Source organism: Roseovarius sp. EC-HK134 (assembly GCF_902498815.1).
Lineage (GTDB): Bacteria > Pseudomonadota > Alphaproteobacteria > Rhodobacterales > Rhodobacteraceae > Roseovarius > Roseovarius mucosus_A.
The window spans coordinates 371,185-485,198 of the sequence record NZ_LR701544.1 but is presented as its reverse complement, the minus strand read 5'-3'; the positions used below and the strand labels follow the sequence as shown (position 1 = coordinate 485,198).

The 114,014-nt window shown below is 60.2% G+C and carries 111 protein-coding genes, 1 other RNA gene and 2 pseudogenes (2 of these 114 only partly in view); 45 read left to right on the top strand and 69 right to left on the bottom strand.

Annotation, left to right across the window (positions count from 1 at the left end):
- The 4 genes in view from GC127_RS06295 to GC127_RS06280 are tightly spaced (at most 5 nt apart) and all read right to left on the bottom strand, a layout consistent with a single transcriptional unit that may run on beyond the window.
- Positions 1–416, bottom strand: partial view of a MaoC family dehydratase gene (locus GC127_RS06295; protein WP_151977123.1) — the beginning only. It extends 616 nt beyond the left edge of the window; only the first 416 of its 1,032 coding nucleotides appear in the window; it begins with the start codon at positions 414–416; its stop codon lies beyond the left edge, outside the window.
- A gap of 2 nt (positions 417–418) precedes the next feature.
- Positions 419–622, bottom strand: coding sequence for a DUF1737 domain-containing protein (locus GC127_RS06290; RefSeq protein WP_008279493.1), 204 nt, complete (start codon positions 620–622; stop codon positions 419–421).
- A 3-nt stretch (positions 623–625) separates the two neighbouring features.
- A complete protein-coding gene (locus GC127_RS06285; protein ID WP_008279492.1) occupies positions 626–1,171 on the bottom strand; it encodes an NnrU family protein in 546 nt (181 codons plus the stop codon).
- A gap of 5 nt (positions 1,172–1,176) precedes the next feature.
- Positions 1,177–2,037: a CoA ester lyase gene (locus GC127_RS06280; RefSeq protein WP_008279491.1), complete on the bottom strand. Its 861-nt coding sequence runs from the start codon at positions 2,035–2,037 to the stop codon at positions 1,177–1,179.
- A 210-nt stretch (positions 2,038–2,247) separates the two neighbouring features.
- Here GC127_RS06280 and GC127_RS06275 point away from each other — a divergent pair, with 210 nt between their 5' ends.
- Positions 2,248–2,553 carry a hypothetical protein gene (locus GC127_RS06275; protein WP_081507490.1) on the top strand — a complete coding sequence of 102 codons (306 nt, stop codon included), beginning with the start codon at positions 2,248–2,250 and terminating at the stop codon, positions 2,551–2,553.
- On the opposite strand, the gene GC127_RS06270 is transcribed toward GC127_RS06275, so the two are convergent.
- Entirely contained in the window at positions 2,550–3,296 is a 747-nt protein-coding gene (locus GC127_RS06270; protein WP_008279488.1) for a sulfite exporter TauE/SafE family protein, read from the bottom strand. The two genes, GC127_RS06275 and GC127_RS06270, sit on opposite strands and share 4 nt — an antisense overlap.
- Before the next feature lie 157 nt (positions 3,297–3,453).
- On the opposite strand from GC127_RS06270, the gene mdh reads away from it, so the two are divergent.
- The 5 genes and pseudogenes from mdh to GC127_RS06245 all read left to right on the top strand — a co-directional run.
- A complete protein-coding gene (gene mdh / locus GC127_RS06265) occupies positions 3,454–4,416 on the top strand; it encodes a malate dehydrogenase (RefSeq protein ID WP_008279487.1) in 963 nt (320 codons plus the stop codon).
- A gap of 225 nt (positions 4,417–4,641) precedes the next feature.
- Entirely contained in the window at positions 4,642–5,835 is a 1,194-nt protein-coding gene (gene sucC / locus GC127_RS06260; protein WP_081507492.1) for an ADP-forming succinate--CoA ligase subunit beta, read from the top strand.
- 128 nt (positions 5,836–5,963) lie between these two features.
- Positions 5,964–6,845: a succinate--CoA ligase subunit alpha gene (gene sucD / locus GC127_RS06255; protein WP_008279485.1), complete on the top strand. Its 882-nt coding sequence runs from the start codon at positions 5,964–5,966 to the stop codon at positions 6,843–6,845.
- Between the two features lie 98 nt (positions 6,846–6,943).
- Positions 6,944–9,904 (top strand): 2-oxoglutarate dehydrogenase E1 component, encoded by a 2,961-nt coding sequence (locus tag GC127_RS06250; protein ID WP_008279484.1) that lies wholly within the window; start codon positions 6,944–6,946, stop codon positions 9,902–9,904.
- A 3-nt stretch (positions 9,905–9,907) separates the two neighbouring features.
- A pseudogene (locus GC127_RS06245) lies at positions 9,908–10,690 on the top strand (biotin/lipoyl-containing protein); the annotation flags it as partial.
- Here GC127_RS06245 and GC127_RS06240 read toward each other — a convergent pair.
- Positions 10,690–10,815 (bottom strand): annotated as a pseudogene (locus GC127_RS06240) (S-(hydroxymethyl)glutathione dehydrogenase); the annotation flags it as partial. The pseudogenes GC127_RS06245 and GC127_RS06240 overlap by 1 nt on opposite strands.
- 250 nt (positions 10,816–11,065) lie before the next feature.
- Here GC127_RS06240 and GC127_RS06235 point away from each other — a divergent pair.
- The gene (locus GC127_RS06235; protein WP_151977062.1) at positions 11,066–11,560 is read left to right on the top strand and encodes a hypothetical protein; all 495 of its coding nucleotides are present in this window, start codon (positions 11,066–11,068) and stop codon (positions 11,558–11,560) included.
- Between the two features lie 6 nt (positions 11,561–11,566).
- On the opposite strand, the gene GC127_RS06230 is transcribed toward GC127_RS06235, so the two are convergent.
- Positions 11,567–12,598, bottom strand: a complete 1,032-nt coding sequence (locus GC127_RS06230; RefSeq protein WP_151977061.1) for a quinoprotein relay system zinc metallohydrolase 2 — start codon at positions 12,596–12,598, stop codon at positions 11,567–11,569.
- Between the two features lie 99 nt (positions 12,599–12,697).
- Between GC127_RS06230 and GC127_RS06225 the strand changes: the two genes are divergently transcribed.
- A complete protein-coding gene (locus tag GC127_RS06225) occupies positions 12,698–13,510 on the top strand; it encodes a quinoprotein dehydrogenase-associated SoxYZ-like carrier (protein ID WP_254700017.1) in 813 nt (270 codons plus the stop codon).
- A gap of 6 nt (positions 13,511–13,516) precedes the next feature.
- Here the strand turns inward: GC127_RS06225 and GC127_RS06220 are convergent, their stop codons facing one another.
- From GC127_RS06220 to GC127_RS06210, 3 genes are read right to left on the bottom strand one after another with little or no spacing between them, the layout of a single operon-like run.
- On the bottom strand, positions 13,517–13,864 hold the full coding sequence (locus tag GC127_RS06220) for a hypothetical protein (RefSeq protein ID WP_008281628.1): 348 nt from the start codon (positions 13,862–13,864) through the stop codon (positions 13,517–13,519).
- Complete coding sequence (locus GC127_RS06215) at positions 13,861–14,514, bottom strand: hypothetical protein (RefSeq protein ID WP_232279217.1); 654 nt, start codon at positions 14,512–14,514, stop codon at positions 13,861–13,863. Before GC127_RS06215 ends, GC127_RS06220 begins: the two co-directional genes overlap by 4 nt.
- Positions 14,511–14,714, bottom strand: coding sequence for a hypothetical protein (locus GC127_RS06210; protein ID WP_008281626.1), 204 nt, complete (start codon positions 14,712–14,714; stop codon positions 14,511–14,513). Before GC127_RS06210 ends, GC127_RS06215 begins: the two co-directional genes overlap by 4 nt.
- A gap of 202 nt (positions 14,715–14,916) precedes the next feature.
- Here GC127_RS06210 and pqqA point away from each other — a divergent pair, with 202 nt between their 5' ends.
- From pqqA to pqqE, 5 genes are read left to right on the top strand one after another with little or no spacing between them, the layout of a single operon-like run.
- Positions 14,917–15,012 carry a pyrroloquinoline quinone precursor peptide PqqA gene (gene pqqA, locus GC127_RS06205; protein WP_037298014.1) on the top strand — a complete coding sequence of 32 codons (96 nt, stop codon included), beginning with the start codon at positions 14,917–14,919 and terminating at the stop codon, positions 15,010–15,012.
- Between the two features lie 31 nt (positions 15,013–15,043).
- A complete protein-coding gene (gene pqqB / locus GC127_RS06200) occupies positions 15,044–15,937 on the top strand; it encodes a pyrroloquinoline quinone biosynthesis protein PqqB (protein ID WP_151977057.1) in 894 nt (297 codons plus the stop codon).
- The gene (gene pqqC / locus GC127_RS06195) at positions 15,934–16,683 is read left to right on the top strand and encodes a pyrroloquinoline-quinone synthase PqqC (protein WP_008281624.1); all 750 of its coding nucleotides are present in this window, start codon (positions 15,934–15,936) and stop codon (positions 16,681–16,683) included. The genes pqqB and pqqC overlap by 4 nt, the downstream gene beginning before the upstream one ends.
- Positions 16,680–16,952, top strand: a complete 273-nt coding sequence (gene pqqD, locus GC127_RS06190) for a pyrroloquinoline quinone biosynthesis peptide chaperone PqqD (protein ID WP_151977055.1) — start codon at positions 16,680–16,682, stop codon at positions 16,950–16,952. The genes pqqC and pqqD overlap by 4 nt, the downstream gene beginning before the upstream one ends.
- 1 nt (position 16,953) lies before the next feature.
- On the top strand, positions 16,954–18,045 hold the full coding sequence (gene pqqE, locus GC127_RS06185; protein WP_151977053.1) for a pyrroloquinoline quinone biosynthesis protein PqqE: 1,092 nt from the start codon (positions 16,954–16,956) through the stop codon (positions 18,043–18,045).
- A 9-nt stretch (positions 18,046–18,054) separates the two neighbouring features.
- Here pqqE and GC127_RS06180 read toward each other — a convergent pair whose 3' ends face one another.
- The 10 genes from GC127_RS06180 to GC127_RS06135 all read right to left on the bottom strand — a co-directional run bounded on the left by GC127_RS06180 (position 18,055) and on the right by GC127_RS06135 (position 25,408).
- Positions 18,055–18,822 (bottom strand): FCD domain-containing protein, encoded by a 768-nt coding sequence (locus tag GC127_RS06180; protein ID WP_081506901.1) that lies wholly within the window; start codon positions 18,820–18,822, stop codon positions 18,055–18,057.
- A gap of 102 nt (positions 18,823–18,924) precedes the next feature.
- Positions 18,925–19,290 (bottom strand): Lin0512 family protein, encoded by a 366-nt coding sequence (locus GC127_RS06175; protein ID WP_151977051.1) that lies wholly within the window; start codon positions 19,288–19,290, stop codon positions 18,925–18,927.
- A complete protein-coding gene (locus GC127_RS06170) occupies positions 19,287–19,634 on the bottom strand; it encodes a Lin0512 family protein (protein WP_008281619.1) in 348 nt (115 codons plus the stop codon). Before GC127_RS06170 ends, GC127_RS06175 begins: the two co-directional genes overlap by 4 nt.
- A gap of 3 nt (positions 19,635–19,637) precedes the next feature.
- Positions 19,638–20,246, bottom strand: a complete 609-nt coding sequence (gene cobO, locus GC127_RS06165) for a cob(I)yrinic acid a,c-diamide adenosyltransferase (protein WP_008281618.1) — start codon at positions 20,244–20,246, stop codon at positions 19,638–19,640.
- Positions 20,247–20,326: 80 nt separating this feature from the next.
- Positions 20,327–21,265, bottom strand: coding sequence for a glycosyltransferase family 2 protein (locus GC127_RS06160; RefSeq protein WP_151977049.1), 939 nt, complete (start codon positions 21,263–21,265; stop codon positions 20,327–20,329).
- Positions 21,266–21,268: 3 nt separating this feature from the next.
- The gene (rfbA, locus tag GC127_RS06155) at positions 21,269–22,162 is read right to left on the bottom strand and encodes a glucose-1-phosphate thymidylyltransferase RfbA (RefSeq protein WP_081506904.1); all 894 of its coding nucleotides are present in this window, start codon (positions 22,160–22,162) and stop codon (positions 21,269–21,271) included.
- The gene (rfbD, locus tag GC127_RS06150; protein WP_151977047.1) at positions 22,159–23,004 is read right to left on the bottom strand and encodes a dTDP-4-dehydrorhamnose reductase; all 846 of its coding nucleotides are present in this window, start codon (positions 23,002–23,004) and stop codon (positions 22,159–22,161) included. The genes rfbA and rfbD overlap by 4 nt, the downstream gene beginning before the upstream one ends.
- A 24-nt stretch (positions 23,005–23,028) precedes the next feature.
- Positions 23,029–24,078, bottom strand: a complete 1,050-nt coding sequence (gene rfbB / locus GC127_RS06145; RefSeq protein ID WP_151977045.1) for a dTDP-glucose 4,6-dehydratase — start codon at positions 24,076–24,078, stop codon at positions 23,029–23,031.
- Positions 24,075–24,644: a dTDP-4-dehydrorhamnose 3,5-epimerase gene (gene rfbC / locus GC127_RS06140; protein WP_151977043.1), complete on the bottom strand. Its 570-nt coding sequence runs from the start codon at positions 24,642–24,644 to the stop codon at positions 24,075–24,077. Before rfbC ends, rfbB begins: the two co-directional genes overlap by 4 nt.
- Before the next feature lie 116 nt (positions 24,645–24,760).
- Positions 24,761–25,408, bottom strand: coding sequence for a TetR family transcriptional regulator C-terminal domain-containing protein (locus GC127_RS06135; RefSeq protein WP_151977041.1), 648 nt, complete (start codon positions 25,406–25,408; stop codon positions 24,761–24,763).
- A gap of 146 nt (positions 25,409–25,554) precedes the next feature.
- Here GC127_RS06135 and GC127_RS06130 point away from each other — a divergent pair, with 146 nt between their 5' ends.
- The 7 genes from GC127_RS06130 to GC127_RS06100 all read left to right on the top strand — a co-directional run bounded on the left by GC127_RS06130 (position 25,555) and on the right by GC127_RS06100 (position 33,705).
- A complete protein-coding gene (locus GC127_RS06130; RefSeq protein WP_151977039.1) occupies positions 25,555–26,805 on the top strand; it encodes a Zn-dependent hydrolase in 1,251 nt (416 codons plus the stop codon).
- A gap of 79 nt (positions 26,806–26,884) precedes the next feature.
- Positions 26,885–28,348, top strand: a complete 1,464-nt coding sequence (hydA, locus tag GC127_RS06125) for a dihydropyrimidinase (RefSeq protein ID WP_151977037.1) — start codon at positions 26,885–26,887, stop codon at positions 28,346–28,348.
- 95 nt (positions 28,349–28,443) lie between these two features.
- Positions 28,444–29,229 (top strand): ABC transporter ATP-binding protein, encoded by a 786-nt coding sequence (locus tag GC127_RS06120; protein ID WP_008281608.1) that lies wholly within the window; start codon positions 28,444–28,446, stop codon positions 29,227–29,229.
- A gap of 48 nt (positions 29,230–29,277) precedes the next feature.
- A complete protein-coding gene (locus GC127_RS06115) occupies positions 29,278–30,153 on the top strand; it encodes an ABC transporter permease (protein ID WP_081506912.1) in 876 nt (291 codons plus the stop codon).
- Complete coding sequence (locus tag GC127_RS06110) at positions 30,153–30,998, top strand: ABC transporter permease (protein WP_151977035.1); 846 nt, start codon at positions 30,153–30,155, stop codon at positions 30,996–30,998. Before GC127_RS06115 ends, GC127_RS06110 begins: the two co-directional genes overlap by 1 nt.
- Before the next feature lie 31 nt (positions 30,999–31,029).
- Entirely contained in the window at positions 31,030–32,022 is a 993-nt protein-coding gene (locus GC127_RS06105) for an ABC transporter substrate-binding protein (protein ID WP_037298008.1), read from the top strand.
- Between the two features lie 225 nt (positions 32,023–32,247).
- Complete coding sequence (locus GC127_RS06100; protein WP_037298006.1) at positions 32,248–33,705, top strand: D-alanyl-D-alanine carboxypeptidase family protein; 1,458 nt, start codon at positions 32,248–32,250, stop codon at positions 33,703–33,705.
- A 65-nt stretch (positions 33,706–33,770) separates the two neighbouring features.
- On the opposite strand, the gene ccoS is transcribed toward GC127_RS06100, so the two are convergent.
- The 5 genes from ccoS to GC127_RS06075 form a co-directional block, all read right to left on the bottom strand.
- Entirely contained in the window at positions 33,771–33,929 is a 159-nt protein-coding gene (gene ccoS, locus GC127_RS06095; RefSeq protein ID WP_008281603.1) for a cbb3-type cytochrome oxidase assembly protein CcoS, read from the bottom strand.
- 3 nt (positions 33,930–33,932) lie between these two features.
- The gene (locus tag GC127_RS06090) at positions 33,933–36,116 is read right to left on the bottom strand and encodes a heavy metal translocating P-type ATPase (RefSeq protein WP_151977033.1); all 2,184 of its coding nucleotides are present in this window, start codon (positions 36,114–36,116) and stop codon (positions 33,933–33,935) included.
- A 3-nt stretch (positions 36,117–36,119) separates the two neighbouring features.
- Positions 36,120–36,575, bottom strand: coding sequence for a FixH family protein (locus GC127_RS06085; RefSeq protein WP_198133595.1), 456 nt, complete (start codon positions 36,573–36,575; stop codon positions 36,120–36,122).
- On the bottom strand, positions 36,575–38,011 hold the full coding sequence (gene ccoG, locus GC127_RS06080; protein ID WP_081508571.1) for a cytochrome c oxidase accessory protein CcoG: 1,437 nt from the start codon (positions 38,009–38,011) through the stop codon (positions 36,575–36,577). The genes GC127_RS06085 and ccoG overlap by 1 nt, the downstream gene beginning before the upstream one ends.
- Before the next feature lie 96 nt (positions 38,012–38,107).
- A complete protein-coding gene (locus GC127_RS06075) occupies positions 38,108–38,995 on the bottom strand; it encodes a LysR family transcriptional regulator (RefSeq protein ID WP_151979652.1) in 888 nt (295 codons plus the stop codon).
- 101 nt (positions 38,996–39,096) lie between these two features.
- Here GC127_RS06075 and GC127_RS22760 point away from each other — a divergent pair, with 101 nt between their 5' ends.
- Positions 39,097–39,252 (top strand): hypothetical protein, encoded by a 156-nt coding sequence (locus tag GC127_RS22760; protein ID WP_157132409.1) that lies wholly within the window; start codon positions 39,097–39,099, stop codon positions 39,250–39,252.
- A gap of 163 nt (positions 39,253–39,415) precedes the next feature.
- On the opposite strand, the gene ccoP is transcribed toward GC127_RS22760, so the two are convergent.
- Genes ccoP through ccoN form a run of 4 tightly spaced genes read right to left on the bottom strand, consistent with a single transcriptional unit; the run spans position 39,416 to position 42,843 of the window.
- Positions 39,416–40,288: a cytochrome-c oxidase, cbb3-type subunit III gene (ccoP, locus tag GC127_RS06070; protein ID WP_008281596.1), complete on the bottom strand. Its 873-nt coding sequence runs from the start codon at positions 40,286–40,288 to the stop codon at positions 39,416–39,418.
- Positions 40,289–40,291: 3 nt separating this feature from the next.
- Positions 40,292–40,486 (bottom strand): CcoQ/FixQ family Cbb3-type cytochrome c oxidase assembly chaperone, encoded by a 195-nt coding sequence (locus GC127_RS06065; RefSeq protein WP_008281595.1) that lies wholly within the window; start codon positions 40,484–40,486, stop codon positions 40,292–40,294.
- A gap of 12 nt (positions 40,487–40,498) precedes the next feature.
- Positions 40,499–41,224 (bottom strand): cytochrome-c oxidase, cbb3-type subunit II, encoded by a 726-nt coding sequence (gene ccoO / locus GC127_RS06060; protein ID WP_008281594.1) that lies wholly within the window; start codon positions 41,222–41,224, stop codon positions 40,499–40,501.
- Between the two features lie 14 nt (positions 41,225–41,238).
- Positions 41,239–42,843 (bottom strand): cytochrome-c oxidase, cbb3-type subunit I, encoded by a 1,605-nt coding sequence (ccoN, locus tag GC127_RS06055; protein WP_008281593.1) that lies wholly within the window; start codon positions 42,841–42,843, stop codon positions 41,239–41,241.
- A gap of 202 nt (positions 42,844–43,045) precedes the next feature.
- On the opposite strand from ccoN, the gene GC127_RS06050 reads away from it, so the two are divergent.
- Positions 43,046–43,885: a universal stress protein gene (locus tag GC127_RS06050; RefSeq protein ID WP_151977031.1), complete on the top strand. Its 840-nt coding sequence runs from the start codon at positions 43,046–43,048 to the stop codon at positions 43,883–43,885.
- Between the two features lie 91 nt (positions 43,886–43,976).
- Here GC127_RS06050 and fnrL read toward each other — a convergent pair whose 3' ends face one another.
- Positions 43,977–44,723 carry a transcriptional regulator FnrL gene (fnrL, locus tag GC127_RS06045; RefSeq protein WP_008281590.1) on the bottom strand — a complete coding sequence of 249 codons (747 nt, stop codon included), beginning with the start codon at positions 44,721–44,723 and terminating at the stop codon, positions 43,977–43,979.
- An 83-nt stretch (positions 44,724–44,806) separates the two neighbouring features.
- On the opposite strand from fnrL, the gene hemN reads away from it, so the two are divergent.
- On the top strand, positions 44,807–46,162 hold the full coding sequence (hemN, locus tag GC127_RS06040) for an oxygen-independent coproporphyrinogen III oxidase (RefSeq protein WP_151977029.1): 1,356 nt from the start codon (positions 44,807–44,809) through the stop codon (positions 46,160–46,162).
- A 5-nt stretch (positions 46,163–46,167) separates the two neighbouring features.
- On the opposite strand, the gene GC127_RS06035 is transcribed toward hemN, so the two are convergent.
- The 5 genes from GC127_RS06035 to GC127_RS06015 form a co-directional block, all read right to left on the bottom strand.
- The gene (locus tag GC127_RS06035) at positions 46,168–47,757 is read right to left on the bottom strand and encodes an ABC transporter ATP-binding protein (RefSeq protein ID WP_254700229.1); all 1,590 of its coding nucleotides are present in this window, start codon (positions 47,755–47,757) and stop codon (positions 46,168–46,170) included.
- Between the two features lie 2 nt (positions 47,758–47,759).
- The gene (locus GC127_RS06030; protein ID WP_081508572.1) at positions 47,760–48,866 is read right to left on the bottom strand and encodes an ABC transporter permease; all 1,107 of its coding nucleotides are present in this window, start codon (positions 48,864–48,866) and stop codon (positions 47,760–47,762) included.
- Positions 48,867–48,873: 7 nt separating this feature from the next.
- A complete protein-coding gene (locus tag GC127_RS06025; protein ID WP_008281586.1) occupies positions 48,874–49,968 on the bottom strand; it encodes a microcin C ABC transporter permease YejB in 1,095 nt (364 codons plus the stop codon).
- An 18-nt stretch (positions 49,969–49,986) separates the two neighbouring features.
- Positions 49,987–51,942 carry an extracellular solute-binding protein gene (locus GC127_RS06020; protein ID WP_151977025.1) on the bottom strand — a complete coding sequence of 652 codons (1,956 nt, stop codon included), beginning with the start codon at positions 51,940–51,942 and terminating at the stop codon, positions 49,987–49,989.
- 137 nt (positions 51,943–52,079) lie between these two features.
- Entirely contained in the window at positions 52,080–53,255 is a 1,176-nt protein-coding gene (locus GC127_RS06015; protein WP_151977023.1) for a cytochrome c family protein, read from the bottom strand.
- 119 nt (positions 53,256–53,374) lie between these two features.
- On the opposite strand from GC127_RS06015, the gene GC127_RS06010 reads away from it, so the two are divergent.
- Positions 53,375–54,217, top strand: coding sequence for a prephenate dehydratase (locus GC127_RS06010; RefSeq protein ID WP_151977021.1), 843 nt, complete (start codon positions 53,375–53,377; stop codon positions 54,215–54,217).
- 15 nt (positions 54,218–54,232) lie between these two features.
- On the opposite strand, the gene GC127_RS06005 is transcribed toward GC127_RS06010, so the two are convergent.
- Complete coding sequence (locus GC127_RS06005; RefSeq protein ID WP_008281582.1) at positions 54,233–54,700, bottom strand: SRPBCC family protein; 468 nt, start codon at positions 54,698–54,700, stop codon at positions 54,233–54,235.
- 54 nt (positions 54,701–54,754) lie between these two features.
- A complete protein-coding gene (gene nudC / locus GC127_RS06000) occupies positions 54,755–55,726 on the bottom strand; it encodes an NAD(+) diphosphatase (RefSeq protein WP_151977019.1) in 972 nt (323 codons plus the stop codon).
- A gap of 231 nt (positions 55,727–55,957) precedes the next feature.
- Here nudC and GC127_RS05995 point away from each other — a divergent pair, with 231 nt between their 5' ends.
- Positions 55,958–57,904 carry a bifunctional 2',3'-cyclic-nucleotide 2'-phosphodiesterase/3'-nucleotidase gene (locus GC127_RS05995; RefSeq protein ID WP_151977017.1) on the top strand — a complete coding sequence of 649 codons (1,947 nt, stop codon included), beginning with the start codon at positions 55,958–55,960 and terminating at the stop codon, positions 57,902–57,904.
- Positions 57,902–58,000: signal recognition particle sRNA small type (gene ffs / locus GC127_RS05990), an RNA gene on the top strand. Before GC127_RS05995 ends, ffs begins: the two co-directional genes overlap by 3 nt.
- Before the next feature lie 611 nt (positions 58,001–58,611).
- On the opposite strand, the gene GC127_RS05985 is transcribed toward ffs, so the two are convergent.
- The 10 genes from GC127_RS05985 to GC127_RS05940 form a co-directional block, all read right to left on the bottom strand.
- The gene (locus GC127_RS05985) at positions 58,612–59,211 is read right to left on the bottom strand and encodes an ANTAR domain-containing response regulator (RefSeq protein ID WP_037298000.1); all 600 of its coding nucleotides are present in this window, start codon (positions 59,209–59,211) and stop codon (positions 58,612–58,614) included.
- Entirely contained in the window at positions 59,204–60,373 is a 1,170-nt protein-coding gene (locus tag GC127_RS05980) for a transporter substrate-binding domain-containing protein (protein WP_151977015.1), read from the bottom strand. Before GC127_RS05980 ends, GC127_RS05985 begins: the two co-directional genes overlap by 8 nt.
- 16 nt (positions 60,374–60,389) lie before the next feature.
- On the bottom strand, positions 60,390–61,517 hold the full coding sequence (locus GC127_RS05975; protein WP_151977013.1) for an AAA family ATPase: 1,128 nt from the start codon (positions 61,515–61,517) through the stop codon (positions 60,390–60,392).
- Between the two features lie 73 nt (positions 61,518–61,590).
- Entirely contained in the window at positions 61,591–62,634 is a 1,044-nt protein-coding gene (locus GC127_RS05970; RefSeq protein WP_008281575.1) for an aliphatic amidase, read from the bottom strand.
- 45 nt (positions 62,635–62,679) lie between these two features.
- The gene (gene urtE, locus GC127_RS05965; RefSeq protein WP_008281574.1) at positions 62,680–63,381 is read right to left on the bottom strand and encodes an urea ABC transporter ATP-binding subunit UrtE; all 702 of its coding nucleotides are present in this window, start codon (positions 63,379–63,381) and stop codon (positions 62,680–62,682) included.
- A 2-nt stretch (positions 63,382–63,383) separates the two neighbouring features.
- Entirely contained in the window at positions 63,384–64,112 is a 729-nt protein-coding gene (locus tag GC127_RS05960) for an ABC transporter ATP-binding protein (protein ID WP_037297998.1), read from the bottom strand.
- 2 nt (positions 64,113–64,114) lie between these two features.
- Positions 64,115–65,227, bottom strand: coding sequence for an urea ABC transporter permease subunit UrtC (gene urtC / locus GC127_RS05955; RefSeq protein ID WP_081506921.1), 1,113 nt, complete (start codon positions 65,225–65,227; stop codon positions 64,115–64,117).
- 10 nt (positions 65,228–65,237) lie between these two features.
- Entirely contained in the window at positions 65,238–66,107 is an 870-nt protein-coding gene (gene urtB / locus GC127_RS05950; protein ID WP_008281571.1) for an urea ABC transporter permease subunit UrtB, read from the bottom strand.
- An 85-nt stretch (positions 66,108–66,192) separates the two neighbouring features.
- Positions 66,193–67,428, bottom strand: a complete 1,236-nt coding sequence (locus tag GC127_RS05945) for a transporter substrate-binding domain-containing protein (protein WP_037297995.1) — start codon at positions 67,426–67,428, stop codon at positions 66,193–66,195.
- A gap of 657 nt (positions 67,429–68,085) precedes the next feature.
- Positions 68,086–69,033, bottom strand: a complete 948-nt coding sequence (locus GC127_RS05940; protein WP_037298130.1) for a DMT family transporter — start codon at positions 69,031–69,033, stop codon at positions 68,086–68,088.
- A 156-nt stretch (positions 69,034–69,189) separates the two neighbouring features.
- Here GC127_RS05940 and GC127_RS05935 point away from each other — a divergent pair, with 156 nt between their 5' ends.
- Entirely contained in the window at positions 69,190–70,332 is a 1,143-nt protein-coding gene (locus tag GC127_RS05935) for an HPP family protein (RefSeq protein ID WP_151977011.1), read from the top strand.
- 224 nt (positions 70,333–70,556) lie between these two features.
- On the opposite strand, the gene GC127_RS05930 is transcribed toward GC127_RS05935, so the two are convergent.
- From GC127_RS05930 to GC127_RS05900, 7 genes are all read right to left on the bottom strand, one after another.
- Positions 70,557–71,126, bottom strand: coding sequence for a hypothetical protein (locus GC127_RS05930; RefSeq protein ID WP_112303073.1), 570 nt, complete (start codon positions 71,124–71,126; stop codon positions 70,557–70,559).
- 8 nt (positions 71,127–71,134) lie between these two features.
- Positions 71,135–71,437 (bottom strand): SH3 domain-containing protein, encoded by a 303-nt coding sequence (locus tag GC127_RS05925; protein WP_008281565.1) that lies wholly within the window; start codon positions 71,435–71,437, stop codon positions 71,135–71,137.
- Positions 71,438–71,524: 87 nt separating this feature from the next.
- Positions 71,525–72,295, bottom strand: a complete 771-nt coding sequence (locus GC127_RS05920) for an SDR family NAD(P)-dependent oxidoreductase (protein WP_008281564.1) — start codon at positions 72,293–72,295, stop codon at positions 71,525–71,527.
- A 4-nt stretch (positions 72,296–72,299) separates the two neighbouring features.
- Entirely contained in the window at positions 72,300–73,106 is an 807-nt protein-coding gene (locus GC127_RS05915; RefSeq protein ID WP_151977009.1) for an ABC transporter permease, read from the bottom strand.
- A gap of 7 nt (positions 73,107–73,113) precedes the next feature.
- Complete coding sequence (locus tag GC127_RS05910) at positions 73,114–73,965, bottom strand: ABC transporter permease (RefSeq protein ID WP_037298124.1); 852 nt, start codon at positions 73,963–73,965, stop codon at positions 73,114–73,116.
- A gap of 23 nt (positions 73,966–73,988) precedes the next feature.
- Positions 73,989–75,143 carry a PotD/PotF family extracellular solute-binding protein gene (locus GC127_RS05905; protein WP_050775777.1) on the bottom strand — a complete coding sequence of 385 codons (1,155 nt, stop codon included), beginning with the start codon at positions 75,141–75,143 and terminating at the stop codon, positions 73,989–73,991.
- Positions 75,144–75,184: 41 nt separating this feature from the next.
- Positions 75,185–76,369, bottom strand: coding sequence for an ABC transporter ATP-binding protein (locus GC127_RS05900; RefSeq protein ID WP_008281560.1), 1,185 nt, complete (start codon positions 76,367–76,369; stop codon positions 75,185–75,187).
- 98 nt (positions 76,370–76,467) lie between these two features.
- On the opposite strand from GC127_RS05900, the gene GC127_RS05895 reads away from it, so the two are divergent.
- From GC127_RS05895 to GC127_RS05855, 9 genes are all read left to right on the top strand, one after another.
- On the top strand, positions 76,468–77,271 hold the full coding sequence (locus GC127_RS05895; RefSeq protein ID WP_085976978.1) for a helix-turn-helix transcriptional regulator: 804 nt from the start codon (positions 76,468–76,470) through the stop codon (positions 77,269–77,271).
- Between the two features lie 109 nt (positions 77,272–77,380).
- On the top strand, positions 77,381–78,481 hold the full coding sequence (locus tag GC127_RS05890) for a mandelate racemase/muconate lactonizing enzyme family protein (protein ID WP_151977007.1): 1,101 nt from the start codon (positions 77,381–77,383) through the stop codon (positions 78,479–78,481).
- Positions 78,482–78,562: 81 nt separating this feature from the next.
- On the top strand, positions 78,563–80,041 hold the full coding sequence (locus tag GC127_RS05885; RefSeq protein ID WP_151977005.1) for a PLP-dependent aminotransferase family protein: 1,479 nt from the start codon (positions 78,563–78,565) through the stop codon (positions 80,039–80,041).
- 179 nt (positions 80,042–80,220) lie between these two features.
- Positions 80,221–81,486: an FAD-binding oxidoreductase gene (locus GC127_RS05880; RefSeq protein ID WP_151979651.1), complete on the top strand. Its 1,266-nt coding sequence runs from the start codon at positions 80,221–80,223 to the stop codon at positions 81,484–81,486.
- A gap of 89 nt (positions 81,487–81,575) precedes the next feature.
- The gene (locus GC127_RS05875; protein WP_081506931.1) at positions 81,576–82,616 is read left to right on the top strand and encodes a polyamine ABC transporter substrate-binding protein; all 1,041 of its coding nucleotides are present in this window, start codon (positions 81,576–81,578) and stop codon (positions 82,614–82,616) included.
- Between the two features lie 74 nt (positions 82,617–82,690).
- Positions 82,691–83,779, top strand: coding sequence for an ABC transporter ATP-binding protein (locus tag GC127_RS05870; RefSeq protein WP_151977003.1), 1,089 nt, complete (start codon positions 82,691–82,693; stop codon positions 83,777–83,779).
- The gene (locus GC127_RS05865; protein ID WP_008281553.1) at positions 83,776–84,666 is read left to right on the top strand and encodes an ABC transporter permease; all 891 of its coding nucleotides are present in this window, start codon (positions 83,776–83,778) and stop codon (positions 84,664–84,666) included. Before GC127_RS05870 ends, GC127_RS05865 begins: the two co-directional genes overlap by 4 nt.
- On the top strand, positions 84,666–85,487 hold the full coding sequence (locus GC127_RS05860; protein ID WP_008281552.1) for an ABC transporter permease: 822 nt from the start codon (positions 84,666–84,668) through the stop codon (positions 85,485–85,487). The genes GC127_RS05865 and GC127_RS05860 overlap by 1 nt, the downstream gene beginning before the upstream one ends.
- A gap of 49 nt (positions 85,488–85,536) precedes the next feature.
- On the top strand, positions 85,537–85,902 hold the full coding sequence (locus GC127_RS05855) for a cupin domain-containing protein (RefSeq protein WP_151977002.1): 366 nt from the start codon (positions 85,537–85,539) through the stop codon (positions 85,900–85,902).
- A 73-nt stretch (positions 85,903–85,975) separates the two neighbouring features.
- Here GC127_RS05855 and cynS read toward each other — a convergent pair whose 3' ends face one another.
- From cynS to GC127_RS05835, 4 genes are read right to left on the bottom strand one after another with little or no spacing between them, the layout of a single operon-like run.
- Positions 85,976–86,458, bottom strand: a complete 483-nt coding sequence (gene cynS / locus GC127_RS05850) for a cyanase (protein ID WP_008281549.1) — start codon at positions 86,456–86,458, stop codon at positions 85,976–85,978.
- 27 nt (positions 86,459–86,485) lie between these two features.
- A complete protein-coding gene (locus GC127_RS05845) occupies positions 86,486–87,388 on the bottom strand; it encodes an ABC transporter ATP-binding protein (protein WP_151977000.1) in 903 nt (300 codons plus the stop codon).
- Positions 87,389–87,399: 11 nt separating this feature from the next.
- Positions 87,400–88,233, bottom strand: a complete 834-nt coding sequence (gene ntrB / locus GC127_RS05840; RefSeq protein WP_151976998.1) for a nitrate ABC transporter permease — start codon at positions 88,231–88,233, stop codon at positions 87,400–87,402.
- A gap of 3 nt (positions 88,234–88,236) precedes the next feature.
- Positions 88,237–89,613, bottom strand: coding sequence for a CmpA/NrtA family ABC transporter substrate-binding protein (locus GC127_RS05835; protein WP_151976996.1), 1,377 nt, complete (start codon positions 89,611–89,613; stop codon positions 88,237–88,239).
- 142 nt (positions 89,614–89,755) lie between these two features.
- Here GC127_RS05835 and GC127_RS05830 point away from each other — a divergent pair, with 142 nt between their 5' ends.
- Positions 89,756–91,675 carry a sigma-54-dependent Fis family transcriptional regulator gene (locus GC127_RS05830; RefSeq protein WP_254700015.1) on the top strand — a complete coding sequence of 640 codons (1,920 nt, stop codon included), beginning with the start codon at positions 89,756–89,758 and terminating at the stop codon, positions 91,673–91,675.
- A gap of 302 nt (positions 91,676–91,977) precedes the next feature.
- Here GC127_RS05830 and GC127_RS05825 read toward each other — a convergent pair whose 3' ends face one another.
- From GC127_RS05825 to GC127_RS05805, 5 genes are all read right to left on the bottom strand, one after another.
- Positions 91,978–93,048 carry a DUF1513 domain-containing protein gene (locus GC127_RS05825; protein WP_151976994.1) on the bottom strand — a complete coding sequence of 357 codons (1,071 nt, stop codon included), beginning with the start codon at positions 93,046–93,048 and terminating at the stop codon, positions 91,978–91,980.
- Between the two features lie 4 nt (positions 93,049–93,052).
- Positions 93,053–94,051, bottom strand: coding sequence for an imelysin family protein (locus tag GC127_RS05820; RefSeq protein ID WP_151976992.1), 999 nt, complete (start codon positions 94,049–94,051; stop codon positions 93,053–93,055).
- Positions 94,048–95,523 carry a di-heme oxidoredictase family protein gene (locus tag GC127_RS05815; protein WP_151976990.1) on the bottom strand — a complete coding sequence of 492 codons (1,476 nt, stop codon included), beginning with the start codon at positions 95,521–95,523 and terminating at the stop codon, positions 94,048–94,050. The genes GC127_RS05820 and GC127_RS05815 overlap by 4 nt, the downstream gene beginning before the upstream one ends.
- A gap of 90 nt (positions 95,524–95,613) precedes the next feature.
- Positions 95,614–96,639 carry a hypothetical protein gene (locus GC127_RS05810; RefSeq protein WP_151976988.1) on the bottom strand — a complete coding sequence of 342 codons (1,026 nt, stop codon included), beginning with the start codon at positions 96,637–96,639 and terminating at the stop codon, positions 95,614–95,616.
- A 120-nt stretch (positions 96,640–96,759) separates the two neighbouring features.
- Entirely contained in the window at positions 96,760–98,022 is a 1,263-nt protein-coding gene (locus tag GC127_RS05805) for an imelysin family protein (protein WP_151976986.1), read from the bottom strand.
- Positions 98,023–98,945: 923 nt separating this feature from the next.
- Between GC127_RS05805 and GC127_RS05795 the strand changes: the two genes are divergently transcribed.
- The 3 genes from GC127_RS05795 to GC127_RS05785 are packed head-to-tail and all read left to right on the top strand — an operon-like array spanning position 98,946 to position 101,805.
- Positions 98,946–99,974, top strand: a complete 1,029-nt coding sequence (locus tag GC127_RS05795) for an iron ABC transporter substrate-binding protein (RefSeq protein ID WP_151976984.1) — start codon at positions 98,946–98,948, stop codon at positions 99,972–99,974.
- Positions 99,947–100,981 (top strand): iron ABC transporter permease, encoded by a 1,035-nt coding sequence (locus GC127_RS05790; protein ID WP_151976982.1) that lies wholly within the window; start codon positions 99,947–99,949, stop codon positions 100,979–100,981. Before GC127_RS05795 ends, GC127_RS05790 begins: the two co-directional genes overlap by 28 nt.
- Complete coding sequence (locus GC127_RS05785; RefSeq protein WP_151976980.1) at positions 100,981–101,805, top strand: ABC transporter ATP-binding protein; 825 nt, start codon at positions 100,981–100,983, stop codon at positions 101,803–101,805. The genes GC127_RS05790 and GC127_RS05785 overlap by 1 nt, the downstream gene beginning before the upstream one ends.
- Before the next feature lie 138 nt (positions 101,806–101,943).
- On the opposite strand, the gene GC127_RS05780 is transcribed toward GC127_RS05785, so the two are convergent.
- The 4 genes from GC127_RS05780 to GC127_RS05765 form a co-directional block, all read right to left on the bottom strand.
- Positions 101,944–103,326, bottom strand: coding sequence for an inorganic phosphate transporter (locus tag GC127_RS05780; protein WP_237183584.1), 1,383 nt, complete (start codon positions 103,324–103,326; stop codon positions 101,944–101,946).
- Positions 103,327–103,517: 191 nt separating this feature from the next.
- On the bottom strand, positions 103,518–103,976 hold the full coding sequence (locus tag GC127_RS05775) for an NUDIX hydrolase (protein ID WP_151976978.1): 459 nt from the start codon (positions 103,974–103,976) through the stop codon (positions 103,518–103,520).
- Positions 103,977–104,120: 144 nt separating this feature from the next.
- On the bottom strand, positions 104,121–104,954 hold the full coding sequence (locus tag GC127_RS05770; protein ID WP_151976976.1) for a GNAT family N-acetyltransferase: 834 nt from the start codon (positions 104,952–104,954) through the stop codon (positions 104,121–104,123).
- Positions 104,951–105,637, bottom strand: coding sequence for a GntR family transcriptional regulator (locus GC127_RS05765; protein ID WP_008281529.1), 687 nt, complete (start codon positions 105,635–105,637; stop codon positions 104,951–104,953). Before GC127_RS05765 ends, GC127_RS05770 begins: the two co-directional genes overlap by 4 nt.
- A 252-nt stretch (positions 105,638–105,889) precedes the next feature.
- Here GC127_RS05765 and GC127_RS05760 point away from each other — a divergent pair, with 252 nt between their 5' ends.
- The 5 genes from GC127_RS05760 (at position 105,890) to GC127_RS05740 (ending at position 110,631) form a co-directional block, all read left to right on the top strand.
- On the top strand, positions 105,890–106,864 hold the full coding sequence (locus tag GC127_RS05760) for an ABC transporter ATP-binding protein (RefSeq protein ID WP_037298111.1): 975 nt from the start codon (positions 105,890–105,892) through the stop codon (positions 106,862–106,864).
- Between the two features lie 49 nt (positions 106,865–106,913).
- Positions 106,914–108,185 carry a PotD/PotF family extracellular solute-binding protein gene (locus GC127_RS05755; protein ID WP_151976974.1) on the top strand — a complete coding sequence of 424 codons (1,272 nt, stop codon included), beginning with the start codon at positions 106,914–106,916 and terminating at the stop codon, positions 108,183–108,185.
- Positions 108,186–108,285: 100 nt separating this feature from the next.
- The gene (locus GC127_RS05750) at positions 108,286–109,140 is read left to right on the top strand and encodes an ABC transporter permease (RefSeq protein WP_151976972.1); all 855 of its coding nucleotides are present in this window, start codon (positions 108,286–108,288) and stop codon (positions 109,138–109,140) included.
- A gap of 1 nt (position 109,141) precedes the next feature.
- A complete protein-coding gene (locus GC127_RS05745; protein WP_112303072.1) occupies positions 109,142–109,978 on the top strand; it encodes an ABC transporter permease in 837 nt (278 codons plus the stop codon).
- The gene (locus GC127_RS05740) at positions 109,975–110,631 is read left to right on the top strand and encodes an aspartate/glutamate racemase family protein (protein WP_151976970.1); all 657 of its coding nucleotides are present in this window, start codon (positions 109,975–109,977) and stop codon (positions 110,629–110,631) included. The genes GC127_RS05745 and GC127_RS05740 overlap by 4 nt, the downstream gene beginning before the upstream one ends.
- A 153-nt stretch (positions 110,632–110,784) precedes the next feature.
- Here GC127_RS05740 and GC127_RS05735 read toward each other — a convergent pair whose 3' ends face one another.
- Complete coding sequence (locus GC127_RS05735) at positions 110,785–111,441, bottom strand: hypothetical protein (RefSeq protein WP_151976968.1); 657 nt, start codon at positions 111,439–111,441, stop codon at positions 110,785–110,787.
- A 61-nt stretch (positions 111,442–111,502) separates the two neighbouring features.
- Positions 111,503–114,014, bottom strand: partial view of an RHS repeat-associated core domain-containing protein gene (locus GC127_RS05730; RefSeq protein WP_254700013.1) — the 3' portion only. It continues 3,929 nt past the right edge of the window; 2,512 of the gene's 6,441 nt are visible here — the last part of the coding sequence; its start codon lies beyond the right edge, outside the window; it ends in the stop codon at positions 111,503–111,505.

Here is a 114,014-nt window from a genome sequence, read left to right as displayed (position 1 = left end):
ATCACCGGCAGGTCGTGTTGGTTAAAGCCGGTGGTGCGCACATAGACGACCCCGGTCTTGCCCGAGGAATTCTGCTTGAGCCCGATCACCTCGGATTGCGCGCGCAGCGTATCGCCAGAATAGACGGGGCGCAGCCAGCGTGCCTCGGCATAGCCGAGATTGGCCACGGCATTGAGCGAGATGTCGGGCACCGATTTGCCGAACACGATATGAAACGCCGCCAGATCATCAATGGGGCTGGCAGGCAGGCCGCAGACCTGGGCGAATTCATCCGAGGAATAGATCGCATGGCGCGCCGGATAGAGCGCGTGATAGAGCGCGCGCTCGCCCCCCGATACGGTGCGTGGCACCGCATGGCGGATCACCTGCCCGATGGTGTAATCCTCGAAAAACCGGCCCGGATTGGTCTTGGCCATGCTCACTGTTCCCCCAGCTTCATGTCGGGCGTATAAGTGCCGTCCTTGTCCTTGACCACGGCCTGCCCGCAGCGCATCACGCCATTGGCCGCGTCAAAAGCATAGGTGGGATCGCCGTAAAGCGCCCATCCCTTGTTGAGCGCAGCCGTCACCTTGTGACAGAACTCCGACGTGTCATCGGCGCTGAGAAAACGATAGAGTTTCATGGATTACCCCGGAAACGGCCAGACGCCCAGCCAGTTGTGAATAGCGGTCATGACGAGGAACAGCACGATCGTAATGACCACGAGAATGATGTCGCGCTTTGCCTCGCCCGGTTTGGGGCGGTTCCACGTCTCGGATTTGTTGATCACCACCACCTCAAGCACCGCCCAGAGCAGCAGGCCGCCAAAGAGGATGAGCGAAGCCAGATCGCCATTGACCAAGAGATGCGCCACCGCCCAAACCTTGACCGCTGTCAGTTGCGGATGCCGCATGGCCCCGCGCAGCCGCCCTTTGGTGGCGCTCATGCCATAGAGAAACACCGCGCCCAGCATCATCAGGTTGTTGATATGCACGGTCCAGCTGGGTGGATACCAGACGTTGATAAAATCTGCTTGCCGATAGCCGATCACCATCAGCACCAGACCGGCAAGGATGCCGAGGGCGGCAACGCCCTTGCCTGCGTTCCCCATCCTTGCGCGCAGATCGGGGGCCACCCGTTTGAAGAGATGCGCCGCGATCCAAAGGATCAGCCCGAGGATGAGGTAAAACATGGGGGTTACTCCGCTGCCATTTCCCGTATCGCCTGTGCTTTGGCCAGGATGCGCTGCGCGGACACAACGTGCAAATTCTCGACGATCTGCCCGTCTACCACGGCAATCCCCTGACCCGAGGCGCGGCTTTCTTCATAGGCTGCGATCTGACGTCCCGCCAGTTCAATTTCGGAATTGGTGGGGGCAAAGGCGGTATTGGCGATTTCAAGCTGCGCGGGATGGATCAGCGTCTTGCCGTCAAAGCCGAGGTCGCGCCCCTGTTCACATTCGAACTTGAGCCCGTCCCCATCGCGAAAGCGGTTATAGACCCCGTCCACCGCCACGATCCGTGCCGCGCGCGCCGCCATCACGATCATTTGAAGCGAGGCCCAGAGCGGCATGCGGTCGGCGCGCACCCGGCAGCCCAGATCCTTGATCAGGTCATTGGTGCCCGCCACCAGCCCGGTTACCTGCCGGTGGGCCGCGATTTCGCGGGCGTTGAACACGCTCACGGGGGTTTCCATCATGGTCCAGACGGGCAGGTCGGTGCCGATCACATCCGACAGGTTGTCAATGTCCGAGGGAGTATTGACCTTGGGCAAGAGGATCGCATCGGCCCCGGCATCGCGCAGGGCGCGGGCATCCTCTAGCCCCCATTCGGTGGTCAGCGCGTTGATCCGCACGATCTTGTAGCGATAGCCATAGCCGCCTTGGCGCAGGGCCTCGACCAATGTGGCGCGTGCGGCTGCCTTGGCATCGGGGGCGACCGCATCTTCAAGGTCAAAGATGATCGCGTCCGTGGGCAGATCCCGCGCCTTTTCCAGCCCGCGCTCTTTCGAGCCGGGGATGTATAGCACCGAACGGTAGGGATGCATGCTGCTGTCCATGGGTCTGCCCTTTGATGGATTCTGACTGCGGTAATAATCTTGCGCAGGAATGGCATTTTTTGGCGGAAATGTTCAAGCGCTTTTTCGCCGCGATGCAGCGATGCCGCCGCAACAGGGGGCGGATGGGGCCGTTAACCCCCTGTTCATCTTTGGTTCGGCATGATCGGCCCTGCAACGGTCGGGGGACCAACCCAAGAGAAAGGGTGACGGATGATCAAGACAGTGATGGCCGGTCTGAGCGCTGTAGCGCTGGCACATGCCCCGGCACAGGCGCAATCGGGCCAGTGCGCGCCGCGCGACAGGGTGGTCGAGCGTCTGGCCGATGCCTATGGCGAAACGCGGCATTCCATGGGGCTTGGGGCCAATAACATGGTGGTCGAGGTTTTTGCCTCAGACACCTCTGGCAGTTGGACGATCACGGTGACAGGCAGCGATGGCATCACCTGCCTTGTGGCCAGCGGGCAGGCGTTCGAGGCCACGGCCGACACCGCGGCCAAACCGGGCAAAGGGGCCTAGAATACGCCATCCCAGATCAGCTTGGCCCCGGTGATCGTGAGCAACACATAGGTCACCGCGAAAAACGCGCGTTCCGGCATGATCCGGTGCGCGCGCACGCCGATCCACGCCCCCAAAAGGGCAAAGGGGGCCAAGATCAGGTCGATCATCAGCGTTTCCCGCGTGAAAAGCCCCAGCATGCCATAGGGCACCGCTTTGACGATGTTGAAGACAAAGAACATCAAGACCGTGGTCGCCTGATAGCGCGTCTTGTCCAGCCCGCGCGACAGCAGATACACCGCCGCAGGCGGCCCGCCTGCATGGCTGACAAAGCTGGTGAACCCGGCCACCAGCCCCGCCAAAACCCCGCTCCACCCCGGCAAAGGGGCCTGCCCCCGGCGCATCACCCGCGCCTTTAGAACCGTCTGCCAAAGCACAAAGATCAGCGCGATCCCCCCGATCAAAAGGCGCAAGAGATCGGCATCGGCGCTGCGATAGAACAGCATCCCAAGCCCGATCCCCGGCACCCCGCCAAGGATCAGCATGGTCACCTCAAGCCGTCCCCATTGCCGCCAATAGGGGCGCAGGGTGGCCACATCGATCAGCATCAGGACTGGCAGCATGATGCCCAAAGCCATCGCCGGCGGAACAAAGAGCGCCAGAATCGCCGCCCCCGCAAAGGATGCGCCAGAGCCGAAACCGCCCTTGGACACCCCCGCCAACAGCGCCGCGAACACCCCGATTGCCACCACCTCGACGTTCATCGCTTCGGCTCCTAACCTATGTCTCTGTCTGTACTTTCACGGTATACGACCGCATCCCGCTGTCACGCCGAAAATCCGCCGCAGTGCAGCACCCTTGCAAGCGCGCAGATTTCGGACTACGCCCAAGCGCAACTTTTCAACCGATGGAGACTATCCAATGGCCAGACCCAAGATTGCGCTGATCGGCGCCGGACAGATCGGCGGCACCCTCGCCCATCTCGCCGCGCTCAAGGAACTGGGCGATATCGTCCTGTTCGACATCGCCGAAGGCACCCCCGAGGGCAAAGCGCTCGACATCGCGGAATCCGGCCCCTCTGAAGGGTTCGACGCGACGCTCAAAGGCACGCAATCCTATGCTGATATCGCGGGTGCCGATGTCTGCATCGTGACCGCCGGTGTGCCGCGCAAGCCGGGCATGAGCCGCGATGACCTGTTGGGGATCAACCTCAAGGTCATGAAATCCGTGGGCGAGGGCATTGCCGCCAACGCGCCTGACGCCTTTGTGATCTGCATCACCAACCCGCTTGATGCGATGGTCTGGGCACTTCAGAAATTCTCTGGCCTGCCCGCCAACAAGGTCTGTGGCATGGCCGGTGTGCTGGATAGCGCCCGCTTCCGCCATTTCCTCAGCGTGGAATTCAACGTCTCGATGAAGGATGTCACCGCCTTTGTTCTGGGCGGTCATGGCGACACGATGGTGCCCTCGGTGCGCTATTCTACCGTTGCTGGCATTCCCCTGCCGGACCTGATCGAGATGGGCTGGACCACCCAAGAGAAGCTGGATGCCATCGTGCAGCGCACCCGTGACGGCGGCGCGGAAATCGTGGGTCTCTTGAAAACCGGGTCTGCCTTTTACGCGCCCGCGACCTCTGCGATTGAGATGGCCGAGGCCTATCTCAAGGACCAAAAGCGCGTGCTGCCCTGTGCGGCCTATTGCGATGGCGAATTCGGCCTCAAGGACATGTATGTCGGCGTGCCGACCGTGATCGGCGCGGGCGGGATCGAGCGGATCGTCAACATCAAGCTCACCAAGGACGAGCAGGATATGTTCGACAAATCCGTCGATGCGGTCAAAGGTCTGGTCAAGGCCTGCAAGGAAATCGACCCCTCGCTGGTGTGATCGCCTGCTTTTAACGCTTCTGGATCAGGGCCGACATACGTTCGGCCCTGATTCTTTCTGGCACGGCACTATGGCCAATTTCTGATTTGTGATCACACGATTTAGCCGTGTGATCACAAAATGACGATTTTCACGTCAAAACCTGTCATTCCGCAAAAAACGATTTATAAAAGCGCGGAATATATGCCACACCCTGTCCCAATCGCAGCAAAACGGGACAGTTTGATGAATATCCATGAGTATCAGGCGAAAGCCCTGCTTCGCTCTTACGGCGCCCCGGTGTCGGATGGCCGTGTGGTTCTGCGCGCCGAAGAGGCCAAGACCGCCGCAGGTGCGCTCGATGGCCCGATCTGGGTGGTCAAGGCGCAGATTCACGCTGGTGGCCGTGGCAAGGGCAAGTTCAAAGAGGCAGGTGCCGGTGAGGCCGGTGGTGTGCGTCTGGCCCGTTCCGTGGAAGACGCCGCCGAAGAGGCCAAGCGCATGCTGGGCCGCACTCTTGTAACCAAACAGACCGGCCCGGCGGGCAAGCAAGTGAACCGCATCTATATCGAGGATGGTTCCGGTATTCAGACAGAGATGTATCTGGCCCTCTTGGTGGATCGTCAGACCAGCCGCGTGTCTTTTGTCTGCTCGACCGAGGGCGGCATGGATATCGAGGAAGTCGCCGAAAAGACGCCTGAGAAAATCCTGTCCTTCAGCGTTGATCCCGCGACCGGCTATCAGCCGTTTCATGGTCGCCGCATCGCGTTCAACCTTGGCCTCACCGGCGGTCAGGTCAAGCAATGCGTCAACCTCATGGGTATTCTCTACAAGCTCTTCCTCGACAAGGACATGGAGATGCTCGAGATCAACCCGCTGATCGTGTCGGACAAGGGCGATTTGAAATGCCTCGACGCCAAGATGGGATTTGATTCCAACGCCATTTACCGGCACGCGGACATCGCCGAGTTGCGCGACACGACCGAGGAAGACCCCAAGGAACTGGAAGCGTCGAAATACGACCTCAACTACATCGCGCTCGATGGCGAGATTGGCTGCATGGTCAATGGCGCGGGTCTGGCGATGGCGACGATGGATATCATCAAGCTTTATGGCGCCGAGCCCGCCAATTTCCTCGACGTGGGCGGCGGGGCGACCAAGGAAAAGGTCACCGAAGCCTTCAAGATCATCACCTCTGATCCGCAGGTCAAAGGCATCCTCGTCAACATCTTTGGCGGCATCATGCGCTGCGATGTGATCGCCGAGGGCGTGGTGGCTGCGGTCAAAGAGGTGGGGCTGAAAGTGCCGCTCGTCGTCCGTCTCGAAGGCACGAATGTCGAAAAGGGCAAGGAGATCATCAACACCTCCGGCCTCGACGTCATCGCCGCCGATGATCTGAAGGACGGCGCGCAGAAGATCGTTAAGGCCGTCAAGGGGTGAGCGCCGGTCCGGGGCCTTGGCCCCGGCAAACGCTCCGGTGGAGCGTTTGAGGCGCGAACGGGCGGAGCCCCGGATCATCCGACCATACCATAACGCGGCCCCGCCGCAGAACTCAGGAGCCAAACAAAATGGCAGTCCTCGTCGACAAACATACCCGCGTGATCTGTCAGGGCCTTACCGGCTCGCAGGGCACATTCCACTCTGAACAGGCCATCGCTTATGGCACCCAGATGGTCGGCGGCGTGACCCCCGGCAAGGGCGGCACGACGCATCTCGACCTGCCCGTGTTCAACTCAGTACATGAGGCCAAGCATGTGACAGAGGCCAATGCGAGCGTCATCTACGTGCCGCCGCCCTTCGCCGCCGATAGTATCCTCGAGGCGATTGATGCCGAGATGGAGCTCATTGTCTGCATTACCGAAGGCATCCCGGTTTTGGACATGATGCGCGTCAAGCGCGCGCTCGAAGGGTCGAAATCGCGCCTCATCGGCCCGAACTGCCCCGGCATCATCACGCCCGACGCCTGCAAGATCGGCATCATGCCCGGCCACATCCACCGGCGCGGCAGCGTGGGCGTGGTCAGCCGCTCGGGCACGCTGACCTATGAGGCGGTCAAGCAGACTTCGGATGTGGGCCTTGGCCAGTCGACTTGCGTCGGCATCGGCGGCGACCCGATCAAGGGCACCGAACATATCGACGTGCTGGAATGGTTCCTGGCCGATGACGAAACGCAGTCGATCATCATGATCGGCGAAATCGGCGGTAGCGCGGAAGAAGAGGCGGCGCAGTTCCTGAAAGACGAAGCCAAACGCGGGCGTAAAAAACCTGTCGCGGGCTTTATCGCCGGGCGCACCGCCCCGCCGGGCCGCCGCATGGGCCACGCCGGCGCCATCGTCGCGGGCGGCAAAGGCGACGCCGAGAGCAAGATCGAAGCCATGAAATCCGCCGGCATCACCGTCGCCGAAAGCCCCGCTGGCCTCGGCGAGGCCGTGCTCAAGGCGATTGGGTAAAGGCCCGTTCGCGCGCGCCCCGGGCCTGACCCGGGGCCGCCGCGCGGCTGGGTGGCTCCGGGTCAGGCCCGGAGCATGTTGCGAAAAGGACATCTGAAATGACCGACCAATCCCCCAACGACCTCTTTCATGCCTCCTCCTTCATGCAGGGGCATAATGCCGAGTATCTCGAGCAGCTTTATGCGCGCTATGCCAATGACCCGAACGCGGTCGATGCAGCGTGGAAAAGCTTTTTCGACGCGCTGGGCGATGGTGATGACGATGTAAAGGCCGAGGCCGCTGGCCCCTCTTGGGCGCGGGCCGATTGGCCCCCCATGCCGTCGGATGACCTGACCGCAGCCCTTACGGGCGAATGGCCTGCCGAGCCCGAGTTGAAGGATGCGGGCAAGAAGATCGCCGCCAAGGCCGCTGAGACGGGTGTGAACGTCAGCGACGAAGACGTGAAACGCGCCGTGCTTGATTCCGTGCGCGCGCTGATGCTCATTCGCGCCTACCGGATCCGGGGGCATCTGGCCGCCGATCTTGATCCGCTGGGCCTGCGCGAGACGCCGAACCGCCCCGAGCTTGACCCGAAATCCTACGGGTTTACCGAGATCGACATGGATCGCCCGATCTTTATCGACAATGTTCTGGGGCTTCAGATTGCCAGCCTGCGCGAAATTCTCGCCATTGTGAAACGCACCTATTGCGGCACTTTCGCGCTGCAATACATGCATATTTCCGATCCTGAGCAGTCTGCTTGGCTGAAAGAGCGGATCGAAGGCTATGACAAGGAAATCAGCTTTACCCGCAACGGGCGCAAGGCGATCCTGAACAAGCTGGTCGAGGCCGAAGGTTTCGAGAAATACCTGCATGTCAAATACATGGGCACCAAGCGCTTTGGTCTGGATGGCGGCGAGAGCCTCATTCCCGCGATGGAGCAGATCATCAAGCGCGGTGGGCAATTGGGCGTGCAGGATATCGTGATCGGCATGCCGCATCGCGGCCGCCTGTCGGTGTTGGCCAATGTGATGGGCAAGCCCTATCGCGCGATTTTCAACGAATTTCAGGGCGGCAGTTTCAAGCCCGAAGAGGTCGATGGCTCGGGCGATGTGAAATACCATCTTGGCGCGTCATCGGACCGTGAATTCGACGGCAACAAGGTGCACCTGTCGCTGACCGCCAACCCCAGTCACCTGGAGGCGGTCAATCCGGTGGTTCTGGGCAAGGTCCGCGCCAAGCAGGATCAGTTGAACGACATCGACCGCATCAAGGTGTTGCCGATCCTCCTGCATGGCGATGCGGCCTTTGCCGGTCAGGGCGTTGTGGCTGAGTGTTTCGGCCTGTCGGGCCTCAAGGGGCATCGCACCGGCGGCACCATTCATATCGTCGTCAACAACCAGATCGGCTTTACCACCGCACCGCATTTCAGCCGCTCGTCGCCCTATCCCACGGATATCGCGCTGATGGTCGAGGCGCCGATTTTCCATGTCAACGGGGACGATCCCGAGGCTTGCGTGCATGCCGCCCGCGTCGCCACGGAATACCGCCAGAAATTCCACAAGGACGTGGTGATCGACATGATCTGCTATCGTCGGTTCGGGCATAACGAGGGCGACGAGCCCATGTTCACCAACCCGGTGATGTATAAGAAGATCAAACAGCAAAAAACCACGCTCAGCCTCTATACCGAGCGGCTGGTAAAGGATGGCCTCATCCCCGAGGGCGAGATCGAGGATATGAAGACCGCCTTTCAGGCCTATCTCGCGGATGAGTTCGAGGCGGGCAAGGATTACCGCCCGAACAAGGCCGACTGGCTGGATGGCAAATGGGCCGATCTCAATGCCCATCGCGGCAAGTATGAGCGCGGCGAGACCGCGATCAAGCCCGAGACCATGGCCGAAGTGGGCCGCGCGCTCAGCACGGCACCCGAAGGCGTACCGCTTCATAAAACGGTTGAGCGGCTGCTTGAATCCAAGGCAAACATGTTCGAGACCGGCAGCGGCTTTGACTGGGCCACCGCCGAGGCGCTGGCCTTTGGCTCGCTCCTGACCGAGGGCTACCGCGTCCGCCTCTCGGGGCAGGACTGTACGCGCGGCACCTTCAGCCAGCGGCATTCCGGCCTGATCAATCAGGACAACGAAGACCGCTATTACCCGCTGAACCATATCCGTGAAGGGCAGGCGCAATACGAGGTCATCGACTCGATGCTGTCGGAATATGCGGTGCTTGGTTTTGAATATGGCTACTCTCTGGCAGAACCCAACGCGCTGACCCTGTGGGAGGCGCAGTTTGGCGATTTCGCCAATGGCGCGCAGATCATGTTCGATCAGTTCATCTCGTCGGGGGAATCGAAATGGTTGCGGATGTCCGGTCTCGTCTGCCTCTTGCCGCATGGCTATGAGGGGCAGGGGCCGGAACATTCCTCAGCCCGGCTCGAGCGGTTCCTGACCATGTGTGGCGGGGATAACTGGATCGTGGCCAATTGCACCACGCCTGCGAATTACTTCCACATTCTGCGCCGCCAGATGTATCGCACCTTCCGCAAGCCGCTTATCCTGATGACGCCGAAATCGCTTTTGCGGCACAAGATGGCGGTCAGCAAGGCCGAAGAGTTCACCACCGGGTCGTCCTTTCACCGGGTGCTCTGGGATGATGCGCAATACGGCAATTCCGAAACCAAACTGGTGGCGGATGACAAGATCCGCCGTGTCGTCATGTGCTCGGGCAAGGTGTATTACGACCTGCTTGAGGAACGCGATGCGCGCGGGATCAACGATGTCTATCTTCTGCGGCTTGAACAGTTCTACCCGTTCCCGGCCATGTCCATGGTCAAGGAGTTGGAGCGCTTCAAAGGTGCGGAAATGGTCTGGTGTCAGGAAGAGCCCAAGAACCAGGGGGCTTGGTCCTTTATCGAGCCCAATATCGAATGGGTTCTGACCCGCATCAAGGCCAAGCATTTGCGGCCCACCTATGCCGGGCGTCCCGCCTCGGCCTCGCCCGCCACGGGCCTCGCCAAACAGCACAAAGCACAACAAGAAGCGCTGGTTGATGCCGCGCTGACCATCGAAGGGAACTAACCCATGACCACCGAAGTCCGCGTCCCCACCCTTGGCGAATCCGTGACCGAGGCGACCGTCGCCACATGGTTCAAGAAACCCGGCGATCCCGTCGCCGCCGACGAGATGCTGTGCGAATTGGAAACCGACAAGGTAACGGTCGAGGTGCCAAGCCCCGCCGCTGGCACCATGGGCGAGATCGTGGCCCAAGAGGGCACGACCGTCGGCGTCGATGCGCTGCTTGCCACCATTTCCGCAGGCGAGGCCAAAGCCGCCCCCGCCAAGGCCGACAAGGCCGAGAAACCCGCCAAGAGTGACAGCGCCGACACCGGCAGCAGCGTTGACGTGATGGTGCCCACCTTGGGCGAGAGCGTGACCGAGGCGACCGTGTCGACATGGTTCAAGAAGGTCGGCGATCAGGTGGCCGCCGACGAGATGCTCTGCGAGCTGGAAACCGACAAGGTGTCGGTCGAGGTGCCTGCCCCCGCCGCGGGCACGCTGACCGAAATCCTCGCCGCTGAGGGCACGACCGTGCAGGCCGGTGGCAAACTTGCGATCCTGTCGTCCGGTGCCGCCGCCCCTGCCGCCGCCGCCAAGGCTGAAGAGGCCGCAGCGCCTGCCGCCGCAAGTGGCAAGGATGTCGAGGACGCCCCCGCCGCGAAAAAGGCCATGGCCGAGGCCGGTCTTAGCCGCGATCAGGTGCAGGGTTCGGGCCGTCATGGCCGCGTGATGAAAGAGGATGTGGCCCGCGCCGCAGCCGCCGCCACACAGGCCCCCGCCGCTGCTGCCGCCCCCGCCCAAGCGCCGGTGTGGCACAGGCCCGTCGCCTTGATCTCCACCAGAACCTCGCCCGCCTTCGGACCCTCAAGGTTCACCTCCATGATCTCCATCGGGCGGCCTGCCTCAACCGCAACCGCAGCACGTGTGCGCATTCAGTCTGTCCTCCCTTGCATCCCGGAGGATACAACCTTTAGGCGATTTGACGTCAAAAATACTTTTCAAACCAGCCTGTTTCATCCTGTGACAATATGTGCCAAGATTACGCCATAACTCAGTAAGACCTTAGTCGTAGAGGACGGGATGAGACCAGTTATTGCCGCCTTAGCCATTGTTATTACTGGATTATCTCCAGTTTTCGCCGCAGGATTGAATGACCCCGAGTGGCCCTGCATTCAGCGGCGCGTGGATACACTTTCTGCGGCGGTGATGTGGCCCCATCCGCCTGAGAATCAGGCCGCCGCGCCGGTTCTCTCGCCCGAAGCCGCGCGGCTGGCAGAACAGCTCGCGCTGCGCCGACTCACCCTGGAAGAGGCCGAATCAGCGGTCGACGCCACGCCGAATCTGACCAAGGACGACTACACCGCAATCTTCTCTGACGTGTTTGACCGCCTCAATCAGCGCCGGGGCGAGATCATGGGCGGTATCACCCGCTACGCCCGCAATCAGGCGCGCATGGCCGAGGAAATCGAAGCGCTGCGCGGTGAAATCGCCACGCTCACCAAAGCCGAGAGCCCCGACTTCGACCGCATCGACCAATTGGAAGAGGATCTTGATTGGCGCGCGCGCGTGTTTGATGATCGCCGCCGGTCGCTGACCTATGCCTGTGAAACGCCGGTCCTGTTAGAAAAGCGGCTTTATGCACTGGCGCAGATTCTGGCGGCGCACGTCTCCGACTAAGGCGCGTCACTCCCATTCCAGCTCGGTAAAGGCCGCCGTCACATTGCGCGGGTGGAAAAGATCAAAGAGCGCCCAGCGCGCCGCCTCGCTTTGTCCAACCGTCTCAATCGCCTCGCCAAGGCGCAGACCTTGCGACACCGCCGCCCGCGTCTCATCGCGCAAGACCTCCAGATAACGCCGCAAATCCACGACCCCCTCAGGCCACTCCAGCACCGGCCCGCCATGCCCCGGCACGATGCGCGCAGGCGCGGGCGCACCCATCGCCTCAAGCACCCGCAACCATCCTAGAACCGAGCCATCAAGCGCGGGGCTGTGCGCGTCGAACACCAAATCGCCGGTAAAGAGCGTCGCTGTTTGCCGATCGAACACGGTCACATCGCTCTCGCTATGTGCGGTCTCCCAAGCCACCAGATCCAGCATACGGCCCCCCAGATCAATTTCGGCCCGGTCTGCGATCCCTTCGCCCACCGTTGGAACCCGGCTGCCGATGAACCCTGCCCCCATCAGCCGGGCAAAGCTGGTCTCATAGGTTTCGGCCCGCGCCGCCAGCGCCTGCCCCAGCTTGCGATGCCCGACAACCTGCGCCCCCGCCTCGATCAGCACCTCAGCCCCCATCACATGATCGGGGTGCATATGGGTCAGGATCAGATGCGAAATCGGCTTCTCGGTGATCTGCCGCACTGCCAGATAAACCGCCTCGCCCACGGCACGGCTACCGCCTGCATCAATCACCGCAACGCTGTCCTCCCCGATGATGAATCCGATATTGGCCACATCGCCCAGATTGTCCGGCGTCACATCTGCCACTTGCCCGCGATGCACAAAGACGCCCGGCGCTATCTGCGCGAACGCCATCCCGCTATTGGGCCTCTCCACACAGTCGAACGGCCCCGCCAAGAGCGCGTCACCCCACTCCGGTACGATCTCTTCGGCCCGCGCCAGCGCCTGCGCGCAATCCACAGCCCCCACCGGCAAAAGCCGGGTCTCGCAAGTCTCGGGATTGGCCAACAGACAGAGGCTCAGAACGATCTCGAACATCTCGGACTCCGCGCAAAACTGCTACCAAAGGTTGATACAACCCGCATCCGATCCGTGATACTGTCCAATAGTGCGAGTATGCCCGATCCGGAGGCCCAGATGACCCGATTTCCCCTGACCGCCCTTTGCCTGAGCCTGACGCTCGGCACCGCAGCCCTTGCCGAAGAGCCGCGCAACCCGCTGCAAGATGGCGAGACATGGGACTATCTGCGCGCCGACATTCTCGACGCAAATAAGGCACTCAGCCCCGGTGCGGTCTTTGCCGTCGATGCGCCCTACCGCGCCCATGACGCGGCCACCGTGCCCGTGGTCGTCACCCAAACCGATCAGAGCGTGGGGCCGATCACCACGCTCAAGATCGTGGTCGATGAAAACCCGGCTCCGCTTGCTGCTGAAATCAAATTTGGCCCTGCCATGGCCCCGCTCAGCTTTGAGGCACGGGTGCGCGTCAACGCCTATTCCAATCTGCGCGTCATTGCCGAAACCGCCAGCGCCAGCTATCTCGACGGGCGGTTCGTCAAGGCCGCGGGTGGCTGTGCCGCCCCCGCCACCCGCGATCCCGAGGTGGCGCTTGCCCATATGGGCGAAATGCGTCTGCGCCATTTCGATAGTGCGCCGGTGCAGATCGGCAGCCGTCGCGATGCGCAATTGATGATCCGCCACCCCAATTACTCGGGCCTGCAACGCGACCAGATCACCCAGCTTTTCGTGCCGGCGCATTTCATTCAGGATCTGACCGTCTGGCAGGGTGACGAGATGCTCTTTTCCCTGACAGGTGGCATTTCCATCTCCGAGGACCCGGTGTTCCGCTTTAGCTATACAGACAACGGCACGCCCGATCTGCGCATCCGCGCCGAAGATACAGAGGGCAATGTGTTTGAAGAGGTGCTGCCCAAGGCCAGCGCCTCCTGATGCCGCTTACTTGAAGCAAATGATCTCGGCTTCCGCCTGCGCACGGCGTAGGTCGGCAACAATCCCCTCGCTCACCGGCCCTGCCTTGAACATCGACATGCGCTCGCCGTTGCCCTGACGCAGCGCCAGAACTGTCTCAGCCGAGACATAATCCTTGTAGGGCAAGATCGCGGCAATCTCGTCGATGGAACAAGAGCAGCGCCGGAGCATTTCGCGCGTGTTTCCATTTGCCGCCATGCAGCCAAAGACGTAATCCGCGCGCGCCTCGGTTGGATAGTCGTTAAGCTGGTCCGCCACGCTCTGCGCCAGCCCCATCGTGGGAAACAGACAAAGCAAGATCGCCAGACACCTCATTCTTCGGTCTCCGACAGCGCCAGCGTTGAGCTAAAATAGCGTCCGCCACTGTCGCGCTCAGGCGTCTCGGCGCGCATCGAGTGATACCAGCCGGGCACCGTCTCTGACACCTCGAACACCACCTGCAATTCGGCAAAGGGGCCCAATCGCGCGGCATTGGCATCCCCGACAAACGGCGCCAGCAGCACCTCTTGCCCGGCGTGGTCCTTTCCTTGCCAAGTCACTTGCACCGGCGAAATCCCCACCGGCGCCAAAAGCGATTCCTTGATCCGGTTGCGGATATAGAAAGTGCTGCCGCCCGTGGCCTGCGCCAGATCGCGCACCAGCCGTTCGAGAAAGAACATCGCCATCGGATTGCCCACCGTGGCATCGAACCCGGCAACAGGCTGCTGTCCGGTGTCCAAAACCCGCATCAACCGCGCTGTGCCGCCCTCTTCGATCCGCAGATCGTAGCCCTGCGCGCCTTGCGCCTCGGGCGGTGCGGCTGCGTTCTCGGTCTCGCTTTGGTAATGCAGCGCATCCCCCGGCGCGAAGTCTTCAAGGGTGCCGGTGCGAAAAATCAGATCATAGCCCTCATGGGCCGTCCCCGCCAAAACCGGACCAACCGCCAACATCAGGCCTAGAAAAATCCCGGATACTTTGCGTCTCACGCCCGCGTCCTCGCCCCGCCTAGGGGCTGACACGACCAGCGCGCAATGCGCCAGCGCGGATGCGTCGCCGCCCATTTGCTCAATTCTGGTATCGCCTCGGCCATACACCCCCGCGCTGTCCGGTCGGTATATTGAAACGCCCGCTCTTCACAAATCTCTGGCTGACGCGCCAGACAGGCCACAAACAACAGCTCGATCATGATCCTACTCCTGCACTTTGTCGGCCTCGCCGCCACATGCCCAGATATGGGCTAAGTGTCACTCAGGTCCAGCCTGCGACACAAGCCCCTCATCCCCTGATTGCACTAAAGTCGTAGGTCTCTAAGACTACGGCAAAGTTGACATGTCTGGGATCGGAATATCTATTAAAGCTATCGACCACATCTAAGAGGAGGATAGACGATGGCATGGAGCAAGCCGGTTCTGCGTGAACTGAACTGTGGAATGGAAATCAACATGTACGGCCCCGCCCAAGAAGGCGACGGCGTCCTGTTCTGAAATATCCCGACTGGTCGCAGCGAGGTAACAGGTGTTTAAGGCTCTGATACTAGGCGCTGCGGCCGGCGGTGGCTTGCCACAGTGGAATTGTGGCTGCGAGAATTGCAATCTTGCCCGAGACGGTAAGATCCCTGCCTCAACCCAGTCATCCCTTGCCGTGACAACGGATGGGGTACGTTGGGTTGTTTTAAACGCTTCCCCAGACATTCGCGCGCAACTCGCAGCTAATCCGGCACTTCATCCGCGCAGCCTGCGCGATACGCCGATCGCGGGCGTGCTGCTTACGAACGGCGATATAGATCACGTGGCGGGGCTCCTCAGCTTGCGGGAACAGCAGCCCTTCACCCTCTATGCCACCGGCGAAATTCATGGCGTTCTGGCCGACAACCCATTGATGCAGGCGGTTGATCCCGCTCGGGTGCCGCGCGTGCCCATTGCCCTTAATCAACCATTGCCCCTGCTGCCCGGCCTCACCGCGACACTCTTTGCCGTGCCCGGCAAGGTGCCGCTCTATCTTGAGGGCGAGACCGTGCAAACCGATCTGGAGGGCGAACAGACCACCGGCGTGCATCTTGAGGCTGAGGGCCGCAACATCTTTTATATTCCCGGCTGCGCTGCTGTCACCGACCGGCTTGCCGCACGCCTGCGGGGTGCTGACATGGTATTTTTTGACGGCACGCTCTGGCGCGACGACGAGATGATCACCATGGGCCTCAGCCAGAAAACCGGGCGTCGCATGGGCCATATCTCGATGAGCGGCCCCGACGGCTCGATTGCCGCCTTGCGCGATCTGGGGATCGGGCGCAAAATCTACGTCCATATGAACAACTCGAACCCTGTTCTGCGCCCCGACGCATCCGAGCGTGCCGAGGCCGAATCGGCCGGCTGGACGATTGGACAGGACGGCATGGAGATCACCGCATGACCCCAACCCGCGACGCTTTTGAGGCCCGCTTGCGCCAGATCGGGGCAGAGCGCTATCACGACCGCCACCCGTTTCATCACATGCTTCACGGCGGCCACTGCACCCCCGATCAGGTGCGCGCGTGGGTCATCAACCGCTACTATTATCAATCCCGCATCCCGATGAAGGATGCCGCCTTTCTCAGCCGGGTCGACGACCCCGACTTGCGCCGCATCTGGCGCTCGCGGATCGAGGATCACGATGGCACCGCCGAGAATGAGGGCGGGATTCGCCGCTGGCTGCGCCTTGCCCAAGCGGTCGGGCTTGATCCCGATTACGTGGCCTCTGCCCAAGGCGTGCTGCCCGCGACCCGCTTTGCGGTTGATGCCTATGTCGCCTTTGTTCGCGAGAAACCGCTGCTCGAGGCGGTTGCCGCCTCTCTGACAGAGCTGTTCGCGCCCAAGATCCATGCCCAGCGCATCGAGGGGCTTTTGGCCAACTACGCCTTTGCCGATGACAGCAGCCTCGCCTATTTCCGCAACCGCCTGAAAGAGGCACCCAAGGATGTGGCCTTTGGCCTCAAATGGGTGCTCGACCGCGCCGATACCACCGAAAAACAGGATGCCGCCGCTGCCGCACTGACCTTCAAGACCGATGTGCTCTGGTCGCAGCTTGACGCCCTCTCTTCCGCCTATGTCGACCCCGCGCGTATCCCGCCGGGCGCATGGCACCCCGGTGAGGGGCTGCTCGCCAAAGGCGCGGCATGACCCCCAACAGCATCCCCCATCTGCCGCGCGGCGTGCGCCTGCATTATGACCGGGTGCGCGAGGATTGGGTGCTTTTGGCCCCCGAACGCGCCGTGCGGCTCGATCCCATCGGTCACGCCATTCTTAGCCGGGTGGACGGGGTGCAAAGCTTTGGTGCGCTCACCGCCGATCTCGCCGCCACGTACAACGCGCCGCTTGACGATGTCACCCGCGACAGTGCCGAATTCCTGCAAGGTTTGGCCGAGCGGCGCTTTCTGGAGATGCGCTGAAATGGCCAATCCCCCAATCGCCATGTTGGCGGAACTCACGCACCGTTGCCCGCTCTCGTGCCCCTATTGCTCCAACCCGGTGGAACTGACCGCACGGGAAACGGAACTCGGCACCGCCGACTGGGTATCGGTCTTTCAACAGGCAGCTCACTTGGGTGTGCTGCAACTTCACCTTTCGGGTGGCGAACCCGCCTCGCGCCGCGATCTAGAAGAGCTGATCAAGGCCGCGCGTGACGCGGGCCTCTATACCAACCTCATCACCTCCGGCATTGGCCTGACCGAGAAACGTCTGGCTGCGCTCGATGACGCGGGCCTCGACCATATCCAACTGTCGCTCCAAGGCACCGATGCCGAAATGGCCGACCGCATCGGCGGCTACAAGGGCGGCTTTGACCGCAAGATGCAGGTGGCCAAATGGATCGCCGCCATCGGCTTTCCGCTCACGCTCAATTTCGTCATGCATCGCGGCAACATGCACCAACTGCCCCGCGCGATTGAAATGGCGCAAGACATGGGTGCGCGCCGGATCGAGGTGGCGACCGTGCAATTCCACGGCTGGGCCATGCTGAACCGTGGCGCGCTCATGCCTGACCGCGCGCAGGCCCGCGAGGCCAGTCGCATCGTCGCCGAGGCGCGCGCCGCCCTCAAGGGGCGTCTGGTGATCGATTATGTGCCCGCCGATTATCACGCCGATTATCCCAAGACCTGCATGGGTGGCTGGGCCACAACCGGCCTCAACGTAGCCCCTGATGGGCTGGTCTTGCCCTGCCACGCGGCGCAGACGATCAAGACGCTCACCTTCGACAATGTGCGCGACCGGCCCTTGGCCGATATCTGGCACAACGGCGCAGCCTTCAACGCCTTTCGCGGCACAGACTGGATGCAGGAGCCCTGCCGTTCCTGCGAGCGCAAGACGATTGATTTCGGTGGCTGCCGCTGTCAGGCCATGGCGATTGCGGGCGATCCGGCGGCAACCGATCCGGTCTGCATCAAATCCCCCCACCACGCGCAAATGCGCTCTCTGGCCGAGGATTTCTCGGGCCAGTCTGACGCAGACCTCTCATGGCGGGTGATGGAGAAAACGCCGCTTTAGACACCGTGTCTACCGCGATTGCTCGTGCTCATAGCGCTGCTTGGCAATCGCCTCGTTGCGATCCGCCTTTTGCTGGTCGGCCAGTGCCTTTTCCACATAGTTGAGATGATCGTTGACCGCCGCGCGCGCCGCCTCGGGATCGCGCGCCTGAATGGCGGCGTTGATCGCGCGGTGCTGATCCAAGAGCGCGCCGCGCGTCGTGCGCTGTTTGAACATCACCTGACGGTTGTAAAACACCCCCTCACGCAGCAACTGGAACATCGAACGCATCATGTGCAGCATGATGACATTATGGCTGGCCTCGATGATCGCCATGTGAAACTCGGCATCGAGCCGCGCCTCATCCGCCGGATTGGTCTTTTTATGGGCCGCCTCCATCTTGTCCATCAGCGTCTGGATCACCTGCAAATCGGTATCCGACGCAAGGCGCGCCGCGCGACAGGCGGCCAGACCCTCTAGATCGCGGCGAAACCCGATATAGTCAAATACCGCCTCGTCATGCTCGGCAAAAAGCCGGATCAGCGCATCAGAAAAGGCGCTGCCCAACACATCAGCAACATAGATGCCCGCGCCTGCCCGCGCGCTCAGCAATCCCTTGTCCTGCAACTCCGCCACCGCCTCGCGCAGGGACGGGCGCGACACCCCCAACTTCTCTGCCAGATCGCGCTCTGCAGGCAGCCGCTCACCGGGACGCAAAATGCCTTGCAACACGAGCTTTTCGATTTGCCGCGTTACGGCAGTCGAGAGTTTTTCGGGGGTAACTTTCTGAAATGGCATGCGCGCGCCCTTGCTGAATTGGTCAGATCATATGACCACATCGAAAGGGCGGCAAGCCTGTGCTTTGGTCTCAGGGTCTAAGGAAAAAGGGCGAGGGTGCCATCACGCCCCCAACACCCATTTCCCCGCTTGCGACGGAAAGAACGCCTCAACCGCCGCCGTCGCGATCACCAGCGTCTCACCGCTGCCCGGATCGGTCACGTTCTGCCCGCCAAACACCACCTGGACGGTCGCACGCCCACGCGGCAACCCCGCCTTCAGCGCCTCGGGATCAACGCGCTCCGGCTCTTGCACCCCCACCGTGACCTTGACCGCCATCTCCTGATGATCAAGCGGCGTATTCAGGAACATCGGGATCGTAGAATGCCGGATCGCATCCTCGATCGCGCGCACGGCGGCCTTTTGGTAATCCATCCCATGCAGGTCGTTGCCCATGCCCATCTCGATAATGAACCGCTGCGCGCTCATGCCTTGGCCTCCATGTCGAATGAAACCGAGATGCAGGCATTGGCGATCACCGTGGGCTTGCCCACCGCGCGCGGAATGTCCAATCCGCCCCGCGCCACCTGCACGCGCACCTGCCCATAGGGAAATATCGCGCGCAACACCTCGACATCCACCTCTTCGGGTGCCTGCACGGCAATATCGAGATCAATCAGCATGTCGGCCTTCTCGAACCCAAACAACTCGGCCAGATTGATCGAATTGTGCCACAGCGCATCGCGCACTGCCCGCGCCGCCGCCTCGGTGTAATCCTGCCGCCGCAGCGATGTGCCCATGCCGAATTCGGTCAATAATCTTGTCCGCGCCATGGCTCAGAACTCCACCCCGATCTGCGCCTTGATACCGGACCGGAACGGATGCTTGATCAGCTCCATTTCCGTAACCAGATCGGCAATCTCGATCAACTCGTCCTTGGCGTTGCGCCCGGTCAACACGACATGGGTCATATGCGGCTTTTCTTCGGCGAGAAACTGCACCACCTCGTTGATGTCCAGATAATCGTAGCGCAGCGCGATGTTGATCTCATCGAGCAGGACCATCTTGTTGGTCTCATCGCGGATCAACTCCTTGGCCTTGGCCCATGCGGCTTGCGCCATTTCGGTGTCGCGGGTGCGGTCCTGTGTCTCCCAGGTAAACCCCTCGCCCATGGTATGAAAGGCGCAGGCGTCCGAGAATTTCGACAGGATCAAATCGCGCTCGCCGGTGCTCATGCCGCCTTTGATGAACTGCACCACGGCGCAGGGCATGCCATGGGCAATGCAGCGAAAAATCATACCAAACGCCGCCGAGGATTTACCCTTGCCCTTGCCGGTATGAACGATGATCAGCCCCTTTTGATCGGTCTTGGTCGCCATGATCTTATCGCGCGCGGCCTTTTTCTTGGCCATTTTCATCGCGTGGCGGTCGGGATCGTCGGTCATGTCAGGCTCCTTGGCGGGGTCTCGGGACCGGCAGAGTGTCGCAGACCGGCCCAGACGTGCAAGGCCTTTCTGCGCCGCCTTCAGATCCGGTTCAACACCAGCGACACCCAAAGCGCAAAGGTGCTGATCCGGCTCTGCCGATACAGCCCCAGACGCCACAACCGCGCCAGCCGCGCGGGCATCGGCCCCCGCCGCATGGCGGCAAATTCCGCCAGAATCGCCCGGTTTTCCGGCGTGAGATACCCGTCCAGCCGCGACAAGGCCGCGATGTTCACCTCGTTCCAAGCCCGGAAATGCCCCTGCAACAATTGCCGGATACGCCGCAACCGCGCCAGCCGCGTGTCGTTGGACCCGATCTGGTTCACATCATGCTGCCGGTAATAAAGCGTGGGGGTATCGTCATGCACCACGCGCCCGCCCGCCCCGGTGATAAGCTGATACACCCACCAGTCATGCACCACGACACGCTCGATTTTCTGCGCCGCCTCCTCGACCAGCCGTGCCGCCGCTGGATTAAGCAGGATGGTATTGCCCGAGGCCACATTCTGCACCAACGCATTGCGAAAGGACGGCGGGCGCGGGCGCGCCGCCGACAGCCGCCGCTCACCAAGCGCGGTATCCGTGATCCAGGTGCGGCTGCAATAAAGCGCCGGGCGCGGATCATCGGTGGCGCCCAGCGCTGTAATCCCGCGCGAGAGCTTGTCTGGCAGCCAGACATCGTCTTGATCACAAAACGCCATCCAATGCCCGGCGGGCGCATGATCCGGTGTCTGGCGGATAAGTGACAGGAAATTCGTCGCGGCCCCGGCACCCGGCCCGCTCAGGCATGTGACGGGATGCGTCGCCGCAAACCCCTCAAGAACCTTCCGGCTGCTGTCCTTGGACCCGTCATCGCTGGCAAGAACCTGCCAGTCGTCATGCGTCTGCCGGGCGATGCTTTGCAACTGATCGGACAGGAAATCGCCACCGTTATAAACGGCGAGCAGGATCACGACATGCGGTGCCTGCGGCCCATCCATACCTCAGCCCTTGACCCGGCCACCATGCAGCAGCCGCCCCAGATAGGCACCGTAATCAGTTTTCTTGAACAGCGCGACACGCGCCTCTAGCGCCGCCGCGTCGATCCAACCCTTGTCATAGGCGATCTCTTCGGGGCAGCCAACTTGCTGGCCCTGCCGCTGTTCCAGCGTGCGCACGAAGTTTCCTGCATCAAGCAGGCTGGCATGTGTCCCTGTATCCAGCCAGGCATAGCCACGCCCCATCATCTCGACCGAAAGCAAACCATCGCGCAAATACATCTCCAGCAGCGCGGTTATCTCCAACTCGCCCCGCTCCGAGGGTTGCACAGCCTTGGCGCGCTCTGACGCCTCACCATCCAGAAAATAGAGCCCCGTTACGGCAAAATCGGATTTCGGCTCTTGCGGCTTTTCCACGATCGAGACCGCGCGCCCGGCACCGTCAAACTCGACCACGCCATAGCGCTCGGGGTCCGCCACGCGGTAGCCAAAAACGGTGCCGCCCTTTTCCTGCTGCGCGGCACGCTCCAATTGCTGCGGCAAGCCGTGACCGTAGAAAATATTGTCGCCCAGCACGAGCGCCGAGGCCTGCCCGCCCAAAAACCCCTCTGCCAGCAGATAGGCCTGCGCGAGCCCATCCGGCGAGGGCTGCACGATATACTCGAATGTCAGCCCCCATTGGCTGCCATCGCCCAGCAGGCGTTGGAACTGCGCCTGATCCTGCGGGGTGGTGATGATCGCAATCTCGCGGATACCCGCCAGCATCAGCGCCGTCAGCGGATAGTAGATCATCGGCTTGTCATAGACCGGCAACAGCTGCTTGCTCAGCCCCATGGTGATCGGATAGAGCCGCGTGCCCGATCCGCCCGCCAAAACGATGCCCTTGCGTGCCGTGGTCATGCTTGCTCCAGTTCTTTCAGGACGCGGGCCAGACCCGCACGCCAGTCGGGCCGCCCGATGCCAAACTCTGCCGCCAGCGATCCACAATCAAGCCGGGAATTCTGCGGGCGTGCGGCGGGGGTCGGATAGTCGCGGGTGGGAATACCTGTCACAACCGTCACCCGCCCGGCTTGGGCAAAAATCTCACGCGCGAAATCGGCCCAGCTCGCATCGGGCGCACCGCTGAAATGGTATAACCCGCCCGCATGGCCCGCGACCATCGCCCGCCCCATGCTCAAGAGCGCCGCCGCGATATCCGCCGCCGGGGTCGGGCCGCCGATCTGATCATCGACGACGCTCAGCGCATCACGCGTCTCTGACAGGCGCAGCATGGTTTTCACGAAGTTGCCGCCATGCGCCGAAAATACCCAAGAGGTGCGCAAGATCGCGGCTTGGCCACCTGCGGCGCGCACCGCCTCTTCGCCTGCCAGCTTGGAGCGGCCATAGGCATTGCAGGGCGCCACCGGATCAGACGGCGCGCGCGGGGCCGCGCCACTGCCGTCAAACACGTAATCGGTCGAGACATGACAAAACGGGATGCCCAGATTGGCACAGGCCCGCGCCATCGCGCCCGGTGCCACCCCGTTGATGACCGTCGCCAAATCCTCTTCGCTCTCGGCGCGGTCCACAGCCGTGTAAGCGGCGGCATTGATCACCAGATCGGGCGCGTGGTCGCGGATCGCCTCGGCGCAGGCCATGGGGTCGGACAGGTCCGCCAGCTCTCGGCCCAGCGCCGTGACCTCTGCCTGCCTCTGTATCTCGGTGGCCACCTGCCCGGTGCGACCGAAAACCAGTATTCTCATTCCGCGTCCCTTGCTTCTGTCTGCTCAGCCTGCGCCCAACCGCTTGCCAACACCGTCGCGCGCCAAGAGCGCGCGCCACCACGCCTCATTCTCCAGATACCACCGCACTGTGCGCCGCACCCCTTCGTCCACCGTCACCGAGGGCCGCCAGCCCAATTCGGCCCGGATGCGTGTGGGATCAATCGCATAGCGCGCATCATGCCCCGGACGGTCTGTGACAAAGCTGATCTGCGCGGCATAAGACAGACCATCGTCGCGCGGGGCCAATTCATCCAGCACCGCGCAAAGCTTACGCACCAAGTCCAGGTTGCTCAGCTCATTCTCGCCGCCGATGTTATAGGACCGCCCCGGCACGCCCCGTTCCAGCACCGTCAAGAGCGCCTCGGCGTGATCCTCGACATAGAGCCAGTCGCGCACGTTCGACCCATCGCCGTAAATCGGCAACGGCTTGCCCGCCAAAGCGTTGAGAATGATCACCGGAATAAGCTTTTCCGGGAAATGGAACGGGCCGTAATTGTTTGAGCAATTGGTGATCAATATGGGCAAGCCATAGGTCTCGTGCCACGCGCGCACCAGATGATCCGACGCCGCCTTGGACGCTGAATAGGGGCTGCGCGGATCATAGGGCGTGTCTTCGGTAAACTTGATCCTCGGGTCGCTTGGCAAAGAGCCGTACACCTCATCGGTCGAAATATGCTGAAACCGAAACCCCTCGGGTTTGTTTCGCGCCTGCCAATACCCGCGCGCCGCCTCCAAGAGGTTGTAGGTGCCGGTGATATTGGTCTCGACAAAGGTGCCGGGGCCATCAATCGAACGGTCCACATGGCTCTCGGCGGCCAGATGCAGCACCGCGTCGGGCGCATGTGTGGCAAACGCCCGGTCAAGGGCCGCGCGGTCGCGGATATCGGCATGCACAAAGCTATAGAGCGGGCTCTGCGCCACGCTCGCCACATTCTCGAGGCAGGCGGCATAGGTCAGCGCATCGAGGTTGATCACCTCATGCCCCCGCGCCACCGCCAGCCGCACCACCGCCGACCCGATGAACCCGGCCCCGCCCGTGATCAAAAGCCTCATGCCTTGGCCTCATAAACAAAAGGGCTCACGAACTCGCGTAGCAAGGGTGCTTTGGCATCCTTACCGCTCAGCACCGCCGCCGCGGGATCAATCCCCCAATCAATGTCAATCTCTGGATCATCGAACCGCACCGCACCATCGCACTCAGGCGCGTAGTAATCCGAACATTTATAGATGATCTCGGTCATCGGCGCGCGCGTCACGAAACCGTGCAAGAACCCCACGGGGATCAGCAATTGACGCCCGTTCTCAAAACTCAGGTCCACGCCCACCCATTGCCCATAGGTCGGGCTGCCGCGCCGAATGTCCACCGCAACATCATAAAGCGCCCCACGCCCACAGCGCACCAGCTTGGCCTGTGCATGCGGCGGCGATTGAAAATGCAGCCCCCGCACCGTGCCCACCTGCTCTGACAGCGAATGGTTGTCCTGCACGAAATCAATCGTGATCCCAGCCTCTTGCATGCGCCGCCGGTTCCAACTCTCGCTGAAAAAGCCACGCGTATCGCCATGACGGGCGGGCGTTAGGATCACCACGCCGGGTAGGTTAGTCTGTTCAATCTGCATGCCGTGCTCGTAGTCCCTCATGTGGCGCAAGGCAATTGCCCCACTGCGCCTCTATTCCTTACCTTCTGGCAAATCGACGCGTTTTTGGCCAGACACAAAGTCCGGGCGGCCGGTTTCTAGCTATTCTCCACGATTAAACCCGGCGTCAGAAGCCGCCGAAACAGCGCCTCCAGATGCGCCACCGCCCCGGTATGAACATCCACTTCGCCCATCAGCACCCCCACCTGCGCCTCGAAATCGGCATAATGCTGCGTTGTGGCCCAGATCGAAAACAGCAGATGGCGCGGATCGACCGGCGCCAATTTGCCCTGCACGCACCAGCCTTCGATCACCGCTGCGGTCTGATCGACCAGCGGCTTCAGCACACTGTCGAGATGTGGCACCATGCGCGGCGCACCTTGCAGGATCTCATTCGCAAACAGCCGGCTTTCGCGCGGCAGATCGCGCGACATCTCCAGCTTGCGGTGCACATAGCCCATCAACTCGTCCAGCGGTTCCCCCTGCGGATCAATCGCGCGCAACGGGGCCAACCAGGCATCCAGCAACTGATTGAGCAAGGTGACGTGAATCTCTTCCTTGCCCTCGAAATAATAGAGGATGTTTGGCTTGCTCAGCCCCGCCTCTGCCGCGATCTGATCCAGCGTCGCGCCGCGATAGCCATGGGTGGAAAACACCTCAAGCGCCGCCTCCAGAATCCGCTTGCGGTTGCGCACTTGGATCCGGCTGGATTTACGACCGGCCTGCGCAGCGGGGGATTGCAGCATCCTCTTCCTTTCCTTGCAAGGCACATTTTTCAGCGCCCCGTTGCCCAGCTTAGCCAGATCAGGGGCTGGCCCCAAGACGAATCTTGACACTGCCCATGCCCCACGCAATCGTAAGTTTACCAAATGGTAAAAAAGCGAGCAATCCCATGTCAGCACCCGGCGAAAACCTCAAGATCAACAGCACCCGGCTCTGGGACAGCCTGATGGAGATGGCCAAGATCGGCCCCGGCATCGCGGGCGGCAACAACCGCCAGACCCTGACGGATGAAGATGCCGAGGGGCGCGCTCTCTTTCAAACCTGGTGCACTGCGGCGGGCCTGACCATGGGCGTGGATGAAATGGGCAATATGTTCGCCCGCCGAGAGGGGACCGACCCGCAGGCTTTGCCGGTCTATGTCGGCTCCCATCTCGACACGCAGCCCACGGGCGGCAAATATGATGGCGTCTTGGGCGTGCTGGCCGGGCTCGAACTCATCCGCACCCTGAATGATCTGGATATCAAAACCAAGCACCCGATCGTCCTTACCAACTGGACCAACGAAGAAGGCACCCGCTTTGCCCCCGCGATGCTGGCCTCGGGCGTCTTTGCAGGCGTTATGGATCGCGATTGGGCCTATGACCGGGTGGATGCAAAGGGCAAACGCTTTGGCGATGAATTGGAGCGTATCGGCTGGAAAGGCCCGGAAAAGGTTGGCGCGCGCCAGATGCACGCGTTTTTCGAGTTGCACATCGAACAAGGCCCGATCCTAGAGGCCGAAGGCAAACAGATCGGCGTCGTCACCCACGGGCAGGGCCTGCGCTGGATCGAATGCACGGTCACAGGCAAAGGCCAGCACACCGGATCGACGCCCATGTATATGCGCCGCAACGCCGGGCGCGGGTTGGCGCGGGTCACGGAACTCGTCCACGAAATCGCCCTGCAATATCAGCCCAATGCCGTAGGCGCGATTGGCCATATCGACGTCTACCCCAACAGCCGCAACGTGATCCCAGAAAAGGTGGTGTTCACCGTCGATTTCCGCTCTCACGTGCTGGAAACACTCGAGGCCATGGCAGAGGAACTCATGGCCACCGCCCCCGGCCTATGCGCAGACGTGGGCGTGAAATTCAGCGCCGAAGTCGTCGGGGCCTTCGACCCACCCGCCTTTGACGAAACCCTCACCGCCCGCGTGCGCGACGCCGCCGACCGGCTGGGCTATAGCCATATGGACATCGTCTCGGGCGCGGGTCACGATGCCTGCTGGATCAACAAAGTGTATCCTACAACCATGGTCATGTGCCCCTGCAAGGACGGGCTGAGCCATAACGAGGCAGAGGAAATCACACCGGACTGGGCGCGCGCCGGCACAGATGTGCTCCTGCATGCCGTGCTGGAAACGGCGGAGGTGGTGGAATGATTGGGGGCCAGCCCCCAAACCCCCGAGGTATTTAGAGCCAGATGAACGCCCACGCGGCACAAAGACAGGGAGACCCCCAATGACCACCAAAGTCATCAAGAACGGCACCGTCGTCACCGCCGACCGCACATGGAAGGCCGATGTGCTGATTGAAGGCGAAACCATCAAACAGATCGGCACAGACCTGAAGGGCGACAGCACGATCGACGCCACAGATGCCTATGTCATCCCCGGCGGCATTGACCCGCATACCCATCTGGAAATGCCCTTCATGGGCACCACCGCCGCAGAAACCTTTGAAACCGGCACATGGGCGGCGGCCTGTGGCGGCACGACAATGATCGTTGATTTCTGCCTGCCAGGCGCAGATGGCAGCATCAAGAACGCCATCAACGACTGGCACCGCAAGAGCGCGCCGCAGATTTGCTCTGACATCGGCTATCACATGGCCATCACCGGCTGGAATGAAAACGTGTTTACCGAAATGAAGGACGCCGTCGATATGGGCGTCAATTCCTTCAAGCATTTCATGGCCTACAAGGGGGCCTTGATGATCGAGGATGATGAGATGTTCGCCTCGTTCAAACGCTGTGCCGAACTGGGCGCGCTGCCGATGGTTCATGCCGAAAACGGTGATCTGGTGGCCGAGATGCAGCAGAAATACTTTGATCAGGGGATCACCGGGCCAGAGGGCCACGCCTATTCCCGCCCCCCCGAATTCGAAGGCGAGGCCGCCAATCGTGCCATCTGCATCGCCGACGCGGCGGGCGTGCCGCTTTATATCGTGCATGTGTCTTGCGAACAGGCGCATGAGGCGATCCGGCGCGCGCGGCAAAAGGGCATGCGCGTTTACGGAGAGCCGCTGGTTCAATTCCTGACACTGGACGAATCCGAGTATTTCAACAAGGATTGGGATCATGCCGCGCGCCGCGTCATGTCGCCCCCGTTCCGCTCCAAGGATCATCAGGATAGCCTCTGGGCCGGGTTGCAGGCGGGGTCTCTGCAAGTGGTCGCCACCGATCATGCCGCCTTTTCCACCGCGCAAAAACGCGCCGGGCGCAACGATTTCCGCATCATCCCCAATGGCTCCAACGGGCTAGAGGAAAGGCTTGCCGTGCTCTGGACGCATGGTGTGGAAACCGGGCGACTGACGCTCAACGAATTCGTCGCCGTCACCTCGTCCAACGTGGCCAAGATCCTGAACATCTACCCCAAGAAGGGCGCGATTGTCGAAGGGGCCGATGCCGATCTCGTGGTCTGGGACCCCAAGATCACCAAGACGATCAGCGCCTCCAACCACCATTCCATCCTTGATTACAATGTCTTTGAAGGGTTCGAGGTCAAGGCGCAGCCGCGCTATACAATCAGCCGTGGCGAGGTGATCTGGGCCTGGGGGCAAAACTCGCAGCCGCAACCGGGGCGCGGCCGCTTTGTGCCTCGCCCGGCCTTTCCTTCGGCCCATCAGGCGCTGTCAAAATGGAAGGCGCTGACCGCCCCCAAGATGATCCAGCGCGACCCGCTGAATATCCCGGCGGGGATCTGAGAATATGGCGCGCGCGGCCCTCATGGCGGGGCGCGCCTCTTGACAAGCATCAGCCAGCCGGGCGCAGTAGCGCCCGGGCCAGCAGGGGATAGGGTTTGAGCAGCAATACAGTCATCAGCGCGCGCGATCTGTCGCTGACATTTCAGACCGGCGATGGCCCGGTCCACGCGCTCAAGGACGTGAGCCTTGAGGTCGAGAAGGGCGATTTCGTCAGCTTCATCGGCCCGTCTGGCTGTGGCAAGACCACCTTTCTACGCTGCATGGCCGATCTGGAGCATCCCACCGGCGGCAGCCTGACCGTGAATGGGGCCAGCGCGGAAGAGGCACGCAAATCGCGCGCCTATGGCTATGTGTTTCAGGCGGCGGGGCTTTATCCGTGGCGCACCATCGGCGGCAATATCCGCCTGCCGCTCGAGATCATGGGCTATGCGCGCGACGATCAGGAGGCCCGCGTCAAGCGCGTGCTGGAACTGGTCGATCTCGCGGGGTTCGAGCGGAAATACCCTTGGCAGCTTTCAGGGGGCATGCAGCAGCGCGCCAGCATCGCCCGCGCGCTTGCCTTTGATGCCGATCTGCTTTTGATGGATGAACCCTTTGGCGCGCTTGATGAGATCGTGCGCGATCATCTCAACGAACAACTCTTGCATCTCTGGGATCGCACCAACAAGACGATCTGTTTCGTCACCCATTCCATCCCCGAGGCGGTGTATCTGAGCACCAAGATCGTGGTGATGTCGCCCCGCCCCGGTCGTATCACCGATGTGATCGAGAGCACGCTGCCGCGCGTTCGCCCGCTCGACATCCGCGAAACGCCAGAATTCCTCGACATCGCCCATCGCGTCCGCGAAGGGCTGCGTGCAGGGCATAGCGATGACCTCTGACGCCCGCTTTTCGCAGTGCGCCCCCTCCCCTCTGACAGCAGCGGGGCTATGATGCGCAATCTCCTGCCTGTTCTTACCATCGTCGCCACGCTTCTGGCGCTCTGGTATGCCGCCGCTGTGGCGCTCAACGCGCAATGGGCGCGGGATCAGGCGGCGCGGGCAGGCGAGACGTTGACCATGAGCGCACTGGTGGCGGACACTTGGTCTCAGGACAAACCCAAGCTACCCGCGCCGCATCAGGTTGTCACCGAGATATGGAACACCACCGGTGCCATGGTGCTGGAGGGGCGCGGATTTTCCAAACGCTCGCTCTTTTATCACAGTTGGATCACCTTCAGCGCCACAGCGCTCGGGTTCGTTCTTGGCACCGCCCTTGGCGTCGCGCTGGCTATCGGCATCGTCTATAACCGCACCATGGACATGAGCGTGATGCCTTGGGTCATCGCGAGCCAGACCATTCCCATTCTGGCGATTGCCCCGATGATTATCGTGGTGCTGAATGCCGTGGGCATTTCCGGGCTGCTGCCCAAGGCGATGATCTCGATGTATCTGTCGTTCTTTCCGGTCGTCGTCGGCATGGTCAAGGGGCTGCGCAGCCCTACACCCATGCAGCTTGACCAGATGCGCACCTGGAACGCGAGCGCCAGCCAAACATTCTGGCGGCTGCGCCTGCCCTCGTCGATGCCCTATCTCTTCACCTCGCTCAAGGTCGGCATGGCCGCAAGCCTTGTGGGGGCCATCGTTGGCGAATTACCCACGGGCGCTGTCGCAGGCCTTGGCGCGCGCCTGCTGGCTGGCAGTTATTATGGCCAGACCATCCAAATCTGGTCGGCGCTCATCATGGCCGCAACGCTGGCGGCGGTTCTGGTGGGGCTGATTGGCCTGATCCAGCGGATCACGCTCAAGCGGATGGGGATGGCGTGATGGGGTGGCTCGCGCTTGGAGTGCTGACATGGGCGCTTGGCTGGGGGATCAATTCCCGCCTGTCGCACGGGCCTAAAACACGGGCCACGCGGCTATTGGTGCCTGTGATCTTTGGCCTTACCATCGTGGTGATCTGGGAATGTCTGGTGCGGGGCCTTTCGATCTCACCGGTCCTTTTGCCTGCGCCCACCGCCATTGCCGCGACATTCGCCAAATCCACCCATATCCTTTGGGCCGATTTCGTGCAGACCGCGCTCAAGGGCGCGCTGACCGGCTATGTCATGGGCTGTGGCGCGGCCTTCCTGACCGCTATTGCCATCGACCGTTTTCCCTTCCTGCAACGCGGCCTGCTGCCCGTGGGCAATTTCGTGGCCGCTCTGCCGATCATTGGCATGGCCCCCATTCTGGTGATGTGGTTCGGCTTTGACTGGCAGTCCAAGGCGGCGGTCGTCGTGGTCATGGTGTTCTTTCCCATGCTGGTGAACACCGTGCAGGGCCTGACAGATACCGACGCCATGCAGCGCGACCTGATGCGCACCTATGCCGCTGGCTATTGGCAAACCCTGTTCAAGCTGCGCCTGCCCGCTGCGATGCCCTTTATCTTCAACGGGCTCAAGATCGCGACAACTCTGGCGCTGATCGGGGCGATTGTGGCAGAGTTCTTTGGCTCGCCCATCAAGGGCATGGGATTCCGCATCTCGACCTCGGTCGGGCAACTGGCGCTCGATCTGGTCTGGGCCGAAATCGTGGTCGCGGCCATCGCGGGCTCTGGATTTTACGGCGCTGTGGCGCTTGTGGAAAAGGCAGTGACATTCTGGCATCCGTCCCAACGGAGCCGGGCATAAGATCAAGAAACCACCAACACGGGAGAGAACCATGAAGAAACTGACAGGACTATTCAGCCTCGCCGCACTGGCAAGCGTCGCAGGCATGGCGCAGGCGGCAGATGATCTGACGCTGCAACTCAAATGGGTGACGCAAGCGCAATTCGCGGGCTATTACGTGGCCCTCGACAAGGGCTTTTACGAGGAAGAAGACCTCGACGTCACGATCAAGCCGGGCGGGCCGGATATCGCCCCCACGCAGGTGATCGCAGGGGGTGGCGCGGATGTCACCGTGGAATGGATGCCCGCCGCCCTTTCGGCCCGGGAAAAGGGGCTGCCACTGGTGAATATCGCACAGCCCTTCAAATCCTCGGGCATGATGCTGACCTGCCTTAAGGAAACCGGTGTCACGGGGCCTGCGGATTTTCCGGGGCGCACGCTCGGGGTTTGGTTCTTTGGCAATGAGTTTCCGTTCCTGTCCTGGATGAGCCAGCTGGGCATTCCAACCGAAGGCGGGGCCGACGGCGTGACCGTGCTCAAACAGGGCTTCAACGTCGATCCCCTGTTGCAGAAACAGGCCGATTGCATTTCGACCATGACCTATAACGAATACTGGCAGGTGATCGACGCAGGCATCACCGAGGATCAGCTCATCACCTTCAAATACGAGGATCAAGGCGTCGCCACACTGGAAGACGGGCTTTACGTTCTAGAAGAAAAGCTGAGCGATCCAGCAGAGGTGGACAAACTTACGCGCTTTGTGCGCGCCTCGATGAAGGGCTGGAAATGGGCCGAGGAAAACCCCGAAGAGGCCGCGATGATCGTGCTCGACAATGACGCAACCGGCGCGCAGACCGAAGAGCACCAGATCCGCATGATGACCGAGGTGGCCAAGCTGACCGCAGGCTCCAACGGCGCGCTCGACCCCGAGGATTACGAGCGCACGGTGCAATCGCTGCTCTCGGGCGGCTCTGACCCGGTGATCAGCGCGCATCCCGGTGACGGCGCATGGACCCATGTGATCAGCGATGCGGCGCTAAACTGATCCCTGATCCAAAGACACGCGATGGCCCGGCGCTTGTCCGGGCCATTTTTTTGACCCGTCATTGATCTAGGGGTTTGAACTACACCCCCCACCACATCTTGTCAGCGCATCTCAAAAATCTATTCAAATGAACACTTTAAACGAAAACATGGTTGTGATACGCTAAAGCTATAAATCAATGCCAGCCGGAAAACCGGCGGCGCGAGGCAGTAAAAGAGCGGTTCTATGAAAACACGGGGCAGACAGCCGGTCCGTTGGGGCTTGGTGGCGTTCGCAACTTTCTGGATGCTGGTGATTGTGCCGCTGAGCGCGGTCGCCGCACCCTATGCAGCATTGGTGATGGACGCCCGCAATGGCGAGGTGCTTTATTCCAACAACGCAGACACGCGGCTGCACCCGGCCTCATTAACCAAGATGATGACGCTCTACGTGGTCTTCGAGGCGATCGAGAATGGCGAAATCGGCCTTGACGACAAAGTCGTGATTTCCAAACACGCCGCGTCTGAACCGCCCAGCAAACTTGGCGTGCGCGCGGGCAGCTCGATTGCGCTGCGCTATCTCATCCGCGCCGCAGCAGTCAAATCCGCCAATGACGCCGCCACCGCGCTTGGTGAGGCGATCGAAGGGTCCGAGGCGCAATTCGCCCGTCGTATGAATCGCACCGCCGAGGCGCTTGGCATGACGCGCACCACTTTCAAGAATGCCCATGGGCTGACCGAGAATGGCCATCTGTCCACCGCCCGCGATATGACTATTCTGGGGCGGCACCTGTTTTATGATTTTCCGCAATATTACAACCTCTTCTCGCGCATCACCACCGATGCTGGCGTGACGTCGGTCAGCCACACCAATCGCCGCCTGCTCGAGGCTTACCGCGGGGCTGACGGGATCAAGACGGGCTATACGCGCGCCGCAGGGTTCAACCTGACCGCCAGCGCCGAGCGCAATGGCGAACGGATCATCGCGACTGTGTTTGGCGGACAGTCCACCGCATCGCGCAATGCCAAAGTGGCCGAGCTTTTGGACTTGGGCTTTAACAAGGCACCGACGCAGGTCGCCGTGCATCGCCCGGCGCGCCCGCCTTATCTGGGCAAACTTGGCACCGCCCCGGTGATGATCGCCGCAGGCGAGGACCGCCCAAGCGTCGCCGCCAAGACCGTGCGCCTCACCACCGCTGCCGCTGTAGTCAAGAGCCTGCGCCCGCAATCGCGCCCCTTGCCCGCCGCCCCGATACCAGCCATCGCCGCGCGGGATGACATCGAACGCGCGCTACTGGCCGCCCAACAGGTTGCAACAGCCACAACCGAACCCGCCCCCCTTCCCCAAGGCAGCGCCGCCGTCACCCCCGAAATCCGCCCGGAACAGCGCCCGACCGAGATTGTGCTGGCCAGCGCCCCCGCACCGGAACCAGAACCCGAGGTCGTGACCCGCGTCTCTACCTCTGGCGGGCGGCATTGGGGGATCAACGTGGGCCGCTATTCCAGCGAATACAAGGCGCGCCAGATGCTTTTGCAAACGGCGTTGAACGAGATGGCGACACTGGATGGCAGCCTGCGCAAAGTGGTGCAACGCCCCGCCGGATTCGACGCCAATTTCATGGGCATGACCCGCGAAAGCGCCGATCTTGCCTGTCGCCGCCTTCAGGCCAAGAAAGTCACCTGCTTCATGATCGGCCCAAGCTGAGCACACGGCGGATTGGGGGCCAGCCCCCAAACCCCCGAGGTATTTCCGGCCAGATGAAATCGGTGTCATGGTTTGGGGCGATCATCCCAATCGTCGGACAGGATGCGCCGCGAGTCGCCCTCAGGATCGTCATATTGGTTTGAGCGCACCGTATACACAAACGCCACAAGCCCGACGCCCCCAAGGATCAGGGAAATCGGGATCAGATAGGTGAGGATATTCATCGCTTATCTCAATCTCAGCGCGTTGAGGGATACGGTGATCGAACTCAGCGACATGGCCAAGGCCGCAATGAGCGGTGAACACAGCCCCACCACGGCCAATGGCACGGCAATGACGTTATAGACCGTAGCGATCTGAAAGTTTTCGCGAATGCGGCGCGTGGCGGATTTCGCCGTCACGCAAGCTGCTGCAATTGGCGCAAGGTCATTGCCCAAAAGCACGATATCCGATGCCACCCGCGCGGCATCAAGCGCCGTAGCCGGCGATATTGACACATGCGCCCCGGCCAAGGCGGCCGTATCGTTGAGCCCGTCGCCCACCATCAGCACATGCGCCCCCTCGGCGGTCAATGCCGCCACGCGCGCCGCCTTGTCGGCGGGCAGCGCCTCGGCCATCCACTGCGGAATGCCAAGGCGCGTGGCAAGCGCCTCGACCGCAGGAGTGGTATCGCCGGAAATCAGGATCACCCGCTTGCCCTGATCCATCAACCCCTGCACTGCCTCGGCGGCACCGGGCCGCAGCGCATCAGCAAAGGTAAAGGCGAGCGGGGCCTGATCAGCAACCTTGAGAAAGGTCGCCGTCTCGGCGCGGCCCTGCGCCCCGGTCCAGCTGGCGCGCCCCAAGCGGATCTCTTGGCCCATATAGCTGGCCTTGGTTCCATATCCGGGCACTTCTGTGAGGTCTGTAAGGTCAGCAGCCACAATTCCCGCCGCGCGCGCAGCGCGGGTAATCGACTGCGCCAGCGGATGCGAAGACCCCTGCGCCAACCCCAACGCCAATTCCACCGCCTCACGCGGCAGGTCATCCAGATTGGTGACTTGCGGCGCGCCGGTGGTCAACGTGCCGGTCTTGTCAAACACGACCGTATCCACCTGTGCCAAGCGCTCCAGCGCCGTTTCATGCTTGATCAACATCCCCCGCCGGAACAGCCGCCCAGAGGCCGCCGTCGTGACCGCAGGCACCGCCAGCCCCAGCGCGCAAGGGCAGGTGATGATCAAAACCGCAGCGGCGATATTGAGCGCGGTGCGCACATCCCATGTGTAGAGATACCAGCCCAGAAAGCTGAGCCCCGCAAGGATATGCACCCCCGGCGCATAGAGCTTGGCGGCGCTATCGGCGAGCGAGGTATAGCGCGAGCGCCCCGACTCCGCGATGGCCACCAGATCGGCCATGCGGTGCAGCGAAGTTTCACGCCCCACCGCCGTGGCGCGAATCGTGAGTGGCCCGGTCAGGTTCACTTCACCTGCACTCACCACCTGCCCCAATCCCGCAAAAACCGGCAGGGTCTCGCCCGTCAAAAGCGAGCGGTCGATCTCGGACGTGCCGCTGACAATCTCGCCATCCACCGGCATCCGCCCACCGGGCCGCACGAGGATCAGATCACCAACGGCCAGCTGTGCGACGTTGACAACGTCTTCTAGGCCATCGACCAGCCGCGTCGCGCGCGGCACTTCGAGCGCGGTCAGCTCCTCTGCCGCAGAGCGCGCTATCGCCCGCGTCCGGTGATCCAGATACCGCCCCGCAAGCAGAAAGAACGTGAGCGCCATCGCCGCATCGAAATAGGCATGATGGCCCGACAGCATGGTTTCCCAAAGCGAGGTGATGATCGCCAGCACAATCGCCAGCACAATCGGCACATCCATATTGAGCCGCCCGTTGCGCAGCGCGGCCCAGGCATTGCGAAAGAACGGCACACCGGAAAAGGCAATCGCCGGCAGGGTGATCGCGGCGGAAATCCAATGGAACATATCGCGCGTTGCGTCCTCGGCCCCGGACCACACCGAGACCGACAACAGCATGACATTCATGCTGGCGAATCCGGCAACAGCCAGCCGCATCAAGAGGTCGCGCCCGGCGCGGTCATTCGCCGTGGCGTTCAGCGTGCCTTGATCCAGTTCATAGGCCTCGTATCCCAGCCCCTCGACCAGCGTGCGCATCTCTTCGGCGGTCACGCCGGGGGCCGCGTCAATGCTGGCCCTTTTTAGGGTCAGGTTGACACGCGCCGAATTCACCCGGCTATCCGCAGCGAGCGCCCGCTCGATCTTGGAAATGCAGGCCGAACAGTGAATTGTGGGCAAAGACAACGCAATTTGCGCCCGTGGCAAGGCGCTTGCCGCCAAAGCCTCGGCCGCCGGGGCGGCAGCGCAGGCCGGACAAGCCGAAGGCGAAGGGCGCATCGTGGCGGTCATGGTCTATTCCTTATGCAGAACGACACGCTGTTGAAAAAGAGTGCCGTCACGATCCCAAGCCTTCATGCGGATGTTCCAGTTGCCATCGCCCAGATCCATCGGGGCAACATAGGCCTGCCCATCATAGCTGAAGTCGGGCGTCTGGTCGTCCTGCACATGGGTGGCCCGCCCCACGGTCGCCTCAAGCTGCGCCACCTCGACGGGATTGCCAGCCACATCGGTGATATGCAGCATCAAGAGCCCGCCCGCGTGATCCGCCACCACGGTCCAGCCCAGCCCCTCTTGCGCGGCTTTGCGTTCGTTGAATTCCTGACTGGCCACATAGGAATTCTTGACCTCAAGCCCCGGAAAGGTTCGCACCGCTGAATACGCCAGCACCAGATTGACGCCGATGATCACGGAAAAAGCCCCGACAAAGCCGATCAACACATGCCTGCCGGTGATTTGACGCTCGGCCATCATTCTCCCTTTCCGTTAAAGACTGTGTCCTTATAGGCGCGCTCGCCATTGGTCAGATCCTCGATCCAGATCCGCACATCGCTGCGCTCGGCCGTGGCGGGCTCAGAGCCCGGCGGTGCCACCAGATAAACCCGCTGCAGGTACATTTCATCGGCGGCAACGCTGATCCGGCCCGCTTCCGCCCCCTCCAGTTCGACAGCAATGGCCGGGCTGCCCTTGACCGTAACCTCGAATTCGCGCGTCTCGTGCTGCATGTTGCGGATGCGCACCTCATAGGTATTGCGGATCGAGCCATCGGACAGGGTGACATAGGTCGGATTACGCACCGGTGCGACAGTCAGGTCGATATCCGACCGGATGAACAGCGCAAACACAAGCCCGATCCCCACCAGCGACCAGAGCGCGGTGTAGAGGATCGTGCGTGGGCGCAGGATATGTTTGAAGATCGGCTTGGGCTTGCCGCCCGCCCGCTCTGCCTCTTCATCGGTAAAGGCCATATAGTCGATCAGACCACGCGGCTTGCCGATCTTGGCCATGATGTCATCGCAGGCGTCGATACAAAGCGCGCAGGTGATGCACTCCAATTGTTGACCATCGCGAATGTCGATCCCCACCGGGCAAACATTGACGCAAGCCATACAGTCGATGCAATCACCCTGCGGCGCGCCCTCTTTGACCGCCTCTGAATTCTTGCGCGGCTCGCCCCGCCACTCGCGATAGCCGACGGTCAGCGTGTCCTCGTCCATCATCGCTGCCTGAATACGTGGCCAGGGGCAGGCATAGATGCAAATCTGCTCGCGCGCGAACCCGCCGAAAAAGAACGTCGTGCCGGTCAGCACCGCAATCGTGGTATAGGCGATAGGATGGGCGTCGAGGGTAAAAAGATCGACCAACAGCGTCGGCGCATCGGTGAAGTAAAACACCCAAGCGCCCCCCGTGGCCACCGCAATCAATAGCCATGTGATCCACTTGGTCAGCCGCAGACGTGCCTTGCGAACATCCCATTTTTTCTGCCGATGCAGGCGCAGCCGCGCATTGCGATCCCCCTCGATCCAACGCTCGACCAGAATAAAAAGGTCAGTCCAGACCGTTTGAGGACAGGCGTAGCCACACCACACCCGGCCCAGCGCCGAGGTGAACAAGAATAGCCCCAAGCCCGCCATCACCAAAAGACCGGCCACGAAATAGAACTCGTGTGGCCAAATCTCGATCCAGAAAAAGAAAAACCGCCGATTGGCGAGATCCAGCAAAACCGCCTGATCCGGCAGCGCAGCCCCCCGATCCCAGCGAATCCAAGGCGTCACATAATAGATGCCCAAGGTGACGATCATAATGACCCACTTCAGGTTGCGGAACTTGCCATACACCTTCTTGGGAAACACCGGTTCGCGCGCAGCATAGAGGGATTGCGGTTCGGTTGGATGGGAATCGGCCACGGACATACTCCGGTATGATCATTCTCTTGATCGTGTTCTGTCAGGATGCGGGCGCAACAGCTTTGACCTGCATCAAATTCTGAATCCTGAATCGATCTATTGCGCCACGCTATGTTGTCGAGCCATGCGCCGCAGCCAGACCACAAAGGTCCGCGCCGCAGGGCGCAGCACGCCAGGACGCGCCACCACATGATAACCGCTGTCTTCATGGTCTTGAAACAAGAGCCGTAGGCGACCCGCCGCGATATCCTGACGCACCCAGTCCAGAACCGTCACGGCAACCCCCTGCCCGTCGCGCAATCCGTCCAGCAACAGGTTGCCCGGCACCTGCATCAGCCCGGCTGCCCGCTCGCGCGTGACACCCCGACGGCGCAGCCAGTCGCTTGCCTCATTGGTGCCGAATTCCTGAAGCCAAGGCAAATCGGCCAGATCTGATGGCTCTTCGATCCGCCGCCCCTCAATAAGGCGGGGGGCAGCCACCGCGACAATGGGCGAAGAGAACAGCAGCTCTGCCTCCAGCCCCGGCCATTTACCGGGCCCATAGCGGATTGCGATGTCTATACCGCCCGGCTCTAGCGCAACCAACCGCGGGGTCGGGTCGATCATAAGGTCAATGTCAGGATGGCGATGGCGAAAATCACCCAAGCAAGGCATCAGCCAATGCGCCGCAAAACTCGGTGTGGTCGAGATCTGCAAAGGACGCTCGGAATTGCGCTGCGAAAGCGATTCGACCGCGCGCGCAATCGCGCCAAAGCCAAGCGACAGGGCATCCGCCAGATATTGGCCTTCTGCGGTCAGGCGCAATTGCCGCCCGCTACGGTCGACAAGCGCCAGGCCTACATGCGCCTCAAGCTGCTTGATCTGTTGGCTTACCGCCGCATGACTGACATTAAGCCGGTCACCCGCAGCCACCGTGCCGCCGGTTTCGGCCAAGGCCGCAAAGGCCCGCAATGCGGTCAAAGGAGGAAGAGACAGCCAATCCATCATGTAACCATATCTTACAAATCGAAATTTTTCCAGATTCGTTATTTACGTCCGTTTTCATCATGATGAACACAGAAATGCCAGATCGAAAGGACGAAACAATGCTCGGAATTCTTGCCAATACTTTCATGAACGCCACCCGTATGGATCAAGCCCCGCCGCGTCAGACCCCTCTCCACTGGCCCCCGGCAGACCGCTTTGGCACGCGGACAGGGGCCGAGATCGAAGCGCATCTTATCGGACGCCGCCGCTACTGAGGCGCAAAACAAAAAAGGCCCACAAGGGGGCCAACCAGTTGACAGTCGCACTGAACCTATGGGTAATCAGCACCGGCCCTTCCAGGAAACGCGCGAACAGAACGGAAGGACCGGTGCCTAACCCCGAGCTTTGCGGCTCGGGGTATTCTTTTAGGGCTGGCGCTTACTCGCCGCCGCCAAGCTGGTGGACATAGATCGCCACGGCGCGAATTTCGGCTTCGCTCAGGTCGGCCCCGCCCATCGCCGGCATCACGCCAAAGCGCGAATAGATCACGGTTTCCTTGATCGTGTCGAATGATCCACCATAGAGCCAGATCGCATCGGCAAGGTTCGGCGCGCCCTGATAGATATCGCCCTCTGCGGCCTCGCCATGGCATGCCGCGCAATTGTCCATGAACACGGCCTGACCATCGGAAACCAACGTGGCATCCTGCGGCTCACCGGACAGCGACATCACATAGTTGACCACCTGATCAATCTGCGCCGATTCGAGAATGTCGCCAAAGGCAGGCATCTGCGAATAGCGCGCATCCGGATCTTCCTCATTTCGGATACCATGGGCGATCGTGGCATGAATGTCCTCGATCGTGCCGCCCCAGAGCCAGTCGTTATCCAGAAGGTTGGGATAGCCACCCGCCTGAACACCTGCCGCCCCCGAGCCATGGCACTGCGCGCACCATGTTTTGAACACGGCATTACCCGCCGATGTGGCATATCCCTGCAATTCAGGATCACCTGCAATCTCGGTCAGCTCGACCGAGGCCAGCCTGGCGTTGATCTCGGCATTGGCGGCTTCGGCCTCGGCCAATTCGACCGCCACATTGGCGCGCGTCGACCAGCCTTTGTAGCCAGCCGTGGCCCCCTGAACCAGCGGCCATGCCGGATAGGCCACCACATACCACAGCGCCCAGACGATACAGGCGTAAAACGTCCACAGCCACCAGCGCGGCAGGGGATTGTTATACTCTTCAATCCCGTCCCATTGATGGCCGGTGGTTTCGACCTCTTGGTTCTTCTTATTGGGTTGTTTGGCCATGTCTCATGCCTCCTCGTGCCGGGCGCCGTTGGTCGGGGCCGGTTTGTCTTCGTGCCGGAACGGGATGGTTGACGGGTTCTCATAGCTCTTGGTGGCGCCGGGGCGGAACACCCAGAACACGACGCCAACAAAGAACGTAAAGAGTGCCAGCAACATCCAGCTATCGGCAAATTCACGCAACAGCGAATAGGTTTCCATCGGTTCGCTCCCTTACCGGCTCGCGTCCGGGGTGAAGGTCGAGAAATCAACCAGCGTCCCCAGCATTTGCAAATAGGCGATCAGCGCATCCGCCTCGGAAATCCCGGGCTGCCCGTCGAAATTGCGCACTTGTGCCTTGGGATAGCGCGCCAAGAGACCCTCGGTATCGCCATCGGGATCAATCTGCACCATAAAGTCAGCCTTGGCGTTCTCGATCATCTCGTCACTATAGGGCACGCCCACCAAACGATGTGTCTTGAGCAGATCCTCGATATGCGCAGGCTCGATCATCCGGTTTTCGAGAAAGCCATATTTCGGCATCACCGACTCTGGCACAACCGACTGCGGGTCGCGCAGGTGATCGACATGCCAGTCATCCGAATAGCGCCCGCCGACACGGGCCAGATCCGGACCCGTCCGCTTGGACCCCCACTGGAACGGGTGGTCATATTTCGATTCCGCCGCCAGCGAATAGTGCCCATAGCGCTCGACCTCATCGCGCATCGGGCGGATCATCTGACTATGGCAGACGTAACAGCCCTCGCGGATGTAGATATCGCGGCCCGTCAACTCCAGCGGAGAGTAGGGGCGCATGCCCTCTACATCCTCGATGGTGTTTTCAAGCCAGAACAGCGGGGCGATCTGCACGATCCCCCCAACCGTGACGACAAGGAAGGCAAAGATCGCCAAAAGCGTGACGTTCTTTTCCAGGATTGCGTGTTTGTCCAGAATTGCCATCTCTCCGGCCCTCCTTATTCAGCCGGGACTGCACTGTTCACAGGCGCGACGGCCGGCGAACGTGTCACAGTCATCCAGAGGTTGTAGCACATGATCAACGCACCAGAGAGGAACAACACCCCACCCAGACCGCGCACCACATACATCGGGAACTTTGCGGCCACGGTATCGGCGAACGAGTTCACGAGGAAACCGTTGGCATCAACTTCGCGCCACATCAGGCCCTCCATGATCCCCGTCACCCACATGGCAGCGGCGTAGAGAATGATGCCGATGGTGGCCAACCAGAAATGCCAGCTCACAAGGCTCAGCGAATAGAGCCGCTCGCGGTTCCACAACTTCGGCACAAGGAAGTAGAGCGCCCCAAAGGTGATCATACCGTTCCAGCCAAGCGCCCCAGAATGCACGTGCCCAATGGTCCAGTCCGTGTAATGCGACAGCGAGTTGACCGCGCGGATCGACATCATCGGCCCTTCAAAGGTGGACATGCCGTAGAACCCGATGGAAATCACCATCATCCGGATCACCGGATCGGTGCGCAGCTTGTCCCATGCCCCCGAAAGCGTCATCAGACCGTTGATCATCCCACCCCAGGACGGCATCCACAGCACGATCGAGAACACCATGCCCAACGTCGAGGCCCAGTCCGGCAGCGCCGTGTAATGCAGGTGGTGCGGACCAGCCCAGATGTAGATAAAGATCAGCGCCCAAAAGTGGATGATCGACAGCTTATAGCTGTAAACCGGGCGTTCGGCCTGCTTGGGCACAAAGTAATACATCATGCCCAAGAAACCTGCCGTCAGGAAAAAGCCCACGGCGTTATGGCCATACCACCACTGTGTCATCGCGTCCTGCACGCCGGAAAAGACCTGCACCGACTTGGAGCCAAAGATCGAGACCGGAATGCTCAGGTTGTTGACCACATGCAGCATTGCCACCGTGATGATGAACGACAGGTAAAACCAGTTGGCGACATAGATATGCGGCTCTTTGCGCTTGACGATCGTGCCCAGGAACACAGCCAGATAGGCCAGCCAGACCACCGTCAGCCACAGATCGACATACCATTCAGGCTCTGCATATTCCTTGGATTGCGTGGCACCCAGCAAATAGCCGGTCGCAGCCAGAACAATCACGAGTTGGTAGCCCCAGAACACGAACCACGCGAGATTGCCGCCCCAGAGACGCGCCGCAGAGGTGCGTTGTACAACGTAAAACGACGTGGCGATCAGCGCATTGCCCCCAAAGGCGAAAATCACCGCCGAGGTGTGCAGCGGACGCAACCGACCAAAATTCGCATAACCCTGCGCCCAATCGAAATTGAGCCCAGGAAAGGCAAGCTGAAAGGCAATGAACGTGCCCGCAAGGAAACCGACAACGCCCCAGATGGCCGTTGCAATCACCCCGGCGCGCACCACGCCATCCATGTATTCCCCCGACAGATCCACTTGGGATTTCGGTTCGTCTGTGTGGCGCAGGGTCCACAGAAAAAGCCCACCAGCCACCAACGCCACCGTCAGCGCGTTGACCAGATAGGCCAGATCGCGCGCATAATTGGCCGCGATCAACGCCAGAAGCGTGACCAGACCAAGCACGATCAGCTTGATATAATTCGTCATGTTGCGTCCCTTCGTCTCTTTCTGCCCGAGTCGCCGTGACCCGCGCAGGCGCGTTAGACTGTGACCGTAATGCTAGGGTCAGACTCAACTATCCTTGATCTGTGTCAAAACACTGACTTTGATCAATTGATCCGCGTCAAGGCAGCCCCGGCAATACACTCCTAAGGTGACATAACGTGTGACACAGTCAAAGGAATGCGACATGACCTACAACAGCCTGTTTTCCGTTTTGACCGATGAGTCCCTTGTTGAGGAAACCTTGGCCCATGCCACCAGCATGGCTGCCCGCTATGATGCCCATCTTGATGTGCTCTGCTTGGGCGTGGATCGAAGCCAATCGGGCTATTATTATTCGGGCGCCAGCGCCATCGTGCTGCAAGAAACGATTGCCCGCGCCCAGCAAGAGGCCACCGCCATCGAGACCAAAGCCCGCGCCCTGTTCAAGAATTCATCCCTACGTTGGGCGGTTGAGGCGGGCGTCAGCCAATTGGCCGATCTGGGGCGGCATGTTGCGGCCCGGGCGCGATTCTCGGATCTGGTCATTCTGGCGCAGCCCTATGGCAAGGGCCGCGGAGCCGAACTGGAACCTGCGACCGAATCGGCCCTGTTCGAGGCGCGGACCCCGGTCATTATCGCCCCCGCCGGTGGCGAGCCGGTGCCCAATCCGGGCCGGATCATGATCGGCTGGAACGAAAGCAACGAGGCGCTTGGCGCCGTGCGCGCCGCCCTGCCCCTGCTGAAAGAGGCGGATGTGGTGCATGTGGTGGTGATCGACCCGCCGACGCATGGGCCCAACCGCTCGGATCCCGGTGGGCTTTTGTCGCAATACCTTGCGCGTCACGGCGTCAAGGTCGAGATTGACGTGCTCTCCAAAACCCTACCCCGTGTCTCGGACGTGCTCTTGCGCCATGCCCGCGATATGGATGCCGATATGGTGGTGATGGGGGCCTATGGCCACTCGCGCTTTCGCGAGGCAATCTTTGGCGGTGCCACCCGCTATATGCTGGAACAGGCGACCATGCCGGTTTTCATGGCGCATTAGGGAAATAGCGCAGCTTGGGCGGATTGGGGGCCAGCCCCCAAACCCCCGAGGTATTTAGAGCCAGATGAAGCCCTGCAAAAGACGCAAGGCCTCAGATCAGCATGCCGCCGTCGCTGTCATCACCCGCCTCTTCCAGCAGGCGGTTGAAATCCGGCACGGTGACGCGGCGCTTGCCCTCAAGCTCGATGACCCCGTCCTTTTTCAGAGCGGACACCTGACGGCTTACCGTTTCGAGCGTCAGGCCGAGGTAATCCGCCATCGCTTCGCGCGTCAGCGGCAGATCAAACACCAGCGGCCCGCGCGTGCCGTTCATGTTCAGCGTGGCATCGCGCCGCGCAATGATCGCCATTAATGAGGCTATTTTTTCGCGCGCCGTTTTGCGGCCCAAAACCAACATCCACTCCCGCGCCGCATCCAGCTCGTCCAGCGTCATTTCGAGCAGGCGCTGCGCGATATGCGGCGTGCGCACCATCATCTCTTCAAACGGTTTCTTGCGGAAACAGCACATCACCATATCGGTCACCGCCACAACGTCATAGGCAGCGCTGCTGCGCCCCGGGCGGCCCACGAAATCGCTTGGCAAGAGCAAGCCCACCATCTGCGTGCGCCCGTCCTCCATCGTCTGGGTCAGCGTCGCAATCCCCGATACGACCGAACCCACGAAATCCATCGGATCGCCAGACCATATCAAGGTCTGCCCCGATTCGTAGCTTCGGTAGTATTTGATCTGATCCAGCAGCGCCAATTCATCGGATTCGCATCGCGCACAAACGGCCCGATGCCGGATCGGACAATCCCCGCATTCATGGGGGATGATCGAGGCTTTCTCTTTCAGCATGGAGTTTCCACTATTCGGGGTGCTGTCAGGGTCGGTTGATTTAAATCAATGCGGGATGGCAAGTTCCTGTTAACTCTAGGGGTATGGACACAAAAACTCAACTAGGCAAACTGGGTCTCTTTGATGCCAAAGTGCCGCGCTACACCAGCTACCCGACCGCGCCCCACTTCAACCGCGATGTGGGACAGGATCAATTTACAAGCTGGATCAACGCGATACCAGAAGGCGCAGAGATTTCTCTCTATGTACATGTGCCGTTCTGTCGGCGGCTTTGCTGGTTCTGCGCCTGCAGAACCCAAGGCACCCAGACAGATGCCCCCGTCGCGGCCTATCTTGAAACGCTCAAGACCGAGATCGCGATGCTGGGTCGGCAGCTTCCACGCGGTGTGCGCCTGTCGCGCCTGCATTGGGGTGGCGGCACGCCCACGCTTCTCTCGCCCGGCATGATGAGCGAATTGGCGGGGGCCATCCGTGATATCGCCCCCTTTACCGACACCACCGAATTCTCGGTCGAGATTGACCCGAATGAAATAGACGCCGCGCGTCTCGACGCGCTCGCGGGGGCCGGTATGAACCGCGCCTCAATCGGGGTGCAGGATTTTGACGAGCAAATCCAAAAGAGCATCGGTCGGATGCAGGGCTATGACATCACCCGCCACGCGGTCGATGAAATCCGCGCCCGCGGCGTCAAAAGCCTGAATGCCGATATCCTTTATGGTCTGCCACATCAGAACCGCGCCCGCATCACCGAGAGCGTGCAGAAACTCTTGTCGCTCAATCCCGACCGCGTTGCGCTCTATGGCTATGCGCATGTGCCGTGGATGGCCAAGCGCCAACAGATGATCCCCTCGGATGCCCTGCCCACACCGCAAGAACGTCTGGCCCTGTTTGAAACCGCGCGCCGTCTGTTTCTGTGGGACAATTACGACGAAATCGGTATCGACCATTTCGCCACCGCCTCTGACGGGCTGAGCGTGGCGCAAAAATCCGGGCTGCTGCGTCGCAATTTCCAAGGCTACACCGACGACACCGCCGAGGTGTTGATCGGCTTGGGGGCCTCTTCCATCTCGCGCTTTCCGCAAGGCTATGCGCAGAATGCCCCCGCGACAGGGGCCCATACCGGTGCCATCCGCGACGGACGCTTTTCAACCACGCGCGGCCATATCTTTTCCCCCGAGGACAAGCTGCGCTCGCGTATGATCGAAATGCTGATGTGCGATTTCCGCATTGATAGCGCCGAGATTTTCCGCGAATTTGCCATCCCCGCCGCAGAGTTGCAGGCGATGCTCTCTGCCGTGGAACGCCGCTTTGACGGGCATCTGAAACTCGACGCCACCGGCCTTTCCATCCCGCTCGAGGCGCGCCCGCTGACCCGCATGATCGCGCGCCAGTTCGACACCTATGAGATGAACGCCGACGGCCATTCTTCGGCGATCTGAGGGGATCACACCTCTGTGCGCCCCTCAAGCGCCGCTGCCAGCAGCTTGCGCGCATAGTCGGTTTGCGGCGCGGTAAACAATGTTTCGGCATCGCCCGCCTCGACCACATCGCCATCTTTCATCACCATCACCCGGTGACTCATGGCGCGCACCACATGCAGATCGTGGCTGATAAAGAGATAGGCCAGCGCGTATTTCCGCTGCAATTCCCGCAAGAGATCGACGATCTGCACCTGCACGGTCATGTCCAGCGCGCTGGTCGGCTCGTCCAATACCACCAGCTTGGGCCGCAGGATCATGGCGCGGGCAATCGCGATGCGCTGCCGCTGCCCACCTGAAAATTCATGGGGATAGCGATCCATCATGGCAGGGTTCAGCCCCACCTCGTCCATCACCTCTGCCACCAAGTCCCGCTCGGGCCGCCCATCGGGGTTGCCATGCACGCCCAGCCCCTCGGCAATGATCTGCGCGGCGGTCATGCGCGGGCTCAGGCTTCCGAATGGGTCTTGAAATACGATCTGCATTTCGGCCCGCCGACGCCGCAACTCGCGCGTGGACCAGCCATTCACATCTTCACCCGCAAAGCGGATGCCGCCCTCAGACGCAATCAGCCGCATGATCGCCAAGGCCAGCGTGGTCTTGCCCGACCCGCTCTCGCCCACGATGCCTAGGGTTTCGCCCGCCCGCACGCTGAGCGTGGCGGCATTCACCGCCTTCACATGCCCCACAGTGCGTTTCAAAAACCCCTTCTGGATCGGGAACCACACCCGCAAGTCATGGGTTTCAGCCACCACCGGCGCACCCTCTGTCACCGGCGACGGCAGCCCAACAGCCCGCGCGCTCAGCAGTTTGCGGGTATACGCATGCTGAGGGGCTGCAAAGACATCCGCCACTGGCCCAGCCTCGACAATCTCGCCGTCTTTCATCACGCAGACCCGGTCAGCAATGCGCTGCACGATCCCCAGATCATGCGTGATAAAGAGCAGGCCCATCCCCTCTTCGCGCTTTAACTCCGCCAGCAATTCCAGAATCTGCGCCTGAATGGTCACATCCAGCGCGGTGGTCGGTTCGTCGGCAATCAGGATGTCGGGCTTGTTGGCCAAGGCCATGGCGATCATCACCCGCTGCCTTTGCCCGCCAGATAGCTGATGCGGATAGGCCCCCAGACGGCTTGCCGCGTCACGAATACCCACCCGCTCGAGCAGTTCCACAATCCGCCCGCGCGCCGCATCGCCGGTCAGCCCCTGATGCAACTCTAGGCTTTCTCGCAACTGCTTTTCCAATGTGTGCAGCGGGTTGAGCGATGTCATCGGCTCTTGAAAGATGAAACTGATGTCATTGCCGCGCACCTGCCGCAGGCGCCGTTCATCCGCGCCGACCATCTCTTGCCCGGCATAGGTGACAGAGCCTGTGACCTGCGCCGACGACCCCAAAAGCGACACGGTCGACAGCGCCGTCACCGATTTGCCCGAGCCAGACTCGCCCACAAGCGCCACGGTTTCGCCCCGGTCCACGCTGAACGACACGCCCTTGACCGCCGGGATGACCTGCCCGTCCTGCCGAAAACTGATCCGCAGGTCTTTGACATCCAGCATACTCATTCAAAGGTCTTTCTGGGGTCAAAGGCATCGCGCACGCCCTCAAAAATGAAGACCAAGAGCGACAGCATGATGGCAAAGGCAAAGAAGGCGGTAAAGGCGAGCCAGGGCGCTTGCAGGTTCTGCTTGGCCTGTAGCGTCAACTCCCCAAGCGACGGGGCCGAGGACGGCAGGCCAAAGCCCAGAAAATCCAATCCCGCCAAAAGCGAAATCGTCCCGGTGATGACAAACGGCAGCATCGTCAGCGTCGCCACCATGGCATTTGGCAGCATGTGACGGAACATGATCGTGAGGTTGGATACGCCCAACGCCTTGGCCGCACGCACATATTCCAGATTGCGCGCGCGCAGGAATTCGGCCCGCACCACACCCACCAAAGCCATCCAGCCAAACAGCACCGTAATCACGACAAGCAGCCAGAAACTGCGCGGTAGGATCGCGAAAAGGATGATGATCACATAAAGCTGCGGGGTCGAGGCCCAGATTTCGATGATCCGCTGGAAAATAAGATCAGTGCGCCCGCCAAAATAGCCCTGCACCGCCCCCGCCGCGATGCCGATCACCGACGAGAGCGCCGTCACGATCAGCGTGAACAGCACCGACAACCGGAATCCATAAATCACCCGCGCCAGCACATCGCGCTTGGTGTCATCCGTACCCAGCAGATTTTGCCCATTGGGCGGCAGCGGGGCCGCACCGGGCCGGTCCACAGTAGTATTGTAGCTATAGGGAATGGGCGGCCAGATCGCCCAACCCTTGGCAATCTCTTCGCCTTCGACCACCCCATCTTCGGCATCCACAATCACGCCCTCGGGATCGTCAAAACAGATATCCAATCCACCCGACGCAATCAGACAGCGCACCTCGGGGTCACGGTAAATCGCCTCGGTCTCGAAATCGCCACCAAACTCTGTTTCCGGATAAAACCTGAAAATCGGCATGTAGAGTTCGCCGCGATATTGCACGAGGATCGGTTTGTCATTGGCCACAAACTCGGCAAAGAGCGTGATGGTGAAAATCACCGAAAACAGGATCAGCGACCAATAGGCCCGATTGTTGCGCCGAAAGTTGCGCCACCGGCGTTGGTTGAGCGGCGAGAGACGGATCACCCGATCAGCCCTCCCGTTTTTCAAAGTCGATCCGTGGATCAACCAGCACATACATCAGGTCAGACAGGATCCCCACCACAAGACCGATGAGGCCAAAGAGAAAGAGCGTTCCGAACATCACCGGATAATCGCGCCCCACGGCGGCCTCAAACCCCAGCCGCCCTAGGCCATCAAGGCTGAAAATCGTCTCGATCAGGACAGAACCGCCAAAAAACACCCCGATGAACACCGCCGGAAAGCCCGCAATCACGATCAGCATCGCATTGCGGAACACATGCCCGTACAGAACCTTGCGTTCGCTCAGCCCCTTGGCGCGCGCGGTCATCACATAGTGTTTCTTGATCTCGTCGAGAAAACTGTTCTTGGTCAACAGCGTCAGCGTCGCAAAGGCCGAAATGGTCGAGGCAAGGACCGGCAAGGCGATATGCCAGAGGTAGTCGCCGATTTTTCCCAACAGGCTCAGTTGCTCGAAATTATCCGATGTCAGGCCACGCAAGGGGAAGATCTGGAAATAGCTGCCCCCGGCGAACAGCACCAACAGCATGATCGCAAACAGAAACGCCGGAATAGCATAGGCCACGATGATGACACCGCTGGTCCATGTGTCAAACTTGGTGCCGTCGCGCACCGCCTTGGCCACACCAAGAGGGATCGACACGATATAGGCAATAAGCGTCGACCACAGGCCCAGCGTAATGGAAACCGGCATCTTTTCCAGAACCAGATCCAGCACTTCGATCTTGCGGAAATAACTCTCGCCAAAGTCAAAGCGCATGTAATTCCACATCATGTTGAAAAACCGCTCCAAGGGCGGCTTATCAAGCCCGAATTGCTCTTCCAGCTCCTTGATCAGTTCCGGCGGCAGGCCCCGCGCCCCAAGGTATTGGTCATTGCCACCGGCAGCCCCCACCATCTCTTGCCCGGTGTCAGAGCCAGAGCCAGAAAAGCTCTCGAACACATTGCCCTGCCCCTGCATATTGGCAATCATCTGCTCGACCGGGCCACCCGGCACGAATTGCACCAGAGCAAAGTTGATCACCATGATGCCAAAGAGCGTGGGCACGATCAGCAACAGCCGCCGCAGGATATAGGCCCCCATCTCAGTGGCTCCTCAGGATCACAGCGCGCCCGCGTCTTTCAACGCCTGCGCCTTGTCGGCGTCATACCACCAGAAATCCAGCACGCCCGTCGCATAGGGCGGCAGCGGGTCTGGGTAGGCATACATATCCCAATAGGCCACCCAGCTTTTGTCCAGATACCATGTCGGGATCATGAAAAACTCATAGCGCAAGGCACGGTCAAGTGCAGTCAAGGCCACGTCCTGTTCTTCCTTGCTGGCTGACTCGAGCGCGCGGTCAATGATCGCGTCGATCATCGGGCTTGCCAGCCCTGCCGGGTTGAACAGGCTGAACGCCGCTTCCTTGCTGCCATAGCGCTGATGCAGGCCGGTGCCCGCCTCCAGAAACGCCACATAGCTGTCAAAGATCAGGTCATAATCGCGATCCCGCTCGCGCGCCGTGTATTGCGCGGCGTCGATTTTGTCGAACTTGGCATCAATGCCCATCAGTTGCAGATTGCTCACAAAGCTCTCGACCACCGCCGACATGGTGGCAGAGCCAGAGGCCGAAATCGGGATTTCGATCTTGAGCACCTCGCCCGCCGCATTTCGCCGCTTGCCATCACCGCCCACGGCCCAACCGGCCTCGTCCAAAAGCTTCATGGCCGCGCGCAGATTGCGCCGGTCATTCAGGCGCTCACCATCAGAGGTATGCGCCATCACCGCAGTCGCGGTCAGCATCTCTTCGGGCACGATATCGCCCAAGGATTGCAACAGCGCCAATTCCGCCCCCTCGGGCGCGCCCTTGGCCTCGAGCGGGGTGTCCTGCACAAAGGAGTGTCGCTGCTTGAAGAGGTCATATTGCAACGACGAATTGGTCCATTCGAAATTGAACCCCAGCGCAATCGCTTGCCGCACCCGCTTGTCCTGCAACTTTTCGCGGCCCAGATTGAAAACGAACCCCGAGGGTGTCGGCGGCAATCCATCGGGCAATTCCGCCTTGACCACATAGCCTGCATTGGCCGCCGGAAAATCATATCCGGTGGCCCATGTCTTGGAATTTCCCTCAGGCCGGAATGTGTAAATCCCCGCCTTGAACGCCTCGAACGCGGCATTGTCATCGGCAAAATACTCGATCCGGATGCGGTCGAAATTATGCCGCCCCTTGTTGATTGGCAGGTGCCAGCCCCAATACTCCGGGTTGCGCTCATAGACGATGTTGCGGTTCACATCATAGCTTTTGACCTGATAGGGGCCTGATCCCGGTGCCGCCTCCAGCCGTGGCTCATCCAGCCGCGCGCCGGTGTCCTCATACCATTTGCGTGGAAACACTGGCGTGCCGCCCACCTGATCAATCAGCGACCGGCGTGAAATCCCGTCCGCAAAGGTGAACTTCACGGTGTGATCATCCAGCGCCTCGGCGCTCAGCACCCGCCGCTTGACCGCATCGGCATAGGATTTCAGCCCCTGCTCCAGAAACAGGTTGTGTGAAAACACCACATCATGCGCTGTCACCGGCGTGCCGTCGGCAAACTTTGCCTCGGGGCGCATGTGGAAGATTACCCATGTTTTGCCAGCGTCATATTCCAGGCGTTCCGCCAAGAGACCGTAGCCCTCGTTATAGCTGTCTCCCGGCAGTGGCTCGCCGCTCGCCTCGGACGCGCCCAGCAGGCTCTCGTAAACCATCCAAGACAGCCGCCCGGCCCGCCCCTGCCGCGCGTAGGGGTTCATCGAATCGAATGTACCAGGCGCAAAAAGCGAAATTTCCCCGCCCTTGGGCGCTTCGGGGTTCACATAGTCGAAATGCGCGTAATCGGCGGGGTATTTCAGATCGCCGTAAAACGAATAGCCATGAGACGAGATCACCTCATCTTGCGCCAAGACCGCCTGCGCCATCAGCGTCGCAATCGAGAACCCGATCATCGTCACCCGAAGCCGCCATGGCACCAGACTCGCAAAGGTTCGGGTTTTGGTCAGGGTGTTCCGTACGGTCATGCCATCCTCCTCCTGCCGCACCCATTATCTGGTGCTTCATCGCGTGCTGGCAAGCTAAGGAGGGGGCGCGTCTTGTTCAAGCGCCGATCCTGTCCTCTGCCTACGAAAAAGGCCGCCACCCAAACCGGGCAGCGGCCTTTTTTTCAATGTGGCGCGGCTCAGTTCGCGGCGCTTTGCAGGTAGCCGATCAAATTTGCGCGATCCGCCTCATCCTTGAGGCCCGGAAAGCCCATGCGATTGCCGGGCGCGAACGCACGCGGGTTTTCGATCCAATCACTCAACTTTTCAGGCGTCCATGTGCCTTCAAGGCCCTTGAGCGCGTCGGAATAGGCAAAGCCCTCGACGTTGGCGATGTCACGGCCCACGATCTCAAAGAGGTGCGGACCAGCCCCGTTTTTACCATCTTCCAGCTTGTGGCAGGCACCACAGCGACGATAGAGCTTTTCACCCTCAGCAATATCCGCCGCAGCCACGAGTGCCGCAAAATCGGATGCGCCAGCGTCCGCTGCAGGTTCAGCTGCCGCTTCTTCTGCCGCAGGTTCAGCCGCTGCTTCTTCCGCTGCAGGCTCTGCTGCTTCTTCCGCTGCAGGCTCCGCTGCCGCTTCCTCAGCCGCAGGTTCAGCCGCTGCTTCTTCCGCTGCAGGCTCTGCCGCTTCTTCCGCTGCAGGCTCTGCTGCCGCTTCTTCCGCTGCAGGCTCTGCTGCCGCTTCTTCTGCCGCAGGCTCCGCTGCCGCGTCTTCTGCTGCAGGCTCTGCTGCCGCGTCTTCTGCTGCAGGTTCTGCTGCGGATTCTTCCACCGGCATTTCAAAAGTCGTGCCATCGGTCTGGTCGAGATAGGCTATCAGATCGGCACGATCCTCAGCCTTGCGCATCCCGGCATAGCCCATCGAGGTTCCGGGCGCGTAACCCTTGGGGTTCTCCAGAAACGCATCCAGCTCAACCGGGGTCCAGACCTGCGCGACGGCAGTCAGAGCGCCGGAATACGAACCGTAATCGGCGACGCCGCCAACCTCACGTCCCACAACACCATAAAGATGCGGGCCCACCTTGTTCTCGCCATCAACCACCGCGTGACAGGCGGCACAGTTGCGGAACAGGCCTTCGCCATTGGCAGGATCAGCAGACGCCATCAACTCGGCGATGCTCGGGCCCTCGTCCACAACTTCTTCCGCTTCATCTGCGCCGGTGTCGATCACATAGCCCTGCGCATGATCCTCGCCATGGCCCCCGCCCACCGAATAGATAGACTCAGCGGCCCAATTGCCCAAAAGGAACACCAAGAGCGCGCCGCACAGCGCACCCGCGGTCTTTGTCATCGTCATTGTGTCAAACATAGGCCCGTTTCCATTTGATCCGCCGTTGGCCGCGTATCTATCCGCTTCCCCTACCGGCGCGCAAGGTGTAGTTTCCGCGACCAAACGCCCGACCGGCCCAAAAATACGGAAAATCACCTATGACCGACCGCATCGCCTTTCAGGGAGAGCTTGGCGCCTACTCGCATCAAGCCTGTCGCGAGACCTATCCCGAGATGGAGGCGCTTCCTTGTCGTACCTTCGAGGATGCAATTTCTGCCGTGCGCGAGGGACAAGCGGAGCTTGCCATGCTGCCGGTCGAGAACTCCACCTTTGGCCGGGTCGCCGACATCCATCACCTCTTGCCCGAATCGGGTCTGCACATTGTCGGCGAGGCGTTCGTGCGGGTGCATATCAACCTCTTGGCCCTGCCCGGCATACGCCTCGACGAAATCGAAAGCGCGATGAGCCACACCATGCTTTTGGGCCAATGCCGCGCCTTTCTTGAACGCCACGGCATCCACCGCGTGACCGGCGCCGATACCGCTGGCTCCGCCCGCCACGTCGCCGAGGCAGGACAGCCGGAAATGGCGGCCCTTGCCAGCGAACTTGCGGGCGAGATCTATGGTCTCGACGTGATTGCCCGGCATATCGAGGATCAGGGCAACAACACCACCCGCTTTCTCGTCATGGCGCGCGAACCGGATTTCTCGGCACGCGGCGAGAATGGCATGATGACGACCTTTGTCTTTCAGGTCCGCAACATCCCGGCAGCCCTGTACAAGGCGATGGGCGGCTTTGCCACAAACGGCGTCAATATGACCAAGCTCGAAAGCTATATGGTCGGCGGTTCCTTCACCGCGACGCAGTTCTATGCCGATATCGAGGGGCATCCCGATGATCCGGCGGTCGCCCGCGCGCTTGACGAGCTCGATTACTTCACCTCGAACGTCACAATCCTGGGCGTTTACCCTGCTGATCCGCGCCGACACGATACCGACTGAATACCGACGCTGTTTTTAGAGGGATCGCGTATACCGGTCCTCAACCTCTGCCGCGTATTCCGCCAGACGCACCTTGAACCGTTTGGTCAGGTTATTGCGTGCCAGCCGCAGCGATTGCATCATCAACCGCGCCGCCAAGGTGCGCGGCTGCAACACCAGCGTGACCGTCATCCGCGTCCGCCCCCGCGACAGCGCCACCAGTTCCACAACCATCTGCCCCTCAATCGCGGGCGAGATCACACCCAGCTTGATTCCATTGGGCGGATCATATTCGGCAACGGTCACATCAACCTTGCGCTGCTTGCCACGCAGTTTGAACACGGCATGCCAACTCATGCCGACCCCCGGTACTTTTAGCTTGTCAGTGCGCCGCACATCCGCGCCACGCCGCAAAGCCGAGCGCTCAAACCCTTGAAAGTCCGTTATTTCCTCAAAAACCCGCTCAATGGGGGCTTCAATGTCTTCCTTGCCGGTGAACTGCATCCCCAGACCGCCCTTTTCGGTTTGTTATCGCTTTTGCCCACGCGCATTGTTGCCTCAATCCAGACAGTCGGCAAGCCAGTTCTCAAGCAGGAAATGCGCAATCGCTCCCTTGCGCGCAGGCATCAGGAACGGATGCTCGCCTGCAAAAGCCGCGAGGATCTCTTCACGGCTCATCCACAGCGCATCTTCAATCTCATGCGGATCAATCGTGATATCCTCGCTCAGCGCTTCGCCACGACAGCCAAACATGAGCGATGCGGGAAATGGCCAAGGCTGGCTTGCCAGATAACTGACCCGTCCCACCTTGATCCCCGCCTCTTCCCAGACCTCGCGACGCACCGCCGCCTCGATGGTCTCGCCCGGTTCTATGAACCCCGCCAAAAGAGAATACATCCCCTCGGGCCACCCCGGAGATCGCCCCATCAGAACCGAATTTCCACGCGTTATCAACATGATCACCACAGGGTCGGTGCGCGGAAAATGCTGACCGCCACAGTGATCGCAAGCCCTTTGCCACCCCGCGCGGATCATCCGGCTTTCTTTGCCGCAGCGCGCGCAGAACCTGTGCGTGAGGTGCCAGCCAAACACCGCCTTGGCCGTCGCTGCCAGCTCTGCATCGCGTGGGCTGAGCCGGGTCATTACCCGACGCAACTCGGCAAAGGCGCTTTCTTGCGGCAGGTCCGGATGCACCTGCTCGGAGGCATCGAGAAAGCTATCAAGCTGATCCGGTTCCAGCCCCGGTGGCACCCAAGCGGAAATGTCATGCGCCAAGATCAGGTCGCCACTCTCATCTCGCCCCAATAGGATCGGCGGCACCTTGTACCGTGTCAAAACAGGATGATCGGGCGCCAAAATGACCAACTCATCCAGCGTCTCTGCGCGCAAGAGCGGTTTACCCCGCCAGAGTACGATCGACCGCGCACGCCCCTCTGTCATCGCCGCCTGAAGCAAGGCTTCGTCAGAGCGTAGCTCATCCGCCCGGTTCAGCCCTGATCCCCCGAATGTAACCTGTTCCGACGTTCGCATCACGCGTCTCCTTTGCCTGCCCCTCTACACAACGCCCATGACCGCAAGACAAGCCCCAAGGGGCACAAAGCATGGGCACATGACAGTTTGCAACTTATAGTGTATTGCCCAGGACACGCAGACGTGCAAACCTGCCTAAGCCTCTGGCAACTATTATGATTGCAGCCAGCAAAGGCGGTTTGAATTCCACGGCACCTCCGGGCGTGAACCCGGCCTCAGAGCGTTGACGATTTGACCGAATCCACCATTACTCAGACGCCCCCTTTGTCCGCCTGTGGTGCCACCCTGCGCCTGCGGATATTGCAAACTACCGATGTCCACGGAAACCTTCTGCCTTTTGATTATTACACCAACCAGCCCGACCGCCCGTGGGGTCTGGCCCGGCTTGCAACACAGATAAAGCGCGCACGATCCGAAGTCGGAGCCGAAAATTGCCTGGTTCTGGACAATGGCGATTTTCTGCAAGGCACGCCGCTCACCGATCTTACTGCACAACCCGATAACGGTTGGACCGGACCACATCCAATCCTCGCGGCGATGAATGATATCGGCTATGATGCGGGTACAATTGGCAATCACGAGTTCAATTTTGGCCTTGAGTGGCTGATGGACACACTGGCTCAGGCACGCTTTCCCTTGACCTGCTGTAATGTGCTGACGCGCCGTGGCGGGACGCCGGTCGACGATACAACTCTTTTGCCACCCTATCTGCTGCTCAACAAACAGATGCAGGACCGCGATGGTGGATCGCATAGTTTGCGGATTGGCCTGTTAGGCCTTGTGCCGCCACAAATCCTGACATGGGATCACGCGCGTCTATCGGGCCGGATTGACGTGCGCGATATGGTCGAGAGCGCGCGGGCTTGGGTGCCCACCCTGCGCGCTTTGGGGGCGGATCTGGTCCTGCTATTGGCCCATACCGGCATCGACCCTGGCCCCGACCGCCCCTTTATGGAAAACGCCGCCCGCGCGCTTGCCCGCCTGCCCGGCATCGACGCGCTTCTTGCAGGCCACAGCCACAAAAGCTTTCCCAGCACCGATCACAATGGCATAGCCGGAGCGAACGCAAGCAACGGCACCCTCCACGATACACCCTGCCTGATGGCGGGATTTCGCGGCAACCACCTCGGTCAGCTTGACCTGACCCTGACCCACGATGGCAACGCATGGCAGGTGACTGGGCATGACTCCCGTCTTTTGGCTGTGTCCAGCGCGCAACCCTGCCCAGCAATCTGCATCGCTGCCGACGCCGCGCACCGCCACACCCTCGCCCTAACAGCGCGTGAGATCGGCCAGACCGCGGCTCCACTCCACAGTTATCTCACCCTCTTGCGCGACGATCCGATCCTGCATCTCGTCAATGACGCACAGCGCCGCGCCTTGACTTTGGCCTTGGCCAATAGCCCGCACGCCGGGCTGCCGCTGCTCTCTGCCTCCGCCCCCTTCAAGAGTGGTGGGCGCGGGGGCCCTGCGCATTTCACAGATATTCCCAAAGGCCCGCTTCTTCTGCGGCACATCGCCGATCTCTATAGCTTTCCCAACACGCTCTGCGGTCTATTGGTTACGGGGGCAGACCTGCGCGACTGGCTGGAGCGCGCCGCCATCTGCTTTAACCAAATCAACCCCGGCCTGCCCGATCAACCACTGCTTGATCCAAGCGTGCCGGGGTATGATTTCGATGTGATCGACGGGCTTAGTTATACCATCGACCTAAGTCAGCCAGCGCGTTACGATCTTTCTGGTGCGCTTATTCATCCCAAGGCGGCGCGCATTCAAGATTTATGCTTTGCGCGCAAGCCTGTCCGCCCAGACACGCCTTTCATCATTGCCACCAATAGCTATCGCGCGCATGGCGGCGGACCGTTTGCGCCTCTGGCGGAACGAGGGTTGATCTACTCCGGCACCCGCACGGTGCGTGATCTGCTGGCCGATCATGTTGCGGCGGTGGGTCAGGTCGTACCGGCACCGCGCCCCACATGGCGCTTTGCGCCCCAGCCCGGAACCCGCGTCACGATAGAGACTGGCCCCGGCCTGCGCGCCCATCCCGCCGACATCGCCGCCTTGGACGCCGTCGACCTCGGCATTACGGACGCGGGGTTCTTACGTCTCGGCATGCCCTTGCCGTTTGCCCAGCCTACCCTTGCGCATCCCGCAGCAGCGGCCTATATCACCCCTTGAGAGGTTGGCGCGGGCAGGCACCTCGCCAACCCGGTCAGGTCCGGAAGGAAGCAGCCGTAACGAGCCCCGCTTGGGTCGTTGTCCAGCCTCTCACCCTACCCCCTTAGGTCACCAAAGAAAAACCCCGTTGAAAAACGGGGCTGTAGTTTCTCTTTCGTCACTATCTTTAGCAAAGAAATATGCTCAGAGTGGTGGACAAAGTGAGCAAGATGCCGCACGCAAATGCGACCTTTACCCCCAAGATGCGGGGCAAGCAATCTCACGCTCGCTCATTTGGTTCTTGGCCGCCGCGAGTCATGCCTTCTCAGACAGGCATTTAAAAGCGCGGCGTTCCACAGTCAGCAGCGTTATAGAGCCGCCAATATCAAGGCGGGCAGGCCCAGCATACCTGTGCAAATGATACCGATTGAAATTCCTAGGCCCTTGAACATTTGGTGTCTCCCACTTTGATGATTTCATTATTTGAAATTAGAGCAAAGCGCCGCAGTCCAATGCGGCAGGCTGCCGCAGCTTCCAAAAGCGCATCAAAAGCGACCTGACACATGGCTTTGAACGGGCGGGGAAAACTGAGCCTTCACATGCCAAAAGAGTATCATCACGCGGCCAAGAACGCGGCTCTGCGGGCTCAGTCTTTTGCAGGCTGAAACACTAGCCACCTTCGACCTAGGGGAATGATGTCGGTTGGAGAGAAAGGGAGAACGACAGATCTAGGTGTCGCCCATGTTACTCAGGATGCTCTCTGCATTGATGATGGACTGTGCAATCTCGGTGGTCGTTGTACGCTTTGCCATCGCTTGTTTGCGGATGAGATCATAGGCTTCGCGCTCGGTGATACCCCGGTGCCGCATCAGGATAAACTTGGCATCATTCACCTTCTGCACATTCTCAAGTTTTTCGCGCAGCTTCGACAGGTCTTTTTCATAGCGCACTTGTTCAGATTGAAATCGCCGAGCCATCAACATGCTGCTCAGCACGCCTGCTGCGCGCACGGGTTTCATCAATACCGAATGTGCGCCAATCTCTAGAATAACATCCAACGTGGATGGGTTTTCATAGCCGACAATGGCAATCGTCGTGATCGGGCGCTCGCGCCGGTCAAGAAATGCTTTCAATTCCTGAGGTGATTGGTCCGTGACGTCTACGAAAACCATATCGAACTTGTCCGGTAGGGTCCGGGGTAGCGGCCACATATGTTCGAAACTACAGCCGATCCTGTTTACCTGCTGCAAAAGCTCATCTGCGCTACGGTCACGCGGATGCACCAAGAGAACGTTTTGATCCCGTAAGTCCTGGATCAGGTCATGCATGACGCCCGCCGCTCGTCGTTACCTTATGCGTGCGAAAGCTCCAATCATGGATCGCCGGATAAACGAGATAGGGGTCTGGCTTGATCGCGCGACGCACCTTGAGGTCGATTTCAAACTCTCCCTCAGAGTTGACCACAGCTATCCGAGACTGCAGATAGGTGTGGTTATTGTCCGGATCGAGCTTGATCTGGCCTTGGGGCGCATCGAAGGCTTCGCCCAACAAGGCCTCTCGCAGGCAATCAGTATCCATTTCCCCGGTCTCCTCTAACGCTGCCGCGAACAGATGCACCTGACTATAAGCCGCTTCGCAGCAACTGGTGACATCAATAGTAGAACCGAATTTCTGTTCATAGGCTTTCAGAAAGCGACGGTTTGCCAAGGAACTGATCGACCGGAAATAGGGGGCGGCTGTGATGTGGCCAACGGCGGCCTCAGCGCCGATAGCGCTGATTTCCCCTTCGTTCGTGGTAAGACTGGCGATCGGACAAACCCGTCCATCGCCACCCACAGCGTGATAGGCACGGTAGAACTCGATGCAGGACTGACCCACGATTGTTGAAAAGATCGCATCTGGCTGCGCATCCCGGATTTCATCGAGCACAGCGCGGAACCCCTCGGCGCGCGTCTCAAGATCAAAATACCGCTCGCCAACGACTTCGCCACCACCTTGCCTTAGGACATTGCGCATCACACGATTGGATTCGTAGGGGTAGATGTAGTTGGAGCCGACAAAGAAAATCCGCTTGCCGTAAGCGCTCATCAGGTAGTTCGCTAGCGGCACACTGTTCTGGTTCGGGCACGCCCCGCCATAGATGACATTTGGCGAATATTCAAAACCCTCATAAAGCGTGGGATAAAAGAACAGGGCATTCCGGCGCTCGACGACCGGCAAAACCTCTTTGCGCGACGACGACATGTAGCAGCCGAAAATGACGCTTACCTTGTCGTCTACGATCAGGCGTTCGGCCAACTCTCCGTATTGGGTCACAATCGAGCCGGGGTCATAGCTGACCGCCTCAAGTGGGCGTCCGCGCACACCGCCGCGCGCGTTGATCTGATCCAAGGCGAGCAACGCGCCATTCAGCTGCGACTGTTCAATGATCGAAGTGACGCCCGTCGTTGAAAAGAGCAATCCGATCTTCCAGCTTTCCTTTTGTGTCACGTATTGATGCCTTCATTCAGGAGTATTGGAACTGGACCTGGCCATCTTTATGATCTGCGAACACCAAGGTCATAGCCTGACCAGAGGCGGGTGCATCCGGGGCGGGCCCGTCAAGCAGAAAACCTGCCAATGGAAATTCTAGGTTGCGCCGGATGGCCCGGCGTAGCCCTCGCGCGCCGAACCGCTTATCATATCCCTCTACCGAAAGAAAATCCCTCAGGGTTGTGCTGATACTCAACGACAGGTCATGTTTCCTGAGCCTACGGTTCAACCTGGCCATCTCGACATCAACCAGAGCTGGCATCTTGTCGCGTGATATCCAGTTGAATGTATCAACATGATCTATCCGGTTGACAAGTTCTGGTGGGAACCGATCCAAGAGGCTGTTCATCACGATATCGTGGGCACGTTCACGCCGCGACTTGCCAGAGTTCCTGATACGCTGCCAAAGATTACCGCTGTTCTCATCCAAGGCCATCAGTTCCCGAGCCCCGAGGTTCGAGGACATGAACACAAGCGCATTCCGGAACGAGTAGGTGCGTTCGCCAGAGGCCACAGTCAAAAGCCCGTTATCAAAGACATTCATGAGGGCGAGCACGACCTCATTGCTTGCCTTTTCAAGTTCGTCAAATAGGACAAGCCCCGGCAAGTTGCGTGTGCCCTCGATTTTTTCCTGATCGAGAATGGTCGTCCCTTCTTTAGACCCCACATAACCCGGCGGAGCACCGGTAAGGGCAGCGGCGTAATGCTCTTGCGAAAGCGTATTCATGTCGATCCTGCAAAACGCATCGGCATCCCCGTAGAGCGCACGTGCCAAGGTGCGAACGGTCTCGGTTTTACCAACGCCAGTTGGCCCACAGAACAGAATTGTCGCCAAGGGTTTGCGGGGGTCTCCGATATCGGCGCGGACCACTTTGAGAATTTCCAAAAGCTGTTCGAGACTTTCGTCCTGACCGATTATGGCCGCCCGCAACTCGGCTTCGACCTGGTCGAGGTCAAAAGTAAATCGAGTTTGCAAGCCTGCGTTTGGTGTCGTGCCCTTGGTAGACGATGCGCCAGTCATGCGGGCATTCTCGTCGGCCAGTGCTGACGCAAGTTTTTGCTGGCGGGCAGTGTCGTGCAAGCGGTCCGTCAAAAAAGGCATGGCATTTCCAGAAGCTTAGAGAGGAAATGGAACGGCGCATTGACGCGCCGTTCCCAATGAGGCAAGAGGCCGGTCAATTCGCCTCTTTTTCCTTGGCCCCCGTTGGCAAGCCGCCGACCGGACAGCATGCCACACCCACAGTTGTGCGGGTAAAGGATTCCACCTGCTCTCGAGTTTTCTCTGCGTCGTTGACCCAGTTTCGGTAGAATTCAAACGGGCATTCGGCCACGCCCTTGTCACCATCGCCCGAAGCATGGATGCCTGTGTAGCCACGATGCAAAAGCTTGAAGAGATGGTTTTGCGACTGGTCATTGGCGCGGGCATCACGGATCTCAGGAATAGAGAGCTGTGCATACTGGATGCCCATTTCCTCTTCGCCACATTCGCCCAAGGTGCGCCCATCGAAGCCGATGATCGCCGAATGGCCAAAGTAGCAATAGACCCCGTCAAACCCCGCCGCATTAGCGACAGCGACATAGGTGTTGTTGGCCCAAGCCATGGCCTTGGCCATGATCACCTGCTGGTCCTTGGCCGGATACATATAGCCTTGGCACCGCACGATGAGTTCCGCACCTTTCATGGCGCAGTCCCGCCAGATTTCGGGATAGTTGCCATCGTCACAGATGATGAGGCTGACCTTGAGTCCCTTGGGACCATCGCAGACATAGGTCTTGTCACCGGGATACCAGCCCTCGATCGGGTTCCAAGGCAGCACCTTGCGGTACTTCTGCACGATTTCACCCTTGTTATTCATCAAGATCAGCGTGTTGTACGGGGTTTTCTTGGGGTGATCTTCATGGCGCTCGCCAGTGATCGAGAACACACCCCAAGTGTTCGCCTTGCGGCAAGCCGCCGCAAAGATCTCGGTCTCCTCGCCGGGGATGGTGGCTGCAGTCTCCATCATCTCGTCGGGGTCATACATAATGCCTTGGGTGCTGTATTCCGGGAAAATCACGAGATCCATACCGGGAAGCCCCCGCTTCATGCCGACGATCATGTCCGCAATCTTGTGGGCATTTTCAAGAACCTCGGCCTTGGTGTGGAGCCGGGGCATCTTGTAATTCACGACCGCCACGCCAACCGTGGTATCGCTGCTGGAGATGTCACCATGTCTCATGTCTTTTCCTTTCCTTGATGCGCTTCATTGCTGATTGCCTGACCTTCAGAAGGTCAGGTGCTTCTCCACGACAGAGTCGGTGAGATCCTTGCTGAGCCCGCTTAGAACAACGCGGCCCTTGTCGAGCACCATGAACCGGTCAGATGCTCGGCGGGCAAAGGGGACGTTCTGTTCGACCAGAATGATCCCAAGTCCGCGTTCTCTATTCAGGCGGATAATGGCGTCCTCGATCTGTTTGACGATGTTGGGCTGGATGCCTTCGGTCGGCTCGTCGAGGATGAGGATTTTGGGATCCATCGCCAAGGCCCGCGCAATGGCCAGTTGCTGCTGTTGTCCGCCCGACAGATCGCCGCCCTTGCGCCCGATAAACTCGTCGAGAATTGGGAACATCTCAAAGAGGTAGTCGGGAATTTCCCGCTTGCCGTCAGGACGGGCAAAAGTGCCCATCACGATGTTTTCCCGAACCGTAAAGTTCGGAATGATCTCGCGACCTTGCGGGATATACGCGATGCCCAGCTTTGCCCTTTGCGATGTGCTTCGGCTCAAAAGGTCCTGTTCGCCAAAAATGAGCCCGCCATCGCAACGGTCTGTTAGCCCCATGATCGACTTGAGAAGTGTCGTCTTGCCAACGCCGTTCCGCCCGAGGATTGCCAAGAACTCGCCGGGCTCCAAGTCAAACGAGACGCCCTGTATCACCGGGCTCTTGCCGTAGAAGGAATAGAGGTCCTTTGCCTGCATGGTTTCCATGATCAATGCCCCAGATATGCGGTTTTGACGTCTTCGTTGGTCTCGATCTCTTGGATCGTACCCTGCGCCAGCATGGCCCCACGGTTCATGACCACGATCCTGTCAGCGACGGTGCGCACAAAGGACATGTCATGCTCGACGACGATCAGTGTGTGACTGTCCGAGAGCACACGAAAGATTTCGGCTGTGCGCTCGGTTTCCTGAATGGTCATCCCGGCGGTGGGTTCATCCATCAGGATCAACCGACTGTCCTGCGCAATCAGCATGGCAATTTCGAGCCATTGGGTCTCGCCGTGAGACAGGTTTCCCGCAAGATCGTTTGCCTTTGCCTCCAGCCCGACACGTTCGAGGATGGGGGCCGCTGCATGCCCGTCTGACAATGCAAAACGCGTGAGAGCGTGCCAGATTCCCGGTCGACGCGACCGCGCGACTGACAGATTTTCGGCGACGGTCAGTTCCTTGTAGACGGACGGCACCTGAAACTTGCGCCCGATCCCCAGACGCGCGCGCCGGAACTCCAGCATCTGTGAGATTTCCGTACCTTCAAAACGGATCGAGCCGCCTGTGGGTTGGGTCTTGCCGCAAATCAGGTCAAGCGTTGTCGATTTGCCAGCGCCGTTTGGACCAAGAAGGCAAAGGATCTCGCCTTGGGCCACATCAAAGCTCAGCCCATCAACGGCGCGCAATCCGCCAAAATCCACTTGAAGGTTCGTTACTTGTAGTTGGCTCATCGCTATCGCTCCTGTCCAGATTTGACCGGCTGCGCGCCGCGATTTGGGGTGGAAGAGGGCGTGCGATCTTTGCGCATGCCCTGGCACAGCCCTTGCCAAAGGTCGCTGATCACCCCGTGAAGCCCACGCGGCATAAACATGACGACCAGAACAAAGATCACGCCAAGCATCAGGTTCCAGCCTTCGACGAACACGTCGGAAAGGCGCCCTTCGAGCAGGTTGACGATAATCGCGCCAATCGCCGCTGCGATGACCGAGTCCCGCCCGCCCACTGCGCACCAGATAACGATGGCCAAGCTGAACGAGACGCTCATGTAAGTGGGCGAGGCGAATTCCAGCACCAGCGTGTAGAGCATGCCAGACCAACCAGCGAGCGCGGCCGAAATACAGAAGATCACCGTCTGGTAATTGGCCACGTTATAGCCAAAGAACCGCGTACGATCGGCATCCTCACGGATGGCGCGCAGGATCAAGCCGAACTTACTGTGCGTGAGATAGAGGCCAAACGTAACCGCCGCCATCAAGCAACCGGCAACAAGGTAGTAAAAGCCCACTCCGTAGGTATCGACCGTCCATCCCATCAGGCTGAGTGGGGCCAATCCCGTCAGGCCGTTTTGCCCGCCCGTGATCCCTTGCTGCTCGATCACGACCAGTTGAAACGCCACCAAAAAGGCCAAGGTGATGATCGCGACAAAGACGCCGGCAATTCGCGCGCGGAACATGAAGATCGCAATCAGCCCCCCCACGAATGCCGGCACAAGGAGCCCGGCCAACAGGGTAAAGCCGAGAGAGTGGAACGGAACCCAAAGCAACGGCAGTTCCGGAACATTGTTCCAGCCCATGAAATCCGGCAATGCCTCGCCGCTGGCCTTCAGCTTGAGATGCATGGCCATGGCATAAGATCCCATGCCAAAGGTTGCAGCCTGACCAAGGTTGAGCAACCCCGCGCTTCCCCAAGACAGGGCAAGGGCCAGTGAAACAATCGCCAATGCGAGATAACGGGCAAAGGTATTCAGCTCAAACCCGTCAAAGCCCATCAGCGCGGGAACACCAAGCACGATCACAAGGGCAAAGAGGACCAGTGCCGCGAGGTCATAGTATAATCTGGTTGTCATAGTGCGCTCCTCAACGGCGGGTATTGGATGGGAAGAGGCCACGCGGGCGGAACCGGATCAGGACGATAATCCCCGCAAGGACCGCGATGCGCCCCAACGTGTCATTGAACAGCATTGAGAACAGCGCCGTTGCCTCTCCGATAAGAACGGATGCGGTGGCCGCCCCCAAAAGACTGCCAAGGCCCCCGACGATGACGACAAGAAAGGCATCCACCACCAGGCCAGTGCCCATGGTAGGGATTGTGCTGAAAAGCGGGGTGATGAGTGCGCCGGCGATGCCCGCAAGCCCCGCACCATAGGCAAAGGTGAATGAGTATATATTCTTTGCCTCTATCCCGTAGCATTCAGAAATCTTGCGGTTCTGAATGACGGCGCGCAGCTTCATGCCAAACTCTGTCTTGGTCATGAGTGCCCAAGACGCGGCGAGAACGGAAAGCGAGAAAACGATCACAAACAAGCGGTAGTTTGACATGATCAGGCCGCCAATCTGAGTGTTTCCACTCAGGATCTCGGGGCCTTTGACAAAGCGCGACTCGGCGCCGACCGACAGACGCACCAGTTGCTGCAGGATAATGCCGATCCCCCAGGTCGCTAGGATCGTGTCCAAAGGGCGGTGGTAAAGGCGTTGCACGATCACCTTTTCGATGATCCAACCCACAGCGGCGACCGCAATAAAAACAAAGGGCAGCGCCACGATGATGCTAAAGCCAGCATAGCTCTGCAGGGCCCATGCCGCATAAGCACCCAGCATCACGAACTCGCCATGCGCAAGATTGATGACACCCATCGCACCATAGATGATCGCCAACCCCAGAGCGATCATGAGCAGGATCGAAGCCATGCTCAGCCCTGCGAATAACTGATTTAGTATCACGTCCATCGAGACACGCCTCTCGCTGGCCCGGCCCAAATAGAGGGGCCGGGCGATCCGTATTCTTGTTGTTGACGACGTTCGGCCTTGCGGCTCAGCCTTCTACGAGGCCCTGACCCGTGCAGCGCTGCCCCTCATAGGCGGCATAAGGCAGGGGTGCGACGCGGCTCTGGGACTGAACCACAACCTCGGCCTGACCGTTGGCTTGCCACTGACCGATCTTGGGCCAGAGATGGGTGTGCAGGTTCTCATCAATCAGCACCTCACCTTGGGGGGCGGTCAGTGCCAGACCAACCGCGGCGTCGCGGATCGCCTCTGGGGTGATGTTTGACGGATCGAGCTTCTCTAGAGCGGCCTTGAATTGGTACACTTGAAAGTAGGCCGCTTCGCTGACGAAATGCGTCACCTGATCCCCGCCATATCGGGATTTGTATGCCTCGACAAAGCGCTCGTTTTCCGGCGTCTGAGTGCCCATGAAATAGGGCGCGGACGAGAAGTGACCGGCAGCCGCCTCTCCGCCGATGGCCTTAACCTCGACCTCAGAGCGTGTAAGGCTGATGACCGGCATCTTGGCCGGGTCCAGTTCTGCGGCATGATATTGCCGGGCAAAGGCCACATCGGAATCACCGACCACGGTGGCAAAGATCACGTCTGGTTCCTCGGCGCGGATACGATTGATGACCGAGCTGAAATCGGAATGACCCAACGGCACATATTCTTCGTGCACCACCTCGCCGCCATGCTTTGCCAACAGGGTCTTGCAGTAATTGTTCTCTTCCTTGGGATAGACGTAATTGTTGCCGATCATGTAGAAACGCGGCCCGAAATTCTCGATCGCCCAGGGGATCAGATCATCCTGCTGCTGGTTCGGTACAGCGCCGCCATACATGACGTTGCGCGAGCACTCGCGCCCCTCGTAGAGCGTCGGATACCAGTAAAGGTTATTGCGTTGCTCAGTCACCGGCAGAACCGCCTGCCGACTGGCCGAAGTGTAGGAGCCGAACACGCTGACGCATTTGTCGCGGATCATCAGACGACGCGCCCGGTCGGCATAGGTTGCGGGATCAGAGGCGGGATCTTCGATGATCGGACGCAGTTGCATGCCATGCACACCACCGGCGGCATTGATTTCCTCAATCGCCATCAAGGCCGCATCATGCAGCGTGCTTTCGACAACAGCCACCGCTCCGGTGAGGGAAAAAAGCAGACCCACGGGAATGTCGCTGCCCTGCGCTGCGGCGCGGCTCAGCGTCGAAAGAAGTGCCGGGGCGGACAGCGCACTGCCCATCCCAACCGCACTGACCCCTCCTAGAAAATCACGACGTTTCATTCAGACTTCTCCTCTGTTGGAACCGAGCAGCCGTTTGATTCGGCAACGAAAAAAGGCCCTTCAACGCGGTGTGAACCGCAGTTGAAGAGCCTCTTTGCTCATATTGGCTTTTTAGACTCGCAATTGAGCCTGTAATAATCGTTAAGCAGAACGCTTATTTTTGCAAGATTATTTATTTGTTTAATATCATTCGCTTACACACAGAGTTTTCGCAAAGGTCACTTGAGTTTCTAAAAACTGCACCCGCCCGAAATCTTGATTTCAGAGGTGCAGATTGATCAGAAACACGGCAAGTTTCAGAATACTTGTCCGTTCCGATTTGAGGCGAAACATCGACAGTTAGGTCGTCACCGCAGGATAGGGTGGGATATCGCATCCGGCTCGTTTTGGGTAATCTTGCCAGAGATCCCCGGGCGTTCTGGAGGTCGCGCCCGGGGATGCGGGGGCACTCACAAACCCCTGCCGACCTAGGAAGGCTTGGTCACTCTGGGCCCGGTTGAGGCCCTTCCATAAAGACAGAATTTGAGTAGAATTTAAAGAGATTTCACGCAAATAATGAGACAGAGAGTCTCGATTACCTTGAAAAATCTCAGGGAAAAGTACTGTGAACACAAGAGCGAGCGGCTCTCATTAAGCTCAACAAGCAACTTATCCGCGTCAAATCGGTGGCGCGGCGCGTTCGGTCATCAATTGGCGGGCCGTGACCCGTTCGCGGTGGATCATGTAAAGGCCCGAACCGATGATGATGGCAATCCCCGTAAGGGTAAGCGCATTGGGGAAATCGCGAAACACCAGATAGCCCAGCAATGTCGCCACCGGCAGCTCTAGATATTGCAGAGGTGCCAGCGTGGCCGAAGGAGCAAGGGACAGCGCATACGTCATCATCATATGGCTCAGCGTGGCGAAAAAACCGACCCCCAGCAACCACAGCCATGCAATGCCCTCTGGCCAGACCGGATCGAGCATCTCAATCCCCGTGCCCTCGGCCAGTATCACCACCGGGAGGCAGAGCAGGCTGGCGATCAGGCCGGTGTGGAACTGCAACGTGACGGGATGCATCCGCCGTGACAGCCCGCGTGTCACCAGAATGTAGAACGCAAACCCAACCGCCGTGCCCAGCGGAAACAGCGCCACCGCGCCAAAGGCCGCGAAGCTGGGCTGGATCACCAAGAGGACGCCCACAAAGCCCACCATCGCGGCGCCCACGCGGCGCGGGCCAACATCTTCGCCCAAGTAGAACTTGCCCACCAAAAGCACGATGAACGGGGCAACGAACACAATCGCCAGCGCATCGGCCAGTGGCATCACGCGGATCGCAGCGATGAAACAGAAGGTGGAGACAAAGAGCAGCACCGCACGAAAGAGCAGTGCCAGCCAATGCGCGCGCGGCACCCGCAGGGACAGGCCCATGATCAAAACAAACGGCGTCATCAGCGCGCATTGTACGATAAATCGCGCGGCGGTGATCTGTCCTACTGGTACGCTGGTCGATGCCAGCTTGGCCGCCACATCGAGGAGGGGTGCTGTCACGCAAAACCCAAGCATCAGGGCGACACCCGCTAGAATGCGGTCGGTCGACGGGGAGGCGGAGGAGGTATTGGTCATGGCCATCGCATAGGGTGCTGCCCCGCGCGCGTCTATCCTTTTTGCGACGCATGGCCTAGCCTTGATGTACAGCCAGCCGGCGTGTCGCAGTGTGATTGATTGAACCTGTAACAATCTGGTGAAACTCTGCGCACATCTTTTAGGGGAGTCGCGCAGTTGCATATTCTGAGATCACTCGGCCCAGCCGTTGCCCGGGTTTCCGGCGCGGAGGCTGTGCGCGCAGGCGTTGGAGCGCTCATTGGCCTCGGACTGACCGGGCTTTTCCTTCTGTCGCCACAGATTGATCTCGATCTGGGCCTGTTTCTTGTGGCCCCCTTTGGTGCATCGGCTGTCCTTTTGTTCGCCGTGCCAAATAGCCCCCTTGCACAGCCGTGGTCTGCCATTGTCGGCAACACCGTTGGTGCCATTGTCGGGGTGGCCGTATGCCTTGTCGTGGGGGACATCGCCCTCAGAATCGCATTGGCTGTTGGTCTTGCGATCACGGCGACAATCTTATGCCGCGCGCTGCATCCTCCGGCAGGTGCCGTGGCGATGACTGCCGCCATGTCGCCAGAGGCAATTGAACATCTGGGTTTCTGGTTTGCCCTGGCCCCTATCGCAATCGGAACAACCGCGCTTGTCGTGCTCGCGACTGGATACGCGAGACTTACCGGGCGGCATTATCCGTTCCGGCAATTCGATGATCCAAGCAACCATCGCACAGAAGATCGCAATCCTACAGAGCGGCTTGGCCTTTCAGAAGGCGAGTTGACCAGCATCCTTGAACGCTTCAGTCAATCATTCAACCTCGGTGTCGAGGATCTGGCTCGGCTCATCGGTGCGGCGGAACTTCAGGCCGCTGCGCATTCCGCCGGCCCCTTGACGGCACAGGACATCATGTCGCGCAATCTTGTCACGGCCAATCCAGACACCACGCTTGGTGAGATCGCGGATATCTTCAGAAAGCATCGATTCACGTCGCTTCCCGTCGTGGGACCAGACACAAAATTCCTCGGCGTCATCTTTCAGATGCATCTTATCAGTCAAGCCAGAGAAGATGCGCTGCGCCTGCATCGTGGCTTTTTGCCATCCTTCAAGCGCCTTTTGGATCGTGATCGAGCAGGACCGATGACGGCAAGTGACATCATGAGCGTCGCAGTACCGCGCGTGACGACCAATACCCCGATCGGAGCACTCCTCCCCATTATGGCGGATGGTGATACTGATGCTGTTCCCGTCATAGAGTACGGAAAAATCGTTGGCATTGTCACAAGAACAGACCTTATCGCCGCACTTGCCCGACGCGCTGCGCGGTCCTGACACATCATGCCTGGGCCTGATGCTGATCTGACGAGTCGCAAGCATGAGGTAAGACAAGAGCAGCGTGGCCCCGGTTTTGCACAAGTCATTGATAATAAATAAATACTCCACATCGAATACGGTGGGGTGGCTTTAAAAATCCAAACTTCGCTTGATGATCGTGTTAAATGACGATCGCTGCCAAGCCTCTAACCCTCTCGTTGGAAGCTTTCGCGATGTAGGCACTAGCCGCAGTAGCGGGATCGCACGTCGCGGCGTTGCGGCACTTCGTAGTCAGGGCCAACTGCACGCCTGTCCTCGCGCGGACGGATTATTGGCCGCGGGAAATCCGGCCGGAAGGATTGGCAGATACGCTGCTCCGTTATCTGCGCTTCTGTACCACGGCCCCGCAGGTCAACGATATGCCCCGCTTTGGTGCCCAGCCCGCGCGTCTCGAACCGCAACACCCGGCGCAGTTCAAAGACCTCAGTGTCAGGCCCCTCACCAAAAAACAACGCCTCTCCCTGCCAGTGCTTGCCACTTGCAAATCGCAGCCGGTATACGCCCGGCGGCACCAAAACTCTAAAAAACGCGCCACCGCGGATATAGGCGGCCAAGGCCTCTTCTCCGGTCTCGGCGTCGATTAAAGTGACGACATGATCGCGCCCTGGCAAGGTTTTGACCTGAAGGGGGAAAACGGCTGGCAAGCCGGTCTTGTTCCACAACAGCCCAGCGGGCGGCGGTGCCACATCAGCCGCGCGGGCCCCCGACACCGCAAACCCGAGGCACAGCAGCAACGCCAAGACGATGGGCAAAGCGCTTCTCATAGCTTGCGCAGATAGGCCCAAGACACATGCCCCCGCAGCCCACGCGCCCGTTCCAGTGATACTTCACACCAGCGAGTGCCGCCCGTCTGTTGACAGCTATGCACCCGCAGCACCGTGCCATTCGGTAGGCCTACGATCACGTCATAGCCAATACCGGGCCCTGCCCGCATCTTGAGCATGTCGTCGCCCTCGACGCCATGCACCTCAAACCGGCCAAGCGAGGCGGCAGTCGCCGGGGCCGCTCCGAGGAGTGACCCAGACAGAAGGCTGACCAGAACGATGATAAGAGCCCTGCGCATCGCACTCTCCCGTTAATTGATGCGTTCAGTTCTACCCTCTGACACCCGGAAACGAAATAGCCAGTGCAACCGCGCCGGTTCTTCGACCTAGAGCATCTCTCCGCCGTCGATCACAAGCGCCAGACCGGTCACAAAGCTGGAGCGGTCGGAGGCCAGATAAACAATCCCATGCGCGATTTCTTCGACACTGGCCCATCGCCCCATCGGGATAGACCCGGCAACGTAGGATTCGAGCGCCTTGCGCCCGCCCATCTGCGTCTCGAACCCGGCATTGAACGGTGTATCAACAAAGCCGGGGCATAGCGCGTTGAAGCGAATGTTCTCGGCCGCATAATCCACTGCCATCTGTTTGACCATCGCCACTGCGGCGTGTTTTGTCGTGGCATAAGACACCATACCCCGGTCATACTGGCAGCCCGAATTCGAGGCCGTGACAATCACCGATCCGCCACCCTGCGCGCGCATCGGGGCAATGACCGCGCGCGACAGAACGAAATGCGCCCGCACATTGAGCGCCCAAGCAGCATCCATCTGCGCAGGTGTCACATCCTCGGCCCGCCCCGGTATCTGAATACCCGCGTGGCTGTGCAAGACGTCGATCCGTCCCCAATCCGCGACCACCTGCGCGACCATCGCAGCGCATGCCGCATCCTCTGTCACATCAAGCGCAAAGGCTGCCCCCCGTCCGCCCGCCGCTTCGATCTGCGCCAAGGTCTCTTGCGCCAGTCCGCCATCAAGATCGGTGACAATGACCACCGCCCCCTCGCGGGCCATCGCAACAGCCCCCGCCCGGCCAATCCCTGATCCCGCCGCCGTGACCAGTGCGATACGATCCTTGAGCATCCTTGCCTCCTGCATTCAGTCAGCGCCCTGCGCGCGGCGCACCGGGCCGCAACAGCACTTGCGCGATGATCAACAGCGTCAACGAGGCCACCATCACCATCGTGCCAATCGCATTGATTTCAGGCGTCACGCCCCGGCGGATCGACGAGAAGATATAGATCGGCAGGGTCGTTTCGGACCCTGCGACAAAGAAGGCCATGATGAAATCGTCAAAGCTGAAGGTGAAGGCCAACAGAAACCCCGCCAGAATAGCCGGGGCGATCTGCGGCAGCGTCACTTGCACAAAGGTCGCCACCGGACCGGCCCCCAGATCGCCAGAGGCCTCGATCTGCGCGCGATCAAAACTCTCAAGCCGCCCGCGCACCAGCAGGATCACCAAGGACATGGTGAACATGCCATGCAGCCCGATAAGCGACCCCATGCCCAAAGACAGCCTGCGGCCACTCATCGCCTCAAGCCACGGATTGATCAGATCGAACACCGTCACCAATGCGATCAGCGTGGCAATGCCGATCACGATGCCGGGGATCATCACCGCAACCTGAACCAGCGTGTCGAAAAACACCCGCAACCGCCCCCGCATACCGGTAAGCGCCAGCGCCGCCATGGTGCCCATGACCGTCGCCAACACCGCTGACAGAAACGCCACCTTAATCGAGGTCCAAAGCGCCTCCATCACAAAGGGATTGCTCAGCGCGCGGCCATACCATTCGGTTGAGAACCCCTGCATCGAACTCGCCGACCGCCCGGCAGAAAAAGAGAACAGCGCAATGATCCCGATGGGCAGGTAGAGAAATGCAAAGACGGCAATGGCATAGGCTCTCATAACATCCTCACATCAGCCCGATATCGTCGCGGCCCGCGCCAAACCGCCGGACCGCCCGACTGTAGAGAGCGACCACGATCAGCATGATCACAATCAGCGCCACCGCCACTGCCGATCCGAAGGCCCAGTTGCGCGACTGCAAAAAGAGATCGACCAGCGCATTGCCAACAAAGAACACCTTTCCGCCACCCAGAATGGCCGGGATCAGAAATTCGCCGGTCAGCAGGATGAACACCAGCATAGAGCCTGTCAAAACGCCCGGCATCGACAGCGGCAAAGTGATCTGTAGAAAACTGCGCCACGGTGGCGTGCCCAGATCCGCCGCCGCCTCCAATAGGCTGCGATCCAGCTTTTCCAGGGCCACGTAGATGGGAAAGACCATTAGCGGCAGATAGCCATAAACAATCCCAACCAGCACCGCAAAGGGTGTGTTGATCAGCCGGATATCGCCCAGCCCCACCGCCTCCAGCAGCGCCGGGATACCATTGCCCCCAAGCAGATAAATCCACGCATAAGACCGGATCAGGATCGAGGTCCAGAACGGCACGATCACCAGAATAAGCAGCGTCGTCTTCCATCGCGCCGACACTTTCAATGCCAGATAATAGGCCAGCGGATAGGCAATGAATAACGCCGCCAGCGTGCCCAGCGGCGCCAATGTCAGGGTGTTGCGAAACGCGGCAAACCGGGCGGGCAGGTTGGCATATTGCTCCAACGTAAAGCCCGGCGCATAGCCGCCAATCGGATTTCGCTCGCCAAAGGAAAAAACGAGGACGACGGCCAAAGGGAACAAGAGCAGCACACCATACCAGATGCCCGCAGGCATCAGCAGCAGCGCGCGCGCCCGTGTCCGTGTCATGGCCATCGCCCTTGGTCCTCTGATCAGGCTGATTTGAACCGGGCCATCAATTCGGCGCGGTTGGGATCGGTCAGCGTGACCGCCGCGCCGAACTCCAGCGCATTAAGCGCCTCTGCCGCCGGGTACAGGATGGGATCATTCAGCAACTCTTCGGGCAAAAGCGCATTGGTGCGCGCATCCGCCACCGGATAGCCATGCGCCAAGGCCTCACGCGCATTGACCTCGGGCGCGAGCAGATAATCGATCAGCGCATAGGCCGCCTCGCGGTGCGGCGCGCCAACCGGAATGGCATAGTAATCCGACCAGATTTCGCCCCCCTCCTTGCCCAAGGCAAAGGCGATTTCGGGAAGGTCAGTATTGAGCTGCTTGCCATCCCCCGTCCAACACATCGTAAGCCAAGCATCGCCGTTGCGCATTGCAGGCTGATAGTCTGAGGAGATCGCAAAGAGATGCGGCTTGACCTCGATCAGCAACTTTTCGGCCTCGGCCAGTTCCGCCGGATCAACCGAATTAAAGCTATAGCCGAAATAGGCCAACGCATTGCCGATGGTGGTCAGTTGATAGTCATGCACCATGACGCGCCCGTCGAACTGATCCTTGGCCCCGTCAAAAAAGGTCTTCCAGCTATCGACCACGCCGCCGGTCTTGGCGGTGTTTGACGCAATCCCCGTGGTGCCCCAGTTTTTCGGCACGGCATAGACCTTGCCATCAATCGTGCCCGCATCGGCAAAGCGCGCATCAAACGCGGCGGGGTCGTAATTGGGCAATTTCGACAGATCCAAAGGCTCGATCAAACCGGCCTCGACATAGGTGGAAATCGCATAGTTGGTTGGAACGAACACGTCCCAGCCCGAACCACCCGCCTGAATCTTGGCCAGCATTTCCTCATTCGAGCCAAACACATTGACCTGAGAGAAAACGCCGGTCTCGGTGGCAAAAAGATCAAAATTGGCAGCGTCGTGATAATTGGGCCAGGTTGCCAGAACCACGCGGTCGCCCAGATCCTGCGCCATGGCGCGCCCCGGCAGCAGGCCCGGCAACGCGCCCCCCAGAACCGCCATCGCGGTGCCAAGGCCCGTGGTGCCCAGAAACTGCCGTCGGCTGATCGAACCCTTTTCGTAGCGGCGCAGTTCTTCAATGAATTTCTTGCGCGAAATCGGTGTGTTATCCTGTGTCATCGTCTCGTTTCCCTTGTTGAACGTGGTGCAGTTGTTATCCGTCACTCGTCAGCGGCCAGAACCAATCCGGTGCCCGCCGTCCAGAGGATATGGACCGGATCGCCCACCCCCTGCCCGCCCAAGGCTCTTTCGGCCTGTCGCGGAACATTGACCTGAAGCGGGCCGATGTCGTCGGCCTGCATCAGATATTCGGTATGATCCCCCAAAAAGGTGCGGTGAGTGATCCGTGCCCGCAGCATTGCATCCTCGCCCGGGGCCTCGCCCGGCACGGCAAGGCGCAATGCCTCGGGACGCACCGCAATTTCGACATGGCGACGCGTATCGCCCGCGGTATTGGGCACGAGCACCTGCGCACCACCGGCAAGGGCGATGCGCGCCAGACCTGCCTCCCGCGAGAGAACCTCGCCCTTCAGGATATTCGCCTTGCCCACGAAATCCGCCACATAGCGATTGCGCGGCCGATCATAGAGATCCTGCGGCGTGCCCACCTGCGCAATCCGCCCCGCGCCCATGATGCAAATCCGGTCCGACATCGACAGCGCCTCTTCCTGATCATGGGTGACCAGCACAAAGGTGATGCCAAGGCTGCGTTGCAGATCAAGCAATTCGCGCTGCATCTCGCCGCGCAGCTTGGCATCGAGCGCCGCCATCGGCTCATCCAGCAACAAGAGCTTGGGTTCGTTGATGATCGCCCGCGCCAGCGCCACGCGCTGCTGTTGCCCGCCCGACAATTCCCACGTGCGCCGCGCGCCAAACGCATCCAGCCGCACCTTGGCCAAGGCGGCATCGACCCTCGCGGCAATCTCGGATTTCGCCAGTTTGGGCCGCACCTGCCGCAATCCGTAGCCGATATTTTGCGCCACGGTCATATGCGGAAAGAGCGCGTAATGCTGAAACACCATGTTCACCGGGCGCGCATAGGCGGGCACACGGCTGACATCCTGTCCGTCGATCCGCACCGTGCCGTCACTCGGGCTCTCGAACCCAGCCAGCATGCGCAGCGCCGTCGTCTTGCCACAGCCCGAGGGGCCAAGGAACGACAGGAACTCGCCACGCCGGATACGCAGGTTGATCCGGTCCGCTGCCAGCACGGCGCCAAACCGCTTGGTGGCCCCGACGAATTCTGCGACGCAATCCTCGTCCGAGGGATGGCCCTGTGTGCTGTGCGTCCCCTGTTCCCGGCTCGCGCCCATCCTGATCCCCGCTTCGGCATTCGCATCCAGCATGCCGGTCCTCTCGTGTTGCCGCGCCCCTGCGCCTATGCCATACAATCACAAAACGGTAAGAAAATCGCGGACGGTTGTATATATCATAAAGAGCATAGATGACGACAAGAACGCAAATGTCAGATTGGTTCGAAACCAGCGCGCGCGCGGTCTCGGCGCTTGGAACGCCCGGGTTTGCCTCGGCTCTCACCACAGCGTTGCGCAGTATCGTGCCCTATGAGTTCACCGTAATCTTTGCCTATTACCGTGATCACAAACCTCTTGATCTTTATGATGATTTTCCCGCTGCCAAGCGCAAGGTCATGGTAGATGACTATCAAGAGGGGCCCTATCTGCTAGATCCCTTCTATCTCAATGCCGCCGCCCCGACGTTGCCCCGTCTCGCACGGTTGCGCGATCTGGCACCGGATCGGTTCTATCAAGCAGAATATTTTCGCAATTATTACATCCAGACCGGGCTTGCCGAAGAAATAGGCTTTATCCTCAATATTGGGGATGAGGTCGGCGTAGTGATTTCCGCCATGCGCGAACACAAGGTCTTCTCTGCCCGCGAGTTTCGCGATCTTGAGGCGGCCTTTCCCTTTGTCGCGGCCATCGCCCAGAAACAGTGGGGTGGCCTGATCACCCAATTCTCGGCACGACCCGAGACAGACGGCCCCCGCCTGCCGCAACTGATCGAAGACGCGTTTCAGAGCCTTGGGCGCAACCTTTTGACCCCGCGCGAGGCAGAGGTGGTGGAATATGTGCTCAAGGGTCATTCCGCCGATGCTACCGGTCGCGCCTTGGGCATTTCACCGGGCACCGTGCGCATCCATCGCCGCAACATCTACGCGAAACTGCGGGTAAGCTCGCAAGGAGAGTTGTTTTCCAGCTTTATCGCCGCATTGTCCGAGCTGGCCTGAACGCGGGGCACATCGCAGATTGAAATGGACTGGCATTTGATCCCAGAGTGGCGCTTGTTCCAAACCGCTTTATCGGCAACGTGAACCCCAAGACCATCGGGAGAGTGACATGCGGATTGCGCGGTTAGAGACGTTTTGCAACGAATTCGTGGGTTTTGTGCGCGTGACCACGGACAGCGGCGCACAGGGCTGGGGGCAGGTGTCGACCTACAATGCCGATATTACCTGCACAATCTTTCACCGCCAGATCGCGCCGCATGCGCTTGGGACCGATGCACTCGACTTTGCCGATACTCTTGATCTGATTTATGAGCGCGAGTTGAAATATCCCGGCAGTTACCTGCGCCGCGCCATGACCGGGCTTGATACCGCGCTGTGGGACATGCGCGGCAAGTTAGAGGGCGAGCCGGTTGCAACCCTGCTTGGTGGCTCTCCGGGGCCGGTGCGCGCCTATGCCAGTTCCATGCGCCGCGACATCACCCCCGAGGATGAGGCCGAGCGTTTTTGCCGCCTGCGGGATGACAAGGGGTTTACCGCCTTCAAATGGCGCGTTGGTGCAGAGGCCGGGCGCGACCACGACGAATGGCCGGGCAGAACCGAAGCCGTGGTGCCGACCGTTTCGCGGGCTTTGGGGGACGGCATCGAAAAGCTGGTCGATGGCAATTCCTGCTATTCTCCCGCCCGCGCCATCGAGGTGGGCAAACTGCTGCAGGATAACGGCATCGGGCATTTCGAGGAACCCTGCCCCTATTGGGAATATGACCAGACCGCCGCTGTGCGGGCCGCGCTTTTGCTAGATGTTGCGGGCGGCGAGCAGGATTGCGAATATTCCAGTTGGCAGTTGATGCTGGATCGGGGCGCAGTCGATATCGTGCAACCCGATGTGATGTATATGGGTGGTATGCACCGCACCTTGCATGTCTGCCAGATGGCTGCGCGCGCTGGCCTGCCCGTTACTCCGCATGCCGCCAATCTGTCACTGGTGACGATGTGCACCATGCATCTGTTGCGCGCCATTCCCAACGCGGGAAAATACCTCGAATTCTCGATTGAGGGGCCCGAGTATTACCCTTGGCAAGAGGGGCTGTTTCTGGGTGATCCCTACCGAATTGAGGGGGGCCATGCCATTGTCACAGACGCCCCCGGCTGGGGTGTCGAGATTTCCCCGACATGGCTCGACTCAGCGACCTATCAGGTCTCCGAGAGGTAAGGACGCCCCGAGAGCGCCAATTGGCTTGCTCACCCTCACGATTCATGTACGCTCTGCAGACCAATTGCGTCGGAGTTGCGCATGAAACAGGCCGCAGGGGCGCTTTTGTCCGCGATTCATCTCGACCGCTCGTCGCGCAAGGGCATGAGCGTGCAACTTTACATGGCGTTGCGCGATATCATCTTGTCGGGCGGTTTGCGAGCGGGCGACCGCCTGCCTGCGACGCGCACGCTGGCGCGCGAAACCGGCGTATCGCGCACCACGGTAATCGACGCCGTTGACCGGCTGGTTGCCGAGGGCATGCTGGTGTCGCAAGTGGGCTCTGGCACTTTTGTCAGCGACACACTGGAACATCAGCCCTCAGTCCCCGTGCTGACCACCGCCTCGGATACCACGGCCCAACAGCCCCGCGTGTCCTATGCCATCAACCATGCCGAAAAGAGCTATGCCCAACGCACTTGGTTGCCCCATGAGGCCCGCGCCTTTGTGACGGCGCTGCCGGCACTCGACGCTTTTCCGCTGGCGCATTGGTCGCGGCTTTCGGCGCGGCACCTGCGGGGCGCACGCGGGGCGGTGATGGGCTATGGTCAGCCAAAGGGGTATGAGCCTTTGCGCCGGGCGATCACCACCCATCTGAGCGTGCTCAAGGGGATTCAGTGTCACCACGAGCAGATTTTCATCACCTCTGGCGCACAGCATGCCTTTGCCTTGATCGGGCGGCTGTTGCTCAATCCCGGTGATCGGGTCTGGATGGAAAACCCCGGTGCCTCGGGCGCGCGCAATGCGCTCTTGTCGGAAGGGGCCGAACTGGTGCCGGTCGACGTGGATCAGGACGGATTGATCGTGGCCGACGGCTTGGCCAAGGCCCCGCATTTCCGCATGGCGTTTGTCACACCATCGCACCAACAGCCTTTGGGCCATGTCATGTCTTTGGCACGCCGGTTCGAGCTGTTGCAGGCGGCGGACGCAGCGCAGGCGGTGATCGTAGAGGATGACTATGACGGGGAATTCTACTATGGCAACGCGCCCCAACCGGCGCTGCGCAGTACGGATACCTCTGGCCGCGTGATCTATGTCGGTACCTTTTCAAAGTCGCTCTTTCCATCGCTCCGGCTGGGCTTTGTTCTTGTGCCAGAGCGGATGACCGAAGCCTTTGATCGCATGTTCCGGTTCTGGGCCAGCGGTCCGCCCACGGCAACACAGGCGACCGTTGCTGATTTCATGGACGAGGGCCATTTTGCCACCCATATCCGGCTGATGCGGCGGCTCTACAAGGCGCGCTATGAGGCGCTGATGGAGGAAAGCCGCATCCTGCCTGACTGTATCACACTTCAGGAAACCGCCAGCGGGTTCCACACTCCAGCCTATCTTGCGCCGGGAATTGACGCGCAAGCGGTCGTGGCACAGGCGGCGGAACGCGGCGTTGTTCTGGCGCCGCTTTCGAAATACTGCCTCAGCCCGATTGACCGATCCGGCCTAGTCTTCGGATTTGGCAGCGCAGCCCCCGAGGACATTCGGCGCGGGATGGAAACCCTACGGACCCTACCTGCCCTAAGGTGAAATTGGTCTGATTTTTTTGTCAAATTGGATATGAAAGAACGTCCAATTCTGCCCTAGCGTTAGACCTTGCATCTGTAGGGTGCCACATTGGCTTGCCCTGCAAACGGAGTAACGCGATGGACCGCACTTCACCCGGATCGACTCGGCACCATCCCTATTGGCATGATCAGGTTGGCCCGATGCCTGTGTTACCTGTGGATCCGCCGCGTGATGCGGATGTGCTGATCGTGGGGTCGGGCTATACCGGGCTGAGCGCGGCTATCGCTACGGCGCGTGGCGGTCGCAAAACGGTGGTGATCGACGCCGAGGCCGCAGGCTTTGGATGCAGCACCCGTAATGGCGGACAGATCAGCACCAGCGTAAAGCCATCACTGGAAAAGCTGACCGCCAAATTTGGGGCACAAAAGGCCCGCGCGCTGCGTGGCGAGGGAGAGCGGGCGCTGAAATGGATCGGTGAGTTCATCGACCAAGAGGGGATAGCCTGTGACTTCAAGCGCGTTGGCCGGTTTCACGCCGCGCACACCCCCGCACATTACGAAATGTTGGTGCGCGACGCGGAACAAATGCACAAAGGCGAAGGCATCGAGAGCTTTGCCGTGCCCCGCGCCGAACAGCATCGCGAGATGGGCACAGATTTCTATCACGGCGGGGTGGTGTTTACGAAACACTGCTCCTTGCATCCCGCCAAATACCACCGTGGCCTGTTGATGGCGGCACTCAACGCTGGCGTCGAGGTGGTTGCGCATTGCCCCGTTGGAAAGATTGAGAATACAGGATCCGGCTTTCGCGTTCAGACCGCCAAGGGCGAGGTCCGGGCGCGGGATGTGATCGTTGCCACCAATGGCTATACCGGCGCGTTGACCCCGTGGATGCAACGGCGGGTGATCCCAATCGGCAGCTACATCATCGCCACCGAAGAATTACCAGAGAGCCTGATCGACGAGTTGTTCCCGACCGACCGGATCGCCAGCGATACCTGCAAAGTGCTCTATTATTACCGCGCTTCACCGGATCGGCGGCGTGTCCTGTTCGGCGGCCGCGTCTCTGCGGCGGAAACCGATACGTCGGTCAGCGCGCCGCTCTTGTTTGAAAGCATGACCCGCATTTTTCCGCAATTGAAGGACTGCGCAATTTCGCATTCCTGGCATGGCACGGTGGCCTACAGCTTCGATGAATTGGCGCATACCGGCGTTCACGACGGAGTGCATTACGCCATGGGCTATTGCGGGTCTGGTGTCTCGATGGCGGGGTATCTGGGCATGCGCACCGGCCAAAAGGTGCTGGGCCTCGCCGAGGGCAAGACCGCCTTTGACGACGTGCCACACCCGACCCGCCCGCTTTATACAGGCAAGCCGTGGTTTCTTCCTGCAACGGTCGCTTGGTATCGCTGGATGGACAAGAGACAGACCCGGCGGGCGATGGTCGCGGATCCATCCCGACTTTGAACTTTCGCTGAAACATGCCGAGCCAGCGAAACATGATAAAAATCGGCACGTACTGCCATTTCGCGGCATTCCAACAGGAGAAAAACAAGATGAGAAAGACATTTTCACTGACCGTCGCTGCCACGCTGCTTGCGAGCGGTGCTGTCGCTCAGGGCACGGAAATCACCATCGCTTCTTGGGGTGGGTCCTATCAGGACGCACAGAGCAAAGCCTTGTTCGAACCGGCCTCTGCGGCAACTGGGGTTACGGTCAAGCAGGAAACATATGGCGGGATGGCCGATGTCCGCCTGCAAGTTTCAACCGGGCAGGTGACGTTCGACATCGTGGCCAGTGGGTCCGGTTCTGCGGCGCGGGCCGGGGCAGAAGGGCTTTTGGAACCGCTGGATTACAACGTGATCGACGTGTCCAACTTTTATCCCAACCTCTATTCCGAGTATTGCGTCGGGGGCGATGTGTTCTCGACGGTCTATGCCTGGAACACCGACACCTATGGCGAGAACGGGCCGCAAAGCTGGGCGGATTTCTTTGACGCCGAGAAATTCCCCGGCTCGCGCGCCTATCGCGGTTCAGTTGCGGGCGCACTTGAACCGGCGCTGATGGCCGATGGCGTGCCGATGGATCAGGTTTATGAGGTGTTGAGTTCGGAAGAGGGGATCGAGCGCGCGCTCAACAAGATCCGCGAGCTGCGGCCCAATATCTCGGTTTTCTGGTCCTCTGGTGCGCAGCACGCCCAGTTGATGAAGGATGGCGAGGTCGACATGACCACTGGCTGGAATGGCCGCTTTGATACCGCTGCGGCGGATGGGGCCAAAGTGGATTACAGCTTCAATCAGGCGCTGCTGGATTACGACTGTTTCGCAATCCCCAAAGGTGCGCCGAACAAGGATGCAGCGATGCAGTTCCTCGCTGAAATCTCGAAACCCGAGTATCAGGACGATCTGCCGAAATACATCACCTACGGCCCGACCAACAAATCTGCCTATGACACAGGTGAGATCAGCGCAGAGGTTGCGGCCGGCCTGCCCTCCTCGCCCGAGAATGCGGCCATGCAATTGCCAATCTCTCTGGAATGGTATGCAAAATGGGAAACCGTCGCCGCCGAGATGTATCAGGAAATGCTGACTGAGTAACCAAAGCCCCAACACAAGACCTGACGGGCGCTACGGCGCCCGTCTGCGCCAATAGACCACTCGGAGGGCAGCAATTGACCAACACCGCCACAGAAGCGCTGCCGATATCAGTGCAGAACGTCACCAAGACCTACGGGGCGGTGCATGCCCTCGACGATGTGTCGCTCGAGGTCAAAAGCGGTGAGTTTCTGACACTTCTGGGGCCGTCTGGGTCTGGCAAGACCACGCTTTTGATGGTGCTTGCGGGATTTACCCGGCCCGATTGCGGCAGTCTCAAGTTTGGCGACCGCGAAGTTATCCGCACCCCGCCACATCTGCGCGAGGTCGGCATGACCTTTCAGAGCTATGCGCTTTTCCCGCATATGACCGTGGCGGGCAATGTGGGCTATCCCTTGCGCCTGCGCAAACGCCCCAAGGCAGAGATCGCGGAACGGGTCGAGCGGGCGCTGGAAACGGTGCAGCTTGGTGGCTATGGCAATCGTCGCGTCGACCAGCTCTCTGGCGGGCAAAAGCAACGTGTCGCGGTGGCGCGCGCCATTGTGTTTGAACCTCGCATCCTGTTGATGGATGAACCGCTATCCGCGCTCGACAAGAAACTGCGCGACCAGATGCAGATCGAGTTGCGGCATCTGCACGAACAGCTTGGCATGACCACGGTCTATGTCACCCATGACCAGCGCGAGGCGCTGACCATGTCCGATCGGATCGCCGTGGTGAACCATGGGCGCATCATGCAGCTCTCAACCCCCCGCGATCTCTATGAACACCCCGCAAATCGGTTTGTGGCGGATTTCATCGGCGATTCCACGTTTCTGACGGTGAACCGTTTGGGCGCTGACGTGACCTTTGGCGGGGTGCCGCTGATCCATGCAGGCCCCTTGCCCGACACGCCCGAACTTCAACTGATGATCCGCCCCGAACGTATCGTGCTCTCTTCGGGTGGACCGCGTGAGGGGGCCAATAATTTTGCCGCCACCGCGACCGATGTGGTCTATCAGGGCGACAGCTTCTTGCTGCACGCGCGGTTGGGCACGGGCGAAATGGTGGCTTTGCGCGGAGCGGTGCGCGGCAGCAATGCAACGTCCCTGCCCCAGCTTGGTGACCGCGTGACCCTGACCTTGGCACCCGAAGACACAGTGTTGATCGACGGAAGCCAAACATGAGCATGCAGACAGCGCCCCTCAATGCCGCTGGGCTGCGCCGTGACGAGCGGTTAGAGCGGCTGACGCTTTTTGGTCTGAGTTCACCGGCAATCCTGCTTATTCTCGTGGTGCTGGTCATTCCCGTGGGCTGGTTGTTCTATGTCTCGTTCATCGGGGCAAACGGGCAATTCTCGCTTGAGAATTACGAGCGCATGATCAGCCGCCGCTCTTATCTGCGCATTTTCATCACCACCTTTCAGGTCAGCCTGTTGACCACCGGGCTGTGCATCCTGATCGGCTATCCCTTTGCCTATTTCATGTCGCAGCTGCCAAGCCGCCTTGCAAATCTGTGCCTGATCACCGTGCTCTTGCCGTTCTGGACCTCACTTTTGGTGCGGACCTATGCGTGGCTGGTGCTGTTGCAGAAACAGGGATTGATCAACAATTGGGCCATCTCGCTTGGCCTTTGGGATGAACCACTCAAGATCGTTCACAACATGACCGGCACGTTGATCGGCATGGTGCATATCATGCTGCCATTTCTCATCCTGCCAGTTTACGGCGCGATGAAGGCGATTGACCGCGATTACCTCAAGGCGGCGGCCAACCTTGGGGCAAGCCCACGGGTGGCGTTTTGGACAGTCTTTTTTCCACTCACCGCGCCGGGGCTTTTTGCCGGGGCGCTGATGGTGTTCATCCTCTGCCTTGGCTTCTTTGTCACCCCGGCGGTGCTGGGCGGGGGCAAGGTGATCATGGTGTCGATGCAGATCGTCTCGAACATCGAGTTATTCGTGAATTGGGGCGCGGCCAGTGCCTTGGGCGTGGTGCTGCTGATCCTGACTGTGGCGATCCTCTGGGTCGCATCCCGGTTTCTGAACCTCGACCGGATGACCGGAGGCGGGCACTGATGCGCAACTGGCTCAATTCCCCGGCGACCGACACGCAAGTCACCCATGGCCAACGCCTGTGGCTCTATGTCTTTGCGGTGATCGTGATGATCCTGCTGGTCACGCCCACATTGATCGTGATCCCGATGTCCTTTTCGGACAGTCAATATCTGGAGTTTCCACCCGAGGTCTGGTCAACCCGCTGGTATGATAATTTCTTTGGCTCAAGCGAATGGATGCAGGCGGCGCGGACCTCTTTTCAGACGGCCTTTCTGACCATGATCGTGGCGACGCCGATTGGGGTTCTGGCGGCCTATGGGCTGCATAGTTCACGGTTTGCCTTTGTCCGGGTTGCCTTTGTCCTGATGATCACACCGATGATGGTGCCGCTGGTGCTGGTGGCGATTGGAGCGTTCTACGCCTATGTGAAGCTCAATCTTCTTTACACTATAACCGGATTGGTTCTGGCCCATACCGTGCTGGCGCTGCCGCTGGTGGTGATCGTCACCGGCTCCGCCCTCAAAGGTTACGACATGAGCCAAGAACAGGCTGCCCGCAGCCTAGGTGCCCCACGCTGGAAGGCATTTCTAACCGTGACCCTGCCGCAGATTCGGTTTGCGGTGGTCACGAGCGCGCTTTTGGCCTTCCTCACCTCGTTTGACGAGGTTGTGGTGGCAATGTTCATTTCTGGCGGCGACAACCCAACCTTGACACGCAACATGTTCAACGCGCTGCGCGATCAGATTGACCCGACCATTGCAGCCATTTCGACGATCATGATCCTTGTGACCACCGTGATGATGGTGCTGGTGCAAGTATTCGGCCAAGACAAGAAACACTGACGCGCGCAGCGTCACATAGCGATACCGACAAGAACCTTTGGAGACCCCAATGATCGACCTCAAGACGTATCAAAGCCTCGCCACTCAGCCGGTTGGCGCCTTTGCCCCGAAACCGACCAGCCTCACACCGGGACAAGAGGAAGCCTCGGCGCAACTCTGGGCCTCTGCCGATGGCCATACGAAGATTGGCGTTTGGGAATGCACGCCGGGGCATTTCACCGCCGACCGCACAGCGATGGGCGAATATTGCCATATCATCTCTGGCCGCGCCTCGGTCACGAATGCCGATGGGCAGGGAACGCGCGATATCGGTCCGGGTGATCTTCTTGTCTTGCCGCAGGGATGGACCGGCGAATGGGTGATCCACGAGCATATGCGCAAGCTCTATATCCTCAGCACATCCCCCACGATCTGAATCGTGGAGGCGTTGCTTGTCTGCACGTCTGGCCCGGCTTCAATCGCCGGGCCAGATAAGAGGATGACCCGTATTACCAGGAATTATACCCCAGAAACTTGCCCGACATCTCAACCTTGACGCGGTCCCCCTTGGGGTTTGCGACACGGGTGATCTTCATGTCGAAATCAATCGCCGACATGATACCGTCGCCAAACTCTTCTTGGATCAACGCCTTCATCGTGGGGCCGTAAACGCCCACAATCTCGTAGAGGCGGTAGATACACGGGTCTGTTGGCACCGCTTGTTCCCAGATCTTGGTCGGATACTCCTCCAGCACCGAAACCGCCTCCTCCGGCAGATCCAGCAACGCGACGAGCGCCTCAGCCTTGGCCTTGGGCATGGTGTTCATGCCCATGCAGGCCGAATGGGTCCAGACGGGCGACATGCCGATGCCCTCAGCAATCTCTTCCCATTTCATCCCGGTCTTTTTCTTCGCGATCAGGATCAGGGTGGTTACATCCTCCTTGGTCATCAGCGCGGGCATAGTCACAGTGTCTTTCATAGTGTCCTCCATTCGTTTGATCTCAGGTGAAAATTGGTGTCACAGGTTCACGGCGCGTAGCCGCAGGGCCTCGCCGGTCTCGTCTTCGGGTGGTGCGTGGTCAATCCGCACAGTCTCGGGCGTCTGTGCCGCGCCGTCGGATACCTGCCCCGCCAATTCCTTGGACCGCTTGCCAAGGAACTGCACCAGATGGTTGCGGATCGGGTAGTAGTTGGGATGTTCCACGATCTCGGTCCGGTTGCGTGGGCGCGGGATCGTGATCTCGACCGATTCCGCCACACGGGCAAAGGGACCGTTGGTCATGAGCAGGATACGATCTGCCAGAAGGATCGCCTCGTCGATGTCATGGGTGATCATAAACACGGTCTGCCCGGTGCCGCCCCATATCTTGAGCAACTCATCCTGAATGGTGCCCCGCGTCAGCGCATCGAGCGCGCCAAACGGTTCATCCAGCAACAAGAGCTTGGGATGATTGGCAAAGGCGCGGGCAATCGACACCCGCTGCCGCATGCCCCCCGACAATTGGCTGGGCTTGCGGTGGATCACGTCGCCCTCAAGCCCGACCATCGCCAGATACTCGCGGGAATGGTCCAGCACCTTGGCCTTGGACCAATCCGGATGCCGCGCGGCGACCCCAAAGCTCACGTTTTTGAGTGTGCTCAGCCAAGGCAGCAGGGAATAGTTCTGAAACACCACGCCCCGATCAAGGCTGGGGCCCGACACCTCGAACCCATCCATCTTGACCACACCGCTTGTCGGCTCTGCAAGGCCCGCAAGAATGTTCATGATGGTAGACTTGCCACAGCCCGAATGCCCAAGGATAACGACGAATTCGCCCTTCTCCACCCCGAATGTGGCGTTCTCGAACACGGTCATCGTGCCGCCTTGGCCATCCGGATAACACTGGGTCAGGTTCTCAATCGACAGAAACGGTTTGTTCATCTCACGGCTCCTTATTCCGCATAGGCCACGGCGCGCTGGAGCGTGGCAAAGGCCGCATCCAGCATCATGCCGACAATGCCGATCATCAGGATCGAAAAGATGACCGAGGTCAGATCAAGATTGTTCCACTCGTTCCAGACGTAATACCCAATACCCGTCCCCCCCACGAGCATCTCGGCGGCGACGATGACAAGCCACGCGATGCCGATAGAGATACGCATGCCGGTCACGATGGTCGGTGCCGCCGCAGGCAGGATCACCGTAAAGGCGGTCTTGAAATGCCCCAGTTCATGCGTCCGTGCGACATTCACCCAATCCTGTCGTACACCTGCCACGCCAAAGGCGGTGTTGATCAACATGGGCCAGATCGAGCAGATGAAGATCACGAAGATCGCGCTCGCCTCGCTGTCCTGGATGACGAACAAAGCCAGCGGCATCCACGCGAGCGGCGATATCGGGCGCAGCACCTGAATGAACGGGTTGAGCGCTTTGTAGGCGACCGGCGACATGCCGATCAGGAACCCCAGCGGTATCGCCACCACCGCCGCCATCAGATAGCCCGACAGCACCCGATAGATCGAGTATCCGATCTGAATCCCGATCCCCTTGTCATTGGGTCCAGCATCGTAGAACGGATTGCTTAGTTCTTCCCATGCCTTGGCCATAACCTGTGACGGGGGCGGCACACCTGCCTTTTGCGCCCCCCCGCCGGTCAACCGCTCGTATTCCGTCAACTCGCCCACGGCTTTTTGCGCCGGAATGGACATCTCCCAGAGGAACAGCCCGACAAAGAGCATCACCACCGACAAAAGCAGGGCGCGTTGATTTAGCGACAGTGTCGACATCGCTTAACCCTTCCCGATGGCGAAACTTTTGACATAGGCCTCCGGCTCTGCCGGATCGAATGTCTTGCCCATGATGGTGTGCGATTTGTAGGTGATGTCGGGCGCGTCATAGCCCAGATCGTTCATCACCTTCTTGGCATCGGCAGCCAAATAGACCTGTTCGGCCACAGCCTTGTAGTCAATATCGTTCTCGATATAGCCCCACCTCTTCATCTGAGTCAGAATCCAAACGCCCATCGAATGCCAAGGGAAAGGATCAAAGTCGATCCGATCTGGCACTTGCTGCACCGCACCCAAGCCATCGGCAAAGGTGCCGGTCAAAACCTGCTGGATCACCTCGACGGGCTGGTTGAGATAATTCGTCGGCGCGATGGCCTCGGAAATTTCAATGCGGTTCTCTGGGTTGGACGCATATTGGGTGGCGTCAATGATCGACTTGAGCAACGCCCCATAGGTGTTGGGCAACTCCGTGGCGAAACTCAGCGGCGCGGCAAAGGCGCAGCAGGGGTGCCCCTCCCAGATCTCTTTGGTCAGCAGATGGATAAAGCCGATCCCTTCCCAAACCGCGCGCTGATTGAACGGATCGGGCGAGAGATAGCCATCAAGGTTCCCGGCGCGCAGGTTGGCAACCATTTCGGGCGGCGGCACCACGCGGATCTGAATATCCACATCGGGATCAAGCCCGTGTTCAGCCACGTAATAGCGCAAAAGGAAATTGTGCATCGAGTATTCGAACGGCACCCCAAAGGTGAATCCCTTCCATTGCTTGGGGTCGCGCTTGTCCAGATGCTCGTTAGACAGGACAATGGCCTGCCCGTTGATATTTTCAACGGCGGGCATGATGTATGGCACAGCGGTCGAGCCTGCGCCAAGTGTCATGGCCAGAGGCATCGGCGTCAGCATATGGCTTGCGTCATATTCCCCCGACAGCGACTTGTCGCGCGCCACAGCCCAACCGGCGGTTTTGATGACACTCGCGTTCAATCCGTAGCGCTCGTAAAAGCCCAAGGGCTGCGCCATGATGATCGGCGTGGCGCAGGTAATCGGCACGAACCCGATGTTAAGGTCTGTCTTTTCCGGCGCGCCAAGATTGTCGAGAATTGCTGCCTTGGCTGCATCAAGCGGAAACACCGACGCAAGCGCCGCCGCAACCGTACCGCCGCCCATCATCCCCATGAACGACCGCCGCCCGATATCGCTGTGACCGAACACCGACCGCACCACGGCGCTTTCGACCGCGCGCTCTAGCATCGCTTCAGAGGACATCGCCCGCGCGGTCACGTCATGCTGCGCGCCATTGCAGGTGTCGCACCCGCAGGACGCGCCGTGGCGCAGGTCATTCTTTTCTGAAAATGGGTCGCCAAGGCTCTTCATGGTCATTTCACGTCCTTTCGCTCAAATACCGTTTGACCCATGATCCAATGAAGCCGCTACGAGCGAAAGGGGTGTGCCTATTTTTTAAGCTCAGTATTTTATCGTTTATTTACATAATACTAGCACATTATCTCTCACGCATATCCTTATGAAATTTCGTAATTTACGAGATTTCGTATTGCCGCGCTGCGCTGCGGCGGTGTTTGGTGAAGTCATGTACGAGATACCCACAACCCCCGATTCCCTGCTTGACGCCCTAGCCGAGGCGGCGCTGGTGATCGACCTTGTTGCCGACCGGATCGTCGCAGCCAATCCCCGCGCCCGAGCGCTCCTCGATCTTGAGGATTCCACCGGCACACCCTTTTCACCGCTGGTCGGCGCGAGCTTGCCGGGTTTTATCGTGTTGGTGGATGAAATCGCACACCGGGGCGAGGCATGGAGCCGCGACATTACCCTTGCCAGCATCACCGGAAGGCCGTTGCGCGTTGAGCTACGCGGCAGGCTGGTTGCCAATGCCCCCTCGCTCCTTGCGCTGACCCTGCTCGATCTTGCAGAAATGGAACGCCACGACCGCATCGCGCAAGCGGCTGAGTTGCATCGTTCAGGTCTGCTTGAATGGCGGCGCGCGCAGGAGTTTTTTTCCGAGCTAGAGCGTCAGAACCAATTGATCCTGAATGCCGCGGGCGAAGGCATCTACGGCGTCAATGCGGATGGCAAGACCACCTTTCTTAACCGCGCGGCGCAGGAAATGCTGGGCTGGACCGCCGAGGACCTCTTGGGTCACGACATTCATTCCGTGATCCATCACCACCATCTGAACGGTGATATCTATCACGCGCATGATTGCCCGATCTATCAATCCTTCCGCTTTGAAGAGGTCAATCGGATCGAAGACGAGGTGTTCTGGCGCAAGGATGGCAAACCGATCCGCGTCGAATATGTCTCGACCCCGATTTACGATCAGAATGTCCTGGCGGGGGCTGTGGTGATCTTTCGCGACATCACCGAACGCAAGGAAAGCGAACGTAAATTGCGCGAGGCGATGGCAGAGGTGGCCGCGCTCCGCGACCGGCTGGAACAGGAAAACGCCTATCTCCAAGAGGCGATCACCACGGAACGCGCGCATCACAATATCATCGGCGCGTCCTCTGCGGTGCGGCAGACCGTGCAACGGATTGACCTTGTGGCGCGCACCGATGCCACCGTGTTCATCAGTGGCGAGACCGGCACCGGCAAATCCCTTGTGGCGACCGCCATTCACAAGGCAAGCCCGCGCGCACGCCGCCCCCTCATCCATTTCAAATGCGGCTCCGTCGCCCCCGAAGAGGTCGAGGCCGAGTTATGGGGGCAGGTTCGCGGTGCCCCCAACGGGGCCACCCGCGACAAACCCGGCAAGCTGGAACTGGCACATAGCGGCACGCTGTTTCTCGACGATGTCGAGGAGCTGCCCTTTGAGATACAGGGCAAACTTTTGGCTGCCCTGCAAAACAGTGCTGTGACCCGTCTGGGCGACACCCGAGAAAAGCCGCTCGATATCCGTGTGATCGCCTCGACCACCCTGTCGGACAAACAGGCCCGCCGCTCTCACCGCATCCGCGAAGACCTGTATCTGTTTCTCAATGTCTTTCCCATCACCTGCCAGCCGCTCCGCGACCGACAGGAAGATATCCCGCTTCTCGCCGCCCATCTGCTCAAGATCGCCTGCCGCAGGCTGAACCGGCCAGAGCCCGTGTTGACCGAAGGCGTGGTGCAACAGCTACAATCCTATGACTGGCCCGGCAATGTGCGCGAGCTTCATAACGTGATGGAACGGGCCGCGATTGTGTCTCAGGATCGCAAGCTGGTTGTCGAACTGGGGGGCGTAGGGCCGCTGGCAGAGACAGGCCGATCCTTTCGAACCGAAGCGCAGATGCAGGACCTTGTTCGGGTTAACCTGATTGCCGCCCTACGCGAAACACGCGGCCGTATAGCCGGCCCCTCTGGTGCGGCCGCTTTGCTTGGCGTCAAACCCACAACGCTCTATTCCCGCATCGGTAGCTTGAATATCGTCGAGGCGGATTGGACATGACCGTGCATCGCTTCTACGCCTGTCCAACGCCACTTGATTAGAACGCGAAAGTCAGTCCGCATTCGGGTTTCAGCCCAAGCATCCAGAATATGTCGTAGGCGCAGGGCGCATAGATTGACCGCGTGCATCGACCGAACCCGACAAGATCAGGCGATTGCGAAATGAAACGGATTGTAGCGCCGACATCAAAGGGCCTGCGACCCGCAGGGTGTTTTCCCGCACCGGTGCCCTTCAACCACCCAAAATACAGCACAATATGAGGGTGGCCGACTTGCTGAAGATGCGCTGCGGCGCAATCCAACCTACAAGGGGATAATATGGTTATCCCAAGCACAATCATGCCGGGCCAGAGCGATCAAGCCGCTAGGTGCCACCGCCACGAGGCCACCCAACCCATCGCTGGCAAGATACCCCCCTGCCCGCGGTGCCAGTCCGCAGACATCCGCACGCCCGACGGCGCCAAGGAATACGCCGTCAATTCCGAAGCGATGCACGCGCCCACCGCGCGGCGAGGTTATCGCCACCTCTGACCCGTCGCCGCAGAAGGCGATGCTGCCGGCATAGCCCTGCATGGCGATTTCGTCGGCCAGCGGGGCCTCGGCCAGTATCGGGGCCTGTCCCCGGCGGTGCAGCGCCACAAGCGGCGGGGCCATGCCCGGTTGACCTTCCCATTGCATGGCAAAGGCGACCAGACCGTCGCCGCGCACCGCAAGATGGCGGATCGAGTTCTGCTGCAGATCGGGGCTTGGCTCGACCCTATCGACAAGCGTCCCGGACAGGGTCAGATACCCAAGGTTCGGGCGCATTGTGGAGATGTTTAGCTTGGTCCGATCACTCGGGTCGGTGGCAATGCCCCCGTTGGCCACCACCAGCGTTTGCCCGTCGGGCATCAGGCGCAGATCATGTGGACCAATCCCACCGCTGGGGAACTCTCCGATCCGGGCATAGCCAGCGGCCGCGTCCCAAATGCCAATAATGCCTTCGCTTGTGTCGCGGGCCTGTTCGCTGGTGAACAACAGGTCACCCCCGGCAGCGAAAACACCATGGCCGTTGAACTGACGGCGTTCGGGCGGGGTCAGGCTGTGCAGGACCGCGCCAGTTGCGCAGTCGATGACAAGGGCGAACTGCCCCGGTCTGCGGGCAAAGGCCACGGCCTCGGCCCGGATTGGATGGGCTGCGCCGGCATGGCCGCGCGCGGGAAGGGGCACACGGAACTTGGCGATGCCGTCCGTTGAAAGGCCATAAAGCGTAAAGGTGCCATCCGCCTCGCGCGCTGCGGCCAGATAGGCAGGGCTCCCAACGGCGGCCCAACCGATGCGTGGCGCGGCACCTGCGGCGGCCAACCCAATGAGAAATCCTCGTCGTGTGGCCATTGTCCTAATCCCCGTCCTGCGCGTTGAACCCTGGCGCAATGCCAAGCTGGGCGCCGATCTCTTCCTCTATCGCCGCCCGCAAGCCGCGCACCGCCTGTTGCAGCACCTCGGCGCGCAAGCGTGCCTGAGGGTCCGTCACATCCTGAAAGGCAGGGTCGGTGATCCGAGCGGCGGCAACCTGCAACCGGGCCAGCGCGGCTTGGGTTTCGGGCAAGGGCCAGTCGGCCAGTGCACTTGCCAGCCCATGTGCGGCCTCGGCTGCCAGAACCACGTTTCGCAAGGACCGCCCTGACCGGCGCGCCTCGGCACGAAGAGGTCGGGGCTGGTCAAAAGTGCCCATCGGCAGGCCCAGCCGGGTATCGGCCGTGAATTCGAGCGATGTCAGGATCTGCGTATAGATGGCCCGCAACGCCTCGTCTGGCGTCAGAAAGGCCGCGTTGCCGTCGGCCCCGGCACTCTGCAACGTGTCAGCAAAGGGCCCGGACCACGCAGCCTCGAGCGCATGAGCCTGAAGGGCGAGATCGGCGGCGATGGTGGCGGCCAGCGTACAGCCATAGCTTTGCGGTGCGTAGTCAGAGAACTCCGGGTCGAACATCAGCATGTCGAGCGCGAAGAGCCCGCGCGCGGCAATCGACACCTCGGCATAGGCTTTGGGATCAAAGGCAACGGGATCTTCCTCTGCGATCAACTGCGCCAGCGCTCGCGGCGTAGAACCGCGCCCATCGGGCCAGAAGGCAACCGAAAGTGCGCCGGTTTCTGACGGTCCAATCCGCAAGTCCGAGACCGCGATCCAAGCATCGAAGGCAGTGTGATAGGCCTCGGCCATCGCCTCAGGGCGGCAATCAGCATCCGCAGTTTCAGCGAGCGCGTCGGCGGATTCGGCGAAACGGGCAAAGGCCGGGAGGATATGCGCGTCGAGCGCGCTTTTGACATCGGCCAGCGACGGCGCGGCAAGGCAGAGCACAAGGCTAAGGCCCAGAACGGGGGTGGTGATCAGTCTCACAGGCTCTCCAGATATTTTATGAGGGCGGCACGCTCTTCGGGGGGCATGTCGACGACAGTGTCACGGGCGTGTTGCGCCTCGCCGCCGTGCCAGAGGACAGCCTCTAACAAAGAACGCGCGCGGCCATCATGCAGGAAATACGTGTGGCCCGAGACCAGTTTGGTCATCCCTATTCCCCAGAGTGGGGCGGTACGCCACTCCTGTCCGTTGGCACGACCTTCTGGGCGGTTATCAGCAAGACCGGGCCCCATGTCGTGCAGCAAAAGGTCGGTATAGGGCCAGATCAACTGGAAACTTGCGGGGTTGTCGCCTTCAAGTCGATGGGTGACATAATTCGGCCGATGGCAAGAGGCGCAGCCGGTGGTGTAGAACACCTCGCGCCCGCGCAGCACCTCGGGGTCGCTGACATTGCGGCGGGCTGGCACCGCCAAAGTCTGACTGTAGAAGGTTACAATATCGAGACCAACTTGGTCGATCTCGAACCCAGATTGTTCGGCGTCGCCGCCATGCATCGCCGCACGGCAATCGGTCTGCGCGTCGGTGCAATCGCCCGACCCCGCCGGATGGATCGGGTTGGAAATGCCGATATCGCCGGCAAAGGCGCTTGCCGTCTGCTCTAACAGCGTGGGGTTGCCCGCCTTGTGCCCGAAGCGGCCGAGCATCGGCTGATCGTATACGTCCGACCACACGATCTGCGGCCGCCCTGATATGCCGTCACCATCAACGTCCTCGGGATCGGCGAGCGCCAGAATATCCTCTGACGGGATCGCCTCTAGTAGCCCCATGCCGATCATCTGCGGCGCGACGCGGGGGCTGAGCATAGCATTCGCGTGCAACGGGCCATAGCCGAGGTCGGCCGCGCGATAGGTGGGCGCGCGTAGATGCGCCACCTCGCCACCCGCGAGTGGCACCTCGATCTCTTCGTAGCTCACATCGAGACGGTATTCGGGCTTGTGTCCCGGCAGGCTGAAATCCTGCAACTGCGTGCCATAGGTGGGATCAGGCGCGGTCGGATGGATGCCGTCAATGTAAGCGGCGATCTCGGATACCTCGGGCGCCGGGATCGAGATGCGCAGAAACATCGAGACGGCGCTGTCACCGGGGCCTTCGGGCGGATGCCCACGCCCATCCTTAAGGTGGCAGCGTTGGCATGAGCGCGCATTGTAGAGCGGACCAAGACCATCCGAGGCCAGCGTCGAGGCCGGAGGCGACACCCAGACGCGGCGGAACATGCCGTTGCCGATACGAAATTCCAGCTCCTGCTCGAAGGTCAGGTTTGCGGCGGGCAGCGAGAAGGCATCGGCGGTATCGCGCGACCGCACGGTCTGCGCGCCCCCACCGTTCTGCTCGAAGGGCCATGCCTTTGAGAAATCCGTGGGCAGGGCTGTCGCGGCGTCGACCCGCGCACGCTCGGTTTCGGTGCGCGGCACCACATTCAGATGGATATCTTCAAGAGATTGGGCAGCGGTCATGCCCGCGCAGATACTCGCTATGACGATTATAGGCAGGAATGTGCGGTATGTTTTTGGCGTAGACACGGGCATGACGCTTTCAAGTGGTTCTCAGAATTCGTAGGCGAGCAGCGCGCCGATGGTATGGGTCTCGTCGCCACCCTCATCGCCATAGCGGTAGGCCAGTGCGCCACTTAGCCCCTCAAGGATCTCAATTTCGCCAGAGAGCGTGGCCAGGTGATCCTTTGGCAGCGTCTCGACATCACGCATCGCATAGACCGCCGAAAGCGTGACGGGGCCAACAAGCGCCTCAGCCCCAAATGTGGCGAAGGTCGCGCTGTCGGCGGTGCCGTCGAAGTGATCAAAATAGGCCAGTTCGGCAAGCAGTTTCACAGGCAAAGAGCCGGTTGCGAATTCATGGCTGAGACCGCCCACGATCCCGGTCTGATCTTCTGCGTCGCCGACGCCGCGCGCCTGAGATTGCAGGCCGAGGTTGTACCCGGTCGCGCCAAAGGCACCCGTGAGCGAGATCGCAACAGACTCCGGTGCGCTGGTATTCGACACGCCACCGTCGCTCCGGTTTGTCCGCCCGCGATTTTCGCCCAGCGACTCGCTGAGGATGCTCCGATCCGCGTTAAAGAACGACAGGCTCAGCGCATGTTCGCCCTGCCCTGCCGCAAAAGGGATCACAAGGCCTGCACCGAGCTTCTCGGTGAGTTGGTAGTCTTCTGCGAAATCAACGCCATAGATACCCGGCGCTGCATCCCACGCCAGGCCAAAAGCGGGGTTGAACTTGCCCAGCACCACCTGCGCCGCGCCAAAATCATGCGCGAAGTAAAGCTCTTCGGCATAAAGGCCATGGTCTTCGAGGAAGCTGTCCGAGGTCGGGGCGGTGATTTGTTCGAAAACCAGCGTGCTGTTGATCGAGGTCCGCGACGTGAAGGCGAACGAAAGCGCGCCCTCAATGGTGGCGAACGTATTGTTTATCTCGCCGCCGGGCGCAGAGGAATCGACGGTAAAATCGGTTTGCAACTCGACCGAGAATTCGGCGGAGAACGGCGAGTTCGCATCCTGAGACTGGGCTGCGGTCGCACCAAGCGCAGCACAGGCGGCAAGCGTTACAGATAGGGTTTTCATCACTGTTCCTTGGTTTTTGTGAATGACGTCAACACACGTCATTGCGTTTGATATGTGATAACATACCAGTCTACAAGCTGGGGTTTGTGTCCACCGCCTGAAGCGGTGAACAAAGATGTGTTACTGAAACACGGCCGAGGGATCGTCGAGGCTGTCAGAGCCCTCTATTTCAATCCCACCAAGGTCAAGCGCGGCTATCACCCGCTCGATCGACCGGGTTTGGGCGATCAACCCCTCGACCCCCCCCATGATCAAGGCCTCGCCGCCCGCATTCCCGCGTTCAAGCATCTCGTCATATGCAAATCCCGCTTCAGCCGATGTCTTGATCCGTCCCAGTGCAAGAACCGCATCAGCGAGCCGCGCGCGCATCTCGACATCAAGCGTTGGGGCAATCTCAGCAACGAGCCCGGAGAGGGAGGGGCCAGACACACTCGTGCCATCAGTGCGGGTATAACTCCCGAGATAGACGTTCCGGATCCCCACCCCGTTATAGAAATGATCGTTGTGGGTATTGTCGGCGAAGCAGGAATGTTCTTCTTCGGGATCGTTGAGCATCAGACCAAGCCGCATGCGTTCGCCCGCCGTCTCACCGTAAGAGAGGCTTCCCATCCCGGTCAGGATTGCGGCAAGGCCAGCCCGCTCATCCGCCATCAGGGCCGCGCGCGCCGCGCCACCGTCGGCCCATTGCGTTGTCATCCAATCCAGATCGCCGACCAAAAGCTTGGTCGCCGCCGCCAGATACTCGGCTCGACGGTCGCAATTGCCGCCGGTGCAGTCCGCACCTTGCGCATAATCAGTCCAGGGCCGATCCCCCGCGCCGTCGCCATGCCCGTTCAGGTCCTGCCCCCAAAGCAGGAATTCGATCGCGTGATAGCCAGTGGCGACATTCGCCTCGACACCGTCGGCCTCGTGAAGGGTCTCCTGCAGGAGAGCCGGGGTGATCTCGGTCGCGTCGATCTCTTGACCCGAAAGCGTGAAGACCGGATTGGCGATCACGTTGAGCGCGGCCAACTGGTTTTGGTCTGTCGCGCCGCCATAGGCCCCGTCGACATAGTCGATCAGCCCTTCATCCAGCGGCCAAGCGTTCACGCGACCCTCCCAGTCGTCCACAATCGCATTCCCAAAGCGGAACACCTCTGACTGCTGGTAGGGCACGCGCGCTGCAAGCCAAGCTGCGCGGGCGGCCTGAAGGGTCGCGGCTGATGGGGATTGGATCAGCGCGGCTACCGCCGTCTGCAGCGCCTGCGCGGCAGTCAGGCTGTCGGTGTAGTTGGCTGCTGCAATATCAGCGTAGGTGTCGAGCACGTCACCGGGTGTCTGTGCCAGAGCTGTGCCGCCCAGCGCGGCAATCAGAGCCGTCGTAGTAAGGAGGTTTCGGATCATCGTTCATTGTCCCTTCTTTTCGTTTGTATTCACCGGACGCGCAGGGCGAGAATGTTGCGCCCCTTTCGCATCCAGCGAGCCTTTCATGTCGAAACCCCGACCGATGACCCCGTCAGGCCGTCAGGCGTGTTCAGGTAAAGCGCAATCCCTCATGCGGCCGTCAGAGGGACACGTTGAGCCTTGGTCGCTATCCTGACTGATTTTATCAGAAACTGCAATATCAGAGTTTTTCAGTCATCTACTTACCTTTGTGCGCCCGGCATCGGAAAATCTCTATGATGGCATCGGTCAACACGGCTGCATTGGGCTGGGACCAAATCGGCCTTTCGTGCAGCAGGTGAAGTAAATCCAGCGTTGCGAAGCGGCGCGTACCGCTGGCGACCCTGTCCAAACCGCAGTGCGATATCTGCAGATACGCGCATTTTTCCTGCGCTTCTTGTCCCCTTCTTTAAGACACGTGAACTTCAAGGCTATGAAACGACGATTTTCAGCGCCATTCTGTGCGATAAGCGTGACGCTATGCGGGCGTTGCCCGGAACATCACCGCGTAATGTGCAATGATCGAACGGAAGTATGCATGGAACTTTGCCAGACTAAGACATGTATCCAGAGCGCACCGGCATCAGACGCCGCCTTGCGGTTTATTGGCCGTATTCCCACACTGCGGTTCGCGCGTGAAAATGGCCCTCGGTATCGGCGGCACAACCTTGAACCCGAGTGGCACGTGGCCCGCGAGGGGCGAGCCGCCTATGCCAACATCGAGACCCTGTATGGATTGGACCAATCGGCTGGCGCCGACCATCGCTTGATCGCGCTGAATGATGCGCCGAGGGGGGCGCGGAGACCGGCAGAAGACCTTTTGTCGCCCCAAGGGCAGGCGATGCTTGCCGACAGCGGGTTCGCCACGGCGAACGGAGGCTGACATGCGGTATCTGCTCGTTATCCTCGCGGTGCTGGCGCTGCCCGCCCATGCCCGCAGCGTCACCGACAGCGCGGGCCGCGTGGTCGAGGTGCCGGACACGGTAACCTCTGTTTTCGCGTCCGGGCCACCAGCCTCGGTGCTGGTCTATGTGCTCAAGCCCGAGGCGCTGACCGGCTGGCCCCGTGCGCTGCGCCCCGAGGAACGCGCCTATATCGCAGCGCCCTACCGCGACATTCCCGAAACCGGTCGTCTCACCGGGCGCGGCGGCGAAGCGAACTTAGAGCGCGTCTTGCAGATCCAGCCGGACCTGATCGTCGATTTCGGTTCAGTGCGCGACACCTATATCGACCTTGCCGATAGGGTGCAGGAGCAGACCGGCATTCCCTACCTTCTTATCGACGGACGGTTCGAAAACACCCCAGAGGCGCTGCGCATCTTGGGCCACGCACTTGGAGTGCCTCAGCGTGGGGAGGTGCTGGCACTAGATGTCGAGGCGACATTTGCCCGAATTGACGCAATGTTGGCCAACGTGCCGGAGGAAAACCGCCCGCGCGTCTATCTTGCCCGCGGCCCCGAGGGGCTGGAGACCGGGATGAAAGGCTCGATCAATACCGAGATCATCGAGCGCGCCGGGGGGCGCAACGTAGCAGATGACGGTGGGGCGACGCGGGGTCTGGTGAATGCATCCATGGAACAGCTCATCGTCGCCAATCCCGACACAATCGTGACATGGGACCCGAATTTCTACGCATCGGTGTTTGACGATCCGCTGTGGCAGGGAATCGACGCAGTTCAAAGGGGGCGGGTCTACCTGTCGCCCACGGCACCTTTTGGCTGGATCGACCGACCTCCGTCGCTCAACCGGATGATGGGGCTGCTTTGGATGGCGGGGCTGCTATATCCTGATCTCTGGCAAGGGAACCTGCGCGAGGATACCCGAGCCTTCTACGCGCTTTATTACAATGTCGATCTTAGCGACGAGGACTTGGAAAGGCTGCTCGAATGGGCCGAAGGACGACCGCCGATGTAAGCCCGCCACACGCCGGTTTGCTCAAAGGCCTGAGCTTGACCGGCGGGCTGGCTATGGTGCTGGTTCTGCTGGCGTTTGGCGCGGTGATGATCGGCCCCTATGGCCTGACGACAGGCCAAGTTCTGTCAGCGCTTCTCGGACAGGGGGACCAGCAGGCACAGATCGTGGTGTGGAACATCCGCCTGCCGCGCGTGGGGGCGGCGCTGCTGGTCGGCGCGGCCCTTGCCGCCGCCGGGGCGAGCTATCAGGCTTTGTTTCGTAATCCCTTGGTGTCGCCGGATATTCTCGGGGTCTCGGCAGGGGCGGGGCTGGGTGCGGTGGCTGGCATCTTCCTGTCACTTCCGGTGGTGATGATCCAGGCCTCTGCTTTTGTTGGCGGTATGGTGGCGGTGGGCTTGGTCACTCTGGTCGGTTCGTTGGTGCGTGGCACTGACCGGACCTTGACGCTGGTGTTGCTGGGCGTGGTGGTCGGCGCATTGGCGGGGGCCGCCACCTCTTTGCTCAAGGTGATGGCCGATCCCTATGATCAGTTGCCCGCGATCACCTTTTGGTTGCTGGGATCGCTGGCGTCCATCACGACGCAGGATATTGTTCCGGCCCTGCCCGTGGTGCTGATCGGACTGATTCCACTGGCCTTGTTGCGGTGGCGGATCAACGTTCTGAGCCTTGGCGACGAAGAGGCCCGCGCATTGGGAATCGAGGCCGGGCGCACACGGTTGATTGTGATCGCGTCGGCGACGCTGATCACGGCAAGCGTCACGGCCTTGGCCGGGGTTGTGGGCTGGGTCGGCCTTGTCATCCCGCATATCGCGAGGATGCTGGTTGGTCCGGGTTTTGGCCGCTTGTTGCCCGCATCGGCGATGATTGGCGCGGGCTATCTGCTGGTGGTTGACACGCTGGCGCGGACCATAGCGGCGGTCGAAGTTCCTTTGGGCGTGCTGACAGCCGTCATCGGTGCACCGTTTTTCGTGTGGCTGCTGGCGCGCGGCCGAAGGGGCTGGTTGTAATGCTTGAGGCGCAGGACCTGTCCATCGGCTATGGCAAAAGTCCGATCGGCACCGGGCTGAACTTGCAGGTGCGGGAGGGCGAGATTCTGTGCCTGCTGGGTCCGAACGGCTGCGGCAAGACAACACTGTTCCGCACGCTTTTGGGGTTGCTGCCCGCGCTTTCCGGCTCCGTCCTGCTGGGGGGCCGCCCGATCACGGCACAGACGCGAGCCGAAATCGCACGGGCCATCGCCTACGTCCCGCAGGCCCATGCGCCGCCCTTTCCGTTCGAGGCGCTGGAAGTGGTGCTGATGGGGCGCACGGCGCGGCTCGGGGCCTTTGCTCAACCGGGCAAAACCGACCGTGCCGTCGCCGAGGATGCGATGCGACACCTCGGCATCCATGACCTTGCGCATCGAGACTATTCCCGGCTGTCCGGCGGGCAGAGGCAACTGGTTCTGATTGCCCGCGCATTGGCCCAAGAGGCCACGCTGATCGTGATGGATGAGCCGACCGCCAGCCTCGATTTCGGCAACCAAGCGCAGGTACTGGCGCGGATCGGCGCGTTGGCGCAGATCACTGGCACTGCAAGCCATGGCGTCATCCTGTCGACCCATGATCCCGATCAGGCCTTTGCGCTGAACGCGCGCGTTCTGCTGATGCATCGCGGCGGAGTGCTGGCAGAGGGCCCCGCCACAGAGGTTCTGACAGAGGCCAACCTTACCACCGTCTACGGGCTTCCAATAACGGTCGAGAGCACACTCTCAGGCCGCAAGGTCTGCTTGCCAAGGCTCGCCGCTCACACGTCCGCAACCATGATGCCAGATGCCATGACGAGCCCCTAGGTGGAATTGGCGGCCTTATGGCCCGGCTCGTCGGCAAAGGCATCTTTGATCATGGCAGCCAAGAAGAGCGAACGGTCCTTTTCGACGTTCCAAAACCCACGGTTTGTGAACAGCATACTCAGGTCATTGTCGCGACCGCTAGGCCGGTAGGCTGTTCAGCGCCAGAAACACCAATGCCGATACAAGCGCCGCAGCAGGAACCGTGATCACCCAAGCCGCAATAATGGTCATGAAATGCGACCGACGCACCAGTTTGCGCCGACGGCGTTCCTCGGGGGCGATCCGCAATTCGAGGGGCTTTGCCACTTTGTTGTTCCGCAGACGGCGTTCCGCATCCCACTCGCGAAAGAAACCAACGCCAAACACCCCGCCCACGGCGATATGCGTTGACGAGACGGGCAAGCCCAACCAACTTGCCACGATAACCGTGAACGCCGCCGACAGCGCCACGCAATAGGCGCGCATCGGGTTCAGTTTGGTGATCTGAGAGCCGACCATGCGAATAAGTTTGGGGCCAAACAGGAACAGGCCAAAGGAAATGCCGAACGCACCGACGATCATGACCCAGAGTGGGATCGACACCTGTTCCGTGACGCTGCCGAACTCTGCCGCATGGACGATGGCCGCCAACGGGCCTACTGCATTGGCTACGTCATTCGCCCCATGGGCAAAGCTCAACAGCGCCGCCGAAATCACGAGGGGCGCGCCAAACAGCACCTTGAGAGACTTGTTGCGATTTTCCAGCCCTTGTGACTGCCGCTTGATCAGTGGGATCGTCACAAGCCATGATATCACTCCCATCATCAGACCGATGGTGACGGCGGTACCGAGGTCGATTTTGACAACGCGCTTTAGCCCTTTCATCGCCAGATAGGTTGCAAACGCCCCAACCATGATCCCGATAAGGATCGGCACCCAGCGACGCGCGGCGGCAATCTTGTCCTCGCGGTAAATGATCCGCGATTTGATCAGCGCGAGGAAGAGCGCTGCAATCACCCCGCCCAGCACCGGAGAGATGACCCAGGACGCGGCAATTGCGCTCATCGTGCTCCAATTGACTGCGGCCAACCCGGCGGCGGCAATCCCGGCCCCCATCACCCCACCGACCACGGAATGCGTGGTCGACACAGGGGCCCCGATCCATGTTGCAAGGTTGATCCAGAGCGCCGCTGAAATCAGCGCCGCCATCATCGCCCAGATGAAAACCTGCGTATCCGCGACGGTCACGGGGTCTATGATGCCACTGGAAATGGTCGAAACCACATCTCCGCCCGCAAGCAACGCCCCTAGCGTTTCGAAAATCGCCGCAATCGTGATGGCACCACCAAGGGTCAGCGCATTGGCACCTACCGCTGGTCCCATATTATTGGCCACATCATTGGCCCCGATGTTGAGTGCCATATAGGCCCCAAACACCGTCGCCGCGATCACCACAAAGTTGATCGGGAACTCACCAAAAAAGACCGCCGCGGCAAGCGCTGTCACGACGATAAAGGCCAGGGCGATGCCAGGCGCCACCATTGGGCGCGCAACATATTGCGTTGCTGTCTCTAGATGGGAAAACCGCTGAAGATCCCTGTCGAGGGTCTCAAGGTGTTTGGCGTCGTTTTGCGTGTCGCTCACAGCTTGCCCCCCGGTAACTGGCTGGATGGGGCATATTCAAGCGCGCGATTGGCATCAACCGACTTTGTCACAAAATCGAAATAAATTTGTTACATCCTGCGCAGGATGTCTTGCAACTCTGGCTCTTGAACCATGCTCGCGGCAGCACCGGGGCTGACCCACGTGAGGCGGCGTTCCGCAGCTTCGGGATAGTCTTCCTCCATCTGATCCACCTCAATCGTAAAGACCAGAGTTTCCACCGAGACGGGCAATCCTGTGGACAGCTCTTTTTCGTAGCAATAAAGACCAACCGCCTCTTTGCTCACACATCCAGACCGCACGCCGGCCTCTTCCCAAGCTTCCTGCAATGCCGCGCCGGGGGCATCCTTACCGTCAATTGGCCAGCCTTTCGGGATGACCCAGCGCCCCGTGCCGCGCGAGGTGATGAGCAATACTTCCTTGCGGCCATGCGTTTCTCTGTAGCAGACCGCCGCCACCTGAAGCCGACGGGGACGTTTGAAAAACGCACACACCAAGTCGATCCATGTACCGTAGATCGCTCTTGCCATGATCCTCGCGTCCCCCAAAAAAATCCTTTATTCACATATTTATACGAAAAACACCCTGTCAGTGCAAATGCAGGCCTTGGTGGGGTTAGCCGTCGACACTGCCGCATTGGTGGTCTCGCTCAAGTCCACCGGGTTTGGCGCGCCCTAACCCAGTTCCAGTGTGGCGACGGCATGCAGCGTATCAGCATTTTCAGGTGCAGCGCCACGATACATTCGGGCGGTCCCGAACCCTTCGACAAAGCCGTTTCGCCGCAACACAGCGCCAAAGGCGGCACTTCCATCGGGCACGTCAATGATGGTCAGCGGCTCTGCCAATGCCGCCGCCGCCTGCCCCGCGAGATGCAGCGCCGCCATGGCGTCGGGCGCCACTATGGGGCCGATCTTGACCCCCTCGCGGCAGCGCCGCGCCGTGGCAAAGCCCGTTATTTCTGCCGCTTCGCGCAGCAGCACGGTTTTGCGTGTGGCGATATTGTCCACCCATACCCGTAGAAACCGTTGCCGACAAACGCCCGTCGCAGCCCGATCGAGACGGGCAAGTGCCGGGAAATCCTCTGGGCTAGACAGTGGCAATGTCAGAGCCTGCAGTGGCAAAGTTGCCGTCAGGCGGCGGGTCCGGTCGACCAGCGCAAAGCCAGATTTGGCGTAATTCGCCTCTTGCGCGGGCACACCGTCAAGGCCCAGGGGGCGCGTGCCGGCATGGGCGATGGCATGTTGCCAGAGGGCAAAGCCTATCCCTTGATCGCGAAACGCAGGACGGCAGAGGTAGAGCCCGAGAAAGGCGTGGGCATCAGAATGGTTGACGACGGAAATAGCCGCGACCGGCTGCCCGTCCACTTCGGCCACGAAAAACCCCTCAGGATCAGCGGCATAAAAGGCCGCCGCGTCGTCAATCCCCGGATTCCACCCCTCCTCCGCTGCCCAGTCGAGCATTTGCACGACCTCTGGCAGGGTTGCGGTACGGCACGACAGGTCACTCATCGCTGAAGCGCCTCGCGCAGGGAGGTGGGCGGCTGGGTGACATTGCGCAGATCAAGCGACGCCACAAGATCCAGCAGGTGGCTTTTCATCAGTTGTTCGGCAAGAGCGGCATCGCGGTTGGCAAAGGCATCCAGCAGTGCATGATGCGCCTGCGTTTCGCATAGTGCGGCACGGCGACGCCAATAGAGGGCGATGATCAGCGACGACCGCGAGATGAGTTCGGAAATGAAGGTCTCTATCGTGCTCTGATCTGCAATGCGGGCGATTTCGATATGAAACTGGCCCGACAGGAACAGCGCGCGACCGTTCTCTCCGGCGTCGAGAGCGGCGTGTTCGTTGCAGATATTGGTCCGCAAAAGGGCAAGGTCCATTTCCGTCATGCGGGTCGCTGCGGAATGCGCGGTGCGGGGTTCCAGAAGGGCACGGGCCTCGAACACCTCACGTGCTTCGCGGATCGACGGTTGCGCGACGAAAGCGCCACGATTGCGCTTCAACTCAACCAGATGGCGGTGCGAAAGGGCCAAAAGCGCCGCGCGCACTATGGTGCGGCTGATGCCATAGGCATCGCCCAATTCATCTTCGCCAAGTTTGGTGCCGGGGGGCAGGCGATGTTCGTGGATCGCACGTTCAAGGTCTAGGATGACCGCGTCGCTGGTCCAAGTTGTGATCTCGATCTTGGTCATGGGTCCTGCGCCGATTGTTTGCCCCTGAGTATGTCTTTTTCCGATTCGCATGGAAAGGGACAAGTAGAACAGTGGGCTTTGTGATTTGAGACAATATTGTATACAAAAATGTTCTGATTTTTAAGCGCTACCCGCTGCCAGAGGCCCATAAAACGGGCGGTGCCGGTTTTTGCGCCCTCCCGCCAGCGAAAACTCTGCCGCACGCGCAATTCAAAGCGCAGGGTCATTGCAGATGACGGTATGGGGGCCTTGATGCGAACGGGGTATGATCTTGAATTGGTGCACCTGACCAAGCGCTATGGCGATACGGTTGCAGTGCGTGATTTGAATCATGTCTTTGTAAAAGGCAGCTATGTCTGCCTTTTGGGTCCGTCCGGCTGTGGGAAATCATCAACACTGCGCATGATCGCAGGGCATGAGGACGTCAGCGAAGGGGCCATTCTACTGGATGGGCACGACGTATCGCCGCTTCCTCCCGCGCAGCGCGGTACGGCCATGATGTTTCAGAACTATGCGCTCTTTCCGCATCTGTCGGTGCGCGAAAACGTGGCATTTTCGCTGCGCATGAAAGGGGTGAACAAGGCGACGCGCCACGCCCGCGCCAATGAGCTTCTGGAACTTGTAGACATGCTAAATCTGGCTGACCGTCTACCTGCACAGCTTTCTGGGGGCCAACAACAGCGCGTTGCTTTGGCACGCGCGCTGATCACTGACCCCAAGGTGCTCTTGCTGGATGAGCCACTGTCAGCGCTTGATCCGTTCCTGCGCGTTCGGATGCGCAGCGAGTTGAAGAAACTGCAGCGCGCGTTGGGCATCACCTTTCTTCACGTCACCCACGGCCAGGATGAGGCGCTCGCGTTAGCAGACGAGATCGTCGTGATGAATGACGCGGTGATCGAACAGGCTGGGCCTGCGCGCGAGGTCTGGGCACGCCCGCGCACCGAGTTCGTGGCGCGCTTCATTGGCGGGCATAACGTGCTCGCACGACCCGGCGGCAAGGTTACTGTGCGCGCCGATGCGGTATCGCTGGGAAAAGACGGCCTGCCCGCAACGGTGATCGCAGTCGAATATCAGGGGGCTTCTGTCAGTGTCACGGCCGCAACCGAAAGCGGCGAAGAGATGCTTGCCCTGCTGCCCGAAGCGCAATTTTTTCAATCTCCGAAATCTCCCGGTGAAGCCGTCAGGCTGAGCTGGGACGAAGGGCGACTCCACCGGCTTGAGGCCTGAGAGCCAACCCCAATTCCCACCAATCCACAGGACAGAGAGGAACAGAACAATGGCAAAACCCAAGGTCGGCTATAGTCGTCGCGCCCTACTCAAGGCCGGGGGCGCAGCATTTGCCGCCTCCGCACTGCCTGCCCCCATGCTCTGGGCGCAGGATACCAAGGACATCGTGCTGCGCCAGTTTGGCACCGGCGTGTCGAACCTCAACGACGTGGCCAACAAGGTCAAAGAGGACCTCGGCTTTACCTTGGAAATGACGGCGCTCGACAGCGATAGCGTCACCCAGCGCGCAGCCACCCAGCCCGATAGCTTTGACATTGCCGATATCGAATACTGGATCTGCAAAAAGGTTTGGCCGACCGGCAACCTTCAGGCCATGGATACCGCGCGTATCGCCAATTACGACAAGATCGTCGGCATCTTTCGCTCGGGCAAGCTGACGCCCACGTCGACCATTGCCCAAGGCACCGCGCCGCATTCGGTGGGTTTTGTCGACGGCCCCGGCAGCACCAGCTTTGCGAGTGAAGAAACCGGCTGGATGACCCTTATTCCGACGATATACAATGCCGATACGCTAGGGATCCGCCCAGACTTGATCGGCCGGCCCATCGAAAGCTGGACCGAGCTTTTGAACCCCGAATTCAAGGGCAAAGCGTCGATCCTTGATATTTCGTCCATCGGTATCATGGATATGGCCATGGTCTGCGAGGCTATGGGCGCGGTCGAATATGGCGACAAGGGCAACATGACCCGCGACGAGATAGACAAGACCATGGCGATCTTTACTGAGGCCAAGAAAAACGGACAGTTCCGCGCCTTTTGGAAAAGTTTTGATGAGAGCGTGAACCTGATGGCGAGTGGAGAGGTGGTGATCCAGTCGATGTGGTCACCCGCCATCACCGCAGTCAAATCACGCGGCATCCCTTGCGTGTATCAGCCGCTAAAAGAAGGCTATCGCAGTTGGGGAGGCGGTATCGGCCTGTCCGCATCCCTATCCGGAATGGAGCTGGATGCGGCCTATGACTATATCAACTGGTATCTGTCGGGCTGGGTTGGCGGCTATTTGATGCGGCAGGGCTATTACTCTGCGGTGCCCGAGACCTCCAAAAACTTCATGTCCGACAACGAATGGGGCTACTGGTTCGAGGGCAAGCCCGCAACGGATGTTATCACCTCGCCCACCGGCGATACCCTTGCGCAGGCCGGAGAGGTGCGTGATGGCGGGTCGTTCAACGAGCGTATGGGCGCTGTGGCCTGCTGGAACGCGGTTATGGACGAAAACCAGTATATGGTGCGCAAGTGGAACGAGTTCATCGCTGCATGACCCGATAGAACGCAGACTGAACGCCATTTAGGTCTGGGGGGCAGGCGCCCCCCAGACCAAGGATCCTGACCAAAGTTCCCAAGCATGAAGAGCGGGTAACATGACGACCAACCGTCATATTCTGGGCTGGTTACAAGCGGCACCTCTGGCTGTGGTGCTGCTCGCGTTTCTGATCGCACCCATTGTAATGATCGTTGTCGTCAGCTTTTGGGGCGCGACCGAGTTTTCGATCTATCCCGCATTCCAGTTCGACAATTACGAGTTTCTGTTTGGCTCGCCCGTGACCTATCAGGTGTTTGGCGCGACACTGAAATATGCGCTGATCACGTGGGCGCTGACGCTCACCATAGGGTTCACAGTTGCCTATTTTCTGGCCTTTCACATTCGCAGTCTGACGGTGCAAGTGGCACTCTTTCTGGTCTGCACGATCCCGTTCTGGACATCTAACATCATCCGGATGATTTCCTGGATACCGTTTTTGGGCCGCAATGGTCTTGCCAATCAAACGTTGATGTCTTGGGGTGTGATCGACGAACCGCTGGAATGGCTGCTCTATTCCGATTTCGCGGTGATCCTTGCCTTTGTGCACCTCTACACGCTTTTCATGGTGGTTCCGATTTTCAACACCATGATGCGGATCGACAAATCCCTGCTTGAGGCGGCGCGCGACAATGGCGCAAACGGCTTGCAGACTTTGCTATACGTCATCCTGCCGCTCACCAAACCCGGCATAATGATTGGAACCATTTTTGTCGTGACATTGGTGATGGGCGATTTTGTCACCGTTCGGTTCATGTCCGGAAGTCAGAGCGCCAATGTGGGGCGTTTGATTTCCAACGATATTGCCCTGTTGCAATACCCATCCGCAGCCGCGACCGCCGTTGTGCTGCTCTGCACCGTCCTGATCGTGATTGCGATCCTGCTGCGGTTTGTGAACATTCGCAAGGAACTCTGAGATGGAACGCAGGCCGCGCTCGTTTTACGTCTTGGCCGCCTTTTTTGGCCTATTCGTACTGTTTCTCTATGGTCCGATCCTGACCATCAGCATCCTGAGTTTTCAGGGGCCGCAAGGGGGGCTGACCTTTCCCATGAACGGCGCGTCACTGCACTGGTTCCGTGACCTGTTCGAGCAGCAGGCGGTGGGCGACATCTGGGGCGCATTCCGCCGCAGCTTGGTGCTTGGGCTGGTCGTGATGGTCACGACAGTGGTGGTTTCGGTCATGGCTGGACTGGCCTTTCGCAAGCGGTTTGTCGGATCTGGCCTTTTGTTTTACGCCACAGTCACCGCGCTGGTGATCCCGTCGATCCTGATTTCCCTAGGGGTGGGCCTCATCTTTACCCAGTTGGGCCTAAAGATACATTGGGCAACCTCGGGCTTTGGCGCACAACTGACGTGGACGCTTCCCTTTGGGTTGCTGATCATGTTCGCCGTTTTTAACCGCTTTGACAAAAGCTATGAAGAAGCCGCCCGCGATCAGGGGGCCACCGCGTGGCAGACCCTGCGCTATGTGGTTCTGCCGATCATTGGGCCTTCGCTGATCGGGGTGGCACTCTTTGGCTTTACCCTGAGCTATGATGAGTTCGCCCGCACCCTGCTGACGGCTGGCAGCTACAACACCCTGCCTCTGGAGATCTTTGGGATGACGACGAATGTCACCACGCCGGTGATCTACGCGCTTGGCACGCTGACCACGGTTTTTTCCTTTGCAATCATCGCAGCCTTTTTGATGGGCGCGTGGATCATGGGCAAGCGGCGCGCACGTCTTGGTTCGGATGCGGGGCTCGGATTGTGAAGCTTGCCTATATCAACCCCAATTCAACGGTCGGCATGACAACAGGGGTCGTCACCGCCGCGCGCAAGGCCTTGCCAGAGGCGGAGATCTTTGGCCTGACCAATACAAGCGGTCCTGTGGCCATTCAGGGCAAGGCGGATGGGGACGCGGCGGTGCCCGGTCTTTTGTCCCTTTTACCCGTCGCACGGGCGCAAGGCGCGCAGGCAATTGTAATCGCCTGTTTCGACGATACAGGCCTCAATGAGGCGCGCGCGCGCGCCGGTTGCCCGGTTTTGGGTATCGGACAGGCCAGCTATGTGATGGCGCAGTTGCTAGGTCTGCGGTTCTCGGTCATCACGTCTATGGCCATTTCTGTCCCCGTGATCGAAGAGAATATCCGCGAGCAGGGCTTTGCCGGGATTTGCGCCTCTGTGCGGGCAAGCGGCCTGCCGGTGCTGACCATCGACGAGGGCGCGCCAGAGACCATCGACCGCATCGCCGCCGAAATCGAAACCGCCCGCCTTGAAGATGCTGCCACCTGCGCCGTGCTGGGTTGCGCCGGAATGGCCCCGCTGCAAGGCGCGTTGGCGGCACGGACAAGTTTACGCCTGATCGACGGCGTTTCAGCATCTGCCCTGTTGGCCAAGGCGATCGTGTCCGGCTTTGGCCCATAGGCGACCGGAGCGCCCCACCCGCGGATCTGCTCGTCTGGGCGAGCGGCCTATAACCAGCCTTCTGGCCGGGACCGTGACGCCGCAAGGCCGTTTCGGTATCGACAACCTTACCCTACCATCACGGACAATAGGTTTTGCCCGCTCGCCCGCGCGCTATTCCACGCGCAGCCGTCCGGACACGCTACCTTTGGTGACAAGATAACCTGCCTCGATCAGGGCGCGGACGAACACCGCGTCTTCGTTAAGGCTTATATGCTCGACCATAAGGTCACCTGCATCATCGAAATAGCCGCGCAAAGCGGTGCGGTCTGAGCCTGCCCAAGGATCATCCGTGCCCACGTCGATCAGGCAGGCCTCGGGTTCATCGGTGCGCAGCATCGACAGGGCAAAGCTCTGGCCGAAATCATTGGCATCGAGGTCGGGGATCAGTTGCGTTGCCCAAGGCGTCACACAGTCACGTATTTCGCCCATCTCGTTGGCGACCGGCAGTGACAGCCAGATCGCCCCGGTGCCGCCTCTGACTGCTTGGCGAAAGGCACGGATGCGGTTGAGGGCGCGCAGCGCCTCAACCTCGCTCACGACGATGGCGTCGCGGGTCATTGACCAGCCCTCAGGTGCCCCGAGGCCCGCCATCGCACCGCGCAGCCAATCCGGAGCACCGTCGATTTCCGACAGGAATTCCGCAGGGATGTCCAATGGTTCGGCAAGCGGGGTCGCCATGGCCATTTCTCCTGTGCTAGGTCCAAGCGCCGCCGCGCCGATCAGCGCCGCCGCAGCCCAATTTCGGCCTTTGGTTGAGGTTCTCGACATTGTCTAACTCCTTTCCCGGGAGCGGCACAGCCGCCGCTCCTCTCATTCGGCGCTTTGCCTGCTAGTAGTGGTTGCGCGGGTTGATCCCAAGCATCTCGCGCAGGTCGTTTTCGGTGATGTCGTCAGGGCTGTTCACGCCACCTACACCTGTGGTGCGGATCTCCTCGTGCCATGCACTTTGCGGCGACCCGTCCAGACCAGTGTAGTTCACGATTGCCGATCCGACATCGCCGCGCATCCCATGAGTGGCGTGGATCAGCTCATGGCCCAAAACCACGCCCGGATCCGGCGTCTCGTAGGACAATGTGCCGGTTGACGCGTCATATTCTGGCAACGCCGGCAGGTAGGATGGGTCATAGACAAGGTTGATATCACCCGGCGTGCTCGACGTGAAGGGCTGACCATCCGCCCGCGCCCCCCCAGCCGCATTGGCCTGAAAGCTGATTGTGGTGGTCTGCGGATCCTCCACGATCCGGCTGACAAGCTCTCGCCCGGTGTCAAAATTGGTCTCACCGGTAAAGAAGCTTTTGATGTCGAGCCAAAGCCCGTGCAGCCAGCTTTGGCTGATCTCGCCAGTCTCCATATCCACCCGCGCAGTGGGATCAACGCGTTGCAGACTTTCCTCGACCTGCCGCCTATAGGCCTCATCCCCCTGCACGATGCCTTCTAGCCCTGTGGGATCAATGAACGACATCGGGTTGTTGTTGGCATAGGCAAAGAGAGTGCAGGCGATGGTGTTGCCTACACAGCGCTCGGGGTCGCTAAGATAGAGCGGGTCAGGCGAGATGAAGCGCCCCAGCGCCGGATCGTAGTAGCGCGCCCCGTAGTAATAGAGCCCCGTCGCATCATCGAGATATTTGCCGGTAAAGCGGTGATGCGTCTTTTCACGCGGCTTCTCGTCGGCGACAGCCTCCTCATGGCTGGCCCAATCGGATGACAGAATTTGGGGCTGATGCTCTGTGCCATAGGCGCGGTAGAGCATCTGTTCGACCGGCACACCAGCACTTGTCATCACGTAATCCGAGGAATCCAGATGGTCCTTGAGATAGTAGAACCAGCGCCCCGTCCCGTGTTCCATCCGCACCAAGCGGGTAGAGCCGATATTGACAAAGCTCTCGTCCCCTTTCGGCCCGCGATGGAAAGTTTCGGTGGGAAAGAGGTAAAGCTCTGCGGCACCCGCATCGTCGAGCGGCACTACGTCCTTGTACGTTCTCCGCCCGGTTTGGTCGTAGCCAAAGAACACGTCATGTTCCAAGGTCTGCGCCCGGATCAGCCGCCCATAGGCATCGAAGACCGTTGCCGTTACCTTGGGGCTCGCGGCCAGCTGACCAAAGCCGTCAAAGCTGTAGGGCGCAGCAGAGGCACCAACTGGGATCAGGTCCGTATCGGCATCCGAGGGCGGCACCAATGTTTCCCCCGCAGCCATTTCGTCATTCCGCGAAAAGGCACCGGCATCGGTGTATTCAAACGCCGCGTCCTCGCCGTAGCGCAGGTACCGCACCAGTTGGTTGCGAAAGTCGTAGTGGAAAGTGCCCGACCGGTCGACATGGCCATGTGCGGGCGCAGGCCCAGCCGCCAGACGGTCCACGATCTCGGTGATCGAACCATTCCCGTTGAAGGTCATCGAGATGTCCTGCAACGCCGTGCCGTCACCTGTCCGCGTCACGATTTCTTCGAGAAAGAGCGTTTCGCGGTTATAGGTCAGCTCGGTCACGGCCCCAGCGCGGTAGGCAATCTGGTCAATCCGGCTTTCGGGGTTGTAGGTGATGTCCTCGATCACCGTTTCGGGCCCGCTGAAATCGGGATGGGTGATCGCAACCCGCCGCAGGTTCCGGTCTGGCCCGAGGGCAAAGTCATAGCCGAGACCACCCGGCCCCGTCGCCCGATTGATCCGCCCGTCGAGCGTCTGGTGAAAGCTTTCAGCAAACACCTCGCCCGCGATCTCGATCTCGTTCTGGACCATGCGGCCATTGGCATCCCAGCCAAAGCGCTGGATGCTGTCATGCCGCCCGTTAGGGTCGATGACCTCAATCCGGGTGTGTTTGCCCAGAGGCAGCGGGATCGGCGTTTCGAAGGCCGCCGCAACCTGCAACGTCTCGGTCACATCATAGGCGTATCGGATGCGGTCCTCGCCATTCACCGTCTCGAGCAGCTTGCGGTTCAGAAGGTCGTACTCAAAGGCGATCACATCGGTGGTGCCATCTTCGGCTATCCGCGCCTTGGACCATTGTCTGCCGCGCTCATCGTAGAAGTAGTAATGCGTACCCAGCCCCGGGATTTGCTGGAATTCCATATCCCCGACAGAGTTGAAACGGAACTGCCGCGGCGCCTCTTCGCCCGCGAGCCGGATTGCAGTCAGATAGCCAAAGCCGTCGCGGTCGAACCGGGTTACAAGCGAGGTGCCACTTGCATCGCCGATCATCACTGCGTGGACGCCAACATCATTGACCAGCCGGTGCTCTTCAACCGACATGGAGCCGCCGTGCTGGTCTTCGTAGGTGGTGATTGTCGTCATGCCCCAAGGCGCATAGCTCTGGGTGGAAAATTTGCCTGACGGATGCGTTTCCTCGATC

Excerpts from the sequence above, each read along its gene's own strand:
- GC127_RS06290 (WP_008279493.1), bottom strand. The coding sequence starts at position 622 with ATGAAACTCTATCGTTTTCTCAGCGCCGATGACACGTCGGAGTTCTGT.
- GC127_RS06285 (WP_008279492.1), bottom strand. The coding sequence starts at position 1,171 with ATGTTTTACCTCATCCTCGGGCTGATCCTTTGGATCGCGGCGCATCTC.
- GC127_RS06280 (WP_008279491.1), bottom strand. The coding sequence starts at position 2,037 with ATGGACAGCAGCATGCATCCCTACCGTTCGGTGCTATACATCCCCGGC.
- GC127_RS06275 (WP_081507490.1), top strand. The coding sequence starts at position 2,248 with ATGATCAAGACAGTGATGGCCGGTCTGAGCGCTGTAGCGCTGGCACAT.
- GC127_RS06270 (WP_008279488.1), bottom strand. The coding sequence starts at position 3,296 with ATGAACGTCGAGGTGGTGGCAATCGGGGTGTTCGCGGCGCTGTTGGCG.
- mdh (WP_008279487.1), top strand. The coding sequence starts at position 3,454 with ATGGCCAGACCCAAGATTGCGCTGATCGGCGCCGGACAGATCGGCGGC.
- sucC (WP_081507492.1), top strand. The coding sequence starts at position 4,642 with ATGAATATCCATGAGTATCAGGCGAAAGCCCTGCTTCGCTCTTACGGC.
- sucD (WP_008279485.1), top strand. The coding sequence starts at position 5,964 with ATGGCAGTCCTCGTCGACAAACATACCCGCGTGATCTGTCAGGGCCTT.
- GC127_RS06250 (WP_008279484.1), top strand. The coding sequence starts at position 6,944 with ATGACCGACCAATCCCCCAACGACCTCTTTCATGCCTCCTCCTTCATG.
- GC127_RS06230 (WP_151977061.1), bottom strand. The coding sequence starts at position 12,598 with ATGTTCGAGATCGTTCTGAGCCTCTGTCTGTTGGCCAATCCCGAGACT.
- GC127_RS06225 (WP_254700017.1), top strand. The coding sequence starts at position 12,698 with ATGACCCGATTTCCCCTGACCGCCCTTTGCCTGAGCCTGACGCTCGGC.
- GC127_RS06220 (WP_008281628.1), bottom strand. The coding sequence starts at position 13,864 with ATGAGGTGTCTGGCGATCTTGCTTTGTCTGTTTCCCACGATGGGGCTG.
- GC127_RS06210 (WP_008281626.1), bottom strand. The coding sequence starts at position 14,714 with ATGATCGAGCTGTTGTTTGTGGCCTGTCTGGCGCGTCAGCCAGAGATT.
- pqqA (WP_037298014.1), top strand. The coding sequence starts at position 14,917 with ATGGCATGGAGCAAGCCGGTTCTGCGTGAACTGAACTGTGGAATGGAA.
- pqqC (WP_008281624.1), top strand. The coding sequence starts at position 15,934 with ATGACCCCAACCCGCGACGCTTTTGAGGCCCGCTTGCGCCAGATCGGG.
- pqqD (WP_151977055.1), top strand. The coding sequence starts at position 16,680 with ATGACCCCCAACAGCATCCCCCATCTGCCGCGCGGCGTGCGCCTGCAT.
- pqqE (WP_151977053.1), top strand. The coding sequence starts at position 16,954 with ATGGCCAATCCCCCAATCGCCATGTTGGCGGAACTCACGCACCGTTGC.
- GC127_RS06180 (WP_081506901.1), bottom strand. The coding sequence starts at position 18,822 with ATGCCATTTCAGAAAGTTACCCCCGAAAAACTCTCGACTGCCGTAACG.
- GC127_RS06175 (WP_151977051.1), bottom strand. The coding sequence starts at position 19,290 with ATGAGCGCGCAGCGGTTCATTATCGAGATGGGCATGGGCAACGACCTG.
- GC127_RS06170 (WP_008281619.1), bottom strand. The coding sequence starts at position 19,634 with ATGGCGCGGACAAGATTATTGACCGAATTCGGCATGGGCACATCGCTG.
- cobO (WP_008281618.1), bottom strand. The coding sequence starts at position 20,246 with ATGACCGACGATCCCGACCGCCACGCGATGAAAATGGCCAAGAAAAAG.
- GC127_RS06160 (WP_151977049.1), bottom strand. The coding sequence starts at position 21,265 with ATGGATGGGCCGCAGGCACCGCATGTCGTGATCCTGCTCGCCGTTTAT.
- rfbA (WP_081506904.1), bottom strand. The coding sequence starts at position 22,162 with ATGACCACGGCACGCAAGGGCATCGTTTTGGCGGGCGGATCGGGCACG.
- rfbD (WP_151977047.1), bottom strand. The coding sequence starts at position 23,004 with ATGAGAATACTGGTTTTCGGTCGCACCGGGCAGGTGGCCACCGAGATA.
- rfbB (WP_151977045.1), bottom strand. The coding sequence starts at position 24,078 with ATGAGGCTTTTGATCACGGGCGGGGCCGGGTTCATCGGGTCGGCGGTG.
- rfbC (WP_151977043.1), bottom strand. The coding sequence starts at position 24,644 with ATGCAGATTGAACAGACTAACCTACCCGGCGTGGTGATCCTAACGCCC.
- GC127_RS06135 (WP_151977041.1), bottom strand. The coding sequence starts at position 25,408 with ATGCTGCAATCCCCCGCTGCGCAGGCCGGTCGTAAATCCAGCCGGATC.
- GC127_RS06130 (WP_151977039.1), top strand. The coding sequence starts at position 25,555 with ATGTCAGCACCCGGCGAAAACCTCAAGATCAACAGCACCCGGCTCTGG.
- hydA (WP_151977037.1), top strand. The coding sequence starts at position 26,885 with ATGACCACCAAAGTCATCAAGAACGGCACCGTCGTCACCGCCGACCGC.
- GC127_RS06115 (WP_081506912.1), top strand. The coding sequence starts at position 29,278 with ATGATGCGCAATCTCCTGCCTGTTCTTACCATCGTCGCCACGCTTCTG.
- GC127_RS06110 (WP_151977035.1), top strand. The coding sequence starts at position 30,153 with ATGGGGTGGCTCGCGCTTGGAGTGCTGACATGGGCGCTTGGCTGGGGG.
- GC127_RS06105 (WP_037298008.1), top strand. The coding sequence starts at position 31,030 with ATGAAGAAACTGACAGGACTATTCAGCCTCGCCGCACTGGCAAGCGTC.
- GC127_RS06100 (WP_037298006.1), top strand. The coding sequence starts at position 32,248 with ATGAAAACACGGGGCAGACAGCCGGTCCGTTGGGGCTTGGTGGCGTTC.
- ccoS (WP_008281603.1), bottom strand. The coding sequence starts at position 33,929 with ATGAATATCCTCACCTATCTGATCCCGATTTCCCTGATCCTTGGGGGC.
- GC127_RS06090 (WP_151977033.1), bottom strand. The coding sequence starts at position 36,116 with ATGACCGCCACGATGCGCCCTTCGCCTTCGGCTTGTCCGGCCTGCGCT.
- GC127_RS06085 (WP_198133595.1), bottom strand. The coding sequence starts at position 36,575 with ATGGCCGAGCGTCAAATCACCGGCAGGCATGTGTTGATCGGCTTTGTC.
- GC127_RS06075 (WP_151979652.1), bottom strand. The coding sequence starts at position 38,995 with ATGGATTGGCTGTCTCTTCCTCCTTTGACCGCATTGCGGGCCTTTGCG.
- GC127_RS22760 (WP_157132409.1), top strand. The coding sequence starts at position 39,097 with ATGCTCGGAATTCTTGCCAATACTTTCATGAACGCCACCCGTATGGAT.
- ccoP (WP_008281596.1), bottom strand. The coding sequence starts at position 40,288 with ATGGCCAAACAACCCAATAAGAAGAACCAAGAGGTCGAAACCACCGGC.
- GC127_RS06065 (WP_008281595.1), bottom strand. The coding sequence starts at position 40,486 with ATGGAAACCTATTCGCTGTTGCGTGAATTTGCCGATAGCTGGATGTTG.
- ccoO (WP_008281594.1), bottom strand. The coding sequence starts at position 41,224 with ATGGCAATTCTGGACAAACACGCAATCCTGGAAAAGAACGTCACGCTT.
- ccoN (WP_008281593.1), bottom strand. The coding sequence starts at position 42,843 with ATGACGAATTATATCAAGCTGATCGTGCTTGGTCTGGTCACGCTTCTG.
- GC127_RS06050 (WP_151977031.1), top strand. The coding sequence starts at position 43,046 with ATGACCTACAACAGCCTGTTTTCCGTTTTGACCGATGAGTCCCTTGTT.
- fnrL (WP_008281590.1), bottom strand. The coding sequence starts at position 44,723 with ATGCTGAAAGAGAAAGCCTCGATCATCCCCCATGAATGCGGGGATTGT.
- hemN (WP_151977029.1), top strand. The coding sequence starts at position 44,807 with ATGGACACAAAAACTCAACTAGGCAAACTGGGTCTCTTTGATGCCAAA.
- GC127_RS06035 (WP_254700229.1), bottom strand. The coding sequence starts at position 47,757 with ATGCTGGATGTCAAAGACCTGCGGATCAGTTTTCGGCAGGACGGGCAG.
- GC127_RS06025 (WP_008281586.1), bottom strand. The coding sequence starts at position 49,968 with ATGGGGGCCTATATCCTGCGGCGGCTGTTGCTGATCGTGCCCACGCTC.
- GC127_RS06015 (WP_151977023.1), bottom strand. The coding sequence starts at position 53,255 with ATGTTTGACACAATGACGATGACAAAGACCGCGGGTGCGCTGTGCGGC.
- GC127_RS06010 (WP_151977021.1), top strand. The coding sequence starts at position 53,375 with ATGACCGACCGCATCGCCTTTCAGGGAGAGCTTGGCGCCTACTCGCAT.
- GC127_RS06005 (WP_008281582.1), bottom strand. The coding sequence starts at position 54,700 with ATGCAGTTCACCGGCAAGGAAGACATTGAAGCCCCCATTGAGCGGGTT.
- nudC (WP_151977019.1), bottom strand. The coding sequence starts at position 55,726 with ATGCGAACGTCGGAACAGGTTACATTCGGGGGATCAGGGCTGAACCGG.
- GC127_RS05985 (WP_037298000.1), bottom strand. The coding sequence starts at position 59,211 with ATGCATGACCTGATCCAGGACTTACGGGATCAAAACGTTCTCTTGGTG.
- GC127_RS05975 (WP_151977013.1), bottom strand. The coding sequence starts at position 61,517 with ATGCCTTTTTTGACGGACCGCTTGCACGACACTGCCCGCCAGCAAAAA.
- GC127_RS05970 (WP_008281575.1), bottom strand. The coding sequence starts at position 62,634 with ATGAGACATGGTGACATCTCCAGCAGCGATACCACGGTTGGCGTGGCG.
- urtE (WP_008281574.1), bottom strand. The coding sequence starts at position 63,381 with ATGGAAACCATGCAGGCAAAGGACCTCTATTCCTTCTACGGCAAGAGC.
- GC127_RS05960 (WP_037297998.1), bottom strand. The coding sequence starts at position 64,112 with ATGAGCCAACTACAAGTAACGAACCTTCAAGTGGATTTTGGCGGATTG.
- urtC (WP_081506921.1), bottom strand. The coding sequence starts at position 65,227 with ATGACAACCAGATTATACTATGACCTCGCGGCACTGGTCCTCTTTGCC.
- urtB (WP_008281571.1), bottom strand. The coding sequence starts at position 66,107 with ATGGACGTGATACTAAATCAGTTATTCGCAGGGCTGAGCATGGCTTCG.
- GC127_RS05945 (WP_037297995.1), bottom strand. The coding sequence starts at position 67,428 with ATGAAACGTCGTGATTTTCTAGGAGGGGTCAGTGCGGTTGGGATGGGC.
- GC127_RS05940 (WP_037298130.1), bottom strand. The coding sequence starts at position 69,033 with ATGACCAATACCTCCTCCGCCTCCCCGTCGACCGACCGCATTCTAGCG.
- GC127_RS05925 (WP_008281565.1), bottom strand. The coding sequence starts at position 71,437 with ATGCGCAGGGCTCTTATCATCGTTCTGGTCAGCCTTCTGTCTGGGTCA.
- GC127_RS05920 (WP_008281564.1), bottom strand. The coding sequence starts at position 72,295 with ATGCAGGAGGCAAGGATGCTCAAGGATCGTATCGCACTGGTCACGGCG.
- GC127_RS05915 (WP_151977009.1), bottom strand. The coding sequence starts at position 73,106 with ATGAGAGCCTATGCCATTGCCGTCTTTGCATTTCTCTACCTGCCCATC.
- GC127_RS05910 (WP_037298124.1), bottom strand. The coding sequence starts at position 73,965 with ATGACACGGACACGGGCGCGCGCGCTGCTGCTGATGCCTGCGGGCATC.
- GC127_RS05905 (WP_050775777.1), bottom strand. The coding sequence starts at position 75,143 with ATGACACAGGATAACACACCGATTTCGCGCAAGAAATTCATTGAAGAA.
- GC127_RS05900 (WP_008281560.1), bottom strand. The coding sequence starts at position 76,369 with ATGCTGGATGCGAATGCCGAAGCGGGGATCAGGATGGGCGCGAGCCGG.
- GC127_RS05895 (WP_085976978.1), top strand. The coding sequence starts at position 76,468 with ATGACGACAAGAACGCAAATGTCAGATTGGTTCGAAACCAGCGCGCGC.
- GC127_RS05890 (WP_151977007.1), top strand. The coding sequence starts at position 77,381 with ATGCGGATTGCGCGGTTAGAGACGTTTTGCAACGAATTCGTGGGTTTT.
- GC127_RS05885 (WP_151977005.1), top strand. The coding sequence starts at position 78,563 with ATGAAACAGGCCGCAGGGGCGCTTTTGTCCGCGATTCATCTCGACCGC.
- GC127_RS05880 (WP_151979651.1), top strand. The coding sequence starts at position 80,221 with ATGCCTGTGTTACCTGTGGATCCGCCGCGTGATGCGGATGTGCTGATC.
- GC127_RS05875 (WP_081506931.1), top strand. The coding sequence starts at position 81,576 with ATGAGAAAGACATTTTCACTGACCGTCGCTGCCACGCTGCTTGCGAGC.
- GC127_RS05865 (WP_008281553.1), top strand. The coding sequence starts at position 83,776 with ATGAGCATGCAGACAGCGCCCCTCAATGCCGCTGGGCTGCGCCGTGAC.
- GC127_RS05860 (WP_008281552.1), top strand. The coding sequence starts at position 84,666 with ATGCGCAACTGGCTCAATTCCCCGGCGACCGACACGCAAGTCACCCAT.
- GC127_RS05855 (WP_151977002.1), top strand. The coding sequence starts at position 85,537 with ATGATCGACCTCAAGACGTATCAAAGCCTCGCCACTCAGCCGGTTGGC.
- cynS (WP_008281549.1), bottom strand. The coding sequence starts at position 86,458 with ATGGAGGACACTATGAAAGACACTGTGACTATGCCCGCGCTGATGACC.
- GC127_RS05845 (WP_151977000.1), bottom strand. The coding sequence starts at position 87,388 with ATGAACAAACCGTTTCTGTCGATTGAGAACCTGACCCAGTGTTATCCG.
- ntrB (WP_151976998.1), bottom strand. The coding sequence starts at position 88,233 with ATGTCGACACTGTCGCTAAATCAACGCGCCCTGCTTTTGTCGGTGGTG.
- GC127_RS05835 (WP_151976996.1), bottom strand. The coding sequence starts at position 89,613 with ATGACCATGAAGAGCCTTGGCGACCCATTTTCAGAAAAGAATGACCTG.
- GC127_RS05830 (WP_254700015.1), top strand. The coding sequence starts at position 89,756 with ATGAAATTTCGTAATTTACGAGATTTCGTATTGCCGCGCTGCGCTGCG.
- GC127_RS05825 (WP_151976994.1), bottom strand. The coding sequence starts at position 93,048 with ATGGCCACACGACGAGGATTTCTCATTGGGTTGGCCGCCGCAGGTGCC.
- GC127_RS05815 (WP_151976990.1), bottom strand. The coding sequence starts at position 95,523 with ATGACCGCTGCCCAATCTCTTGAAGATATCCATCTGAATGTGGTGCCG.
- GC127_RS05810 (WP_151976988.1), bottom strand. The coding sequence starts at position 96,639 with ATGAAAACCCTATCTGTAACGCTTGCCGCCTGTGCTGCGCTTGGTGCG.
- GC127_RS05805 (WP_151976986.1), bottom strand. The coding sequence starts at position 98,022 with ATGATCCGAAACCTCCTTACTACGACGGCTCTGATTGCCGCGCTGGGC.
- GC127_RS05795 (WP_151976984.1), top strand. The coding sequence starts at position 98,946 with ATGCGGTATCTGCTCGTTATCCTCGCGGTGCTGGCGCTGCCCGCCCAT.
- GC127_RS05790 (WP_151976982.1), top strand. The coding sequence starts at position 99,947 with ATGGGCCGAAGGACGACCGCCGATGTAAGCCCGCCACACGCCGGTTTG.
- GC127_RS05785 (WP_151976980.1), top strand. The coding sequence starts at position 100,981 with ATGCTTGAGGCGCAGGACCTGTCCATCGGCTATGGCAAAAGTCCGATC.
- GC127_RS05780 (WP_237183584.1), bottom strand. The coding sequence starts at position 103,326 with ATGGTGGCGCCTGGCATCGCCCTGGCCTTTATCGTCGTGACAGCGCTT.
- GC127_RS05775 (WP_151976978.1), bottom strand. The coding sequence starts at position 103,976 with ATGGCAAGAGCGATCTACGGTACATGGATCGACTTGGTGTGTGCGTTT.
- GC127_RS05770 (WP_151976976.1), bottom strand. The coding sequence starts at position 104,954 with ATGAGTGACCTGTCGTGCCGTACCGCAACCCTGCCAGAGGTCGTGCAA.
- GC127_RS05765 (WP_008281529.1), bottom strand. The coding sequence starts at position 105,637 with ATGACCAAGATCGAGATCACAACTTGGACCAGCGACGCGGTCATCCTA.
- GC127_RS05760 (WP_037298111.1), top strand. The coding sequence starts at position 105,890 with ATGCGAACGGGGTATGATCTTGAATTGGTGCACCTGACCAAGCGCTAT.
- GC127_RS05755 (WP_151976974.1), top strand. The coding sequence starts at position 106,914 with ATGGCAAAACCCAAGGTCGGCTATAGTCGTCGCGCCCTACTCAAGGCC.
- GC127_RS05750 (WP_151976972.1), top strand. The coding sequence starts at position 108,286 with ATGACGACCAACCGTCATATTCTGGGCTGGTTACAAGCGGCACCTCTG.
- GC127_RS05745 (WP_112303072.1), top strand. The coding sequence starts at position 109,142 with ATGGAACGCAGGCCGCGCTCGTTTTACGTCTTGGCCGCCTTTTTTGGC.
- GC127_RS05735 (WP_151976968.1), bottom strand. The coding sequence starts at position 111,441 with ATGTCGAGAACCTCAACCAAAGGCCGAAATTGGGCTGCGGCGGCGCTG.